This window comes from Fibrobacter sp. UWH6, from assembly GCF_900142465.1.
Lineage (GTDB): Bacteria > Fibrobacterota > Fibrobacteria > Fibrobacterales > Fibrobacteraceae > Fibrobacter.
The window spans coordinates 1-115,343 of sequence record NZ_FRAX01000011.1 but is presented as its reverse complement, the minus strand read 5'-3'; the positions used below and the strand labels follow the sequence as shown (position 1 = coordinate 115,343).

The following is a 115,343-nucleotide window of genomic DNA, read 5'->3' as shown; positions in this document are numbered from 1 at the left end:
AGGCTCTCAAGGAGAACGTCCTAAAATCTATTCTTGCGTATGGAGAATCGGCTACGCCGTCGACTGATCCCATATTGGCTGTTTTGAATCAAAAATTGCCGCTGTTTGGGAAGTCTGCTCCGGAGTTGCTAGGGTTAATCAACAAGCTGAACGATGTTATTGATAATATTTCCAAGAGCCATCCTGCAACGCTGCAGGAACTGAATCAACGCGTAGATAAAGCGCTCGGGGCTAAGCTCTATTTTACCTTCCATGCTTCGTCTATTGACTTCAGCTTTGTCTGGAAACAGGAATATAAATCCCAGGTTGTTTCTATCAACAATTTCTCGATTATGGAAACAGCCGAAGGCGCAAGGCCTACGAATGTGGGTGGCTTGGCGGAAGTCTATTTGAATGGCAGTATTGATACGCGGTTCAATTATTCTATGTCGGTAAACGGGTCGGCTTTGGGGGATCCCATTTTACAAGAAGACTCGAGTGTTTCAATTGATGTGACGTTGATGGGTAAACCTCTCTCATTTGATTTGAGCGTGGCCCTTGGCGGCATGAGCGCGTCCTTGCTGAAGGTGGTTAGCAGTGATTCGAATCCTAGCTATATCGCGGTTCGAATTCATGAGAAAATGGCGTATCGTAATACGGCCACATCCGGCAGTGCTGCTGCGGGAAGTTTCTCAAGCTATGAGTGGAAGCATGATGCCGATGTTTGCCAAATTGGCGGCCTTCTCCGTGTTGAATGTGCAGGACAAAGTGTTGGTGAAATTAAATTGGGTGTTGTGGATGACGAGGGCGATGTTGATGCCTGGAAAGGTGATGCAGGGAATAATGGATCGTTTGCGTTGAATGACTTGGTTTCTGGAAAAGTTGGTATTCGAAAGCCGGGAAAATTCACGGGAACTTTATCTGCTGCTGAATTAGGAGATAATACTACAGGTAGTATTGTCTTGGATATGAGCAATTTGGGCTCAAATTGGGAAAAGATTGACCTTTTTGGTCAAGTTCGTCTAGTTGCTGATGCCTTGAGCGCTGCCCTGCGTAAGGCGCAAAGTGGCTTGAATAAGACGTTCCTCTCTGACGGCATGCGCAAAATCCCGCTGGTGGGCAATACCATCGTGGGCGCAGCAGACTGCTTGACTGCTTTGGATGAAGCCTTTATTGAACCGTTCCGCAAGTTTGCCTACAATTCGCAGAATCTTGATGAACATGTGGTTGCTGAGAGACTCTATGCTATATTGCAGAGAACCGGCTTGTTACTAGCATTGAAAAAGGAAGTTTCCAGTACGCAGAAAGTGATGTGGGCTGGCTCCGCATTTGACCAGTCCTTCGAAGATAATGGTTCGCAGTATATCCAATATAGGAACGATGGAAATTGCATTGAATGGCGATTCCGCTTAGGTCAGTCCTATTCGCTTAGCGGAAATGCAGACTTTGATTTGGGCATGCCTGGGCTCGGGCTGTCGTCGAAAGGTGGTGTAGACCTTGAATTGGGTTGGGAATGGTATATCGGTTTTGGTGTTTCCCAGACTGGTGCTTACATAATGCTTTCTAATGGAATCGATGAAGATGGTTCGGAGACGGTAAATGGCAAGACTGTGAACATCGTCGCAGATGGAATCTCGAAGAAAGTTGAAACTGTAGTCAATGGTACAACTGTAAAACAAGACTTGATGTCCGGTGACGATATCTGTATAACGATGCGGGTGCTGGCTAATGAGCTCAAGATAAATGGCGCTTTGGGCTTCTTGCAGATGAGTGCGGATGTGCTGCCTGGTGGTACAAACCCATTTGAGAAGGATGCAGAGACTGGTAAAGATAAGCTTTCCGAAATTACGTTCGGTATTGATTTGAATGATGGGCAAAGAGATTCGAAAGATGCGGATTCAGATAAAACCACCGATTCGTCTGTAGATACGAAAATTAAGGCGGATAATGTTGCGTCGGCGTTGTCTCTAGAGACCAATTTGGAAGGTTCTCTTGATATTAAAGTCGACATGACGCTTGGCTTTAATAATGATAAAATTGATATCGGTTTCCCCACGATTGGGACGGTTTTCCATTTGACTTGGGAGGCAGTATTTGGTAAGCCGTTTGGTGAATTGACGCTTGCAGAATTTAGTGGTATAACCCTTGATTTGGGCAAGTTTGCTAAGCAAACTTTGCAACCCATATTGAGTAAGATTCAAAAGGTCATTGACCCGATAATGCCATTGATTGACTTCTTGCAGTCCGAAATCCCGGTGTTGAGTAGCTTGCCTAAGGGCGGTTCCAAGATGACTGTCTTGAACCTTATCAAGTCTATCGGGAGTTCCCAAGGACTCGAATTGGGCATGATTGATGATATCGTTCAGGTAGCAAATCTGATAAAAAAAGTCGGAAATCTTAATCTTGGCGCGATTTCCTTGGGCTCATTAAATTTTGCTTCTACCACGTATAATGACCCGAAAGTGCAAAATTTCCTTGCCGGCACTGCGGAATTGCCGTTGGGTGATTTCACGAGTCGACTTTCCGGTATTACGGATTCAGCCTTAAAGACTGCTACATCTTCTTTATCAAGTGCTTTCGGTTCACAAAGGGTAGCAGCGAATGGTAATTCCTATGGATGGAGATTTGGTCTCTTCCAAGATGCAAAGGGCAATATCTCGGCTGATGCGATAAAGAAATCCGCCATAAACCTGTTGTTCGGTCAAGATGTTTCTCTAGTCGAATATCGCATGAGTCCGCTCATCTTCGACTTTGACTGGAGCAAAAGTTTCCCCATCGTGGGTCCGCTTTGCGCCGACATCGGCCTCAATTTCGGCGCGAAAATTGAATTGAGCTTTGGTTACGATACCCGCGGATTGATTTCTTGGAAAAAGACGGGCTTCAAGGACCTGTGGGCGCTTGCTGATGGATTCTTTATCGACGACCTGGACTCCAACGGGAAGGACGTCAGCGAAGTCATCTTCTATTCCGGCATAACGGCTGGAGCTAGCGTTGCTGGGCGTGCGGGCATCAATGTCGGTGTGAACCTCAACTTGAACCTGAATTTGGATGATCCGAATAACGATGGCAAACTGCGTCTCTCGGAACTGGCGGATAGTTTGGCGCATAGCCCGTTCGCCATCTTTGACGCCTCTGTCACGTTGCAGGCCCGTGCTTATGCTTACCTCGACCTAGTCTTCTACCGCAAGGAATTTGACTTGTGGAAGAGTGGTGCCTTGGAACTGTTCAATACGGACAAGACGGGGACAGGCTCGCCGATTGTTGCCACAACGCAGGAAGGCAACCTTGTTGTCAACGTCGGTGAATTTGCCGAAAAAAGAGTGTACGGTGACTTGAGCGACGGAGATGATACCGTTGATATCGTCTGCTCTGGAGGAACAGTTGACATTACGATGACAACGGCTGATAAAGTATCAACTAAATCGTCTTATACCCTTGCAGCAGGCAAGTGCGTGTATATTTACGCTAAGGATGGAAAGGATAAAGTCTCCATTACCGGTAATTCTTCGCTCAACTTCGTGATTGAGGGTGGCGACGGTAACGACGAAATCGATTTGAGTGGACTGAATTTGGCCCCGACTTGTTACGCACTCGTAATGGGCGGCCTTGGCGATGATTTTATTCGCGGTGCAGATATCGGTACAAACATTCTGTTGGGCGAAACTGCTGATGTCCTATACAAGAAAAAAGAGTCTAGTGATGAAGAGTATGTCGCCTTGGTGAATGCTTACCCGAATTCGTCTAATCCCGGAAACAACGTGATTGTTGGCGGACGAGGCAAGAACTACATTGTCGGTGGTGGCGGTAGTGACTTGATTGTCGGCGGCGTTGATGCGAAATTCGACAATAAGGATGCTGATGGAAACGTTACAGGGACCCTATATGTGACGGAAAATCACCTTTATGGAGATTTTGCGTACTTTGAATTTGATGAATCGCACAACCTGACTAATGCCAAGAACGAAGATCTGTACGACGAAGGTGGTAATGATGTCATCCTCGGCAGCAGCAAGACGGACTTTATCTTTGGCGGTGCCGGCTCTGACCGCATCAAGGGTGGCGACGGAAATGACGAAATCCATGGCGGCAAGGGTAACGACGTTATTTACGGTGGTGCCGGCAATGATAAGATTTACGGTGAAGATGGCGTAGATGTCATCTTTGGTGATACTCCTGCAGATGAAGCGATGGTTATTGCGCGAGAAGACGATGCTGTGGGCGAATTGCCGTATGTATACATTGCTGAAGAAATTAAGAAGGATACTTCTGACTTGTTTGGCAGTGACACGGTGACAACCACAGATGCTGATGGCAATGTAAGTTCTGAAAGTGTCAATCGTATTGCCCTGTTCAATTTTGAGAATAGCTTTAAAACGGACGTGGCTTCCCTTAACGCACTGGCTCAAGTTGCAGTCTCCCTCTTTGACGCTCCTCAGGTTGATTTGAGCGCAACGCAAACAGCTGCAACAACCGGTGCCACTACGACAGGGACGACGGCTGCTACAGAAGCTGAAGGTACAGAACCTCAGGCAGAAGAAGAGCCGTCTACTCAAGTTACAAATGGTAGCGATGTAATCGAAGGCGGTAACGGTTCCGATATCATCTTTGGCGATGATGGGTCGAACACTTCTGAAGGTGGTAGTGACATTATCAGTGGCGGAGCCGATAATGACTTCATTGACGGCGATGGCGGAAACGATACCATCAACGGCGACTACGGTGAAGATATCATTTACGGTGGTGCCGGTAACGATACGCTTGACGGTGGTGCCGGAAACGATTTTGTGTTCGGTGATAACGGCTTGGCGGGTTACGTGAAGGACAATAACGGTGCTATAATTGGGGCATCGGAACTGTTCAAGAACTCGTTCAGTGGCTCGGATGACGATAAAATTGCAAAGGCAAACCAGGACCTTATGTTTGGCTACGGCATAACTGCTTTTGCGAAAAACTTCGGAATCACGGCCGATGCCAAGTTCAATGGCGTAGGTGGCAACGACACTATTCTCGCTGGTAACGGCAATGACTTTGTTGACGGCCAGGGTGGTGACGATACCTACAAGATCCAGATTATGGGTGGTTCGAACCATGCCATTACCAACGTGATGGATTCCGGTACTGCCGACAAGGGTGATTCCATGACCATTGACGGTACAGTCGAGGCCGACGACATGCTGGTCCGTGCTTCTACGGCTGGACTCGGATTCGTGGCGAAGCTCCCGTCTAAAAAAGATGCGCAGATTGAACGCGTCAACTTCTGGAATGTCGGAGGCGGCGATACGGGCCTTGAAAATATCGCGATCAATACGGGTGCCGGTGACGATAAGATTGCTATCGATGGAACTTTGTCTACAATTTCCATTGATGCCGGTGCGGGTAACGACACCATAACTGTGGGGCAGCAGTTTGAATCTGAACGCAATACTGACAAGGACCATAGCAATGTGTTGCCGAATGATGCCTTTACGACTACCAAGACGACCCAGGGCTACTTGAGCGCAGGCGTACAACATTCGACATCGATTGTTGGTGGCGAAGGCAACGATACGTTTAACGTATTGCATAACGAGGCTGCCGTATCACTTTCTGGCGGCCTTGGTAACGACACCTTCAATGTTGCCATGTTCCAGAAAGTCAACAATGATGGAAGCAAGTCGATTGTTGAAAATGGTCCGGTAACGCTGATTGGCGGCGCTGGTGTAGACAAGATGAGCATTGTCGGCAGCGATGGTGATGATGACTTTGTCATTTCTCAGGGCCGTGTTCTCTGCAATGGCACAGATGTGCAGGCCGTAAGCATTGAGAACAAGAACGTTTACGGCGGTGACGGCGATGATTCGTTCTATGTGCTCGATACTGCCAAAGATGAAGTGACCAAGTTGTACGGCAATAAGGGCAACGACAGTTTCTACAATGGCGGTATTGGAACGGCTGAAAAGCCTGTAATCGTTTCCAACAGCAAGAATGAAAATTCTGACGCCATTGGTGTACAATTTGATGTGCCGAAAAATAATACTGTCGGCGACGCTGATCCCGCAAATGGCGTGATTGATTATGATACGGATCTTGATTGCGCGAAGAACTACATTGTCGAAAATGGTGTAGTTAAGTCCGTATACAAGATTCACCTAGACAAGGAACCTGAAAAGGGAGAAGTTGTCTCGGTAACGGTCTTTGCGCCGGGCGAAACGACCGAATCCCTGAATCGTGGTGACCATGGAATCTGGCTTGTTGATGCTAATAATAAGTATGTAAAGTCCATTACATACAAGTTTACTATTGATGGCGCTGGAGAAACGCATAAGTACGATGAAGCTGTAGATATTAATCTTGTTGTTCTTGGTGATAAGGTTCGTGAAGGCAATGACTACTTTGCGTTGATGCACAAAGTGACTTCCTCGAAGAGCGATAGACTGATAAAGGATTGCAAGAATGCCCTTATCTTCTTGAACGAAAATGCTGCGCAGCAATCGTTCTTGATTAAACAGGTCCATGAAGTGAAAGATGCAGAGTTCACGGCTGAAAAATTCACATTGCTGTTGAATGAAACGCCTAATGGGAATACCGTTGAATGCTTCTACTATGCTAATGGCCAAAAGATACCTCTTGGCTCGGCTAACGTGGTTGAGAACAATGGCAAGTTCCAGGTGACGGTTGATGTTCCGGCGTCTGTGAAAACAGCGATGGATGCTGCAAAAACTCCGTATGTGTATGTGGGATACAATATCGATAGGCCGGTGAACAAGGTCGAAAACCAGTTCTCCATTACGCAGGAGCATGTCCTCACTGCCGAAGAAGTTACAAGGAACAAGGTTGTTTGGGGTTTGCGTGCTTTGCCGAACAAACAGAATATTGACTGCTGGTACATGAACGACGGTGAATATGTTTCCATACCGGCATCTAATCTGAATAAACTTTCCTTTGGTGGAGTAACCTATGAGAATACTTTGAGCGTTTCTGGCGTTTCTTCGATTCCTGCCGGGACCAAGCTGTATATCAACTACAGATTTGACCATGTGTACGTGGAAAACGAAAGCGTGCTCCAGATGGCGTACAGTACGACGGGAATGACGGAATTGCTCTGCTTTGTTCCGTTTGACGAAATCACTGACGCTTACGATGATTCCAGGTATTCGATAGTATGTCCCGAAAGCAAGGTGGCTGATTACAAGGATGTGGAGAACTGCCGTTACTTCTACAGGACGGCCGGAACGCAGCTGATTATCTGCGCCATGCCTCAGGACGGAGTAGATACATCCAGTGCTAAACCCGTGGTGTTGCATGGTAATTTTGCCATTGAATGGTCGGCAGATGATTGGCACCGCCCTGCGGTTGCTATTTCTGATGAACCGGATTCCTTCAATGAGACCTCTGTGACAGAAATCCTTGATGCGCTGGATGATGACACCATTGAGAACATCAAGGGAGCCCTGTACGAAGACGGCATGGGTAGAGAAGCTGACCTTGGCATTGACGGCCCGTCGATGTTGCATTATGATGGTCTCGATGCGGATGGCAATCGTTTAACAACGTCAAATGACGAAAAGAACGTTATCTCGGAATCGGATCTTGCAGAACGAAAAGCTGCCGAAGAAGAAGCGGCCAAGTTCGATGAAGGCAACAGCAAGGATCGTATCTTTGTAAATAACCGCAAGAATAATCGTGCTGGCATCAAGAACGATATCGATGCCTTGAGCGAAATTGCGAAGTTCGATAATAGCATGATTGAAAAGGATGTCGACCCTGCATTGATTCTGCAAAAAACAGAAGATGTCGTAAAACAGGCCGATACGGAATGGCGTGACTCCGATGAGCATTCGTTGCGTTTTGAACATCAAGATGCTTCGTCTACTGCAACGAGTCAATTCAATCTCGCCAACATGGAATACGGCGAAATCAACCTTGGTTCGGGTGCCGATAAGGTTGATATCAACAAGACGATTTACCGTGAAGACGGGTTCCAGACATTTACGGTCGTGAATACCGGCGCTGGTAAGGATAACATCAATGTGCATAGTTACGCCAGAGAAAAATCTACTGTACTTGGCACATTGAGCGGCTTGACGAAGACTACGTATTCGGGTTCTTTGAAGAATGTGATTGCGTACAGTGTTTCGGACTTCACGTTCAGTAATGGCGTTACCTCGGATAATCTGAAGGCAATCGTGGCCCAGAACAATGATAAGCTGGATCGTGGACTGCTTGCTCAGAACCGTGTGTTCTTGAATGTTGAATATTCCGACGGAACGATCCAGCGCCGCGAAGTGTTCCTTGAAGATAATGATGAAACGACGGTTACAACGCTTCTGCTCAAACGAGAACTGACTCCTGTTGCGCAGGATGTTTCGATTGTCGCGATGTATTTGGCCAATGGCTATGATGGTGACGGTCTGCTCGTCGTGAATGCCCAGGGCGGTGACGATACGATAAATGCCGTCGGCGATGTTGATGCCGATGGAAAATCCAAGGTGACCCGCGAAGGCATGGTCGTGATTGGTGGCGTTGGCAATGATACGATTGATGTCAATACCAATGTTATCGCCATTGGCGACCGTGGCCAGATCGTTTACGAGAACGAGAAGAGCGAAATCGTCACGCGTTTGGGTTCCTTGGATATTGAAAACTCCGAGACAGACGATGCGAAGCTGAATGCCGCTGATTACACGACTCCTGCGGATAAGACTGCGTCGAACTACTTCCAGACGGATGGCGTGGTGCGCGACGCCAAGTACATCCATTCTGTGAGTGAAACGGTCGGCGGCAACGATGTAATTACCGCTCATGGCGACAAAAATGTGGCTATTGGTGGAGCTGGTTCAGATGAAATTTATCTGAACGGCGAAAATAACGTTGCTGTCGGCGACAATGGCGAAGTCAAGTTTGCCGGTAGCGATGTGGTCAAGAATGCTTCTGGCGATGTGGTTGACCATGTTTATGGTGATTCATCCACGACTTACCTGAACTACGTGCAATCGACATCCGACGCGCACGGTGCAATAGACACGATTACGACCCAAAACGGCAAGAACGTTGTCATTGGCGGTACGGATTCCGACATGATTGCGACCGGCTCGGGTAACGATGTCATTGTCGGCGATGGTGGCGAGGTATACGTAGACCGCAATCGCGATGCACTTCTTGTAGACAACGTTGGCCGTAATGTTGACGGCAGCGCTGGTTCCGATGTTATTAAAACTAGCGGTGGCGACAATGTTATCTTGGGCGGCTTGAATACCAAGTCCCGTGATTTTGATTTCGTCAGGAATGCGGAATCTGGAAAATTGGACAAAATGTCGATCGACAAAAAAAATGACGACTTGATCGAATCGGGCGATGGCAAGGACGTCGTATTCGGCGACAATGCTTACGTGACGTTCAAGGGCAATTCCGAGATGGCCGAAGGTTTTGATAATATGCCCACCATCTACACAGAAGCCACCCTCAGTTTCAACTTCCAGGGCCCGGCCCAGTCTGGTATCGGTGCTAACGAACAGGCCGGTGCCGTAGCCGACTACAGAGCCAAGAGTGTGGACGAAACGACTGGCGAAACTGTAGAAATTACCGAGCACGCCGATTATTGCGTGGGCAACTGGAATAACATCAAGAGCGTTTATGGTCGCGAGTCGGGAACTTATGGCAACGATGACAACGAAATCGTGCTGTTCGACAACGGAACCCGCGCAAGTGCCGTGAGCGTGACTTATGGTGCGACTGAATCCCATAGGATTAGCACCACCGATGGGGAGAATATTCGCCTGCGTGGCTACGACCAGACTCCTTATGTGCATGGCAGCAATTCGGGTGATGTGAACCTGATGAAGAGCGGCCTTGACATTAGTGGCAACAACGGTCGCAATACGCTGATTACCCAGGTAGACGGTCTTTCGCAGTATTTCACGGAATACGAAGTTGTTGTGTATCTGGACATGGTGCGTGAAATCTCCATGCATGAAAATAGCGTCCGTGTTGTCAAGTTGTATATCGATTCGGTTGACGAAAATGGCAAATTGACAAGTACGTTCTTTGACGAATTCTACGTGAATGATCCTGATACGCAAACATTCAATGGTACTTGGAACGTTGCGACTGGCAAGTCCGTTGCAACGGCAACTTTGGCCAACTGCGTTGTTTTCAAGTCTTTCGTCGAAAATGACACAAAGCATACTCTTGCGGGTGACCGTTTCCACATCGAAATTACGGACCCGCAGAACGGAACGAACGGCAAGGACCGTGCGGGAATTGCGGGAATTCAGGTTCACGGTTTTATGCATAAGCAGGACGTTGCCGCTTCTACTGATATTGACATGGGCGGTAAAGACGTTATCCTTACGAATGGCGGTGATGATATTGTCGTGGGTGGCACTGGAAACGACACGATTACGACTTTCGGCGACGATCGCTACGGAATTCGCGACAATGATATCGTGTACGGCGATAATGCGAAGATGGTCTTTACCGACCGCGACAGCGATCCGACGACCGCTACGACGATTTCACATGCAGAATCCATTGCCACGACGAATTTAAAAGCCTCTTATGACGATATCATCAATACTGGCGACGGTAACGATGTTGTCGTGGGCGGCGTTGGTCACGATGTCGTAAATTCCAACGCAACGTCGGGTGCCGAAGCGAAGATGGATAACATCCAGGTCACTTCGTTCAACTTTGTGACTGAGACTACTAGTGATTCGCTGCTTATTCACGCCGGTGAATCGGCGGGTGTCGTTGTGGATAACGATTGGCACAATGTCTATCTGCGCAACAACCAGATGCGCGACCGTGCAACGGGTAACGAATCCGCTCCTAGTACGGTCATCACGTTTGAGTATACTTCGATTGGGAACTATGGAAATCGGAACAATCCGAACGAACAGATTGACCCTGCTACCGGCGACGATACGGCAAACAACAAGATGCTGAAGACGCTTGTGATGGGCCAGCGCCAAGAAACGCTCTCGCTTACGCTGCATAATCTTCCGGGTCCTTCGGGTTCCCCGTGCGATGTGTATGTGTATGTCGGCGGCAAGCTTGGCAGTAGTGATGGTTATGACTACGTATTCGAAATTAACGGCTCTGACAACCAGAAGTTCTATTTGAACGACTGGATTGGCAATTCGTTCGAAGGCGAATATAAGGAAGTGACATGCAAGGATTACAAGCCTGGAAAGCTCGCTTCGGGTGTTACACCGAATGTCGAGATGATTGGCAACTATGTAGTCTTCCGTAATGTCAAGACTTGTGATTACACTGTGCAAATCCGTTGCGTTGAATCGACTCTTGGTAACCAGTATCCGAACGATATCCCAGTATTTTCGGGTGTCCAGGTTGTGTCTGGATTGAACCGCACGGGCGACATTGCCCTGGGCGGCGACCACGACAAGGACCTTGTCTTTGGCGACGAAGCTTCGCTTGATTTCGATTTGGACATTCCGTTCGCTGGTAACGAAAATATCAAGGATTACAAGAATCGTGTGATTTCGGCCGAATCGATGGCGCTTGCGACAGAAGCCGTACAGCATTTGCGTACCGACGATGAAATCAAGACCGGCAAGGATCGCGATGTGGTTGTGGGCGGCGAAGGTCGCGATACAATTTCGACTGGTAGCGGCGACGATGTTGCCATTGGCGACAATGCAAAGCTCATGGTCGAAAACAACAATCCGATTGGAGTGTTCCAGCCGGATGTAGAAGTGGTCCTTGAAGACAATCAGTACTTCGATGGCTACAAGGAAGCCTATCTTGACAACGACCAGGTGAACGAGCAGCGGATGATGCAGAAGTTCTACGAGGGCAAGATTGTCGGAATTCAGCTTCAGGATTCCGAAAACGGTCGCCTTGATTCTATCGATGTGGGAGCTGGTGAGAACCTTGTGTTTGAACAGAGTAGAAGCGAAGAACAGCTTTTCGTTGGAACGCTCGAAAGCGACGAAGACGAAGATGATGTGAATCCGTCTGACATTGGCGGCGAAGGCTCCGAAGGCACTGAAACCGACGAAGGCTCCGAAGGCGAAGGAAGTGAATCCGGCGAAGGTTCCGAAGGCACTGAAACCGGCGAAGGTTCTGAAGGCTCCGAAGGCACTGAAACCGGCGAGGGTTCCGAAGGCACTGAACAAATTGCGATGAAACAATTTGTTTTGAGTCAGAAACACGTTCCTGTCTATGTCGAAATCGCTGCTGGCGAAACGGTGGAAATCGTGATTACCGACTGGGAAGAAGGCAATCCGTACTATCGTCCGAAAGTCGTCCTGGAAATGAATTCTCTTGACAATATGATGCACTACCTGGATATTTCTTGGGACGGCATTAGTGAAGCTATTACTAGGGATTTGCTGAACTACAATTGGCTTGAAATTCCTAATTCCTCGACAGTTCCGGGTGAACATAAGATTGTCCTGCAAATTCACTCTGATGAAGCTATCGCATTCCTCGCTTCTTGCGGTAACTGATAGGATATTTCTATGGTCCTCGATCAACAGCGTAGGATTTTCCATGAGTCGTGGTACAGGCTCTCGGGGAGTAAGATTTCTCTCCGGGCGAGTGTCCGCGTGCATAGGCAAACCTACCGCGGGGTACTGTGGTATGTTCTTCACGAGCAGTTTACCAACCAGTACTACCGCTTGCCGCGCGGTGCGTACGACTTTGTGTCGCGCCTTTCGCCCGATAAGACGGTAGGCGAGGTTTGGAACTCGATGCTTAAAAGCGGCGATGGCGATATGCCCGGCCAGGGCGAAGTCATCGAGATGCTTGCGCAGCTGTACCAGGCGAACATGCTCATGTACATGGGCGTGGACGATGGCGCAAAGCTTTTCGAGCGCAACCGCAAGCAGAGGCAGAAAAAGGTCAAGTCTTCGTTACTGAACATCTTCTTCTTGAAGGTTCCCGTTTTCGATCCTGACGCTATTCTGAATCGCTTGCGATGGCTCATCGCTTGCCTGATTAGCAAGCCGTTTGCGGTGGTGTGGCTGTTGACGGTTCTTGTGGCTGCGAAGTACGGTGTTGAAAATTTCGACGCCCTGAAGGATAGTGCGCAAGGGTTCCTTGCCCCGTCGAACATCGGCTGGGTTTACGTGTGTACCGTGTTTGTCAAGCTGCTTCACGAATTTGGCCATGCGAGTGTGGTCAAGCGTTTTGGCGGCGAGGTTCACACGCTCGGCGTGATGTTCATGCTGCTTGTTCCTCTCCCTTATGTGGATGCGACGGCGAGCTGGTCTTTCCGCAAAAAGTCGAAACGCATTCTCGTGGGGGCGGCAGGCATGCTCACGGAGTTCTTCATTGCTTCGATTGCTTTGATACTTTGGGCGAATTTGGGGGGCGGCCTCGCCAAAAGTCTTGCGTACAACGTTGTTGTGATGGCATCCGTTTCGACAGTCCTCTTCAACGTGAATCCGCTCATGCGCTTTGACGGGTACTACATGCTTACCGACGCTCTTGACATGCCGAATTTGCAGCAGCGCTCGGTGCGGCATTTGAAGTACTTGCTCGAACGTTACGTATTTTTCAAACGTGACGCCGAAGAGGTGGCTGAAACCTGGTTTGAAAGATTTGTTTATGCCGTGTACGGCGTTTCGTCTTCGATTTACAGGGTGTTCCTGTTTACAGGCTTCATTGTCGCCATTTCCGCGCACTACCTGATACTTTCCTTCTGTATGGGTGTCTTGCTCTGCCTTACAATGGTGGTGATGCCTGTGGGCCGGTTTATAAAGTATGTCTTTGCAAGCCCAGCCCTTTCGCAGGTCCGTAACCGCGCCGTGCTTGTGACTTTGGTCGTGCTCGGCGGAGTCTTTGCAGCGCTTTTCTACGTGCCTGTTCCCGACACTTTCAAGGCTCCTGGAATTATTGAGGCCGCTCGGTACGAGAATTCTACGGTAGGCGAGGGGGGCGTTGTCGCAAAGGTCTATCGTGGCGAAAAGGCCCTGGTCCATAAGGACGATACGCTGATGGTCCTTGAGAACCGTGAACTGGATTTCCGCATAGAGGAAAAACGTGCCCAGGTGAACGAGACCGTGCAAACGTATTACCAGGCGTTGGAACTGGCTCCCGAAAACATGCAGCCCGTCGAAAAGAGATTGGGAGTCCTGAGGCAGGAACTGAACGATTTGTTGCGCGACCGCGATAAGTTGGCGCTGCTTGCTCCGATGGACGGAATTTGGAATGTTAAAAGTCCTGACGACTACGTGGGGCGTTTCTTGCAGAAGGGCGATTCGGTTGGGATGGTCTTAGATACGGCTGCGTTCGATTTTCTTGCGGTGGTGACTCAAGAGGAAGTCTCGCGCTTGTTCATGGAAAACCCGCGCAAGGTTTCCGTGCGTTTAAACGGCGAAGCCTTTGTCGAGATTCCTGTCGATAGCGTGAGCGTGATTCCTGCGGCGAGTGACCGTTTGCCCTCTGCGGCCCTTGGCTGGCTTGGCGGTGGCGAAATTGAAACAACGGCGAAGGATGGCTCTGGCGAGCGTACGGCGGAGCCTGTTTACCTCGTTCGTTCCTCGATAAGAAGGGACTTGGCTTCCCTCTCCGGTGTAGACTGGGCTCATGGACGTTCCGGAAAAATTCGTTTCCATTTGACAGACACTCCGCTTGCCCTGCAGGGAATCCGCAAGGCAAGGCAGGCCCTGCAGAAATACTATAAGATGTAGCATGAACCTGATCGAAAACTACCGCCTTACCGCCTGTAAACGGGTGAAGAAGATTCCGACGGGGCTTGACGCCCTCGTTTTTCGGATGCAAGGGCGGTTCAAGGGCCGTAGTGGCGTGCTGCGCCGCCTTTTGCGCGAAGCTGCCAAGATCGATAAGCTGGGCAGGTCGTATAGCGGCCTGGACAGAGCCGAGTTTAGGCAAAGGCTGGCGCGTGTCCGCGATGCCTTTAAGCGTAGGCCGGACCGCAACGCGCTGCAGACCGCGTTTGCCCTTGTGCAGGAGGCGGTGACCCGCACGTTGGGGTACAGACCCTACATTGAGCAGGTGGCGGGAGCCTTGGCACTTTATGACGGGTTCATTGCCGAAATGTCGACAGGCGAGGGGAAGACCGTGACTGCGGCGATGTGCGCTACGGTGCGCGGCTTTGGCAAGCAACCATGCCACGTGATAACCGCGAACGACTACCTGGCAAGTCGCGATGCGCAGATAATGAAGCCTCTCTACGATATTTGCGGCGTGACCGTGGGTGCGGTGACCGGGGCGATGAAACCTGCCGAGCGCAGGGAGGGCTACAGCGCCGACGTGACCTATTCTACCGCCAAGGATGTGCTTGCCGATTTCTTGCGTGACCGCATTGCGCTCGGGAAATACCAGAATTTCTCGAAGCGGCTTGTGGGCGATTCTTCGGGCGCGAATATGGAACGGGTCATGTCGAACTTGGTGCAACGGGGGCTATGCACCGCCATCGTTGACGAGGCCGACAACGTGCTTATTGACGAGGCTGTGACTCCGCTTATAATTTCCAAGGAGAACAAGAACGAGGGCTTTAACGAAAGTTGCAGGATTGCTTTCGCGCTTTCCGAAAAATTGGTCCAAGGTACCGACTATGCTGTCGATATCCGCTTTAGGACAGTCCGTTTCCTTGTCGATATGGACGAACGCCTGGAATCGCTTAAGTCGGTGGGCGAGGGCTTCTGCAAGGCGTCTTTCTTGAAGGACCTGATTCGCCAGGCGCTTGTGGCGCGAGAACTTTTTGTGGCCGGTCGCCAGTATGTTGTAGAAGAAGGCAAGGTGGTGATTGTCGATGAATCGACGGGCCGCAAGATGCCCATGCGTTCGTGGAACGGCGGGCTTCACCAGATGATTGAACTGAAGGAAGGGCTGGAACTTTCGGGCCTCAAGGAAACCGAGGCGCGAATGAGTTTCCAGCGCTTCTTTAGGCTGTACAAGAACTTTTCTGGCATGACGGGAACCGGCAAGGAAGCCCTTGGCGAGTTCTGGACGATTTACGGGGCGGCAGTCCTTTGCATTCCGAATCACCGCAAGTGCTTGCGTAAGATTTCGTTCCTCAAGATTTTTTCTACCAAGGAATCCAAGCGGGTGGCCATTGTCCACGAAGTGCTCGATGTCCATGCCAAGGGCCGCCCGGTCCTTATCGGCACCAAGGACATTGACGAAAGCGAAACCCTTGCCGAAATGATCAAGGCGCTTGGCCTTGAATGCTGTGTGATAAACGCTGTCCGCAGCGACGACGAGGCTACAATTATCGAGGGCGCCGGTCGTATGGGCGCGATAACGGTTGCGACCAATATGGCCGGGCGCGGAACCGACATCAAGATTCCCGATAAAGTAAAGAAACTTGGCGGCCTGCATGTGATTGCCACGGAGTGCAACCCTTCTTCGAGAATTGACCGCCAGCTTTTTGGCCGCGCCGCCCGTCAAGGTGACCCGGGGAGCGCGAGCCATTACGCAAGTTTTGAGGACGACGTGCTGCGCCGCAACCTGCCGGGGGCGCTTTGGGGCGCTTTTAGGCATCTTGGCCGCCTTTCTGCGCTCGTCGTGAGGTGGGCGCAGTATTCGGCGGGCAAGAAAGCCATGAAAAGTAGGCTTTCTGTTCAGCGGACAGACACCTGGCTTGAAGACTCTCTCGGCTTTAGCGGAAACGACGTGTAGAAACTACACACGGCCGTGACACAATTTTTACAAAAAAATGCAACCTGGACAAAGGAATATATTGCTTTGTCTGCAAAAACACTTTATCCTTGATTTTTATTCGTTCATCGGAATCAGGCATTTTCGGTGATACGCTCTCGACTACAGAACACTCCGCAACGAAGAATTCCTGGGACTCCACAAGTACTTCGTTGAGCAGACTGCAAGCATCACCAGCGAAGAGATTCGCAAGTCCATCGAAGCCTACCGCACCTCTGTAACCGAATACGCTAACCTCATTGAAGTGTCTGTCGACGAATCTGCCGCAATGGCCGTCAGCCGCCTTGATTCCGAACGCAATGCCGCCTACTCCTCTTGCAGGAACTTTGCCGAGAACGCCGACTCCACGAGGCTGAATCAGGACCAGTCCACGGGTACTTTTACGAACCTCATCAATACCCTCAAGGAAATTGGTGATGACAAGTTGAGCGCCTGCGGATTCAAGCCCTGGCTCGAAAACCTCGAAAGCAAGCACAACGAATACCTGACGGCGGTGCAGAACCGCAACAAGGAAATCGCTTCGAAGGTTCCTTCAACCAGAACCTGGAACGCGCCGGCCGTCTGGCTGACTTCCTTGAATTCGCAGAAGTCCTCACCCTCGACGCCCTCCACCGTGAAGAATCTTGCGGCGGTCACTTCCGTGAAGAAAGCCAGACCGAAGAAGTCGAAGCAAAGCGTGACGACGAACACTTCTGCTACGTCGGTGCTTGGGAATTCAAGGGCGATGGCGAAAAGCCCGAACTCCACAAGGAACCTCTCACATTCGATAACGTCCACCTCGTTACTAGGAGCTACAAATAATGAGCCACGGCAATATGAATTTGACTTTGAAGATTTGGCGTCAGAAGGACTCCAAGACCAAGGGACAGTTCGAAACTGTCAAGATCAGCGACATTTCTCCCGACATGTCCTTTCTGGAAATGCTGGACATTGTCAACGAAGAACAGATGAAGCAGGGCAAGGTCGAAGCCAAGAAGCGCGTGCTCGCTATGGTGGCACAGATGGACAAGGAAGGCTTTGGTAACTGCACCAACCTTTACGAATGCCAGGCTGCTTGCCCGAAGGGTATCACCGTGGATTACATCGCCAAGATGAACCGCGAATACCTCATGGCAACCGCTACCTACGCTGAAAAGGTGTACGGCAAGGACTAATTCCTAGCATGTCATCCTGAGCGAAGGCGCTTGCGCCGGAGACGAAGGATCTAGAACTCCGTTCGGGTAAACTCCGGGCGGAGTTCTTCTTTTTTGTGAATTTTGTATTGTCAATATTTATCCTAGATAATTCGATTCAGTAACATTCGCCAAACGCTTCACCTCGGAACTCCTCAGTGAACAGCATCTAACGGTGTCACGTAAATCGGCTAGGTTGCTTTATTCTTGATAAAATTATATATTAAGAGTGGAGGCTTTACAATGGAAATGACAACTGTCCAACTTCAGATCCCGGTGGATATGGAGCCGTATATTGCGACGAAGCCAGAAGGCGAACTTGTGCAGTTGGCCTTGTTGTTGCATCCGTTTGTAAAGAACGAGACCATATCGCATGGTCGCGCTGCCGAAATTCTCGGTATCACAAAGTGGCAGCTAATCGAGCTTTATGCCAATGAGGGCTTTGCCTACTTTGATATGGATTGGGACGAGGTCGAAGAGGATGTCGCTACCTATGAACGCCTCAAGGCGTATTTGAAGAATTAACTGCCAATCCTGACTTTTCTGAAGAAGCGGAAGAGATTAGGAAATGTGAATTCATTGAAATACAAGATGTCAATCCTCAAGAAGTCTCCCTTTTTAGGAGGGCTACGGGGCTTGACCTTGGTGAGAGTGAGGCTCTCGTTTTGACAGATCGGTTAAATGCGGACTTACTTCTTGTTGATGAAATCAGGGCAAGGCATGTTGCCAAAACAATCGGTCTCAACATAATGGGTACAATCGGCATTTTTAGAGCCGCTTATAAGGATGGCTACATTTCTGCAGATGAAGTTCGCGAAGCTGTAGAAATATTGCGTTCTAGCGGTCGTCACATTGGCGAACGACTTTTCAAGAAGTTGCTTGAATCCTTGTAATTTTCCCATACATTCGACCTTCCTGGAAATGCTGGACATTGTCAACGAAGAACAGATGAAGCAGGGCAAGGTCGAAGCCAAGAAGCGCGTGCTCGCTATGGTGGCACAGATGGACAAGGAAGGCTTTGATAACTGCACCAACCTTTACGAATGCCAGGCTGCTTGCCCGAAGGGTATCACCGTGGATTACATCGCCAAGATGAACCGCGAATACCTCATGGCAACCGCTACCTACGCTGAAAAGGTTTATGGTAAGGATTAAGAGGTCGCTCATGCCCAAGGCATTCGCTTTGAGGTATGAGGTCGGTCGCTTCGCTCCCTTTGAGGTGTGGGGCTTCAGCCCCTTTGGGTCTTCCGCGCACCCCACTGCAGGCTTCAGACGCCAGCCCGCAACGCCTGGCTTATAGCAAAAAATGGAGAAAGTATTCCTGCATGGGGGAGGTGGTGTCGGACATATTCGACTATATTGAGGCGTTCTATAACCGCAGGAGGTTGCATAGCACGCTCGGGTACCTGAGCCAGGTAGAGTATAGGTTGAAAAGGCTGGCTGCGTAAGGAGCCGGCTTAGGCTAGACTTCGAGTTGAGTCAGTTTCCCGTTTTCCTGTTCCGCCTTGAATATGTCGTAGACATAGGGAGAACTTTCAAGGTAAAGTCCGGTTTCCAGGTCAACCAACTTGGCGAATGTTTCTGACGCGTAGAGCCTGCGCATTGCTTCGATGAGCGGGATTTTCTGGTCTTCCATCATATACGAGATGATGTCTCCCGTTATGAGTTCAGCAAGCATTTTGGGCTTAGACATGGACCGACTCCTTCTTTTTCAACAGCGCAATCGCTTTTTCTGAGTGGAAGGAATATTGGTCGGTTAGTTTCTTGAACTTCATCTCGCTAACGAGCGTTTCGACAGAGATAGTTCCTTCGGAAAACTGCCTGAATAGCAATGCCAAGTCATCGTTCGCAATCGGCCCTATGACCAAGTCGAACTGACCGTCTATGTTGGAGTCTTCCTGCGGGTCTTTCAGTTTCGTTGCGTTTCGGTTCGTGATGACGAATTTCGCCCATTCTATGGTGGGTGAATCAAAGTGACGGATGTTCAGGGTTCCAAGTTTGTCCGCCGAATTGTCGAAATCGTATATATTCAGGGTGGGCGAGCCGCCATACATTCTTGCTACCCTTTGCGCCATCCTTACAGCCTGCTCCCGAATGGTGGTAAGGTAGAACCCCTTGCCGAAATCCTTGTTCGGACGGCACTTGGACAGTTCAATTTGGGCGATGTCCGTGTTCGAACCGTGGAAGAGAATCACTGTATCTTCCCTCCGTTCTGCTGGCTGACTAGCGTTAGGTCGTTGATGGCGTCTTCAAATGAAAGCGTATGCTCCACATCGTAGAATTCGACAAGGAAATCCATCGCTCCGTGATTGCATAGATAATCAAAAGCCTGCTTTTCTGTAAGGCTCTTGTTTGCGGCGAACTCGTTGACGCATGCAACGGTATATCTGATCAGTTTCTTGTCCATTTCTTAGATAATATACATAAAGGCTAGAGTCGTGGCAATAGTATGGGCACTCTCCCGGTACAATGTAGTGCTTATTCATGGAGCTGCTCCGGAAAATCAAGGATTCGAAAGTTCGTGTGATGAAACTGTTCGTAGTGCGTGGGGTTTTCATAACAATTGGGTTGTAGACTATACAACTTAAGATGGATAGCGCGAAGCTCCAAAAGTCTTTGGGTGATGCCGCAGGCATGTTGGGGGCATATAATCAGGATGGTGAAAAGAAACTTACTCTTTGGCTAGATTCCGCTGTCTTTGAAGATACGGTAACATACGGCTCCGAGTATATCTATATCCAACGTTCCTTTGCGAATCCAGCGGCGTCCCCTGCACATAACGCATACGAAATTGGTGATAGAACTTGGAAAGGGAATAACAAGTGTTCCGTACGTAGGGCCTTGTTTGAAGAGGCTCAGGAAGTGAAGGCGAAAATATACAATAAACATATTGTTGGGGATTCTGTTGTTATAGATTCTACGGTTGGACAAAAAGCTCTTGAAATCATCCGTAAAAACTCCAACCTCTATCGTCAACTTGCATCTCGTTATATCCTTATCGGTCACAGCATGGGCGGTGTAGTTTCCCGCGAGTACGTGCAAGGTAACTTCTACAACGGTGATGTGGACAAATTTATCATGCTTGATTCACTGCACGAGGGAACCGGAACTTTGGACATACAACTCGGTTTGCTGTTATTTTGTAGTAAAATGTGTAGAAAAATTTTTAAGGAGAACTGGGTGTGAAAAATCTGTTGAACAAGTTTGGGCTTCAAAGGCTGATTGTGGCTGCCATAACTGCAATTTCAAGTGTATGTATGTGGGGGTGTTACGATGATCCGTGCGATGATATGGAGTATCGATGGACGGGCCCGACCGAAAAGAAAATTGTTGGTTTCGTTAACGATAGTTTTGCCATAGTGGCTCATGCAAATAGATGGAGTTATGAGGCTGACTGCATGTGTAGTGGAGAGCGGTTCGGTTTGGGACGATGGACCATTGGCGTATATAACTACAGGGAACAATTGGATGGCCCCGTTTTTGTGGATTCCGTTGACGATGGATATGGACAATACATGTATGTTTTGGGACAATTGTCGGATTCTGTAGTCTGGGGCGGTAATACGGACCCGAATCTGTTGGTTTGGAAAAATGCGACATCATTTTCCTTTTGGAAAATTGGCGAAAAACCGCATATAATTGGAGTTAGGCAGTCTTTTGATGGTTGTTCTGTTTCTTTTCCGATTGTTTCCTTGAGGGAATGGACTGATGGCGCAATTTTTGCAAAAGGAAATTTGACAGCTGGTAACGATAGCTGCCAATATGCCGTTTTGGACACCGTGTCGGGGGTTCTCACCTACAAGAGACTGGATGAAGACCTGATGTGGATACAGAAGTGCGATGATGTCCGTGCGTGGGGTTATGACGTGTATTGTTCCCTTCCTGGAAAGCGTCCTCTTGAGGGAAACATTTTAAAGAACGAAAAGGATACGATTCTGGCGCCGTTGGTGTTTAGTAAGGGAATTTTTTGGGGGAATATGATAGAACTGCGAGCAAATATATGTAACCTTGGTAATCAAGAAATTTCATGTCTTGATTCTACGTTTACATGGCGTGAACCCTTAAAATTTTATAAAGGTAACGATGTCGTGGTGGATTTGGAGTAAAGTATGAGAAAGAGGATTGTTCTATTCTTGATTTTGTTGATTGTTTGCGAATCACGGGCTGTTCCCAAGCCTATGGAAAGTTTGACGAATTATAACGTGCTTCTTTTACATGGTGCATACGGTCATACTGATGCGGATGGCGTTTTGCAGGGTTTTGAGGAGAATTCGACGCTGCTGCTTGCGTTGGTTGCGGTGCTTGCGTTGCTGCATGTAAGAACGCTTCCGCTATGCTCTTCGTCTCCGCTAAGGTTTCTCACCTCAGCTTCTTGCCCCAGGGCAAGGTCGAAGCCAAGAAGCGCGTGCTCGCTATGGTGGCACAGATGGACAAGGAAGGCTTTGGTAACTGCACCAACCTTTACGAATGCCAGGCTGCTTGCCCGAAGGGTATCACCGTGGATTACATCGCCAAGATGAACCGCGAATACCTCATGGCAACCGCTACCTACGCTGAAAAGGTGTACGGCAAGGATTAATGAGGCGTGAGGTATGAGGTCGGTCGCTTCGCTCCCTTTGAGGTGTGGGGCTTCAGGCCTTTGAGCAAGTCAAGAACTCCGTTCGGGTTAAACTCCGGGTGGAGTTCTTTTTTGTAGAACAATTTAGAGTCAACTTTAACTACATTTACCCAGTAGAATTTTAAAGGAGTTACACAATGAAGTTTTTCACAAAGATTGCAATGGTTGCCTGCTGTGCCGCCTTTTTGTTCGGCTGCAACGAACAGAAGAATGATAACGCCGCCCAGGCTGACGAATCCCTGAACAAGGTGAAGGCTGCAGGCACTTTCGTGCTGGGCCTCGATGACTCTTTCCCGCCCATGGGCTTCCGCGACAAGGACAATAACATTGTGGGCTTTGACATTGACTTGGCTGCTGAAGTTTGCGCACGTCTCGGTGTGACTCTCAAGACTCAGCCCATTTCCTGGGACGCTAAGGAACAGGAACTGAACACTGGCAAGATCGACTGCATCTGGAACGGCATGAGCGTTGACTCTGCCCGCGCTGCCGCCATGAACCTGAGCGACGCCTACCTCAAGAACCGCATGATCTTCTCCGTGAAGGACAAGGCTCTTGCTAACCTCGCTGCTCTCGCCGGTAAGAAGATTGCCGTGCAGAACGGTTCCACTGCCCAGAAGTTGCTTGAAGCTTCTGACGCAGGCAAGGCTGCCAAGGAAATCGTTCCCTTCGACGATAACCAGACCGCTATGATGGACCTGGACAAGGGTGGTGTAGACGCCGTGTTCCTGGATGAAATCGTTGCCAAGTACTGGATCGCTTCCAATGCCAAGGATTTCGTTGTTCTTGAAGAAGGCCTCAGCGATGAAGTCTATGCTATCGGCTTCCGCAAGAAGGACCAGGCCCTCCGCGACGCCGTGAACGAAACCATCAAGGCAATGCAGGCCGATGGCAAGTTCGCTGAAATCCAGACCAAGTGGTTCGGTAAGTAGGATCGAGGTCGCTTCGCTTTGAGGTGTGAGGCCGTGCCTGCGGCACTTTGAGCGAAGCATGGCGCCTTTGGCGCTTTTAATATAATGCGCGGAGCGCCAAATAAAAAACTCATACCTCTAGCAGCGTAGCTGCGAACCTCAAACCTCATAGCTGATATGTCTGATTTAGTTACTCTTCTGCCAGTTTTGTGGGGCGGTTTCGTTACCACTCTAGAAATCTTTGGACTGACGCTGTTGTTCTCCATTCCGCTGGGACTCTTGGTCGCGGTGTTGAAGATGAGCAAGTACCGCGTTGTCCGTTATCCGGTGTCCTTCTACGTTTCCGTGATGCGCGGTACACCGCTCTTGCTGCAGATTGTAGCTATCTACTTCGGCTCCTATTACCTCAGTGAATTCTCTGGCCTTGGAATTTCCTTTGACCGCTTTCCGGCGGTGGTGGCTGCATTCTCCATCAACTATGCGGCCTACTTTGCAGAAATTTTCCGCGGTGGCATTCAGGCTATTCCCAAGGGCCAGTACGAAGCTGCCCAGATGCTGGGCCTGACCCGCGGCCAGACTTTCTTCCGCATTATCTTGCCTCAGGTTGTAAAGCAGGTTGTTCCTGCCAGCGCCAACGAAGTCATTACCCTGGTGAAGGATACGTCCCTGGCTCAGGTTATTGCCGTGGCGGAACTTTTCTCTCTGGCTAAAAAGCAGCAGGCGGCCTACGCCAGCATTTATCCGCTGTTTGTGGCCGGTGTGTTCTACTATATCGCAAACCTTTTGCTCAGTTGCCTTTTCGCCTACGTAGAAAAGAAGCTGAATTATTATAGGTAGGAGTGAGGTCGGCGCAGAGCGCCTTTGAGGTATGAGGTTGACAGGTTGCATCTGGCGGTGCTGATGGGTAGTAGGAAGTAGACAGTAGGAAGTGGGTAGTTATGGATAGTGTAGTTTTAAAAGTTGAGCATTTGAAGAAGTCCTTTGGCGATAACCACGTTCTTAAGGATATTTCCTTCGACCTGAAGGAAGGCGAAGTTCTTTCTATCATTGGCCCCTCTGGTAGCGGCAAGTCTACGCTTCTCCGCTGTATTACCCAGCTGGAAACCATGAATGCCGGTACGGTTTGCGTGAATGGCAAGGACATGGTTGTGGGTGTGGACAAGAAGGGCGTTGCCAAGTACGCTCCTGCCAGTGTCCTTCGCGAAATTCGTTTGTCTACAGGTCTGGTTTTCCAGAACTTCAATCTATTCCCGCACTTGACGGTGCTTCAGAATTTGACCATCGCGCCTATCCGCGTTCTGGGAATGGATCGTGAAGAAGCTCGCAAGCGTGGCCGCGAACTACTTAAGCAGATGGGACTTGAAACCAAGGAAAAGGCTTACCCCTGTGAACTTTCCGGTGGCCAGCAGCAGCGTGTATCCATTGCCCGCGCCTTGGCCATGCAGCCCAAGATTCTGTTCTTTGATGAACCCACTAGTGCTCTGGATCCGGAACTGACCGGCGAAGTGCTGAAGATTATCAAGGGCCTTGCCGACCAGAAGATGACCATGGTTATCGTGACCCACGAAATGGCCTTTGCCCGTGATGTTGCGAATAAAGTAATCTTTATGGACCAGGGTGTGATTGTGGAACAGGGCTCTCCTGATTTTGTATTCAACCAGTCCGGTAATGAACGCCTTGCTAGCTTCCTGAGCCGATTTGCTCAAGGTTAGTGAATCCTGCACAAAGTTTGCTTGTTGCATAACTTGAAAATGAAATAGAAAAGCGTCGGGGTAAGACCTCGACGCTTTTGCTTTTAAGAGTTGTCTGACAACTAACGTGCCCGGGCGCTCCAGCGTTTTTTGAAGCGGGGCTCGTCGAGAACCTTTGCCCAGATGAAGCCGCGGCGGATTTCGAACTTGTCAAGATTGCGTGTGTGGACGTGGTTGTCTGCACTGGCTAGACAAGGTTCCCCGATAGCTTCATTCATGTCAGGAGACGTTCCCTGACCAGCCTGCTCACGTAGTTGCCGGGCTCGCTCTTCAAGTTCTGCCAATTCCTTTTGGTGCTTCAGCTCGGCTTCACGACGTTCTTGGAGGGATGCTTCCTGGGCGGCTGCAGCCTGCTGTTCTTCCGCTTCGCGCTGTAATCGCTTGAAGTGGTTGTCTAGCTCAACCTTGTCGTGGACAAGAAGGTCGCAATCTCCATCGCCCATGTCGCGGCCAACGATGCGCTTTGCCTGAAGTTCCGCAAGAACCTGCTGGGCAATCCGCTCAGAAAAACCGAAAGCTTCCTGCAGTAAATCAACGCTGACGTATTCCCACTGGACGACAGACTCGGCGATTTCGCTGAAGGTGTATTCTCCGGGCTTCGCCGGCGTGACGACTGGCAGGCCCACGTCTTCCTCATCATCCTCTACTTCGGGAGATGGCGGAACGTAGGTGCCTTGGGATGCATCTCGTTGAGCTTCCTCAAATTGTCGAATAAGATCTTGCAGGGAACGGGGCTTTGTATGGCTAGTCTGTTCTTCCTGCTGTTCATTATCGAATTCGTCGTCAGGAGGAATTTCCCGATGTTGATCCTGTTGTTTCTTTTTACCTGCAGCAACCTTCTTGATGACAATATCAAGAACGTAGATGCCGATAAGAATGAGTAAACCTTCCATATGAGTTATTAGGTTATAGGTTAAAGGATAAAGGTTAAAGGATTGCTAATTTGAATTTCTTGATTTCGCAGACTTTAAGCCAGAAAGCATTTTGGCAATTTCTTCCGTTTTGCATTCAATGGATGTGAGTTGCTCTTTGGAAATGTAATTCAAAAGAGCAGCGATTTCCAATTGGCTTTGTGCTTCCATCAGAGATCCAAAACTTATTTCCAAAAAATGGATCGAATCTTTGGTAGACGTTCTGCCAGAGCCTTCTGCAATGTTTGATGTTACAGAAACTGCGGCTCGTTGAATTTGGTTTGTCAAAGCGAATTTCTCTGCAGTTGGAAATGTTGACGTAAGATTATATACGTCTATAACCCATTGCAAAGATTTTTGATAAACCTTAAGTTTCCTGTAGGCGAACATCTTTAACCTTTATCCTTTCTACTTTACGCTACTTGGCAGCTTCGCTGCCAGTCCCGATTTCCTTACGCATCTGGGTGTCGGCTTCGATGTTCTTCATGTTGTAATAGTCCATGACGCCAAGCTTTCCGTCGCGGAGGGCGGTTGCCATGGCCATAGGAATCTGGGCTTCAGCTTCAACTAGCTTAGCCTTCATTTCCATGACCTTGGCCTTCATTTCCTGTTCGGCGGCGAATGCCATGGCGCGGCGTTCTTCCGCCTTAGCCTGAGCGATCTTCTTGTCAGCTTCTGCACGGTCGGTTTCGAGGATTGCACCGATGTTCTGACCAACGTCAACGTCGGCAATATCGATGGAGAGAATTTCGAATGCGGTACCTGCGTCGAGGCCGGATGCCAGCACCTTCTTGGAAATCATGTTGGGGTTTTCAAGAACTTCCTTGTGGCTCTGTGCAGAACCAATGGAAGACACGATACCTTCGCCAACACGGGCGATAACGGTTTCTTCACCAGCACCACCAACCAGCTTCTGGATGCTTGCACGGACGGTAATACGGGTAACAGCGTGAAGCTGGATACCATCCAGAGCCACAGCGGAAACCTTGGGCGTTGTAATAACCTTGGGATTCACGGACATCTGGACGGCTTCAAGAACGTTACGACCGGCAAGGTCGATAGCCGCAGCTTCCTTGAAGTCCAGTTTGATGTTTGCCTTGTTGGCTGCAATGAGAGCCTGGATTACGCGGAGCACGTTACCGCGAGAAAGGAAGTGGGCTTCCAGCAAGTTGGTGTCTACAGGGAGGCCAGCCTTGCAGCTAAGAATGCGGGCTTCCACGATCACCTGGGGTGGCACTTTACGGAGGCGCATACCGATGAGCTGGAAGATGCTGACGTTTGCCCTGGAGAACAAGGCCTGAAGCCAGAGGCTAAAGAACTTGCCGATAAAGGCGAGAAGAATGATGACGACGATGGCGGCAATGACAATGCCTACGGTTACGAGTGTATCCATGATATTTCTCCGTAAAGAAGAGGTTGTTTTCAATTATAAATTATGAATTATGAATTATGAGAAAAAGTAAGGCGGCGCAGCCGCGATTATAGATTTTGTAATTCGTACTTAGTACATCATAATTCGTCGTTTACGACGACCCAAATGTGACCTTCCTGCACTGCGTCTACCTTGATGTTCTGACCGGCCTCAATGATTTCACCTTTTGTATGAACATCATAAAGTTTGACGCTCCCGTCAGGCAATGTAAAGGAGGCTTGTCCAACGGGACGTAAGAATGTCTTTGCAACTCCGACATCGCCAACGTGAATTTCGCTGACCGCTTCCGTGGGGGAGGAGGCTGTTTCCAAATCAGTTTTCAACATAGGAGTCCAGCCTTCAGGTAGTAATGGAATAATGTATTTGCTTGCCGCAATGGGGAATATGAGTGCGATTGCCGCACAGCAAAGCATGTAGAATAATCCGAATAGCCAGGGAAGGGCATCAAAGGTTTCTTCAGTAGCTTCGGGAACGTATTCGGGAATATTGGCAGGATCATAGCTAAAGGCAAGGGCTAGAATCATGCAGATAATGCCACCTACGCCAAAGAGGAACGTTCCTGGCATTACAAAAATTTCAACTAGGAAAAGGGCTACGCCTGCAATCAGGAGAATGGCGGGGAACATTCCGTCTAGCTGAGGTGCGAACTGTCCTAGGAACACCACGGCAATCAATGCGATACCGACAATTCCAAAAACTCCAAAACCAGGAGTCTTGAACTCAATGTACAGGGCGCCGAATCCAAGAATTAATAGCAATCCGCTAATGGCGGCAATGGCGCTGGCGATGTCTTCTCCCAGGGTCGTTTCTACTTCACTACGACTTTCGATGAAAAGAGTCTTTTCGAATTCATTGCGGCTCTTGAAGGTTCCCTGAGAAAAACCCAGTTCTAGAGCTTCCTTGTCCGTCATGGTCAGAAGTTCTCCTTCCTTTACAAGAATCTTGGGTGCACCCCAGAATTCGATGTCCTTCTGACTTAGAACTTCATACTTTGCGGCTTCAATAATCATGGACGTATCTCGTTCGGTCTTCTTACCGGCATCCAATGTCGTGCTGAGCTCAAGAATAGCTAGTTCCGGTGTTACAAAGGCAGAACTGAGTAGCTCGGGGTAACCATTTTTCTGGGCCAGGTTGCGGAACTTGGCGCGGAGAGGGGACTGAATCTTTTCTCCCACAATCTGCGGGGTGCCGTCTCCGTTCTGTACGATGGGCGCGCAGTCGCCGATGGTGGTGGCTTCCATCATATAAAGCTTGCTGCAGGCAAGAGCGATAAGGCTGCCCGCACTGATGGCTTTCTTCTTTACAAAGGCGATGGTTTGTGGACCTTGAATCGCCATGATGGTGTCTACCAGGTCGAATGCGGCGTCAAGTCGGCCACCAAAGGTGTTGATTTCAAAAATGATGTAGTCCGGATTTTCCTTTAAGGCGTCGCCAATGGCGCGGGCGCAGAAGTCGTACATGGCGGGCTCCACGTCGCCTTCCAGCTTGATCCAGACGGCGTGCTTTTTTGCTGTGGCTTCGCCTAAGGAATCCGTCTTGTTGAGACGTTCCAGGATGGCGGAATCGGATGGCTCGCCTTTTGCCAACTTGGAAATCTCGGTTACTGCGGCCTCGGTTGCAGCGATTTTCTTTTCAATATTTTCTGAAACCTTGTTGTGCAAAGTGTCGGCTATACTTTGAACGTTGGCGAAAGCAAATGCCGAGAAAATAGCTAAAGAGACCAGGATTTTAGATAAAAGTTTCATACTCCTAATGTATAAAGTTTTATTGACAAAAAAATGTCATTTGAGAGGTATTTTAATGGAAAAGCTATTTTTATTGACAAAAAAATCCCCGTTTCCGGGGATTTTCGTTAACAAAACTTTGATTTAACTACAGGTATGCCAGAACTTGCAGCAGACGCTTCTTGGCGGGGCCGTCGTTCAGGGGCAGGAACAGCTCCTTGGCGAAGGACTTCATGAGCATCTTCTTGGCGGTTTCGGCGGGGATGCCGCGGCTGGTCAAGTAGAACATCTGGTCGGCGTCAAGTTCGCCGCAGGTATTACCGTGGGTACATTCCACATCGTCGTGGTAAATCTTCAGCACGGGCTTTACGGAAACGCTGGATTCGTCACCTAGGAGAATGGAATTCACCAGCTGGCTGGAATTTACCTGGCTGCATCCGTTACCCACAATGACGCTGCCGTCGTAGCTGACGTAGGACTTTTCGTCAAGCAGGTTGCGGGCGAACTGGGAACTGACGGTGTTGGGTGCGTTATGACGGATGGTCAGGCGCTGATGTTTGCTGGCGGAGCCCTTCAACACGCTGAGAGAACGGTAGTCGAAGTTGGCGCCTTCGCCGTTCAAGTCTACGTCAATGCTGATGCGGCCAATGCCTGCGTCCTGCAGGATGTTGGAAAAGTGAACTGTAGAATTTGCGGACTGCTTAATCGCGAAATGGCGGAACTGCAGCGGCAGTTCGTTTGCGGGGTTGGCAAAGAAGATTTCCAGCTCAGCGCCTTCTTCCACGTTAATGTCGAAGCGCTCGGCGGCAATTTCGTGCTCCACCTTGTTGTCCAGAATTTCCAGGGAGACCTTGGCGTTCTTCCCGATGTTGAAAATGCTGTGACCGAAGTCGTCACGGCTCTTGATGAGGCCCATTTCGGTTTCGCCTGCGGCAAAATCCTTCTTCATGGCGGGAGCGGATTTTGCGATGGGCAGAAGGGCTGCAATGTCGGTTTCGGCGGCAATGCCGAAGTCGGCGCATTCCACAGCGGCGCTGTTCGCGACGATCCCACCAGCAGCGGTGCTATCGGCATCCACTACAGATGGAATCTTATGGACCGGGAAGAAACTCCACAGCTCGTTGTTGCGCTTGGGCATGCCAAGGGCGTTGATGCGAGCCTGGGCGGCCTGTGCTAATTCAGAATTCATATAGCTCATTTGGCCCTCGATTACTTTTCTTCGATCCAGTCGTAGCCCTGTTCTTCCAGCTTCAAAGCCAGTTCAGGACCGCCGCTTAGGATAATCTTGCCATGGCGCAGCACATGAACGTAGGTGGGCTTGATGTAATCCAGCAGGCGCTGGTAATGGGTCACCAGAATCACTGCCTTTTCGGGACTCATGATGTGGTTGATGCCGTTTGCCACAATGCGCAGGGCATCAATGTCCAGGCCGGAGTCGGTTTCGTCCAGGAAGGAAACCTTGGGGTCGAGAATTGCCATCTGGAGGATTTCGTTACGCTTCTTTTCGCCGCCGGAGTAACCTTCGTTGACGCCACGGTCGCGGTAGCGGTCGTCCATTTCCAAAAGCCGCATCTTTTCTTCGCAAAGCTTCTTGAAGTCCGCGTCGCTCATTTCCGGGAGGCCCAGGAAGTTCCGCTTGGAGTTAAGCGCCATCTTCAAAAATTCCACGTTGTTCACGCCGGGAATTTCGGTGGGGTACTGGGTGCTGATGAACAAGCCGGAATTGGCGCGTTCGCAAATTTCCATGTCCAGGAGGTTCTTGCCGTCAAGTTCTACGACGCCGTCGTTGACGGTGTAAGCCGGATGGCCTGCGATGACCTTTGAAAGGGTGCTCTTGCCACTTCCGTTGGGGCCCATGATGGCGTGGACTTCACCGGGCTTTACTTCCAGGTTGATGCCCTTCAAAATCTGGGTGCCGTCTTCGATGCTTGCCTTAAGATTCTTGATGCTTAACATTTTTTCCTCTTTATTTATAAAGTCTGCGTTCCTTGTTTGCGAACCCCAAAATAATCAATACCCATTGTCGGGGATGGCCGCTTGGAACTTCATCAACATGCTTCGACTTTTGACCACCTGGTCTGCAAAGGCGTTGATGTCAATTTTTTCGGTGCTGTAGAGCTGGTTGATTTTTTGCATTCCCTGGGTGAACTTGGACATCTGCATTCTGATTTCAACGGCGTCGTTGGAGTTCAGGGGAATCATGCGTTTTTGCCTGTCGCAAAGTTTTGTAGAAAGCACCGTCAGGGTCTGGTAGAATTCCTTGATTTCCTGGGGGGACTTCCACTGCTCTTCGGGGAGGCCTTCCAGGAACAGTCGCAGTTCCGGAGAGAAGTTCTCGTACAAAAGTTGGGGAGAGTGGTAACCCGATTCCAGGTAGATGGCCACGGTGGAACTGATGAAATCTTCTACGACGCGGGATTCAAAAAGTTGGATGCCGCTGGTGGCCCAGTCCATGTCGAAGTATTCTGCGGCTCGGTCCATCAAGGTGGGGTTGCGCAGAATCAGGTTGGCGAAGCGTACTTCCATGGGCGGGATCATGGCCCAGTCGATGCTTGCTTCCTGCTCCAACTGAGGGATGACTTCGTCCTGGGAGTTGGAACTTGCCACGGGGCGAGGAGCCTTGTAGGCGGGCTTGATGCTCTTGACGTGTGCCAGGGAACGGTCTGTATTGTAACGTTCCGAAATAAGTTTGAGATATTGATTCTGCAGTTCGCGATCGTCTATACTTTTAACCAAGCTCTTGACGTAGCTGACGAATTCCGCCCTTTCTTCGGGGGTGCGGGGGTTGCGTTCCATGGCCAGATAGTTGAGCCAGTCTTCGGCTTGGGTGAGTGCCTGCCTGAAGGCGTCGGGACCCTGTTCGTTTACGAAGTTGTCGGGGTCGATTTTGGTGCCGTCGGGCCGGGACAGTGCAAAAACGCGGGGGGCGATTCCCTTGGGCAACACGATTTCCAAACTGCGGAGGGTTGCCTTTTTGCCTGCGGCGTCACCGTCAAAAACCAGGTAGGCGGTCTTGGCGTAGCGAGAAAGGATGTTGGCGTGATTTTCGGTGAGGGCGGTTCCCGATGCGGCCACCACGTTGGTGACGCCGCCCTGATAGAGACTCATCAGGTCGAAGTAGCCTTCCACGATGATGACGGATTTTTCCTTGGCGATGCTTACGCGGCTGTGGTTGAATCCGAAGAGGATGTCGCTTTTGTGGTAGGTGGCTGATTCCGGGCTGTTCATGTACTTGGCCGGGGAATTGCCAGAGAGGTCGCGTCCTCCGAATGCCACTACGATTCCGGACTGGTTCTGGATGGCTATCATCAGACGGTCGCGGAACTTGTCAGACACTCCGCCGTTTTCGCGTTCCACGGCGAGACCTGCCTTGACGCAGTCCAGGGGAGAAAATCCGTTCTTGACTGCATATCCGATAAAACCTTCGCGGCCATCGGGAGCGTAGCCGATGTGGAACAGTTTGCGTGTCTCTTCGGTAATGTGTCGGTTGGCCAGGTATTCCAGGGCCTTCTGGCTCATGGACAGCTGACTTTCAAACCATTGGCAAGCCAGCTCGTTTAGCTTGCGGACCATGGCCCGCTCTTCGGAAACCTCGGCGTTCTCGTTATCTAGCTGGGGGAGGGCGAAACCAACATAGTTGGCGACCCATTCCACGGCCCCTCTAAAGTCTAGCTTTTCATGTTCGCGTACGAACTTAAAAACGTCACCGCCGGCTCCGCAGGCGAAGCACTTGTAAATCCCGATGGTGGGATTGACGCTCATGGAAGGGGAACGGTCGTCATGAAAAGGACAGCGCCCCACATAGCGGCCGTTGCCGGAACGTTTCAACGGCAAAAAGTTCTCGATGACCTGCGCAATATCTGCGTGGCTCTTCAGCTCTCGAATAATGTCATCGGAATAAAACGGCACAGGCCAAATTTAGTAAAAGCCGAGAGTCGTGACTGGCAAGCTCGCTTGCCAGGCATGACCGAGGCCCCCTAAATGCAAGCGCAGCTTGCCGCTTTTAGTCGCGTTATAATTTCCTCAGCGTCGCTGAAGGCGCAGACGGGAAGGCTCAATGCTTGCTTCGTTGCCTTTTGGGCGTTGGGTGTAATGGGTTGCGTTTCTTCGCCGACCATTTCGCGGAAGCATTTTTGCTGGGATAGCGTGTTTGGGTAATGAATACAGTAAGGAATGCCCTGACTCTTCAATATTTCAATAAATTTGTCGCGTTTTTCTAACAACAACGTGTACTGGGCGTATGTACTTTCGTTTGTTTGTTCTATGAACTGCGGGTTTACTCCGCAAACTTTTTTTATGAAGTCAGGTAAACTGAAAAAATCGTCGTACTTACGGGCGTTTTCTCGCCTTACTGCCAGTTCATCTTTTAAATGTCTCAGCTTTACTCGGAGAATTGCTGCCTGGAAAGCGTCTAGGCGACTGTTTAGACCGAGGATTTCGTGATTGTAGTGCCCCTTGCTGCCGTGGTTGGCCAGCATTCGCATTTTTTCGGCCAGTTGGCTGTCTCGAGTGAACATGGCCCCGCCGTCTCCGTAACAGCCAAGAGGCTTGGTGGGGTAGAAACTTGTAATGGAAATGTCGCCCAAGGTGCAAGCCGTCTGGTTCCCGCACTTGGCTCCGTAAGCCTGGGCTGCGTCTTCCAGCAGCCAGAGTCCGTGCTTGTCGGAAATTCTGCGCAGTTCTTCGAAGGGGGCGCACTGCCCGAATAAATCCACTCCGATAATGCCGACGGTCCTATCTGTTATAAGGCTTCTAACGCTTTCGGGGTCGATCTGCAACGTCTGGTTGTTGATGTCGGCGAATCGCGGGGTTCCGCCCAACAGTGCGACGCATTCCGCCGGAGCGATAAACGTAAAGTCCGGAACGATGACCTCGTCCCCTGGTTTGAGCCCCAATGCCATAAGCGCAATGGTGATGGCGTCGGTGCCGCTTCCGCAGGAAATGGCCTGCAAATCGGGGAGCCCGATGTAATCGACCAGCTCTTTTTCTAGATTGTCTACCTGAGGGCCGCCGATAAAGCAGCCGCTATCCAGCACTTCTTTCTCGGCCTCGAGGAACTCGTTTTTGTAGAAATCACGCTGTTTTTGCAGGTTTACGAAGGGAATCATGGCCCTAAAAGTAGAAATTTTTGAACACCCCTTGAAAAGTTTCAAACATTTACTAACTTTGTGCCAACATTTTTAAGTAGGTTTTCACCCGGAGATAATAAGGTGCCTCAACACAAATCTTGCAAAAAGCGTTTGCTTCAGGCCGAAAAGGCCAATGCCATGAACCGTTCTACCCGTTCCGCCATCCGTACCGCTCTCAAGGCTGTGCGTTCTGCTTCCACCAAGGAAGAAGCCCTCAAGGTTATGCCGGAACTGTTTAGCATGCTGGACAAGGCTGCTGCAAAGCATCGCGCTGGCTTCTGCGCAAACCGCGCTGCCAACTACAAGGCTAAGGCCGCTAAGGTCATCAACAGCCTCGCTTAATTTTTAGTTAAGTGCTTAAGGTTTAGCCGATACAGGAAACTGTATCGGCCTTTCCTGTTTTTACCTATTTTCTATTAATTGTCTTTCCCATGTATGCGGAACTTGTCCCGCGCTCCCCTTTTTACGTAAAATTTTCTTTTTTTTGCCGAAATACTTGCTTTTAGACGTTTCAATTCATCCTTTGATTGTTAAAAACATTTCTTTTTTTGTTAAATTATCAACGATTAATTGAAAATCTGAGTATTCAGGGATTTGTAATGTCGTCAATAAATTTTGCTACACGTGAGATTAGTTGTAAAGTTGTTTACTACGGTCCGGGCTTGAGCGGAAAGACCACCAATTTGCAGGTGATCCACCAGAAGATGCCGCAAGACAAGCGTACGGACATGGTCTCCTTGGCTACCGAAGGTGATCGAACCTTGTTCTTCGACTTCCTTCCGCTGAACCTGGGTGACATTAAGGGTTTCAAGACCCGCTTCCAGCTTTATACCGTGCCCGGTCAGGTGTACTACAATAGTACCCGTAAGCTGGTGCTTCGCGGTGTGGATGGTATCGTGTTCGTGGCTGACTCCCAGCGTTCCCGTCAGGCCGAAAACCTGGAAAGCTTGCAGAACCTTAGACAGAACCTGCAGGACTACGGCATGGACCTGGACGATATGCCTTTCGTGCTTCAGTACAACAAGCGCGACATGGAAAACGTCTTTACTCTTGAAGAACTGAATGCTGAACTGAATCAGCGCAACGTGCCTTTCTTCCCGGCAACTGCCCATAACGGTAAGGGCGTGGTTACTACCCTGAAGACCATCGCTATGCTGGTGATTGAAAAGTTCAACGTCAAGCAGGGCTTCCTCCGCCAGGCTGCCGCCAATGCAAACAACGCTGGCGTTCACGATGTGTCCCTGACCAAGGATGGTGTTTCCGTTAAGGAAGCAACCGCCCAGCCGGCACAGGCCGCCGCCCCTGCATCTCCGTTCCGCATGCCCTCTTTCGCAGCCAAGCCGCCTGCAGCTGGTGGTGCTGCCGCTCCTGCATCTGCCGGTGGTGGTCTATTCCAGAAGGGAGCCACATCTTCCCCCTTCGGTCGCCCCCGCGCTGCAGCCCCGGTTCCCCGTATGCCCACCTTTGGTCGTGATGTAGCAAAGCCCAACAACGAGGCTGACGACGAAATCGAACTGCGTCCTTACGTTCCCAAGAAGAAGGACTAATCTGATTTTTAAGGAATCTACTCATGAGTGATTTTACCATTTATTCTGATGATGCTGACAAAGTCCGCCGTTTGATGTCTGCCTATCAGGCTAGCATTAAGGCCGAATACATTGTGCTCTGCCACCGCGATGGTTCCATTATTGCAGAAGTGGGTTCCATTGGTGTCGATGCCACTCCGCTGGCAGTGCTGAGCACCGCTTCCTTTGACTCCGCCAAGCAGGTGGGTCTCATGTTGGGTGGCGAAAATTTCAACTCTGTCTCTTATGTTGGCGACAATCGTTCCATCTACATTTCCCCTGTAGACCAGGCCTTGCTCCTTGTGCAGATCTTCCCGGGCAACCATCTGCCCAACCGCATCGAGGACTTCAACCGCCTGTTGGTCGAAAAGCTGGTGGATGCCGTTCCTGCATTTACCCAGAATACCAGCCGACTGGTCCGCTAGTTTGGTCTAGTTAGTTTGTCGGGTATTCCGTGGCAAAGGCTACCGCATTACGTAATTTGAGAAAGACGACAATCATTGTGGTTGCCGTCTTTTTCGGCTTCTTGGTGCATCGTATTGTGGCCTTCTGCCTGGATGATGTTTCTATTAGCTCCTCCGCCGACGCAGAACTTTCCCTTGCTCAGAGTGTGGTTTGCAGCCATATCGTGAACGGTTCCCCTTTCGGTGTAGATAGCGTTTTTGAAGAAGGCACTCGCCTTTACTATTACTCCACCTTGTCCACGTCTGTAAAGTTGGAATCCGATACCTTGTTGCATATTTGGTACAACGGGGCGGATACGGTCCAGAAGTCAAATTGCATTGTTTCTATGGGCGTTTGCCATACGACCATTGTCCCAAAACTTCTGAAACCGGGTGAGTGGAGTGTTGACCTGGCGGCAGGTCGAAAGCTTCTGTCGACTCAGCAGTTCCTTGTGGAACCCGTCCGTAGGTAGCCTTTATGTCCCGCCCATTGCGTTTGGGACGGCTTCGCCTGCTCTTTTTACTTTCCCTTATAAATTTTGCGTTTGCAATGAATGTTGATTCATTGCCTGTGTGGGACCCCTCCATTCTTGTACGAAGTAATGGGGACGCAATAAGTACCGCTAACGGTTTGGGTTCCGTGGATGAATCATCGGAAAATGTTCGTCATGATTCCGTCGAAACCCACGGCTATAAGACCATGCAGATTACGGTGGGCGATGGCGGCACCCAGGTGGATCAGGAACTGCGCCTCTCTATAACGGGGCGTCTCGCCGACAGCGTATGGATTGACGCCCTGCTTTCGGATGTGGGCCGCAAGGCGGGTGACCAGACGACTGCAACTTTGCGGGAAGTGGACCAGGTTTATTTCCGCGTGGAATCGCCCCGTTATTTTTTGCATCTGGGGGATTTGAACTGGGTCGACAATTCCTTGGAACTGTATTCCGTTGAACGGAGTAGCCTTGGAGCCATGGGTGGTGTGCGTGGTGATTTCGGTGGGGGGTACACTGAGGTTCGTGGCGTTGTTGGCACCGACGAGGTTCAACATTTTAGACGAACTCTGAATGGTGTCAGCGGTCAGCGCGAGGGGTATTCCCTGGATGCGTCTGGTGGCTTTGTAGCCATTGTGCCCCAGTCCGAAACGGTCTGGATGAATGGGGTGAAGCTGACCCGCGGTGTAGACTATCTGGTGAATTATGCTGGCGGTATGCTGGATTTCAAGGGTTCCATTGTTCCTAGCTTTGATGATGAAATTCGGGTGGAGTACGACGCCTACGAAGATGACAACATTTATTCTCTGAAGGGGGCTGCCGCCAGTTATAGGCATCCCAACTTGTATCTTGATCTTTCCATGTTCCAGTTGGAGAACGATGTGGACCGTTTGCGTCGCGGCGTGTGGACGGACGAAGATTACAATTTGTTGAAGTCTGACCGCGGAGAAGTTTTTGTTCGTGATGATTCCCTGAGGGCTTTACGTCGCCCCGATCGTAGCGCTCGTATGGGGGCCCGCCTTCGCGTTCAGCAGAACCGGCAATTCTACGCAGACTTGGAAGTGGCTCTGAACAAGAGCGATTCCAATACGGTTTCTGATCATGTGGGTGGGCCGGAAGGCAAGGCGTTCCGCTGGTTTGTAACGACGGACTCCACCAGGGACTTGCTGCATTTCCCGTTGGCCATGGATGTTTACGGCAACCGCATTATGGAAGGCTATGATGTTACGGAGTTCCGCAGCATAAATTCGGACTGGGATCCATACATTTTGCAGGACCAGTGGGATTTGGCCTACGGTGGTTCCGCATTCTTGGATGACGACTTGCTTTACGACGAGGTAAAATTCCGCACGGCCTTTGGAAATGGCTGGTTCGGGAATGCCCTTTGGGGGTACCGCCGAAACGATGGGGAAGAATGGAATTCCTCGAGGGCGAAAATTTCGTTGCAACATCGGAATAGAAACTCCCTAAGTGAAGTGGCCTTGATTCGTGTGGCTAGTACCGCAGACCGGAATATGGAACGTTACCAGGGAACCGCTTCCGCTGAATTTTTACAGGGCTTTGTACGCCCCTTTGGCAGCGGCGATTTCCGCTACACGCGAATTGATGAAACTTCTGATGTGGCAGGAATTGACGGTGGCGTGGGAGCGATTCATAATGAAGTCCTGTACGGAAAATCCACAGGCGGTTTCGGGATGTATTTTGACAAAGGCTTCTTGCGTGAAAGTGCAGGAGGTCGAATCGCCTGTCGCAGGGGCGATACCTATGGCAATGAATGGGCGGATTCCTTGCGGTCGGCCATGTGGTTGCAGGAAGCGAATTACGGAGCCCGTTACTTTAGTTTGAATCACCTGCTGCAGTATGAACGTATTGCCCGCGATTCCTCCGAGGGGGAAAATAGCTGGGTGGGGGAATTGAATTCCCGAATGGGTGGTGACGAAATTGGCCTGACGGGAAACGTCACTTATAAAATCGGTCTGACAGAAGAGCAAATTTATACGGCTGTGTATAAGGCGGTGGCGCCTGGTACCGGAGATGTGCGCTATGATAGCCTGACGGGAACGTTTATCGAGGGAGTCGACAATGGCGATTTCGTTTATGACGGTATGGGACGTAATGATTCCGTGGGGGCCGTTCTTTCGTCGGACGCCTCCTTCGGATTTGATTTCCGCTGGAATCCCGGTGTGTCTCTTGGTGTAAAACGAGGAATTTTGCGTGATGTTACTTTTGGCGGTTCCTGGAATGGAGAAGGTAGCGATACGACAGGACGCACTTTGTATTTCCCTCCGGTCACTGCAGCCGCCTTGCGCCGAACCACTTCGGGACGCATCAACATGGAAGGTCTGGTGGAATGGGAACATCCGTCGGGTGTTAGTCTCGCTTATAAACCGGGTGCCTCCTTTGACAAAAAACTCAGCTCCATTTCATATTTCGAAACGGTCTATTCCCATGAAATCGAAACGGGCTATCGCATAAATCCTGATCACTTTGTTGGGGCGGACCTGTTGATGGAAGATGATGAACTTTCTGCATTGCAAATTTGGAACTGGAACATCTATGATGTTTCTTTGAAATATCGGTTTGATTTCTTGAACGGATTTTTCGTTCAGCCTCTAGGCCGTTACCGCCAGGGAACTGGAGCTGATGATCTTGATAATGATTTTGAAGCTGACCTTTGGGAAGGCGCTTTTAGAGTCGGATATAACAAGCAAAAAAAAGTGGATGCCTTTGCGAATTTTTCTGTAATCCAGGTGGACGACCGGGGGGATTACATCCCCTATCAGGTCCTGTCCGGTTATAGTGATGGCCGTACCTATCGTTTTGAATTCTCCCTTTCCATTGACATGAATGATTTTATTTCTCTGGGCTGCCATTACATTTTGCGCTTTGGTAACTCCGAGGAAAATGTTTTCCAGAAACTCAGCACAGAAGCCAGAGCGGTGTTTTAACAGTTAATAGTGATGAGTTGGTGTCATTCTGAGCGAAGAATCTAGTATCTCATAATTTGTATCTTATATTTCGTTGCCTTGATTAGATTATTCTTGACATTTCTTCTTTTGGTGAGCATTGCCTTTGGTGGTGAATGTCGTATTTCTGACGTGGTGTGGAATGGCTACCACGAGATGGCTGATGAAGCTGATGCTGCGAATCTTGTTGGAATTCCCTGCGAAGGTTTGAACGGCCCCGTCTGGAAAAACACCTCTCGAAAAATCCAGGAACGTTATGAAAATGGCGGATTCCTTGCTGCAAGTCTTGTTGGCGAACTTTTGGAAAATCCTGCTGACTCCAGTGAGGCAACGAATACCGCTGTATTACTGTTGGACTTGAATCGTGGCAGTGCCTGGGTGTGGGGACCTGCAGAAAATATGGATTCTACCGGAACCAAACCTGAAGTGTTCCGTAAATTGACAGGACTGGAAGTTGGCTCCTATGTTTCCCCCAGAGATCTGGAGCGGGCTAATTATAAACTTGCCCGTGTGGGGTACTTTGAAGAAGTGGGTAAACCCCGCATGTATCGAGATGCCTACCGGAACCGTATCATTCCCGTGTTCAATATGCGGGCTGCAGCCATGTCCGAGGCGGAAGCCTTGCTGACTTATTCCAGCGAAACTGACTTGTGGGAAGGTAATGTCAACGTGTCGCTGTACAACATTTTGGGGACAGCCCGCGACCTACAACTGGAAGGTTATACAGCCGCAGATTCCCGCCGTCTGGATGGCTCTTACAAGGAACCCTGGATTTTTGGCTCTGCCTGGAACGTTATTGCCCGCGGCTATTTTGACGAAGATTCCTCAACCCGCGAAGCTTACGGCGAAGTGGGCATTAGCCGCGATATCGGTTTTGATTTTACCATTGGGGTCTTTGTAGGAATCGGTGATAATGAAAAGACGTCCTCGTTGGAGTTGACCTACACGTCCCTTGACCGGTTTGCTTTACCTCGTAGCGGAACCAAATTTTATGGACTTGCCTCTTGGAATTTTTCTCGTCCCGATTCCCTGGATCATTACTTGAAGGTGCGAGGCTCCCTGGTGCGCTATGTACCGGTTTACGCAAACTGGATTACAAGATTCAGTGGTGCCGCCGGTGGAATATTCGCTCCCGATGCTGACCTTGATCGTCAAGATCTATTTGCCTTGGGAGGCATGAACGATTTTCGTGGAATGGATTATCGATTCCTGCGTAGTCGGGCCTATGGCTATACCGAGTTCGCTTTGCTTTGGCAGGATGGTTATGACCTGAGCATTGAAGGCTTCTATATGCCGGGCTTGTATCGCGCTCCTCGTCCGGATCATGGCTGGAAGCGTGAACAGGAATACGGCTTGGCCTTTACTCAGTATCGCAAGAATTGGAGCGTCAATTTTTATTATGCCCTTCGCAATGGCGAAAGCTACTTGGATGGTATTGTGGGCGTCGGTGTCAAAACGCTGTTCTAGAATTTGAATTGAAAAAGAAAAAAGGCTTGAGTGGAAAACTCAAGCCTTTCGCATATCCGAAGGTAGAAAATGTTAGAACCAGTAGGTTACAGTAAACTGCATCTGGTAATTCTGAATATCGACTTCGGAAGAACCGAGGGGGCCCAGGTCTAGATCGTCAAACACATTGGTAAGACCGAGAATGTAACGGAAGCCTACGTCAATGTTCGGGGATACGTCATAGCCGAGACCGAATACCAAGCTGAATTCAAAGGTGTTCTTCTTGTACATGTCGTCGAGGAGGTTGCTTGCTGCGCTAGATGCTCCGTAGCCATAGTCATAGTCATAGTCGTTCCAACCATAGTCGTCATCGTCCCAATCATCTTCGTAGAGACCGCTGCTAGAAACATCCCAGGAACCAGACAGGATCAAGGCAATCTGCGGACCTGCTTCTACGTAGAGGTTCATGACTGGGGTATAGTGGAAGAGAACGGGAACGTCAATGGCCCATGCGGTGTAAGAAACATCGTCGTTACCAACGCGACGCAGGTCCAAGGTGACTTCGGGGATGACGGATGCCTTTTCGGAAAGGGCAATCTTTGCTGCAACACCGGCGTTAAAACCTACGCTCATGCCTCCGTCAGTGGTGGCTTCACCAGACATACAGTCGGTAAGGTTAAGGGCTGCGTGGCCGCCAAACTAAATGTTCTGTGCGCTGGCGAAAGATGCTGCACAGGCGGCTGCTACTAGAAGTTTTTTGAACATAAGTTCTCCTTGTTTGATTGGTTAGCGAAATGTAGATCGTTTATTTCTTCTTTGTGAATTTAAGTGAAGACATTCCGTTTGTAGTTTGAACTTTTACTACATAAACTCCCTGATTTAGGATTTCTAAATTCATGACGGGATATTCAAAACCTGTTTTAGAATAAACCTTATTTCCGAGGGCGTCATATATAACGATTGACTTTACTTCGTGGATGTCGCCTGTGTAAATGAGGTTGTTTTCCGCAAATTTGACTGTTACACTGGCGTTGTCTAAAATTTTCGCAAACGAAGCCTCGCTGGTATCCTTACCAGGATCTATAGTTGGTTCTTCCTTGTACATGTCCGGGTTGTATGTTGCCACAATTTTATAAATGGTGGTCTTGCTGCTATCTGCGGAATGGAAGTCAAAGTCAATGGTGTCGCTTAAGTCATATTCATGGAAAATTTTATAATTCTCAGAATAGGATTTATGTGGGCCGGCAAAAACGATGGTTGCTCGCTTCAAGTTTATTTCGAAGGGGAGGTCTACGTGAACAATCTTGTTTTCCTGATCAATTTTACCTTCAAAATATGCAAGCCCGGCTTCGATAAAGAATGACTTTAGTTCGGCAACATCCTGTTCTTCAGCCTTGTGAACAACATTTGCTGAAAGAACTGTTCGTTTGTTGATTTCATTGTAGGTTATAATTGAAAGTACACTTCCCTGACCCCATACGGGGTAATCGTAGTTTGTGGGTTCATAAGAATATGTGGCGAATGGATTGGGCATTGCGACATAGAGGTCATAGTCGCTATAGTTTATACTTGACCTTTTATCAGCCAGGTTTATGCTGAACTTTTGACTCGTTGCGTTGGAAGTTGCTGCAATGGCAGAGAAATTTTTGTTGTCGGTGAGGTCTACAACGTAAATGCCAGAGACGCTGTTATCTGGCCAGACCTTTGGCTGTCTAACAACTTTAAGGGCATAAGTCTTTTTATCGTAGTCTTTAGTCAGTGTAGCATACATGCCGGATGTACCGTACATTTTCCCGGTAATAGTCAAGGTGATGTTCGTATCGGGAAGAGAAAATGTTCTTTCGCAATTTCTCCAAAAGGTGTTCTCGACTAAAAAATCATCTCCTGAACCGCAGGCAAACAGTTTTGCAACGGGCGTTCCCTTGTAGGGAAGGTCGTAAATAATCTTTCCCGTGTCGTTGGGAGATTCCGGGTCATAAATGGTTCTTGGGTAGATGTATTCCTGTTTTGCTGTGTCGATCATGAGCAATTGGCTCAAGTAGTTGTTTTCTTCTATGACGTCAACAAATTTGAATTTGTAATAGTGAATAGGACTTCCGTTTTGTGCAATGACTTCTACAACTGTGTTTTCTAGATCGATGGGGGTATTGAACAAGTCAACACTGATTGGCTCGCCATTCTTATACCAATTCCTTTTCGCCAAGCCGGAAAATTTTAATCCGGCGTAGTTTGAATTTGATCTGCCGGCACTGTATCGGCCATACAAATTATGACGAATGGAATCTGGTACCCATTTGTAAAGCTTTAACTCGACCAACCCTGTGTCGCCAGAATTTTGGGGATGGGTGATTTTTGTTCCCTCTGTGCAGTATGTGCCTTGTTTAGCCAAGGTACTTTTTGTAACATCAATAATGGGGGAGTCTGAATATGTTTGGTACCACTGATAAACTTTGCTTTCTGAACAGAAGTCAAAAACATTGACAATTGCCGCATTGGTATCGCCTGGGGTTCGGCTTATGTTTAGGACGATGTCTTTGGTGCTGAGTCCGCTTTTGGACTTGAATGTATAGGTAACAGGCCCCTTGCTAAAATCTTGTGCGGTACTGGGAGTGACCGAACTGTATAATCCCGTAAAGTAAGGGGTTATGCTTTCCATCTTTGCAGTGAACGGTACCGTGAAGTAGATGGTGTCGTTGCTTCTGACGTAATTGGTATAATCGCTTGTCACGTTGGCTTTTGTAACGATAACATCACTTGGGCCGCCAATGGCAATAGAATTGATGGATACACTACATTCCTTTGTAGAGGAAGTTTGTGCCTGGAAGGCTATTTTAGAGTAGTCACATTCGATTGACAACGCCTGACCACTTGAGAAGGCTCCGATTTCGTACCAGTAGCCGTCGTAATAGCCATAGGCGGCAAGACTGTTGCTTCCACAGGTACCGCCGTAATTGACGATGCCGGTAAGGTAACCTTCGCATGTTTCATTCGGGGTGACTGTCAAGCCAGAGGAGAACTCTGAACCGGTGATGGTTGTGGTCACGTAGCCTTTTTCCTTTACCCAAGGAGTCCAGGATTTCTGGTCCAATTCAAACTTGGCGTTGGTGGTGGTGTAACCGTCTGTCTTTTCGTAAAAACTGAGGGATACCGATGCGAAGGACATGCCTGCGGCAAGACCTAGCGTTAAGGCTATTTTGCGACAATCCATAAAAACTCCAGAGTTCAGTCTTTACAAATGTAAGTTTTTTTTTACAAAAACAAGGGGTTTGGTATACCTAGCAAATACTAAAAAAAGAAATCCTTGTTACACAAGGTCCTTCCTAAAAAATTTTACGTCAAAAAAGGGCTTTGTTAAAAATTTGGATGTCATATGATTCAATGTGAATCATATGGGATGATTTCTAGATCAATCCCGCCATGTATACCGGCAGGTAGGTGAATCCGTCCTTGACTTCCAAATTCTTTGTGTAGACGATGAACTTGTCCCTCAGCTTTAGCTGGGGGAACACGAAAGTCAATTTTTTTTTTTTTGTCTGTTTATTTTACCGAAAAATGAAAATCTTTTTGGCTAGTTTTTCACGAATTTTAAAAATCTTTAGCAAAAATCACGAAAAATACAAATCTTTTTGTATGTTTCTTCACGAATTTTAAAAATCTCTCTTTTTGTAGAGGGGTTTATTCGTTGTCGTCTTCCAACTGCTCCCCGATGGAGCGGAACATCGGGTCCCATGTCATTTTGCCGGCGTCATCCGGGCGCGCCCATTCGGCTTCGCCATCGTTCATCCACATTCTAAGCTTAGTCATTTTAACAGTACAAGAGGTTTCGTCACCGGTAACGTGGATCCAATATTTAAAACTGAGGTTTAATTTCTGAGCAGAGACTGAGCCATGCCCATTGTATGTTTGGATGTTGCCCGTTACAACCGACATGGCCTTGAATTTCTCTGTCACCAGTTTTCCTTTTTTTGTTCATCCTTGGCAATAGGAATTTTTTCATAAGGTTTTCCTTGCGTATAATTTTTACACTTTCTTTGTTAGGGGAAACATCTGCAGGTTGATTCGAAACACTTGATTGATGTTCTTGGCGGCGGAAGTGATGGCTGTGATTCGGTCGCGACAATCCTCCAGTTCGGCGGTTACTTTCTTGTAGGTTTCCTCATCGCAGCCGCAGGTGATTCCTAGAAAGTGGCGTTCGTCCTTTGAAAACTTGCCGATGGCTTTTTCGGCGAGAGCTGCCATTTGACGCTGCATTTCGCGCATGGCGCGGGGGAGGCTTTCCTTGGAACCGGTCACGTTGGCGTCCGTTTGCGTGTAGCGACCCTTTTCATCTTTTTCCAGGAAGCCGGCTTTCACCAAAAACTGCAGAGTGTTTTCAACATCTTCAGCGCAAATTTTTTCGTGGCAGACATCTGCGATTTTCTTGGATCTTGCTCCTGGCATCAAAGGGGCCAATTCACGAAGGACAGGGTACTTCCAGGATTCGTAAAAAACATAAGCATCGGCATCGATAATGCGGGCTTTTGACTTGCGGGCCTTTTTGCGCAATTCCAAAGTCAGTGCTTTCCGGTCGGCTTCGTTAGTGGTGTTGTCTATGGCGACCATCAGCTCAAAGAAATCCTGTTCGCTGACGGACAACTTCATTACGGCTGCAACGAATCCCGCCCTTTTCTTGCTTAGCTTGCTTTTTCCGTCGCAAACAAGCTTTAGGTAGTTGGGGGAGGCAAATCCTGCTAATTTGTTGAATTCACGCCAGGAGAAAGCGGAATGTTTTTTGCGTTCCTCAAAATAATCCCTGATGTAATCTCGATAGTCACTGTATCCAAAGATGGGTTTCATGGATTTGAATATAGTTTTTTGATTTGTCAATTCGGATTTTGAAAATGTGCAGCGAAATTGACTTTGGAATAAATTCTTGAAAAACGTTTTTCTATATGATTCACGATGAATCATATAGAAAGTGAAAAATGCCAGTGAGGTAAAGAATGCGAAGAATGTGCGGGACTACAACAGTGTTTAACGCCCTCAAAAAGCCTAAATTTAGGGTATGAAGATTTTTTATTCGCTGGTATTAACGATGGCCTTGTTTTTTGTAGCGCTTGGCTGCTCCGAAAAGGAAACGGCGGGCAATGCCACGGAACCCAATACGATTGGCGAGATTGAATCGTCTAGTTCTGTGGCGGTGGTGCCGCAAAGTTCTTCAGAAGTTCATGAGATCATCTTCACCACAAAACCGTCTAGCGAAAATCTTCTCGGTAGAACAGTTGTGCGTGTTTATCAAGAAGAACAGGGTGCGCAAGGTACATGTACCGTGGGTGAAATCGTCTTTACTGCTGCGTTCAAGATTGTAGGCAGGGGCGTGCTTAGTTATTCAAGTGCCCAGTCGGTCGCTTCTTACGACATGTGTGATTCCCTATGGAAGGATATTTCTGAGGAATGCTTTGCTGACGATGCAATCTTGCTGGACGAAAATGAAAACTGTAATGAAAAATCTTTCGATGTCCTGTGTCGCATAGAACGGACTGGCGAACGTAATTTTGATCATGAACTTTCTGAATTTGAAAGACGCTTTGTTTCTGCTTGCGACAAGTTGGCTGACGCGAATTCTGGGAAACCGGCATCTGGACATTTTGAATCCGCCGTACTTCCCGATGTAGAATCTTCAGAAATTTCTAGCGGTTATGAGCCGATGGTAAGTTCCTCCAGTGAAGATCCTTTTTATGAAGAAAAGGAACCTTACAGTTCCTCAGCAAGATCCTATTCTATGGAAGAAATCTATGCGGAAGAAGGTTCCATGACTCCGGAAGAAATTCTTGCATCATACAAACCCGAAATAAAGGTTGATTCCTCTGCACATCAATATGGACATGGGGAACCCTGGTATGAAGTTATCTTTACGGGAGAACGAACCTTTGTTCATGAATACTATGATGAACATGGTTGGCGTGCGTGTGTTGTTTATGTGGATGAACCGCAAAATGGTCTTGAATTACATATTTTGGATGATGATTATATAGCCTCCTTCCAACAGTATTTGTCCTTGAATGATGGGGTCGTAAAATCTGTGGAACGCCTTTTAATTTCCTCCAATAATCATGAATTGGTTGATGAAGAATATGTCCCGAAATTTAGTAGCCAATGTGCAGAAAATGAGGGCGAATTGACAGACCATCTGCAGGACGATAAATACAGATATTGGACCTGCGATAGAATTTTAAAGCCTTCTGTTTCTGCGAAGCATTATCTGTACGAACGTGCGCTGGAACTGAAAACCAATTGTGCGGAATAAGAAAGTTTTTTTCGTGTCTAAACTCTAGACAGTCTTTAATTTATTGATTTGTTGCCGGAAATACCTACTAGGTTGTTAAAATAATTTGAAAAATATATGTTTGTAACATATGGAATCTAATGTTCATAATCTGCGTTCTTGGTCTGTTGCTTACAAAAATGCTCTTGAGAAATGGCGAGAGGAATCAAAATTTCTGTTTGATAATCCCGACGACGCTGAATTCATGGAGCATGCGTTTGAAAGGACCTCCGAAAAAGAACCATACAAGGAAAAGGAAATTTGGTAAGGTAAAATCAATCTCGGAATATTTTCTTTTGAAAATTCTAAGCAATTATGATTAGAAATATCATCCGAAAACTAATGGCCTTTGTTACGGCGTTTTTTGGACGGACAAGTCCAAGGTGTTTTCGGGTGTGTTTGCTTGTTTCTGGTCGGTTCAGCATATTGCCTGTGCCTATGGTACAGACGATGGCTTAGAATGTGACGATGATTGTCTTTACGATCCCGTAGTCGATACAGTTGCCACGTTGGGTGATTTACCACCTTGTGGCTATATCGGAAAGAATGACGATCCAACGTCTGAAGAATGGATGGAAATGTGGCTGTTCGTTACCGAGGATAACGGTTGTGAAAATGTAGGGACGAACCGCTACGGATTCAACGCCGTTCCTGCTGGTAGTTATTTAGAAAAATCCGACGAACTTTCCCTTCTAGGACACTTGACCCGTTTTTGGTCAAACGATAACTACCGTGGTAAAATCGTGGCGGAATCCTGGATTATGGATTTTGGGGGCGGTAATTCCTTCGGAAACGAAACTGCAAATCCCGATTGGCGAATATCCGTCCGTTGTATAAAGGATATGGAATGAGAAACTTTTGTGGCGAAAATGTTTAGAATGTAATTGAAGAAAATCGTGTTTTATTACATTTAGAATGAGGCTCAATTATGAAGTTTGGTTTTTGGAAAAGTTTGATGACTGCTTGCTTGGCGACTTTTGCCACGTCGGCATTGGTTGCTTGTGGCGGTGACTCCAGCTCCTCTGCGGAATCAGGAATTTCCAGTGATTCCGGCCCGAGCGAAGAAGAAATTGCCCAGCGTTGCTATGAAAAGTTCGGTACGACGGAAAACGATACCTGGGCCGAAACCCTTTCGGGAAACGAATTCATGAGCAAGCAGGTTTGCGAAAGCATTTCGGAATACATGAGCTACCAGCTTGCTTTCTATGCAAGGTGCACCTCTGCGGATTATAATTCTGCAAAGAACCGCTTCGATATCGAGGTCATTACAGAACAGAGGTATATGCATATCTGGGCGGAGATGGATGGTTGCAGCTATAAGCTGGGTACCGATGGTGACATGGAACCGCTTATTGCCAAGGGTCGCCAGTGGACTTTGGATGACTGCCTTTGCAAGGAAAATGCTGAAAAGACTCTCTATCGAGAAATCAAACCCGAGGAAAAGGTGGAGTCATCTAGCTCTTCCGAGAACGTGGAATCCAGTTCTTCTAAGGATGTATCCTCCTCCAGTGTCCTGAACGGCAGTGCCGGAGTTGAAGGATCCAGTTCCTCTATCGAAAAGGTCTCCAGCAGCAGCCAGCCTGCAGTAGGCGAATTTGTGAAGATTGGCAACCAGGAATGGATGACTAGGAATCTCGATGTAGATGTAGAAGGAAGTTCCTGCTACAACGACAAGCCGGAAAATTGCGAAAAATATGGTCGCATTTATACATGGTCCATGGCCATGGACATTGACATTTCCTACGACAGAAAGAAGTACGGTGAGACTAAGGAACCTCACCAGGGAATTTGCCCCGAAGGTTCACACTTGCCAAGCCATGAGGAATGGAAGCAACTGAATGAATTCATCAAGGCAAATCCGGAATACCTGACCTATTTCCAGAACCAGTACGGCGGAGCCTACGATTACAAAGGTTTCTACAGAAGTGTCGGCTCCGAGGTGACTTTTATAAGTTCTACAGAATACGATGTATCTGGATCATCATCCCTCTACGAATATGCCTGGCTTTGGTACATTCACGACAACCACATCTATTTTTATAAAGATAACGGTCATAAATACACTGGCGCCTATGTCCGTTGCGTAAAGGGCGAACTCTCTCCCAACACAGTTCCGTCCTCGTCATCTGGCAATGCCACGCCGGTTCTCGAAGTAGCCGAAGGCTGTAACGACTATGGCTACAACAGCAACTGGGAATACCTGAATCCGGATGTGGAATACGGCTGCATCTTTGACGAACGTGATAGCCATTATTACAAGACTGTCTATGTGGGCGATCAGCTGTGGATGGCCGAAAACCTGCGCTATGAGGCTGCCGTCGGTAGTTCCTGGTGCTTTAACGATGAACTAGACGAATTCGGCGATTGCAACGTGTATGGTCGTTACTATGGCGGCAACGCCATTGCTACAGACGACCCCATCTGCCCCGAAGGTTACCGTGTACCTAGCCAAAGTGATGTAAACAAACTTATTGAGTACATGAAGAATCAAGAAGCCGGTGTAGAAATTTTCATGGCAAAGACGAATCTGTGGGATCTGCCCAATGAAAATGCTTTTGAAGGAAACAATGCTACCGGACTTACTATGCTGCCGGGCGGCCTTCGTGGCTACGACAACGGACGTTTCTATGAGACCGGCGTTTACGCGGACTATACCCACCGATTCCACATGTGGTTAAGCGACAAGTATAACGGCCTTGTTGGCAACTATACCTTCTTGTTTAGCAACATTACCCAGTGGGGCGGCTCTTATTCCATTACTGATAAGGAACGTGGCTTCGGTATTCCCGTCCGTTGCATTAAGGAGTAGCTTTGAGTTACACCGGCGTCTTGCTTTTTTCGCCGGCGATTTCGCGAACCAGGCGAGGCACCAGATAGCCAGGAAGCTTGGTGCGGATTTCTTCGATAAGGGCCTTTGCCTTTTCGTCGCTGACTTCGTAGTGGGCAACGCCCTTGGCGTGGTCCAGCTGGTGCAGGTAGTAGGGGAGGACGCCCTGCTCAAAGAGCTTACGTGAAAGCTTGGTCAGGGTGTCCGCGTTGTCGTTTACGCCCTTCAGCAGAACGCTCTGGTTCAGCAGCGTCCAACCGCTGTATCTCAGCTGACCGAAAATTTCCATGCTGCTTTCGTCCAGTTCGTCGGGATGGTCCACATGGCTTACCAGCACGCAGTCAAATCGGGCGGGGAGGTCTCGCAGGAATTCGAAGTGCTGCTGCACCAGGTCGGGGCGCATTACGGGCAGACGGCTGTGGATGCGTAATGTTGTTACGCTGGAGTGGTCTGCGATGGACTCGACCAGGGCCTCGAATGATTTGGGGCTCAGCATCATTGGGTCGCCTCCAGACAAAATCACTTCCCAGATATCGGTGTGTGTGTCCAGCCAGGAGCCGACCTCGGCTGCAATATTCGGAGAACCTTGGAAGGGGTAGTTCCTGCGGAAGCAGAACCTGCAGCGGACACCACAAGTGGCGGTCGTTACGATAAGGGCTCTGCGGTCGTATTTCTGGATGACGCATTCGCTCTTGCCTGCGTCCAAGTCGCCGACTGGGTCCATGACGAAGCCGGGAATGTCGGCATATTCCTCTTTCGTGGGGAGCACTTCCCGCAATAGGGCCGCCGGTTCCTTGGCGTTCTTGATCAGGTCTGCGTAATGCCTGGAACAGCAGAAAGGGAACGAGGGGGCGTGGTCCAAGTTGGCCAGATAGGGCGTATTTGCAATCAAAGTCGCAAAATCCAGGCCTAAATAGTCCAAAAAGTCAGAAATTTGTGTGAATACAAAAGCGGGGTGTTCCATTATATTACTAAATTTAGAAACATAAAACACAAAAAGAGGATAATATGGGTACTGTAAGCACCAACGAATTCCGCAAGAAGCTCAAAATCATCGTCGACGATCAGCCGTACGAAATCATTGAAAACCAGTTCGTGAAGCCGGGTAAGGGCCAGGCTTTCAACCGCGTTCGTATCAAGAACCTGGTTAACGGCCGTACTCTCGAACGTACCTGGAAGAGCGGTGACACTGTTGAAGAAGCAGATGTGACCTTCACCGAAATGACTTATCTCTACAATGATGGCGAAACCTGGTTCTTCCTGGACAACGACACTCAGGAAACCATGGAAATCCGTAAGGAAAGCATGGGCGGCTGCGAAATTTGGCTCCTCGACGGTGCTACCGTTGAAGTGACCTGGTGGAAGGACCCGAAGTCTCTGGCTACCATCCCCGTCGAAGTTATTCCGCCGACCTTCGTTGACCTCATGATCATCGACGCTCCTCCGGCTGTCCAGGGCAACACCAGCGGTAACGTTCTCCGTGAATGCACCGTTGAAACTGGCGCTAAGGTCATGATTCCGCTGTTCATCGAAAACAACACCAAGATCCGCGTGGATACCCGCGACGGTTCTTATTTGGAACGTGCCAAGTAATTCGTCGGGATGGAAACCTCCGATAACTTGGCACTTCGTCAGGTAAGGAGAGCGTACTTTCAGACTGGATCTTGAGAAAAAAAGCCCCGTGATAAACGAGGGCTTTTTTGTTTAGGTTCAATTTTATGTGGTGGGGCTTGAGAGGTTATTTCAATGCGGTGCGGAATGCTTTGGCTACGGCATCCGGATTGTCGGATTTCAGCCAGCTTAGGGTTTCTGTTCCGCGATAGCTCCAGGCGAAGATGTTGTCGATGGCGGCCTTGCGGCTTTCTTCGACGGCGATGGCGAGGTCGTTTTCACGGCCTGCTTCGATTTGATAGGCCTTGATCCACATCTGCACGTCTTTGCCGAATTGCTTGGCGACGTCGGTCAACTTGCGGGCGGTTTCGGCGTATTTTTCGCGGACCCATTCCTCGGTAGCTCCCTTTTCCCAGTAAGGGTCGCTGGCCACTTCGTCTACGGATTCCAGTCGGGCCACCTTGCTCCAGTCATCAAGGCCTGCAGGGAACCAGGGGGGCAGCATGCAGACGCAGTTGCGCTTGCCGCGGGCGTGAACGTCTTCTGTCATTTCCTTCAGGAAGTCAATAAGGCTGTCTTCGCGGAACTGAAGGACGTCTCGGGCTTGATCCTGCTGCATTTCATCAAAGGGGGCGGCGGGCATATCGTAGCCGAAACGTTGGCGGAACTTGGCGCAGCAGACGGGGCAGCGGCAACTCCAGTTGCTGAGACCGCCCTTTTCGAAGTAGAAGTGGGGCTCATCCCAGAAGATGGTGTCTACGGCGGTGTTGCAAACGGTTTCAATCCACTTGTGCATGTATTCCCTGAACTTGGGATTGCTGGGACAGGCTGCAACCTTGGGTTTCCCGTCTAGAGCAACCTGGCACATACTGTGGTCGCGGGCGGTCAATTCCGAATAGGCTTCTCCGCCAAACACGCGGCCGATTCCCCAGGGGTTCACGTAGACCTTCAGTCCGAGGTTGGCGGAACTGTCTACGATTTCCTTCATGGTGCCGTAATAATACTGCTGGTCTTCTTCACTCCAGGTGTGGAGTACTGCGTTGAATCCTGCGGCCTTGATGTCGGCCATGTCGGCAAGAACATGCTTAGGGGAGCGCACGCCAAAGTAGCTTACGCCTTTTACTTTTACTTCCATCATTTTCTTTAAGGTCTGACTTTTTAAGTCGGATGAAAAAATCTAATTGTTACTGGCCCATTGGGGGGATCCGTTACGGACCAGGACTAACTCCAGTGTCTTGTGCCATTCTTCTTCGCTGACCGGCTTGCGGATCCAGTAGAAACCGTTTTCTTCGCAATCCTTGTCGGGGAGGGGCATGGAGTCGGGGACCAGTTCCACAATCCAGGATTCGGGGATGCCGTCGTGAAGTTTCTTGCTGAAAATCAGGTTTTCGGCCTTGGGGCGGTCGGCATGGTCCAACACGATGAGGGCCGGGGATTCGCCAATAATCAGAGCCGATTCCAGAAGGTTCGTGGCATCTTCGATGGTATTGCAGGTGTAAAGGGTAGCATCTTCGGACAGTTCATCGTGCTCCAGCAGCCAACGGAATGTCCATTGGCTCAGCTTATCCAAGCTGCCTGGTGAAGACGGTGAAATGAAAAAAATGTGACCCATTGGCTAAAATGTAAAAAAAGATAAAGCAAATTGTTCCGAAATTGGCGATTTTCCTCCGTAAAAACTACATTGTTATTGGAATCAGGTATGAGGGCGGAGCCTGCGGCTCCCTTCAGCGGTGAGCTATGAGCCGTGAGCTAGATAATCGCGCCAAAGGCGCCTTACTTTAACTCAATACACATTGCTCGCAGCTCATCACTCTTTAACCTTTAAGCTATTCACTCTTCATTGTTAATTGCTATGCTCGATCTTGGTGAATTTCGTTTTATTGACGCTCTTTTGAAGGATGCCGCCCCCCTGGAGGAACGTTCTCCCGGTAGCCGTACTTGGCTCGGGGTGGGGGATGATGCCGCCATTCTTGACGGATGGCTTGCTACCAAGGACCTTTCCGTTGAAAACACCCATTTCCGTCTTGATTGGTCGACGCCGGAACAGGCTGTAGAAAAGCATATCGTTTCAAATGTTTCGGATATTTCCGCCATGGGCGGGCGTCCCCGTATCGCCTTGCTGGGGCTTTGCCTGAATCGTCATTGGTCTGACGAAATCAAGACTAGAGTGCGTGTCGCCCTGGCCGAGGGTTTTGCCAAACGTGGAATTACCTTGATCGGGGGTGATACCGTTTCTGGCGAAGAGGGGGTGTTCTCCACAACACTTCTCGGCGAATTGGCCGGAAGTAAACCTCTTCTACGCTCGGCGGTACAGCCTGGAGATAACTTGTATGTAAACGGAACTCTGGGCAAATCTGCTGCGGGGCTCTGGCTTTTGATGAATCATCCGGAAGACCGCGAAAAATTCCGATCCCTGGTGGAGTATCATCTGGCTCCCCGTATTTGCGAGAGGGCGGGGGCTGAGTTGGTAGGTCTACTGAACGGTGCGTCTTGTGCCTGTATGGATATTAGCGATGGGCTTTCTTCGGAATTGAATCACCTGGCATTGGCTTCCAGGGTGTCTATTGAAATTGACGAACTTTCCCTGCCAATTGATCCTGAAGTGGTGAAAATGGCTGATTGTTATGGTGTGAACCCTCTGGATTTAGTCCTGAATGGAGGGGAAGAATACCAGTTGTTGTTTGCCAATTCCAGCCCAATAAGTATATTTAATGGATATAATGATGGATTAGGCAAGGTCTACAGGATTGGTGTTGCCCGTGAATGGTCCGGGAATGACAATGTCTGCATGCTTTGCAAGAATGGAGCTAAAATGCCTGTTAAACCGCAGGCTTGGTCGCATTTATGATAAATGGTACTAAAATGAATGTGGGTCAGCTGTTGCTGCGTCAAGGTGTGCTTGACGAAGATCAGTTGGCCCATGCCATGGCGGAACACAAACGCACTGGCCTTATGCTCAGTAAGATTCTTGTTCGACTGGGCATGGTTAGCGAAGATACGCTAACGAGCATTTTGGGTGTGCAGATGCAGTCTTCCACCAAGATGCGTATTGGTGAAATGCTGATCGCTCAAGGTTATATCACCGATGAACAGCTGAACAAGGCTCTAGAAACTCAGAAGACCACAGGTAAGCGTCTAGGTCGTACCTTGGTGGATCTGGGCTTTATGCCCGAAGAACGTCTTATTGAAATTCTTTCTAGGCAGTTCGAAGTTCCTTACGTAAAGCTGGATACGTTTAGCATTGACTCCGAGGCCTACACTTACCTGCCTGAAGATATGTGTAAGCAGTACAAGGTATGTCCTTTGTACATGCAGAAGGGTGAAGACGGAATGGGTCAGGCCCATAGCATCCTGACACTTGCTATGACGGACCCCACCAACATGCGTACCATTAGCATCATCAAGTTCAAGGTGAAGATGGACGTGGACGTGGTGATGGCTTCCGATGCCGATGTGCAGAAGGCCATCGAACGAGTCTATGCTGGCCATGGTGGCGGCACCGAAGAATCTTTGGCAGACCTTATCGGTGATTCCAAGGATGGTGAAGAACTTGAGACCGTGGAACGCGGTCAGGGCAACCAGGAAGAAGAACTGAGTGACGAAGAAGGTCGCCAGGTCGTTAAGATCGTGACCACCTTGATTCACGAAGCTATTGCCCGTAAGGCTTCCGATATTCACCTGGAACCTCAGGAAACCTTCCTGAAGCTCCGCTATCGTATTGACGGTGACCTGCAGGTCATGTCTCCTATTCCGGCTCGTCTGATGCCGCAGATTTTGTCCCGTATCAAACTGCTTTCCAAGATGGATATTGCTGAAAAGCGTAGACCCTTGGATGGTCGTTTTACGGTGCGATACAAGGGTTCTGAAGTTGACCTTCGTGTGTCTTCATTCCCCATCTCTCTCCGTAAGCGCGGTGTCTGCGAAAAGATCGTTATGCGTATCTTGAACCCCAACTCCGGTCAGTTCCCGCTGAAGGATATGGGCTTCGATCCTCGCGTGCTCAAGCAGTTTATCGACGCTATTAACGCTCCTAACGGCATTGTGCTTGTTACTGGTCCTACGGGTTCCGGTAAGTCTACTACGCTTTACGCATCTATTGGTGAAATTCTTGATAGTACTATTAACATTTCTACCATGGAAGACCCTGTGGAATTGAATATCGACGGCGTCAACCAGGGGCAGATCAACAATGCGGCCGGGTTTACGTTTGCCGCGGGCATTCGTGCCTTGCTCCGTCAGGACCCTGACGTGATCATGATCGGTGAAATGCGTGACCAGGAAACTTCTTCAATGGCTATCGAAGCCGCATTGACGGGTCACTTGGTCTTTAGTACGTTGCATACAAACGATGCTGCTGGTGCATTCCCCCGTTTGCTGGAAATGGGACTGGAACCCTTCCTTGTGTCTACCGCTATCAAGGGCGTGTTGGCTCAGCGACTTGTGCGTCGTATCTGTAAGTTCTGTAAGGAACCGTATGAAATTTCCGAATCCCTCCGCGAAGAATTGCACTTGTCTCCGGATATGCAGTTCTATCATGGTAAGGGTTGCGATAAGTGCGACGGTTCTGGTTACAAGGGTCGTGCGGGTATCTATGAATTCCTGGTGCCTAACGAATCTGTTCGTAACTTGATCATCAAACGTTCTTCCGGTGACGTGATTAAGCGCGCCGCTATGCAGGAATGCGGAATGATTACGCTTCGTATGGATGGTATTTCCAAGGCTCTGCAGGGTATTACAACTCTGGAACAGGCTCTGGGTGCATCTACTGCCGACGATTAATAGTTCCGTAGATGTATTGCAAAACTTAGATGTCGGGACCCATGGGTCTCGACATTTTTGCTATCTTGCGAGTCCTAAAAAGTCAGGAGAGGTAAATGGCAAATATTGTGGACAATGGTGTGTTGGACCGGGAACTGAATCCGGAACAGGCTGCTGCAGCCAAGAAAATCCAGGGACCCATGCTGATTCTCGCTGGTGCTGGTTCGGGAAAAACCCGTTGCATTACCTATAAGATAGCCCATCTCGTTTCTGCCCACAATGTGGAGTCCGATCGTATTTTGGCGGTGACCTTTACCAATAAGGCCGCTCGCGAAATGAAGGAACGTATTCACAAGCTTCTGGATTGCAGGATGAGCTTCAGCTGGATGGGAACTTTCCATTCTGTTTGTCTTCGTCTGCTGAAACTTTGCCTGTCCAAGGAATCCGTAGTGGCCGCTATGGCCGGCTCGGGGGGTAGGTGGTACGACGGTAACTTCTCCATTTATGACGATGATGATCAAAAGCGTATCCTTAAAGAAATTCTTAAGGCTGACGGTGATGAAAATGTGGAAGCCGCTGATGTAAAAAAGGCTCACGCCGCCATTTCCAAGTTCAAGAATTCTATGATGGTGGTAGGGAACAGTACCTTGTTGCAGACTCCGGAAGTGGCTCGCAACAATGCTCAGTACCCTGACGAAGAAAAGTACGCCCGCTATTATACGGAATACCAGAAGAAACTTCTGGAATCCAATGCCATGGACTTTGACGACTTGCTGTTCAATACGGTGCTCATGCTGCAGAAGTTGCCCAATTTGGCGAATCAGCTGGCTACCCGTTTTCAGTATGTGGTTGTGGATGAATATCAGGATACCAACGATGTGCAGTATGAACTGCTGAAGTTGCTGATGAATGAACAGCACAATGTGACTGTGGTGGGCGACGACGACCAGAGTATTTATGGCTGGCGTGGTGCCAACATCAAGATCATCCGTAATTTCCATCGCGACTTTGCTCCGGTGACAATCGTCAAACTGGAACAGAACTACCGATCCACATCGAATATTGTCAGAGGCGCAGGGTCTGTGATCGCTCACAATATCCGTCCGCAGGAAATGCAGAAGAACGTGTTTTCCAAGCAGGAGGCGGGTGAGCTGATTCATGTTCGCCACTTTATGGACGATCGCTCCGAAGCTTCTGCCATTGCCGATACTATTGCCAAGGCCGGTCCTGAATCGTATGCCAAGACTGCGGTCTTCTATCGAACAAATTCCCAGTCCCGTTCTCTTGAAAAGGCTTTGAACGATCGACGCATTCCTTCTGTGATTTTTGGTGGAACGCGATTCTGGGACCGCAAGGAAATCAAGGACATTATTGCCTATCTGCGCGTATTGGCCAACGAACGTGATGACGCCGCCTACCTCCGTGTTATCAATACGCCTCCTCGTTCCATCGGTAAGACGACTGTGGAAACGGTCCTGGAAAAGGAACGTAATGGGGAAGGTTCCTTCTGGGAAAATCTGCTGGCCGAAGCCAATGGCCTTGGACGTACGGCTCCCAAACTTAAGGGATTTACAGACTTGGTTCTCGGTTGGAAGGCTTTGGTGGCCGCAGGCGAGACTCCGCTGCCCATCCTTGCCGAAAAGATTATCAATGACGTTGGCTATAAGGAATTCCTCCGTAAGGAAGATGAGATTACTGCTGACGAAAGAATCGCTAACTTGGATGAAATGGTTAACGCCATCCGTGAATTCGATGAAGAACATCCCGGTGCTACTTTGGATGCGTTCCTCCAGGATATTTCCCTTTTGACAGATGGCGACAAGAAGGTGGATTCTTCTAAGGGACAAGTTACCCTTATGACGATTCATATGGCCAAGGGCCTGGAATTCAATACGGTTCATATTGCGGGTTGCGATGAAGAAATTTTCCCGTTGATCCGAATGTCTTCCATGATGTCTGGATCCGAGATGAATGAACAGATGGAAGAGGAACGTCGACTGTTCTATGTGGGATGTACCCGAGCCGAAAAGAAGCTGTTCCTGTATCATGCGGAACGCAGGTTCTTCCAGGGGAATATCCGTCCCTTCGCCCCGTCCCGCTTCCTCAAGGAATTGGATCCGTCTGTTGTAGATTTTGTACCGTGTGAAGATTTCGGATTTGGTGGCGGTTTCAATAGCTTCAATCAGGATTACTCTCAGGGTGGTGGCTTCAGGGCTCCTCGCATGGGAAATCCTCCTCCGCCCATTCCTCGTCGTCCGGGAGCCTCTGGTAGCTTTGGCAGTCGTCCCAGTTCCGGTAGCTTTGGTGGCCGCAGTTCCGCACCTTCTAATTTCGGTTCACGCGGCTTTAGCGGTGGATTCAGTCGCCCTGGCGCTGTTCCCGATTCCATTCGCAAGAACGATAAGCGCATTGTCTACCGCAATCCGGTTTCTGTTCCCAAGCCTGCTCCTGCGGCACCCGCAGGCCCCCGTGTGGTGTACGACGAATTCAGCGAGAATCCGTTCCACCAGGGAGCAAAGGTTCGCCACATCAAATACGGTATCGGCGTGGTTCAGAAATCCTACGGAACTGGAGACAACGCCCGAGTGGACGTCCGCTTTGGAGACGGTGTCACGAGAACCATTATCCTGAAGTACGCATCGTTGGAAGTGGTCTAGAGGGTGAACGATTAACAGTTAATAGTGAAGAGTGAAGAGTGGATGGTGGGCTGTGAGGGTGTGTCATCCCGAGCGAAGTCGAGGGGTCCAGGGACTTAGATACGAATTATGAGTTAAAGTAAGGCGCCTTTGGCGCGATTATCTAGCTCACGGCTCACAGCTCACTGCTGAAAGGAGCCGCAGGCTCCGCCCTTCTCACTCTTTTTACCGTCTACTACCGCCTTCCAACCGTCTACTTCCTACTACCTACTATCTACTTTTTTCTACATTGTTCCTGTATTTGATAAAAAAGAGGCTTTTATGCTTGAACGTGAAGAAGTATTGAAATTGGCTAAGCTTTCTCGCCTGAGTGTTTCTGAAGAGGAAATTCCGGCTCTGAAGGGTCATCTTGACAAGATGCTGAACCAGATGGAAGCTTTGAAGGCATTGAACCTTGCCGATGTCGAACCTATGACTGGTGTCGAAAATGGTGCTACCATTCTTCGCGAAGATGTTCCCATGCAGGGTTTCACCCTGGAACAGGCTTTTGCAAACGCTCCGGCCGTAGAAAACGACCACTTTGCTATTCCCAAGGTCATTGGCGGTTAATCTCTTCGATTTTTAGTCTATGACCGTGCATTGCATAGTTCCTGCCCGCATGGGGTCGTCTCGTTATCCCGGGAAACCCCTGGTCAAGATAGCTGGCAAGGAAATGATTGTACGCACCTTGGAACGGGCCCGTGATGCGGGCTGTTTTGGGACGGTGGTCTGTGCTACTGATTCTGAAGTCATTGCCGATGTAGTGACTAGGGCTGGTTTTGAATGTGTCATGACCGGTCCTGCCCAGACGGGGTCTGATCGTGTGGCTGAGGCCGCTTGCAAGCTGGGACTTGACCTTGTGGTAAACTTGCAAGGGGATGAACCGCTTGTGGAGCCTGCTTTGCTGGCTCAGGTGGCTAGGGAACTGGAATGTCATCCTGATTGCTGGGTGACGGTTGCCTGCCCCCTTGATCTTGCCGAACATCACTTGAACACCGTGGTGAAAGTCCTGGTGAAAGATGGTGTGGCTCTTGATTTTACCCGTGATGTAGACGAGCGATGTCTCGCCACAGCAGATCAGTTATCTGCGGAGTGGTTCCAACATCAGGGTGTATATGCTTATTCTCGGGCTTCCCGCGATGAATTCGCAGCTCTTCCTCAATCCAGCGTTGAATTGGAACGCTCTTTGGAACAGATGCGTATTATTAATTGCAGGACCATACGCATGGTTAAAAGTCCTTATATCTCCATTTCTGTAGATGTACCATCGGACGTGGCTGCCGTAGAGGCTCGTCTAGTCCCTTGATTTTTTAGATTCAGACCCTCGCCTTACGAGAGTTCTTATGAACGGACCAGAAAAAAAGATGGTTTTTCTGTCTTTTGTCCTTTTTGTCATGGGAATCGTTTACCGATTCTTGCCTTGGGGACTTCCTTCGATCGATACGTTCCAGGTCGGAGATCCTGTTGTCATCGCGAATGTTGAAGATTCAACTCATAGGGAATTACGCGGAGACCCGGTTGAAAAAACGGTTTTTGTTGCAGACAAAATAAAAGACAATTCTCAAAAAATGTCCAAAAAGAAGCCGCCAAAAGTTCAATTTCCCATACCGATCAATTCGGCGGATTTAGATATGCTTTGTGCCTTGAAGGGGGTTGGTCCGAAGCTTGCCGAAAAGATTATTGCCCAAAGAGAGTCCTCAGGCCCCTTTAAAAGTGAAAAAGACCTGAAAAAAGTGCCTGGAATTGGCAAGAAAAAGTTGGAGACCATACTGCAAGGGGTAATTTTTGATTAATTTTTTAAATGGAAAACTTTTTGTAAGTCATTGATAGTATGAGTGATAAGAAATTATACATGGGTATCGAGGTGGCTGACGCCTCCCTGAAAGTTGCCGTTTTTGATGTGGATGAACGCCGCGTTCTGAAGACAGCTATTCTCGAGACTGAAACCAGCCCTCTGGATGACGTTTTTGCTTTTGAATCCGTCCTCGAAGGTTGGATGGAATTTGCGAAGATTGAATCCGTAGATGCAGTTTCGGTTACCGTTCCTGCATTCAGGTCTATTGTCCGTCAGGTGTTTGTTCCGGCTGAGGCTGCCAAGACTCTGGACGAATACCTGAAGTGGTACGTTTCCCTGATTACGAATGCTGATCCTGGTGCCTATATCATCGATTACCAGGTCTTGAGCGGAAGCGAATCGCTGGGCTTTACCGTCATGCTGATTGCGGTCCGCCACCAGTGGGTGGACAACATGCGCAAGGGCTTCCGTAACAAGTCCCTCGCACCGAAGTCCCTGGACGTGGATGTTCTTTCTGTAATGAACCTGATGGCCTTTGCAGAAAACATGACTGAACTGGAATGCGTTATTAAGGCTGACTACGCCGGTGTGACGCTGATTTGGCTCACCAAGGATAATCTGCAGGCCCTGCGTTGTGTCTCTACTCTTCCCCTGGTAAACAAGACTAAGGAAGAAGCTTACAAGATCCTTGTCGAGGGCATTGTCGAACAGATTAAGGTTGCCCAGGAAGAAAATTCTGCCATTGTCACCAAGAATGTCAATCTTTGCGGTGAAATGGCTCTGGACCCCGAATTCATGGTATGCCTCAGAAGGGCTCTTCCGGATTGTCTGCTCACATCCATGGATTCTTTCTCCAACATTAGACTTCCGGTGGAAGCTGAAGATTCCGCTGCCGTATTGAGTTGCGCCGGTGCCATTGGTGCAGCCCTTTACGCATTGGAGGGTGTATGATTCATTTGAACTTGATTGATGCCGCTGAACGACTGACTGTGGTCGAGTCCGTTTCTCCGGTTCACGTTACCAGTATCGACGAACTGAAGAAGAAGAGCCGCAAGAAGGCTCTTACGGTTGCCGTTGCCGCTCTGTTTGCCATTGTTGCTTTCAGTGCCTTCCTCAGCATTTGTGGCGTTCCCGCTCCTCTGCAGGGTATTTTCCCCGAGGCTTACTTGTCTCTGATTGGTGCCGAAGATGCAAGCCGCACCGCACTTGTCATGGGCAACGGACAGCGGACTTCCGCAGGTGGTTCGTTGGAAGCACAGGCTGCTGCACAGGCTGCCGCCCTGCGTTACCGCGACAATATGACCGCCAAGCAGGTCGTGGGTGAAATCAATCCTCAGGCTCTGTTTAACAACAAACGCACGGATTACAATTCCTACCTGCCTCTCGAAAAGGTTTCCTTCCAGAAGTCTTCTCTGGGTCAGTTCGTTGCTTTCATGAATTCGGCAACTCCCGAAGACGTGGGCTTCTCTGACTGTATCTACCAGGCTCCCAACTACTTCTACGTTCGTGGTGTGGCTGCTAAGCCTGCTTCTCAGCGCAGCTTCCTGGATCGCATCAAGACGGTTAGCTCCAACTTTAGGACTCCGCCTCTGCCGGAAAACGCTCCTGCAACCGACATTACCGCCTTCGGTCAGTACAACGTAGAGAATGTTAACCTGAATTCTGTCAACAAGTTTGTTTCCGCTGCTGAAGTTGCCAACGAAGTCAAGGCTATAAAGACCTTGGGCTCTACCAACAAGGTAACGTTCAATGGATTCGAAAAGCCTGTTGTTGAAGATTTCGGTGTCTACAAGCGTTTTACCTATCAGGTAACTACTTCTGCTGACTTTAGCGATCTGCAGGCATTTGTCGCTGCCTTTAGCGCATCTCCCATCCGCATGGGCGTTCCGTCTGTAGAAATGAAGTTTGCAAGAAAGGACTTGCTGACTGCCATTCGTTTCGAAATGTTCGTGATTCCGTAATTGGGTTGAACTCATGCCCATTCGCATCACAGGTGGAAATCTGAGGGGACGCAATGTTCCCTCTCCGGACACATCAAAAACTAGACCTACAGCCTCCCGCACGAGGGAGGCCCTCTTTAATATTCTTCAGGGCGTAGAAAATTTCCGTATGCTGGATCTGTTTGCGGGAACCGGTATCATGGGAATCGAAGCCTTGAGTCGTGGCGCCGCCAGCGTGATTGCTGTAGAAATGGCTCATGTGCAAGCCCGCCTGGTGCAACAGGCTTACAAGGCCTTGAATCTTGAATCGAAGTTGACTTTGCTGGAAAGCAATGCCCTGACTTTGTCCAAGGAAACCTTTTGCAAGGAAGAAGGCTTTGACCTGATTTACGCCGATCCTCCTTTCAAGAATATGGATTACCCGGATTTGCGCCCTTTCGTTGATTGGCTGAATCCTGGTGGCGTGGCGGTGTTCGAGGCTCCCACCAAGAATTTACCGGCCTGGGTCAAGGAATCCGAAGAAGCGGGTGAGGCCTCTGTCCGAAAGTATGGCGAATCCTCCCTGGTCATTTTCCGCAAGGCTCTTTAATTGGGGTAGAAATGTCCGAGAAGAATGTTGCTACATCTAGAGTGGCGGTCTTTGCGGGATCCTTTGATCCCTTTACTTTAGGTCATTTGGATATCGCAGAAAGGGCCTGCAAACTTTTTGATGAATTGTGGATACTGCTGGCGGTAAATACCTCCAAGAAGTATATGCTGGCTGGAGACTGCCGTGAATCTCTGGTACGGGAAGCTGTTGCCCATTTGCCCAACGTAAAGGTGGCTTCCTACGAAGGTCTTACTGTAGACTTCATGAAGTCTGTCGGGGCCCAGTTCCTGGTTCGCGGAATCCGTAACGGTATGGACCTGGATTTCGAGCAGAGCGTCTCCTGGAACAACAAGGTGCTTTACCCGGATTGCGAAACCGTGCTGCTTTCCAGCAAGCAGGAACATCTGGCTATTAGCAGTACCGTGGTCCGTGAAATCGTAAAATGTGGAATCGCTGATACCGCTGAAGGTGTCGAGACTTTAAAGAAGTTCCTGCCCGAAAATGTAATTCGGTTTATCACAAAGTCAGCTGTGTGAATTTGCTATTTTTCGTAGTGAAAATTCTTTCGACAATTTATTGAATAGGTAATGTGAAATGCGACCGTTTAGTTTTTTGCCTAAGGTTTTGCGAGTTCTGCTCCTGATCAACGCTGGTGTTTTTGCCGCAGCCTTTGTTCTGGGGGGTGTGCTAGGCTTGCAATTGAACATTCCCGGTGTTGGACCGGGTAATCTTCGCGACTATATCACTTATTTTGGCGCCTATTTCCCCACGGTTCCGTACGAAGCCTGGCGCTATGTGACTTACATGTTCGTCCATGTGGATTTCTGGCATTTCCTGTTTAACATGCTGATGCTCTGGATGTTCGGTTCCGACGTGGTGGACATGATGGGTTCGAAACATTTTACGGGCATGTACATGTTCTGCGGAATTTTTGCTGCAGTGTTCAGCCTGGTTATGTGTGTACTGGGCCTGACCAATAATCCCATTATCGGAGCCTCTGGCGCCTTGATGGGGCTGTTCGTGGCCTACTATAAGTTCTTCCCCAACCGTGTGATTCTCATGTTCATGTTCTTCCCCATGCGAATCAAGTACGCCATGTGGTTTATGGTGGGTATCGACGTGTTCATGGCTCCCTCCGGAGATGGCGTGGCTCACCTGGCTCATTTGGGCGGTGTCGTTGGTGGCTTTATCTATATGCATTTTTACGAACGTGGCTTTGGCAAGATTGGTGGTCTTGCCGACAAGTTTGAACGCGCCGCCCGCAAGGCCCGCGGCCCTAAGTTCAAGATGAATGACGGTGGCCGTGCGGAATCCAGTCGCAGTTCCCGCAAGTCGGACGAACCCTTGGAAGGTGAAGTTTTCTATGTAGACGAAAACAAGCGCATGGACGAAATCCTGAAGAAGGTGAACGAAAGCGGAATCAATTCGCTGACGGACTCTGAACGTAAATTCCTTCTGGATGCAAGCGAAAAGCTTCGCCGCCGTCGGTAGTTTTAAAAATGCGGGTCTCTGTACCCGCCTTGTTTTTTAAAGGTTGAACGAACTCATATGACTAAAAAAATTCTTGGTATTGGAGCTGCCCTGGTTGATGTCTTGGCCAATGTCAGCGAAGAATGGATGGCTGCACAGGGTGTTCAGAAGGGTGGCATGAATCATGTGGATTGGCCCCAGATGGAAAAGTTCCTGGGCGAGTTGAAGAATCCCATTCGCGTTCCTGGCGGTTCTACCTGCAATACCATGGTGGGTATTTCGAAGCTGGGTGGCGATTCCGCCTTTATTAGCCGCGTGGGTGATGACGAACTGGGTCGACTGTTCCAGAATCATCTGAAGTCTCACAATGTGGAAAATCGTATGGGTCTTTCTGACGTGGCTACGGGTTGCGTCTTTAGCGCGGTGACTCCCGATGCCCAGCGTTCTATGTGGACTTTTTTGGGTGCGTCTAACGATATGAAGTCTGAGGATTTCTGCCCGGAACTGTTTGATGGCGTCTCCCTGATTCTTGCGGAAGGTTATAGCGCCTTCGATACCGAAAATTTCAAGAAGTGCTTTACCTTGGCCCGTTCCCTTGGTGTTGAAACCGCTCTGGATTTCAGTTCCTTTGGGGTGGTGGATGCCTGCCGCGGCTTGTTCGATGAACTCTTCGAAAAGAAGATGATCGATATCGTGATTGCCAACGAAGACGAAGCCTTCGCCTATGCCGGTGTCAAGGAAGAGGCCGCTCTTGAAGTTCTTGCCAAGAAGGCCAAGGTGGCTGTGGTTAAGATCGGCAAGCGTGGCGCCTTGATTGCCAAGGACGGCGTGGTGACTCGTGTGGAGGCTGGTGCTGCCAAGGCCATTGATACCACCGGGGCAGGCGACCTGTGGGCTGCCGGTTTCCTTTATGGCTATATGAATGGCTGGGATATGGATCGTGCCGGTAAGTTGGGTAGTGTTGTTTCTAACGAAGTGGTGCAGGTCATGGGTGCCATGATTCCTGAAGAGGGGTGGAAACGCATTAAGTCAACGGAATTGTAGTCTTTTTTACGAAAATTCGGCTGATTTAATCACTCTTTGTAAAAGACAGTTTACGGACTGTCTTTTTTTGATATATCTTTAGTGGTAGTAAAATTGTGTTTTGGAGGCTAAAATGAATCTGGCCAAAAAAGTTTTGTTTGTTGGAATGCTGCTGGGTGTGTCTGCCTGGGCTGAAGAATCCATTTATGTTCGCAATGTGTGCGATACTTTGCTTCATAGTTCGTTTCCCAAGGTGACTTTGAAGATGGCCTATATGGATGAGACCTTGTGGAAAGGTAGCAAGGATTTGAAAACGGCTACTTCTGTCACGCAAACTCGTCATGAAGATATTTGGACTTTAAAGCCTTCTCGAAATACCAAGTACAATTTCCCGTATACGGTAACCGCTTCCTGTAGTGAAACTTATTTCAACGACTATAAGTATTACTCTTGGTTGAGTTCGAGTTCCTCTGGAAGGTGGGAGCAAGGTTCGAGTGACTATGCTACGGTTATTTTGGATATCCATGGCAATAAGATGAATGGTTATGATTCTACCAATACCAATAATCTTCTGGTGTTTGTGGAGGACGGCTTTCCTGAAGATGGATCTTATCGTTCTGGAGAAATTCTTGCGTCTAAAACCTATGAATTCCAGTTTGACTGGTGGTATGCTTCTGTAGCCTATTACCATGTCACTAGAAGGGATACTGTTGTTAAGGGTGGTGAGACCAAGGTGACTACCGCAGGTAAGTATTACTTTGGTGAAAGTGTTGGCATGGATTCTGTAACGGTTGTTGATCAGGCTAAAAAGGCTGTTGCAATTCCGGATTCAATTAAGGACGTGACATTGCAAGTAGTTCATGGCATATTCATGGACGAACGGAAGATCGGGTTGAGTAGTTCTACCGAAAATGAAGTTTCATCTTCTTCTCAGTCAGCAGAGCCTGCTTCCTCTGAAAATGAAGTTTCATCTTCTTCCCAGTCAGCGGAGCCTGCTTCTTCTGATGACGAATATGGTCTTACATCTATTGCAAACTTGAAGTCTGTTCCAAAATTCTCGGGAAGCCGTTTGCAGGTGCGCCGTCTAGATGGTTCCTTGGTTGCTCCTGGTGACGCCATGGTGCCTGGTGTTTACTATGTAAAGGGTGCCAATGGTATTTGGAAAAAGCAGATGGTTCTTCCGCGATAGTTCCAAAACTCAAATTCTTCAGTTTGCTATATTGTAAAACATGAAGAATTTGATTGCCTCTATTTTTGCAGTCGTCGTTCTTTCGGCGACTTTTCTTTTTGCCCAGGATTCCGCTGTGGTTGCACCTGTCGCCACTCCGGCTGAGCCTGCTGTTGTTGAACAGGCTGCTCCTGCAGAAGTTTCTGCCGAAGATGAACTGAAGCGTGAAATCGCTGTCCGTGATTCCGTGATGGCTGTTCGCGATAGTTCCTATTCTGTAGAAAGGGATTCCTTGAAGAAGGCTCTGGAAGTGGAACAGGCCAAGAGCGCCAACTGGGAAAAGAGCTACAATACTGCCAAGCAGAACAACGAAGTTTGCGCCCAGGCCTTGAGCGTTTCTATCGGCGTTAATGAAAAGAAGAAGGAAAAGGAAAATATGGACCGTCAGCAGGCCGCCATGATGACTTCTACTTCTTTTATGGGCGGTCTCGGTCTCGGTATGTTGCTGTTCTGGTTGATTTTCGACTAGAAATTTAAAGGGTGTCTGGAATGGTTCGTCTAAATTTTATCTTGATACCGCTGTTGCTTGCTGCGGGGATTAGCTGCGCCAAGAAGGGTGGCGATTCCCAGGAGACGTCTGTTCTTAGACCTCTTTCCCGAATTGAGCTGAAATCTGCCGAGATTTCTGCCTACATGCCTCAAAACAGGTTGCTGTTCTCTGTGGGCGATTCCAACAATATGGATGTCGTGGACTTGGCTGATCCGACGAAGCCTGTGGTTAAAAAAACATTCTCGCTTGATGGGGAAGCGACAAGTGTTTCTATTCATGGAAACTTGATTGCCTCTAGTTTGCTTGCGGACCCGGCTTGGGAAGATGGTTTTGTTGAGCTGATGCAGTACGTGGGGGAGCAACCTGAGGATTCGTCTGTGGTGGTGGGCGTCAAGAAAATCGGGACGTACAAGGTATGTAGTCATCCGGATATGATTACGTTTACCCCTGATGGAAAGGCGTTGCTAGTGGCTTGCGAAGGCGAACCTAGCGAAGATGGTAAAATCAATCCTCCTGGCGGTGTTGCCATTGTAAGTCTTGATGATGCCACCTTTATGGATATTTCTCCTGTGGTGACCGTGGTTCCTTTTGACGATGTGGATGTGGAACCGGAATACATTACAGTTTCTAAGGATTCTAAATGGGCTTGGGTCAGCTTGCAGGAAAACAACGCCATTGCCCGCATCGACGTGATCGGCAAGAAATTGGATGGCGTGTTTGATTTAGGCTATGTGGATCATTCCAAGGCCGGGTTTGGACTGGATGCCATCAAGGATGGCAAGATCCGTATTGAAAATGCGTTCATTAGGGGACTCCGTCAACCTGATGGAATTAAGTCCTTCGAAACGGAAAGTTCAACTTTTGTCGTGACAGCAAATGAAGGTGCCGATGTCAAGAATTTTGACGAATCAAAAATTTGCGGCAATGAAGAAATGTGCAAGGTGAAATTTGGCTCCCGTTCCATTAGCGTGTTTGATGGTTTTTCGGGTAAGTTGATTTGGGATTCCGGAGATGCCCTGGAAAGGGAATTTGCCAGAAAGTATCCCAAATATTTTAACTGGAATTCCAAGAAGGGAAAACGTAAGGCTGATGCCCGCAGCGATGATAAGGGCTGCGAACCGGAAAATATTGTAATCGGTACTGTAAATGGCCGCCGTCTAGCCTTCGTTGGATTGGAACGGATGAGTGGTGTTGCTGTTTTTGACTTGACCAGCATTGGCACGGAGCATGTTGCTCCGAAGCTTGTTGAATATACCATGGATCCTGAAGATCGCGGTCCTGAAGGTATGCTGTTTATTGATGAGAAGAACAGCCCCCTTGTGGGAACTCCCATTCTGATTGTCAATTACGAATACAGCAAGTCGCTGGTGATTTATACTATCAAGTAGTTCGGGTTCCGTGGCCTAGAGAACGGATTCCGGCCAGGGATGCTTGGGGTATCTGCCGCGAAGTTCCTTGCGGACTTCGGCGTAGGTGTTCTGCCAGAATCCTGTTAAGTCCCAAGTTTTCTGAATGGTTCTGAAGTTTGGGGCAAGAATATCGTAGCGGACCTTCAACTTTCCGTCGGCAATTTTATGTTCGCCTCGCAACTGCATCAAGTCTTCGATGCGGGCGGAAACTTCTACGAGAACGCCTTCAGCACTTTGGGTAACGAGATTGCTGCCGGGGGTTCCCGGTTCCGGCGCTTCAACTTCCTGATAACTGTAGCGAGCTTTCTTGCCGTTGGGGAGAATGTAATGGTCGGGGAAGGTCTTGTGAAGCCATTGCAACATGGATCGTCCGAAGTAGTCTTCAAGAATGGCGCGGTAGCGGTCTTCGTTCAGGTCGCGTAGTAGGAAGATGCCGTTGGCGAATTCATCAAAGATCAGTTCCATATCTTCTTCATTGAATTCAGGAAGGCTGAATTCTGGATACAGTTGTGCGGCCAGTCGCATCTTGATTAGAAGAGTCTGCAGATTTTCTGTAAGGTAACGCCCGGTCCAGTTTTCCTTTTCCAGCTTTTCTTTCCAGGCGCTGACGGTCAGTTCCTTTAGCTGATCAAGAACGGCGGGGGAGGCTTCCTGAGGGAGAATTTCCCGTTCGACTGTGCCGCGGATTTCCTTTCCGATAAAACGTTCCTGGCCACTACGCCAAATGAGTTCGTAGCGGGCTTCTTCGTCCTCGTTTTCTAGAAGACTTCTAGGAACGGGAACGTAAAGGTTTAGACGGAGTTCCGTCTTGGTGCCTGCAGCGGCGCCAGAGCTGGTGCGGAGCATGGTCATGGCCAGCAATGCAAAGGGCGGTTCCGGATGTTGCAGGCGGATGACATTCTGGTTGGGAAGCTTATAGGATCCGTTACTGGACGTGGGGGAGGCAAGCCTATCGGAGTAGGCCTTCATTAGCATCTGGATGGTTTCGGTTTCGTTGTCTGCGCTTTTCTTGAAGTTCTCCTTTTTGCAATAGTCTTGCAACTGTCGCAGCGTTAGTGAAACTTCGCGGGGAGTGTTGTTGCCGTGTCCAGAAGAATCGCCTGCCAACATCAGTAGGTTGGTGGGCTGCTTGTTCTTTTGCAACGTTTCTGTGCCGCCGTGAATCCATGCCATTGCAGACAAAGTTAAATTACTGATTCCTGCAGGCTTGGACTTGATTAAAACGTAAGCCAGCTGAACATCGGAAAGGGGGGACTGAACGGCCTGCAGACCCAATTCCGTAATTCCATTTTCGTCGACCATGTCCAATTCTTGCAGAAGTTCCTTCGCGACGATTTCTCGTTTTTCGGGAATAGCCGTCGGCAGAACCAATCCATTCTCGCCTCTAGTTCCTTCTCTCTCGTCTAAGAAACGTTCCAGTGCGGACTTCTGTAACAAGAATTCGGAAGGTTCAATTTGGGTAACTTCGGGAATGATTCCGCGGGGCATTCTGTTTTCTGATTCTTCGCTCCACAGTCGGATGCAGGCTCCGTTCTGTGTACGGCCTGAACGTCCGGAACGCTGGATGGCATTCTGCATCGAGATGGAGGCTGTGCGTAGTACGTTTACTTTCTGGCTGTCGTCGTATTCGGAAATTCGTTCCACGCCGCTATCTACCACGCCGCTAACGTTGGGAACGGTGATGGAGGTTTCGGCAATATTGGTGGTAAAGATGACGCGGGGGCGTTCCGTTTCTTCGAAGATTCTGTCTTGAACATCACGTTCCTGACCGCCATACAGATCTAGAAATTCTGCAGCATTGCCCATGGATTCTTCGGCTGCAGTGTGGCATTTAGAAATTTCGGCTTTACCGGGGAGGAATACCAGTGTGGTTTTCCAGACGTTGCTGCGGTACAGGGACTTGAGGGCCTTGACCACTTCACTTTCGAGGGAGGAACCTGCTAATGGGGTTTGATGTAAAATCTGGACCGGATAAAGAGGGTGTCCCAATTCCAGACATTTTACGCCTAGGGCATTTTCCATTTCTTCGCGATTCAGCTTTGCTGACATGACCGCAATTCGCGGAACTTTATCACTGTTCTTTTCTCGTCTTTCGTCTTTCGTCTGTAGTCTAAGCAGGTAGCTGAACAGCAAATCCATGTCCGACTTGCGCTCGTGGTATTCATCGAAAATAACCCATTCGGCGTCCATTTTCCCGTGGAGAAGTTCCTGCAGAAAGTTTCCGTAGGTCTGGAACAGAATGCGGGTTTCTGCGCTTTTGCAGGTGTCCTGTCTGAATTGATAGCCTACGGTCTTGCCACAAGGTTCGCCGTGTAATTTTGCGGAATACTGGGCCAGGGAAAGAGCAGCGATGCGTCGGGGCTGCAGTACTACCACACGACCTGTACAATGCTTCGAAAGGAACCAGGGAATATATAGGGACTTGCCGGAACCGGTGGGCGCTTCAACCAGTAGATTTCTGGTTTGGTCAATCGCTTCGATCAGTTTGGATTCTTCTTCGGCAATGGCAAGGTCTTTGTATGTTCGGAACATCTTGTTTCGTGCGGTTGAATTTTGAAGTCTGCTTTAAATGCTTATGAAAAAAGCGCGACCTTGATCGCGCTTAATCTTTATCCTTTAACCTTTAATCTACTAGGTCTTGGGGAAGCGGAGCTTTTCGCCGGTGGCGACATCGTTGTAAGGCTTCTTGCCGGCCTGGAACTTCTGGTTAATGACCAGGTTGTCGATACGGCGGCGGAGGCCCTGTTCAGTCTTGCAGAAGAAATAGGCAACCTGTGTGGTGCCCGGCACCAGGAACATGGCCAACTTGTACTTTTGCTTGACGGCGTTGCGGAACAGCTTCAGGTCTTCCTTCTTGGGGATGACGTAGGTGGCGCCTTCCTTGACTTCGCAGATCATGTCGGCATCTGCCAGCAGGGCATGAGACTTCTGCTTGAGGGCGGCGAAGTTGGGCTCGGTTGCCTTCTTGATGGTTTCGAGACTGAATGCTCCACCACCTTCCTTGAGGGCCTTGCGGAGTCCGCGAATTGCGAAGACTGCAAAGACGATAATGACTAGTGCGATAAGATAGGGCCAATTGTTGGCAAGAAAGTCTAACATAAAAACCTCGGGTTTTCTCCTTGACGAAGCCAAAGATAGAAAAAATGAAATGTGTTTTTTTATCTTTGTACTATAAATTTGAGGATTTGTGAAGATAGTTTTTGCCCCATTACACTTTTTGGAAGCCTTGCTGCTTTTGTTGGCGCTTTTTTTGATGGTCCCGTCTGTTGGTGCTGTCTGTGTTGATGGGTCGATTATCAAGAAAATAGAACTGGGTGGTCTAGAACATACAAATGAACGCGTGGTGCTGCGTGAATTGCAGAATCGTGAAGGCGAACCCTTTTCTACAGAGAAATTTGAGTCTGAAAAATTAAAACTTCAGGATCTGGATTTATTCACGGAGATTTCCGCAAACTGTGAAAGTGCCGATAATGGCGGCGGGATGGTCCTTCATTATTCCTTCAAGGAAATTTTCCGCTGGATTCCCGCTCCGGCGGGGAAGACGACTGACCGCGACGGGCTCATGATCGGCCTTGCCTTGGCAAATCTCAATGTGCTTGGTGAGGACATTCGTGCCGAGGTCCAGTACCGTACTGCAATTGACCCGATTTTTGAAAGCAACGAATATGCCTTCTATGCAAGTTCGCCGTACTTGTTTGGACTCCCGGTGGGCTGGAATTTCGAATTCTTGCGGACCGATAGCTGGGATGACTTGCGTTCCTTTCAGGACGATAGCTACCTGGCCGATCTGGATGTAGAATATCAGGTGCTTTCCCGACTTTCGCTGCTGGGAACGGTGGCGGTTCGTTATTTGGAGAAGGCGGCGTGGCTTCCCGAAGCGGGCCTTGGCTTTGCCTTTGATTTCCGCGATAGTAAACTGGACAGCCGCAAGGGTGTGTATTTTGAGTACATGATGACTCACGTAGGCTATGGAGACGATCATGATGCTGATTGTACTGTGGAAAGCTGTGACGACATGGGCGGCGAGAACTACTGGGAACTGCTGACGGATGCACGCGCCTATTATACGGCATGGCGCTTTATTACTGGGGCTACGGCTCTTGTTCGTATTCGTCCAGGCGATGTAGAACGTTACGATTATTTCTATCATGGCGGAACCAATACCTTCCGCGGACATGAAGCCGACAGCAATAGTTTAGGCGTCCACGAGGCTCTTCTGACTCTGGAAGAACGTTTTGTGTTGCGCGAACGTAAGGCGGCTTCTCTCTGGGGAATCAATTTCTTCTATGGTTTGCAGCTGGTGGCTGGCCTTGATGGAAGTCTGCTTTGGGACAAAGGTTCGCCAAGCTGGAAGAACTATGAAGGTGCCGTTTACGGTGGCCTGCACTTGGTGATTCCCGCCTTGGACCGTGTGCGTTTTGAAGTAGGCTATAGCCCTGACCGTAAGGAACCTAAGTTCTATTTCGGACTTTTCGACAAGACGACTTCTGCCCGCTGGCGCAGTCGATAATTTCTTGATTTACGATTTATAAATTTTTTTTTATTTTATTTCAAAAAATTAGGAGTAGAAAATATGAACTTAAAATTTATCCTGTCCATTGGCGCACTTGCTTTATTTGCTGCCTGCGGTGATGATTCCTCTTCCAACTCTTCTGCAGATCCCGTAAAGAACGATGATCCCATGTCCATCTTCGAAGTCCGTAAGCCGGATTCCGTGAAGGTTTCCTATACCGACGAAGATGGCAAGCCTGCTTCTGAAAAATTCATGCAGCAGGATTGGATTTGCACTTTTAACTACGAAGGTGAAGATGGTTACTTCTACATTCAGTCTTCTGTAGACGAAGCGAAAATGTTCATGTCTGTTGTTCCGGTTTCCTCTGAAACTGAAAAAGCTGAGCTTTATGTGAATGGTAAAATGGTGCCTGTTTCTAAGGCCGAGTATAGCTGGGGTGGAAACCATCATAACGATAACATCTCCTTTACCTACAAGGACAAGGTGTTCAAGTTTTACCACTCTTCCTTTGGCTTTGGATGGCGTTCTTGCCAGGAAATGGACTGTCTGCAGGTTTTCAAGGCTGACGGTGAAACTGAAATCAAGGATGGTTGCACTTCAGAACGCTCCTTGCCTGTTGTCTGTAGAAATGTTGATGAAAAGGGCCGCGTAAGTAGCTTTGATGATACTTTTGAAAAGTGCCCTGGTGATTTTGATGATTAATCTGAAAAAATATCGTAATTGTTTTATGGCCACACTAAGCGCAGTGGCCTTTTTTTCGGCTTGTTCCGATGACAGTTCTTCTTCGGTGAACGAGGAATTTTCTGGTCTGCATATTAACGCTTCTGGTGCGAAACTTGAGAGTTTTTTTGTCGGAGTCGATGAACAGCAAATTTTATGTCCGGGATCGGATAGTGACAATCTGAAGTGTACTTCTTCGGGTGTCTCTATTTCCTTTGACGTAGGCGATTCTGCCGATGTGGTGGTGAAGGCCTGGGGAAACGAATTCTTTGCCGGAAAGCTGGGCGCGGACAGGGATCGTAATATCGATGTTTCCTTGAGTCGCCTAGACGAATTCAAGAATACTGCAGATGAAGCTTCTGGATTTACTGCTGATGAAGGTTACGATGCTTTCTTGAAGAAGGCTTATAAGTCGTCGACTGAAATTGGCCGAAGCTACCTGGTCAAATTCATCATTACGGATTTTGATTCCAAGAAGCCTGTGCTGCATTTGCAGAATACCGGCAAGCATTCTCTGCATTATGAATTTGCAAAGAAGGTGCTGAAGGATTCCCGAAGCTTGTCGGAATTTGAAAGCGATGTTTATTACAGCACGAAAAAGAAGACTGTGGCTGGAACGTTAGTCTATTATGCGGCTCAAGATTCCATGATCGCCCTGACGTTCTTCCCGACAGACAAGATTAGTGCAGAACTGGTGGCGAAAACTCATCGCATTATTGAATCCCGTCTGCAGTTCCTGAATGTGGGAACAAAAAAGAATCGCCTGTATTATATGCCGTCGGGTAGCGTGGCCGAATCTGCGGCCGAAGATTACGCTGATGAATTTAAACGGTTAGACGTTCCCGTGTACACTCATGCCCAAATCTTTGGAGACGTCAGTCTTCAGATTATGAATACGGGTGTCGCTTACGGTACTCTCAGAAAGTTTACCGCCGATGAACTGGATACGGCTATTGTTTCTTCCCATGATATTTTAATTCTTGAAACCCTGCCTGCCGAAATTCCGCTGGTGGCTGGCGCTATCAGCAAGGATGCCCAGACTCCGCTTTCTCATGTGAACCTTGCGGCCAAGGCTCGTAAGACTCCCAACATAGCCTTTAACGGGCATGAACTGCCGGACTCCCTTCTGGCTCTTTGCGATAGCCTGGTGAAGCTGACGGTCAGCACCGCGTCCTATACCGTAGAAAAGACGACCTTGAAAGAAGCTAAGGAATATTGGGAAAGTCTCAAGAAAGAAAAGATGATCCTCTCTTATGACTTGAGCGAAAAGGGATTCCCCGATTTCAAGGATCTTGGTTTTAATTCTGCGGGATTCGTAGGCGTCAAGGCAGCAAACCTGGCTGAACTTCAAAAGTTTATTCCCGAAAATTCTCCTGATGGTTTTGCGGTACCGTTCTATCATTACGATAATTTCATGAGCTATGCCCAGGTGACGGAATCTCTTTGCCTTCGCTCTCAAAAGGATTGCAAGAAGGAAGGTCGCTCTTCTGAAATTTGCGATTACATCGAGACCCTGTGCGAGTCTGCTGTCAAGGACGATTCCTTGCCGCTGAAAAAGTACATCGCCGCTGTAACTGCTGACGAAAAGTTTGAATCAGATACCCGTACAAGGGAAGCTGTTCTTGATAATATCCGTTACATGATCCGCCATATTCCCGTAGACGAAAAATTCGGTACGGAACTGGATGAAAAGGTCTACAAGATTTTTGGGGAGACTCCGGTGCGCTTGCGTTCCAGCACGAACTCCGAAGACCTTGATGAATTTAATGGCGCAGGACTTTATAAGTCAGTAAAGGCGACCCGCGAGCCTAAGGATTTGCCCTCCGATGAAATTCGTAAGGTCTGGGCCTCGGTTTGGAGCTTTAAGGCCTACGAGGAACGAACCCTGTGGAACATCGACCATTTCTCTGTGCAGATGGCTGTTGCCGTACATGGAGCCTTCATCGATGAAGCTGCCAATGGTGTCATTGTTACCCAGAACATCGCAGACTTCTCTGTTGCCGGCATTTATGTGAATGTGCAGAAGGGTGAAGTTTCCATTACGAATCCCGAAAACAATTCCAGACCCGAAATTTTCTCTATCGTTCCTGCGGCCAAGGGCGTTCAGAAGGTTCTTCTGCAGAGCTCCACGTTGTCTCCGGATGAACCCGTCTTGACTGATTCCGAGGTGACGGAACTCTATGGCTTCGTCGAGAAAATCCAGACTCATTTCGCCAAACTCTACAAGAAGAGCGCCGATGAGCTGATTTTGGATATTGAATTTAAGGTGATGGGCGACGAACGCGAACTGATGTTCAAGCAGGCACGCCCCTATATCCTCTAGATGTTGAGAAAACGGTGAGCGAGAACAACATTATCTCAATGTTAGACCCCTTACCGCTTGACGTATAGGATTATAATACTAAATTCTTATTACAAAATTTGATGGATTATCAAAAGATGAAGAACTCAAGGTGAGTTCTCGTAGGAGAAAAATGGCTATTAACTATTTGGATTTGCCCATCGGCAAGAAATATCCGTACGAAGTGGATTGTGTTGTGGAAATTGGTAAGGACACCAATTTGAAGTACGAATATGATGAACGTCTTCATGTTTTCCGCTTGGATCGTTGCCTTCTGAGCTCCATGAGCTACCCCTGTACTTATGGCTTTATCCCCAGCACCAAGGCCGATGATGGCGATGCTCTGGATATGCTGATTTACAGCCCCGCCTCCATGATGACCGGTACCGTCTGCAGTTGCCGCGTGGTTGGCGCTCTGGACATGACCGACGGCGGCAAGAAGGACTACAAGGTTCTTGGCGTTCCCGTATTTAACCCGCGCCCCATTCACGACATCAGGGATGTGGACCAGATGTTCCTCCGCATTACCAAGAACTTCTTCCAGAACTACAAGGAACTGGAAGGCAAGGATGTTCAGATTGGTGAATGGAAGGATGCCGCCTTTGCCCGCGAAAAGGTAATCGCCGCCCATCGTGCCTATTTCCAGAACCAGGTTCAGATTCCCGAAACCTGCTACCAGGAACCGGAAGCCGACACAAACCTCCCGCCTGAAGAGTTGATCTAAGGCGAGTGCCGCGACGGCAATTTTGCTGATTTTGAAATTTGGCGAAATTAAGAAAAGCCCGCTTCGACGCGGGCTTCTTTCGTTATATGGTTTAATTTTACTTTAGAAAATTCGAACCTGTACCGGCAATTTTTCGTTAATCTTTTTGGCGACCGCTTCCAGGAATTCCTTGGGGAGAGGGAGGACGTCGGGAGTGGCCGTCTGACGGATAACGGTGTACAGCTGAACTTCTACGAAGTTCTTGGGTGCCGCTGCGTAAATTCGCTGGAGGTGTCCGATGTACTGTTCGATTTCTGCGTCGGTGGGAACGTCTCCCTGAAGGCTGCATAACATGGTCTGGATGCAGATGGGGTACAGCTTGATGACCTTTTCCAGGTTGTTCAGGATGGTTTCGAACTTGACTGCGGAGCGGTTCATGCGCTTGTACCATTCTTCGGTACCGGCGTCCAGCTTGGCCCAGATTTCACCGTCACTTTCCAGCAGGTAGGCCAGGGCATCTTCGACTTTCTCGTTCCCGAGGCGGCTGGCGTTTGTAATCAGGCGGAGCTTGAACTGCCCTTCGTTTTCCTTCTGGAGTTTGCGCATGCGCTTGCACACTTCGGGGAATTCCTTGACGATGGTGGATTCTCCATCGCCAGAAAGGCAGATGTCCTTTAGAATCTTTTTGTCTTCGGGAACGTGTCCAAAGAAATCGCACTTGCTGAATTCGCCGGACTTGTAGAATTCCAGGAATTGACGAAGCTCCCGCTCCACGCCGTCGATATCGATGGCGACACTTTCGTGACCTTCTTGCGGGCCGCTCTGGCAGTAGGCACAGGCGAAGGAACATTTGTGGTCGGGATTTAGGTTTATACCTACCGATAAACCGCCTGCGCGACGGCTAATGACGGGGTAGACCCAGGTGTTGTCTTTCCACATGCGGGAATGATCGCTCCATGCGGCGATCAGGGCCTTGTTCTGTTCCTGTGCTTTTTCTTGCTCGTTCATGGGCGCAAATATAAATTTTTCCCCGGCATTTTCTAGATTTGGGTTATGCGAATCGGAAATCTTTTTAAAGGTCTGGCTGTGTTGCTTGCTGCAACCACTTTTTCCTTTGCAGATAGTGTGACTCCAGAAGCACTTTCTGCCGGTGGTGCCGTAACTCGTGACCGTCAGTTGACCGAAATCTCCCAGATTTTGCGTGGGGGGCGTGGTGGTTATATCGATGCCGGTTTTTACTATTTGCCTTCTGCCGAGCAGATGCCTCTAGAAAGCAAATATGGCGAACATGATGGATTTGCTTTCAGGCAACATATGGCTGGTTTCTTCTCGGGCGATGTGAGCCCCGAAAGGTATTTCGGTTTAGTCCTTTGGTTCGACCGTTCCGGTTGGGATGGCGAAGATTTCGTTCTCTTCCCCCATTATACCGATTATTCCCTGGTCCGTTCTACAACGACTTGGGGTATGGTTTATACCGATGTAAAGTCTAACGCTACAATTGCTGCCGGTATGCAGCATTCCAATGTTGAACATGTAGGAAATATTTATGCCGACGAAAGCGATTCTTTGGCATACAGCTGGGGTTATTTCCGCTGGGGCAATTTTAGCGCAAGTGGAAGTTTCTACCGTACTTCCTGGCGGAACGCCCATGTGAATCTCGACCTGGAAAGCCGTTCCGTTTATGGGGGCCGCCTTTCTGGACCTTTGACTTACTTGCCCAATTTTGACATCGGATTTTATAATGGTCATGGGGAAGATTCCATCCGCGTCACATGGGAGCAGAACCTTTTTGCCCAACGTCTGTATGGAAAGGTCTCCTTTGATTTCCCTGATGGCGAATTCCATTCCGCTTCGTTGGCCTATTATCCGGATCCTTCCCGCATGATCGGCTTTGAAGCCACTTGCGTGCGTCGCGGTGTGCGCAGCGGATTTAAGGACCTGCTGTGGGGTGGTGCCGTAGACTTATTATTTGTACGTCTGGCTTACAATTCTTCTTATGACTATGACAATTTCTTTGGTGCCAAGGGAACCTTCATTGCCGAAGTCAAGTTTGGCTTGGCCGCTCTTGATGGTTTCCTGTTTGGTCGCGGTGCCGCAAGAACGGCTCCCCTGGAAACGGAAATCCTGAAGGAGAAGAATAAGTCCAAGTCTTCTGAAGAAAGCGGTTTCTCGTTGAATCCTGGATCATCCAAGACTATCGAGGCTAAGGGTATCCGCTACGAAAAGGGAGGTAAATAATGCGATTGCAGATAAAGTCTTTCCTTGTTTCAAGGTTTGCTGTACTTATTGCGATTCTCATTCTCCCATTGGTCTTGACCGGGTGCATTTCCCATTGGTTCCTAGAATCTTCTAGCCGACTCCAGATTGAAAATGGTACCGAGGATTATTCCATTGTGCGAGTTGATATCCTGGCCAATGATGGAACGTCCAAGAAGTGGATCGACGAAGTTATCCTTCCTGGCGAAAGGAGCCGGGTGGTCGAAGAGGATCTGGTGGGGGAATTTACCCTCCGTTTCAAGTACACCAAATCCAAGGACGGTTCGGGCAAGGTTTATGCCGATGATCGCTCCTTTGACTTGGATGGGGGGAGCCTCTATATGGTTGTTGAAGCGGATGGAGACTCGCTAACCTATCGATTCCGTTAGAAATTCCCGTAAAGCTTGACTTATGAACGTTTCGTAACCTGTTGGTGCGAAACGTTTTCTGCTTATTTTCTAAATTTGCCGCCGTGCAGATTACAAAGCTAAAGATTTTTGGTTTTAAGTCCTTTGCCCAAAGGACCGAAGTGAACTTCCCCACGAAGGGTCTTACCGCCGTGGTGGGCCCTAACGGTTGCGGTAAATCCAATATTACCGACGCTATCCGCTGGGTGCTTGGCGAACAGAAGGCCGCCGCACTTCGTATGGGCAAGATGCAGGACGTGATTTTCAGCGGTACCGAAGAACGTGCCGCCATGAGCCTTGCCGAAGTTTCCATCGTGATTGATAACAGCGACGGAACTTTGAATTCTGAATATTCCGAAGTGATCGTGACCCGTCGCGTCCATCGTGATGGTTCCGGTGAATACCTGATTAACAACCAGGAATGTCGTCTTCGCGATGTGCATGCCTTGCTTTTTGACTCGGGTCTGGGTTCCAGTACGTATTCCCAGATGAACGCCGACATGATCAAGGCTGTGCTGTCTGACAAGGCCGACGACCGCCGCGTGCTTTTCGAAGAAGCTGCCGGCGTTAGCAAGTATAAGCAGCAGCGTAAGGAAACCCGCCGCCAGCTGGAACGTGTGCAGATGGATATGGATCGTGTGGAAGACAATCTGCGCAGTGTCCGCCGTTCTGTCCGTCAGTACGAAACCCAGGCTGAAAAGGTTAACGAATTTAAGCGTTTGAGCAAGCGCCTCCGCGAATTGGATCTTTCTGTCAGCGTCGACAAGTACGAAGATATGAAGGAAGGTCTTTCTACTCTGGATACCACCACCAAGCGAATGAACCACGAGGTGGAAAGCGCCAAGACCAACGCAACGGTGCTCCAGGCCAAGATTGACGAAAAGAAATTGTTGATCGCCGAAGATGAAACCGCATACCGTGATTTGGAACGCGATGTTCAGAAGGCCACCATCGAACTGAACGACTTGAATAACAACATCGGTCGTATCCGTGATGTGGTGTCTAGCCTGGAATCCGCCAACGATCGCGCCCAGGAAGAAATTAGCCGCAACCAGTCCAAGGTCGAGGAATTGACCGTGGAACGTGGTCGCCTTGAAGAAGAAAATGCGGCTCTGGGTTCCGACAACGAAATGGACGAACTGAATGCCCTGCTGGAACGTGAACGGGAAACCTTGCAGGTCATGCGTGATAAGCTGGATGACTTGCGCCAGCAGTCTAGGGAACTTTCTAACCAGCGTCTGCAGGCAACCAACAAGGCCAACTCTCTCAAGAGCCGCTTTGAACGTATGGATGCCGAAGCCGCCCTGCTCCAGGGAAACTTGACCCGCTGGCAGGGGGAACTGGAAAACCTGAATAACCAGAAGAATTCTGCCCAGGACATTATCCGCGATATCCAGGAAAATATGGATAGGGCAGATGAAGATATTGAACGTCTGACCGAACAGAAATCTACCCGTGAAGAACGTCTGGAAGCCGGCAAGGCTGACCTTCAGGATGCCCAGAAGAAGTTACAGAATCTGCGCAACGAAGAGGCTCGCCTCCAGTCTAGAATTGACGTACTTCAGAGCGTGGCCAACGAAGGAACTGATGCCAGCCGTTGGCTCATGGAGAACAAGGCCGACGTGGTTGGTGGCCTTTTGAGCGAACGTATCGAGGCCGCTCCCGAATATGCTTCCCAGGTGGAAGCCGCCCTGGGCGACTTGATGGATGCCGTGGTGGTGGCCAACGATTCCGCCGTGGTGGACGTGGTCAATTCCATGAAGGGCTACAATGTGGGCAAGGCCCTGCTGGCCCTGGCAAGCGATAGCGCTCCTGCATACACGGGAACCGTTTCCGGTGAAGGAGTTGTGGGCTGCCTGAATGACTTTGTAAAGGCTGATCCCGAAATCGGTCCCTGGCTTTCTGGAATCCTTTCCCGCTACTTTGTGGTGGATTCCCTGCAGACGGCCTTGAACTTCGCCCGTTCCATGCGTGACGAGGATCTTTGCTTTGTGGCACCCGATGCCATTGTCCGTACTAGCGGCCTGGTTTCCAGCGGTGCGGCGACTTCTGGAGCCTTGTCTCGCAAGAATGAAATTGCCGAAGCTCTGGAACTGCTGGAAAATGCCCAGTCCGAAGCTTCCCAGATGGAAGATGAAGTGGCCCGCATCCAGGAACTTGTGGATGAAGATAGCCAGATGCTTGCTTCCCTGGCCGATGAAATTCGCGAAAAGCAGGATATGAAGCGTGGCGGTACCGCAGGCCTTTCTATCCAGAACAATACGGTTCAGAACTGCGACCGTCGCATTGCCCAGCTTGAAAATGACATCCGCAATGCGGAAAGCAAGATTCAGGCTGCCGAAGAATCCAAGAACAGCGATGCCGAACTTCAGGAAGCTTCCGCTACGATGGAACGTGTGGAAGCCGAATACTCCAGAGTCAACGACGAACTGACGGAACAGGATACCATGTATCGCGAGAAGGAAGAAGATGTCCGCGAACTGGAACGTTCCGCCAACGACAAGAACGCCCGCCTGGCTCAGAATGAAAACCGCCTGAAGAGTATTGCCGATCAGATCGGTTACCTGGAAAATTCCATCAGGAACCGTTCCGAAGAAATGGAAAAGAATACCATCGCCATCGAAAAGAATAACGAAGATGGCCGCGAACTTGAAATCCAGATCCAGTCCAAGGATTCTGCCCTCCGCGATCTCGAAGGTCAGCGCGACTTGGCCAAGGAAAAGTTCGACCTGGTTTCTGGCGACCTTGAAGAATGGCGCTCCGAGGTAAACCGCCTCCGTGACGACATGATCGAGAAGATGAAGGAATTGAACGACGTGGGCCGCCGTCAGGAAGCCTTGCAGGCCAACCTGGACCGCCTCGTGGAACGCGTGACCAACGAATACAATTTCGACCTTTCTAATCCTGAAGACTTTGAACGTGTGGAATACAGCCAGCCCGAAGCTGACCGCGAAATTCGCGAACTCCGTGGCAAGATCAAGGAACTGGGCCCCATCAACGTGAACGTGATGGAAGACTACGAAGACGAAAAGAAACGTCTTGAAGAAGTGGAAAAGCAGTTCGACGATTTGGACCGCGCCCGTGCCTCTCTGGATCGTACTATCACCAAGCTGGACGACATCGCCCGCAAGCGCTATCTGGATACTTTCGCACGCATTCAGAAGAACTTCCAGTTCGTGTTCAGTAAGCTGTTCCTGAATGGCGAAACCAAGATGAGTCTTATCGAAAAGGTAGACGAAATGGGCAAGCCCATGGATATCCTGGACGCCGATATCGAAATTAACGTCCGTCCTACCGGTAAGAAGATGCGTGGCATCAAGGCCCTGTCTGGTGGTGAACATGCTTTGACCGCAACGGCACTGCTCTTCGCCATCTACATGGAAAAGCCGTCTCCGTACTGCGTGCTGGACGAAGTGGATGGTCCTCTGGACGACGCTAACGTGGGTCGTTTCATGGCCCTCCTCCGTGAATTCAGCAAGCAGACCTTGTTCATCGTGGTGACCCATAACAAGCGTACCATGGCTGAAGCCGATATGCTGTACGGCGTGACCCAGGAAATCAAGGGTATTTCCCGTATTGCTAGCGTTCAGCTTGCCGATGCAACTAAGTTCGCGATTTAAGACCGCTCGCGCTAAGGCTGGAGAAGGACATCCTGTAGGCGCTCGCTCTCGCAACGGCGGCTCGTTAATACGAGCTGTCTTATGCTCACGTAAGACCGCTCGCGCTAAGGCTGGAGAAGAACATCCTGTAGGCGCTCGCTCTCGCAACGGCAGCTCGTTAATACGAGCAGCCTTATGCTCACGTAGTGCTAAGGTTCGGGGGTGCGCCTTTGCTTAGTAATTCGGTGAAGGGCATTTTTTACGGGTGTGGTGCCGCCATCTGTTACGGCACTAATCCGTTGGGAGCCTTGTTCCTGTATCGCGAAGGGTTGTCTCCTGAATCGGTGCTGTGCTATCGCTTTGCTACGGCCATTGTGCTGCTGGCTCTGCTGATGTTGTTCAACCGCAATCGGTTCGCCATCAAGAAGGCTGAGATTCTTCCTCTTGCGGTTCTTGGATTCCTGTTTGCCTTTTGTGCCCTGACTCTTTTTGCGGCTTTCAATTACATGGATGCAGGACTTGCCTCCACGCTACTTTTTCTTTATCCGTTAGAAGTAGCCCTTATGATGGCCCTCATCTATAAGGAACGCCTAACCGCCAAAACCGGTGCCGCCATCGCTTTGTCTCTTTTGGGGATCGGTCTCCTGTATCGAGGTGGGGAAGGGGGTATGCCCCTGAGTTCCATCGGGCTTCTGCTGGTATTCCTTTCTTCTTTCACTTACGCCATTTATATCGTGTTCGTGAACAAGGCCAATTTGCAGATGGGACCCCTGAAGCTTACCTTCTACGTGATGATTTTCTGCCTGTTGTTCCTTACGCTGTATTCCGTGAGCCTTGGGTCGGGGCTTCCTCCCTTGCTGCAGTCCCCGTCTTCGTACGGGTGGGCCCTGATGCTTGGTTTTGTACCTACCGTGTTGTCTCTGGTACTGATGACCAAGGCGGTTAAGATTGTGGGTTCCACTTCCACGGCGATTATGGGTGGCCTTGAACCTCTTACGGCTGTAGTTATTGGGGTTTGCGTCTTTGGAGAAACGCTGACTATAAGACTTGCGTTGGGTATTTTGCTGGTTCTTGCCTCGGTTGTCGTGTTGGCCGTAAAGAAAAAGTGATAAAACTATCGGCATAATTACGAGTTGTAGTAATAGGACGTTTGCATACGGCCTATTTTTTTTATAAGATTAGAGTATATGGTTTTATTGAATAAAATAAAGGATTTTGCTCTTTTTGCCGGCTTTACTCGTGAGCAGTATTCTCAGGCTAGCGAACTTTTTCCGGAATCCAACCGAAAACTTTTGATGGCTTTGTCTTTTTTGCTGGGTACGGTCGTGCTTGCCCTGGCTCTGGCAGCCATATTCTGGGAAAGCCGCGGTGTCATGGTGAGCTCTCTTGCCTACATCGCCTTTTCTGTGCTGAATTACGGCATGTTCTTTATTTCCTATAAGTTTGGCGTCTCGTTCCCGAAGGTCATTCTCCCTTTTTGCTATGTGGTCTTGATTTCGTGCTACATTCTTGCGATTTATGCCGGATGTGCCCATGGGCCTAGGGGATTGGCTGTGGCCATGGCGGCTATGGTGGTTGTCCTTCCGATTTTCTTTTACGATTTGCCCCTTCGAATGATCGGGTTGAATATTGTAGGTACCGGGGCTTTCCTGGTTTGCAGTCACCACGTAAAGGATTACGAAATCTTTTTGGCGGATGTTGTTGACGTTGTTCCCTTTGCTGTGGCCGGTTGCATGCTTTGCTACGTGATAAATCGAACCAAGGTGAATGACTTACATCAACGTAAGGAACTGGCGAAGCAATCTGCAAAGATTGACGAGTTGAACTTCAGTCTCATTGCCCGAAACAGCGAACTGGAAACGAGCCTTGAACATGAACGTCTGAACTCCTCGGTGATTCGTTGTCTGGGTAACCCTTTTTATGCCCTCTACCTTTTTGATCTAGAAAAAAAGAACTTCAAGGAAATCAAGTCTACAGAGGCAATTCGTAACCTGGTTGGTGTAGAAGGGGATGCAAGACAGGGATTCTACCTGTTGACAGAAAAGACGGTGTCGGCCGAGGATAAGGCTGCCATCAGTCGTTTTACAGATATTGATACCATGCAAGAACGATTGAGGGGCAAGAACACCATTACAGAGGAATTCCTTGGGGTTTTCTCGGGCTGGAGTCGTGCCCTGATTATTCCTCTGACCTTGAACGAATTTGGTGATACGGTTGAGGCTCTATTTTGCGCACGTTCCATTAACGACGAAAAGCAGGCTTTGCTTCGTCAGGAACATTTGCAGAAGTTGAATGAGTCCATCAAGTCGGGCATGTGGAATGTTGATTTTGATGAGGCTGGCGAGGTTGTCTCGTGCTACCGTAGTGAAGCCTACCGCAAGATGATGGGGTACTCTTCTATTGATGAGTTCCCGAATACGTTGGACGCCTGGTCGGAGCGGCTTCACCCCGAAGACCGCGATATTATCCTTAATTCTTTCTGGACTGCGGTATACGACAGGTCTGATCGAATTGTATACGATGTAGAATATCGAGCCAAGATGAAGAATGGGGTCTACCATTGGTTCCATGCGGCTGGGCGTGTGACTAGACGTAAAAATGGATCGCCCATTTCGATGATCGGTGTGTTTATCGATATCAATAACCAGAAAGAAATGGAACTTCAGCTGGAACAGCAGCAGGCAACCTTGCGGGACGCCTTTGTGACTGCACAGCAGGCCAGCGCCGCCAAGTCTGCTTTCCTGAATAACATGAGCCATGATATTCGAACTCCGCTGAACGCAATCCTTGGTTTCTCTAGCCTGGCCAGTACTCACCTAGATGAACGTGAGCAGTTAAAGGGCTACATCTCAAAGATTTCTACAGCCGGTCGCCACTTGCTGGAACTGGTGAACGATGTCCTGGATATGAGCCGCATCGAAAGCGGTAAGGTCAAGATCGATGAAGCTCCTGCCAGCATTTCTGCGATGATCCGTGAAATCGAGACCATCGTCAATGAAAGCTCCAAGGAAAAGTCTCTAACCTTGATTTTTGATACCAGTGAAGTTATTAACGATTCTGTCTCTTGCGACAAGTTGCGACTGAACCAGGTTCTTTTGAACTTGATGGGAAATGCAATCAAGTTTTCTCATGATGGCGGTCATGTTTCCTTGCGAGTTAAGCAGAAGGGGGCCGCTGTTGACCAGTCTGCCGCCTACGAGTTGGTCGTAGAAGATGATGGCATCGGAATGAGTGAGGAATTCCAGAAACACGTATTCGAACCTTTTGAACGTGAGAAGACTTCGACGGTCAGCGGCATTCAGGGAACGGGCCTGGGCCTTGCCATTTGCAAGAACATCGTGAATATGATGGGCGGAACCATTTCTGTGCAGAGTGAATCTGGGAAGGGGACCAAGTTTACGGTTTCACTCAGCTTCAAGATCGAGGAAACGGTTGTTGTCGAAGAGCCTGATGTCAAGATCGAGAATATTGCGCCCAAGAGTTTCAAGGGTCTGAAGGTCTTGCTGGTAGAAGACAATGAACTGAACGCGGAAATCGCCCAGAGTATTTTGCAGGAAGCTGGCTTTGTGGTGGATACCGTGGGAGACGGTTCTGTTGCCGTTGAACGAATCCGTACCGCGGAATTGGGGCAGTATGACGTAATCCTTATGGATGTGCAGATGCCTGTTATGGATGGCTACGAGGCGACCCGCCAGATTCGTGCCATGCACCGTTCCGGAATTTCTAGCCTGCCTATTATTGCCGTAACTGCAAATGCCTTTGAAGAAGACCGCTTGCAGGCTTTGCAGGCGGGTATGGATGGTCATGTAGGCAAGCCTATCGAGATTCCAAAGCTGTTGAAAACTCTGGAATCTGTGCTTCGCTAAGTCCCAGGCGAAAACACCTGAAAGAACTACGAAAAAAATCCGCGAGTTTGACTCGCGGATTTTTTTGTGTTCATAAGGTTTGAAGTTTATTCTTCGAACTTCTTAATAATCACGATACCGTTGTGACCGCCGAAGCCCAGGGAGGCAGAGGCTGCACAGTCGATGTTGCCCTTGACGCCAACATTGGGAACGTAGTCCAGGTCGCATTCCGGATCCGGAGTTTCGTAGTTGATGGTGGCGGGGTAGAAGGAGTTGCAAACAGCCAGGGTGGTAATGATGGCTTCGCAGACACCGGCGGCACCTACGCAGTGACCGGTCATGCTCTTGGTGCTGGACACCTTGATTTCGCGGGCGCGCTTTTCGCCCAGGGCAATCTTCAGCATGGCGGTTTCAGTCAGGTCGTTCAGGTGGGTAGAAGTACCGTGGGCGTTGTAGTAGTCGATATCTTCGGGAGTAACGCCAGCGTCCTTCATGGCGCGTTCGAAAGCCTTGGCGCAGATGGAACCATCGGGGCGGGGGCTGGTAATGTGGTAGTTGTCGGCAGAAGCGCCGTAGCCAGCCAGTTCGGCGTAGATCTTGGCGCCGCGGGCCTTTGCGTGTTCCAGTTCTTCGAGAACGAGAACGGCGCCGCCTTCACCCATGATAAAGCCGGAACGGTCCTTGTCGAAGGGGCGGCTAGCCTTTTCGGGGCAGTCGTTGAACTTGTCGGTGAGGGCGTGCATGCCGGCGAAGGCCTTGATGGAGTAGTCGGTAATACCGCTTTCGGAACCACCGGCAAGGCAGACGTCCAGACGACCGGAGCGGACTGCATCCAGGGCAACGCCGATAGCGTCGGTACCGGAAGCGCAAGCAGTTGCAATAGTCCAGGCGCAACCGTTAATGCCCAGGGCGATGGTCACGTTGGCTGCGGCTTCGTTGGGAATCAGTTCGGCCATAGCCAGCGGAGAAACGCGGCGCTTGTTGCCATCTACATACTGGTTGAAGGTGCTGTCGAGAATGTCCATGCCGCCGAGACCGCTACCTGCGATGACACCGGTGGTATCTGCGTGGAGGATTTCTTCGGTGAGCTTGGAGTCGGCGACTGCTTCGTTGGCGGCAGCCAGCAGGAACTGGGTGAAGCGGGCCATGCGGCGGGCTTCCTTAGGGTCGATCCCGTGTTCTTCGGGCTTGAATTCCTTGACTTCTGCGGCAATCTTGACGGGGCAGTTGGTGGCGTCGAACAAGGTGATGGGGCCTACGCCGCACTTGCCTTCTTCGATGGCCTTCCACAGGTCATTAACGTTCTTGCCAACGGGTGTAACAGCACCCATACCGGTAATCACAACTCTTCTTCTGTTCATAGAATTCTCGTTAAAAGTTTTGGTCAAATATAGAAATCCCAGCGCATTTTACGCCGGGATTCCTTAGACTTTGTCCTGTTTACTTTTCGGCTCCGTTAGCTTCGGACTTTGCTTCTGTCGTTGCCTTTTCCTTGTCGTTGTCGCGGATAGTGGCGCGACGGATCTTGCCGCTGATGGTCTTGGGCAGTTCAGAAACGAAGTCGATGTAGCGGGGGCTCTTGTAAGCAGCAGCCACCTTCTTTGTGAACAGCTGGATTTCCTTGGCCAGTTCCTTGGAAGCCTCGTAACCCTTGTGGAGCACGATGGTTGCCTTAACGGCCTGGCCGCGGGCTGCGTCTTCTACGCCAGTCACAGCCACTTCCATAACGGCAGGATGCTGATGGAGAACTTCTTCCACTTCAAAGGGACTTACGCGGTAGCCAGAGGTCTTGATCAGGTCGTCGGTACGTCCCACGAACCAGAAGTAACCATCCTTGTCCTTCCAGGCGGTATCGCCGGTGTGGTAAACACCACCTTCGAAAACCTTCTCGGTACGTTCCGGATCGCGGTAGTAGCCGCCGAACAGGCCGAAGGGCTTGCCGCCATCGATGCGGATGATGATTTCGCCCACTTCTTCAACGCCGCAGGAAGTTCCGTCGGGGTTGATGATGTCCAGGTTATAGCCGGGGGAGGGGCGGCCCATGGAACCGGGCTTGGCTTCCATCCATTCGTAGTTGCCGGTAATGAGGGTGGATTCGGTCTGACCGTAACCTTCGCGAAGTTTATGGCCGGTCTTTTCGAGCCACCTATTGAAAATGTCGGAACTGAGAGCTTCGCCTGCGGTAACGCAGTAGGTGAGGCTAGACAGGTCGTACTTGCTCAAATCCTGCTGCAGCAAGTAGCGGTAGGCGGTAGGAGGTGCGCAGAATGTGGTAATCTTGTATTCTGCCATCTTTTCCAGCATCTTGCCGGGGATGAACACCTTCATGTCGTATACAAAGACTGCGGAACCTGCAATCCACTGACCGTAGATCTTGCCCCACATGGCCTTTGCCCAGCCGGTTTCTGCAATACTCAGGTGACGTCCGCCATCTACGACGTGCTGCCAGAAACGTGCGGTATTGATGTGTCCCAACGGGTAAGTAAAGGTGTGGGCCACCATCTTGGGGTTGCTGGAAGTTCCGCTGGTAAAATAGACCAGCATGATGTCGTCATTCTTGGTAGCTTCTTCGCCGACCGGACGGGGAAATTCCGGAGACATGATTTCGTAGTCGTCGTAGAAGCTGATCCAGCCTTGACGGGCCTGGCCGATAGTCACAAGCTTTTCTACGGAGGAGCACTTGGACTTGGCGGTCTCCACTTCCTTCTGGAGGGAGGGCTCGTCGTAGGATACCACCATCTTGATTTCTGCAGCATCGAAACGGTATTCCAGATCGTGGGCGGAAAGCATGTTGGTGGCGGGGATGACGATGGCGCCAATGCGGTGAAGGGCTATGATGAAGAACCAGAATTCATAGCGACGGCGGAGGATAAGCATCACGCGGTCGCCCTTCTTGATTCCCTGTTCCTTCAGGAAGTTTGCTGTACGCTGGGAGGCACGGGAAAGGTCCTTGAAGGTGAAGATATGACTTTCGTCGTTATCGTCGCACCATACCAGGGCTTCGCGTTTAGGTTCGTTCTTTGCGTACTCGTCTACGACGTCGTAAGCGAAGTTGAAATTGTCGGGGATAGAAATCTTGAAGTTCTCGTGGAGATCTTCATAGGAATTGTAGTCAACTCGACTTAAAAAATTGTTTAAAATCATCATTCGTTCCGTTATGATTATGGACGATTACAGGTCCTTGTACATCACTTTTTCACGCATGGTGGATACGTAACGGATTAAGTTCAAAATTCTCTTTTCGCCAATGGTAAAGAAATCCTTCTGGTGGAATACCAGACGGGGAATGCCGCCGGGGAGCATCATGGTCAGGCAGGCTCTGGTCTGGGCGATTCCCAGAAGAATATCTGGGACGATGGAGAAGCTGAGAGCCTTGGATGGAATCTTCTTGATGGAGCCGTCTCTCTTGCTGTAAATAAAATGCAGGTCTTCGTAATTGTCGAACTGTTCCAGAGCCTGTTCACGCAGGTGGCGGTTGCCGAACCAGATGGGCGGGACAAAGCCAGAGGGAATGGCGTGGCTGCAGTTGGCCTTCCAAAGGGCAAGGCTGCGTTTCAGGAGGGCGATGGTGAATTTTTCATCGAGACCGGCGAATTCGGCTTCGTTGCCGGAAATCCATTGGGCAATTTTACCAACCCAAGTTCTGTTGACTGCCAGGTCTGCACGGTGATGTGCGCCGTGAATCATGATTTCGTAGCCTTCGTCAACGAACTGCTGGATGGTTGCCTGGAATTCTTCGGCTTCGGATTCCGGAACACCGCCGATGGAGGGGACCACGGCGATACTGATGGGGGAACCAGCAGCTTCAGCCAGCTTGCGGATTTGTACGGAAGCCTTCTTGAAATTCTTCGCATTGAAGTTATGATAGCACAGAATGAACTTCTTTCGCTTGTTGCGATATTCTTCAGCAGCTTGAAGGTCGGCAATATCCTTATTGATTTCCATAATAAACCTTTGGTGTTCTCGTTAAAGATTGTCTTTGTCGAGCTTGTTGTTGACGAAAATGTGGAATGCAGCAAACAGGGCGGCTGCGACAACGGCCAGTCTGCAGATCATCTTGCTAAAGGAATTTTCCATATTGGACTCCGTTTAATTTTTTTATAAAATAGAATAAAATGAAGGCGGAAATTCGCTTGAGATGTTTTTTTAACTTATGAAAAAGTACCTTGCAAACTCAAGGATTGTAAGTTTTCTATAAGTTTGTTTTTTTTTGTAAAATTTCGCTTTTTTTACGGTTCCCGGTTCTCGGCGACCCAAATTTTGACCGTGCTATTGCTTTCAACTATAGCGTGCAGGTAATGTAGGCCGCTAATTAGGTGTCCACGGGAGTCCAGTTCCAGGCAAACTCCATAAGTGTCGAACCGCCCCTTCTTCATCTGGATGGCGGTGGCATGAACCCTGGATTCATCGACGGATTCGTCGCTTAAGCTATTGGCGATGAGACCTCGGGCTGTTTCTGGGTCAATGTCTCTGAGTGAGCGTGTGCGGGCTGGAATCATATAAGCAAAAATAAAAAATACCGCCAGTTTCTTTCTGGCGGCATCCTTTTAAATGGGCTAGTTTTTAAGTAAACTTTCGCTGAACCATTCCGAATAGATTATGTTGTAATCGCCCCCGTTGGACCATCGAGCGCTTAAGACGCTTTGGGAGGATAAGACAGTTCTGTCATTAATGATGTTTTCGCAGTCCTCGATAAGGAATTTTGCAGACGTAAAAGTGTCAAAAGAAAGATCGAGATATTTTATCTGGAGAACCATTATGGTGTCTGAAGAAACCTTGGTAAGGACGCTTCCTGTAGGTTCGTTGAGTGGTAATGCGACCACGTAGTATTTACAGGATTTATCCCTTTTTGAAAAATGTCCGATTGAATCCGTTTTAGGGAAACAGGAGGAAATATGCTTTCTATCGACGGGATAGATATTGTTGTCTATGTCTGGGTAGGGGTAGGAGCTCGTGGAATCCTGATTCGTTTGACACTCCGAATCCGAGATATATGCCATTACATGTTTGTCGAAGGACAAATCTTCTGGGTCGGCATACTGCAGTGCGAGACGATTCAGTGTATTGACCGTTGTATCAACAACGACAGGATCCGCCTTGGGGTCATGTTTGTTTGGAAGAGTTATTTCGGGCTGCTCTTGGGGCTCGGCTTCGTTAACGATCTTGCAGCTGAGGTCCATTGATTTGCTAAATGCTTTTTCTACATCATCAATGGATGTGGCCTCAGTTTCTGTTACGCAGGCGTAATTGAAGCTGTTTCCCTTAATATAAAGTGAATCTGCTATGATGTTAACATCGTCCTTTCCGCCTGTGCAGGCTTTTGACAAGTTGATAACCAGACTGTCAATGTTGGCTGCTAGATGGCGGCCAAAGAAAGCCATGTTGAGTTGTCCCTGGCTGATTTTTGCGATACCGATAATACCGGAATAATCGGGCTCGTATGGAATTACGGGACATGATGCTTTTACGGCGTTTTCTTTTTTGTAGATTTCAATGTTTGTTAAACCTACCGAACGGCTGTCTGTTTTGGACGTGCTGAGGGTGAGTATTTCTTTCAAGTCGATGGCGATGCTGCTTGACGATTTTGTGTCGGCTTTTGGGGCAGAACTACTGCTTGCAGTTTCGTTGTCGTCGATAGGACTTCCTGAAACCTGATCGTCCGAACATGCCATGAACATCAGCAGGCTTAAAATCCCTGCGGTGGTAAAGAATTTTTTTTTCATGTAAACCTCCTAACTTTTACAAAAAACGTGCTTTTGGGGTTCCCCAATTGCATTTTCATCCCCGAATATACCTTCTTTTCTTAATAAAAGCTATACTTTTTTTTTTATTCAAAAAATGAATGGCGCTAGTTAAAAAAAATGTATTGTCTAGTGTAAATAGGTCCTGATAAATATGGCCTAAAAAAAGAAAAAACATTTCTTTATTATACATCTTGTATTATAAAAAAAGAAACGCCCGCATTTCTGCGGGTGTCTGTATCTTGAGAGAGAATCTTAATTGTCAAGAAGGGCTTCGCTATACCATTCTCCGTAGGCTCGTACTTTGTATTCATTGCTGGTTCCGCATAACCAACGGCTACTTTGGGCGTAGCGATTCTTTACCACCGTATTTTCGTTGATGATTCCTTCGCAGTCTTCAATAAGGTAGATTACATGTGCATGTGAAATCATATTTGTGACTGCGCATCCGAACAGTTCGCTTTGCTTTTTGGAAAAACCACGGCCAATGCTCATTGCTGTAATGGTATCCTGGGCTACCTTGGTAAGAACGTGGGCTGTAGGCTGGTTTGAGTCAGAATTATTAATTACATAGTACTTGCAAGACGTTTCTTTTTTGGAAAACTTCCCTATGGAATCCGTAGTAGGGAAACATGCAGAGATGTCCTCTTTTTCGATGAAGTTTATTGCCTTTGCATTGATGGGTATGTACGATTCGGTTTTGACAGGGGTGCTTATGGCGTTGATACATTCCGTACTCAGGTTGCTGTTATATGCTAATACATGACTGTCGAAGGATAAATCCTCCGGTCTCGCGAACTGGGCTGCGTATGCACTCAAGGTTCTGGAACTGGTGTCGATAGAAATGGTGTCGGGATCTTCCTCTGAAAATTCGATGATTGGTTCCCTGTTGGCGGCGCTTGCGCTATCTAGGGAATCCAGAGAGACTTTTTTTTCTAGAAGTTCGCATTGCGTGGCCATGACGTGATTGAATAGGCCGAGAGCTTCATCGATGTTCATAATGTCGGTTGTGGTTACGCAGGCAAAGTCGAAACCATTCGCAGTGGTAATCAAGGAATCTATTGAAGCGTTTGCGGCGTCAAAGGTGTATGCGCAGGTCTTCTTGAGCATATCGACCATTTTGTCTACGTCAACCCTTAAGTTTCTGCCGGAAAAACCTCTTGTAATTAGCCCGTCCTGGATTCTTGTAACACCAGTGAGTTCCTGTTCTGCGGCCTTGCAACTAGCCGACGCTGCGTTTTCCTCCTCATAGGTGTTTACAGAGACGATATCCTGTATTACGCTGCTAGCAGTTGCTTCGGTGGAGAAAGTGTAGAGTTGGTCGAAATCGATGACCGCGTTGAATAAACTACCGGAAGAGCTTTCTGCTGATTCGACGCTGCTTGACGATGTATTCTCTGCGATGCCGTTGGGTTCTATGGCGTTTCCTGCGGTATTGTTGTCGGTGCAAGCGGTAAGTGCCAGCAAGCTCAATGTGCCCATTGCCATGATTTGTTTTTTCATATTTGCCTCCTAAACCTTTTTTGTAAATGGGAAAAATTGAATGTTCATGCGGTAAACCTGGTCCAGGTTCTCGCAGTTGGCGGTGATGGCATTGATGCGTCTGCAGCAATTTTCCAGTTCTTCCACCACCTTGCCGTAAAGTTCCTCGTTGATCCCCATGGTAATTCCCATGAAATGTCGCTCTTCGGTTGAATACCTGTCAACAGCCTTTTCTGCATAATTGGCCATCATCCGGTGCATGGCTCGAATTGCCAGGGGCATCGCCTCCTTGGACCCTACTACAGTTTTTTCTGTCTGGGTGTAACTGCCGTTTTCGTTTTTCAGGAAACCCCGCTTCACAAGAAATTTTAAAATGCGGCTTACGTCTTCTGCCGAAACATCTTCGTTGCAGGCTGCCGCCAATTCGTGGGGCTTTGCTCCCGGCATCATGGGTGCCAGTTCTCGAATGACGGGGTATTCCCAAGACTGATAAAATTCAAAAGCATCGCCGTCGATGACGCGGGCTTTGTGTTCCTTTGCCATTTCATCCATCTGAAGCAAGATGGATTTTTTGGAAAGGTCGTCTTTGGCGTTGTCCAGGGAAACCAATAGGCGAAAATAGTCTGCCTCGTAGCCCGTCAGGTCCATGGCGTGAGCCACGGATTCAGTCTTGACCTTGCTCAGTTTGCTTTTTCCGTCGCAAACCAACTTCAGGTAGTTTGGGGAGGTGAATCCGGCCCGCTTGTTGAATTCTCTCCAAGAGAAGGCGGATGTCCTTTTTTGCTCTTCGTAGAAGTCCCTAATATACTGTCGGAAATCAGTGTAACTTATGATGTTCTTCATGTTATCAAATATAGGATTTGAACACGAGAAACAATTTGTTTATTATACAAAAAGTGTGTTTTTGTGTAAAAAAAATAAAATTTTAATAAAAAAATTAAAGAAATTATTTCTTTATTATACATCTTGTATTATAAAAAAGAAACACCCCGCTTGCGCGAGGTGTTCCAAAGGTTCCAGTTGTCGTTGGATCGACTCTCGGACTGGCGAGAGTAGATTCTTATCCTTTCTCAAAGCCTTGTGCTATAAGGGATTGGTTCGGGTGGGATATCCTAAGGGACGTGAAGGGACACTTGGGTAGCGGTTGTGGTAGGTCAAAGGGCTCTGTAGAGGGGGGGTTAGGTGTGCTCTGGGTGTAGTGTCCCCGACCCAGAACCTTTAGTATATATATTCCTATAGAAATAGTAGGGAATTAGGTTGTCGCGATTTGTATGGAGGTGGCTGCTGGTGGTGGCTAACGCAGCTTGCTGTTGTCACGTCAAGATAAATCGAAAAAAGCTCTCAAAAAGTCTTGACGATTCTTTGCAGAAAGATGTATATTGCGTATGTTTGCCAAAAGTTGGCGGAATATATCTAAAATATAAACCGATAGGGGGTTCCCTATGTTGAACTCGTCTTTAGTGAACGAGAGTCTTCTTTCCAAATACCTCTCCAATGTAGAGGGACTTAATCGATTTAATGAGCTTGCAAATGCTCGTTTGGCTAAGCTGATTGAACAGCGGGAAGCCTGTTTTCGGAATAGCTTGATTGGGGTGGTTCGTCCATTGCTGGAGCAGCTTCTGCCAACGGTCTTGAACGAAGTGACGTTTCCTGAGCGGGAGGGGCTGTATGACGTTTCCGCTGCGGCACGATATTTGAATGTAAGCGTACATAGCGTGTACAACCTTGTACATACAGACTGTCTTGGTTATTCGAAGGTGCTGGGACAGTACCGCTTTAGAAAAGAAGACCTAGATGAGTATCTGAAGTTAGCTCACGTTCGTACGGAACGAGAACGTATGAGGGATGTTGCGGATAGAGAATTGCTTTCTGAGATAAAGCGAAATAGAAAACGCAAACGCTGCCTTGAGTGATTCTGCGAAAAGCGTGTGTGACGAGGTAGGATCGGAACGAACGAGTCGGTTGTCGATGTGATGGCCGAAGATGGAATGCACTAAGTGACCTTGGTGGTTTTCCTCTGCGTTTCCCTAAAAATGATTTCGGACTCTGCTATGAAACAGCTAAAGAGGGACTTATGTATGAGCGCTGCTGACTTAAAACCTAATGATGATGAAAATTCGCCGAAACCGAATGGTAATGAGAACTCTCCCCTTGTTCTTGAACAAGCTCCCCGCACGTATGTCAACAAGTATGCGGATTATCACGGTAAGAAACCGTCCGAGATAAAGACGGATGGAGCTCCTTATTATTCTCACGAGGATCGTGTTGCCGCGAGTGTGTCCGAGTGGGTTGAGAGCGGGTGTGGCCTTGAGTGTGGAATGATGGATGGCGAAGACTCTCCGTTAGTGAAGCGCATCGGAAAAAAAGTGAAGAAGCTCGTTAACCTTGGCGCGGGTAATATAGCGGTGAAGTCGACTCACCGAGGTGTTATTCGTCGCTATCCGAACGGGATGTATTTCAATACGAAAACTCGGATGTTTAAACCGCTTGGAAAAAATAGTTCTGTTCGTGTTAACCCTATGGGTAGAATCCTTGCTAGAATGAAGAGTGCGTATGAGAAGGGCGCGTATTTCGTTAACGAGGGTGAATACGAGTCGGTGGAGCTTCTGACGTTGACGTATAGGGTGTCTTTGTTGCCAACGGATTTCGCTCGGAATAAGGAAAGGCGCAGGGACCTTGAGCGCTACTTTGACAAACTTCGTTACAATTATGGAGGCGGAGCTGTGTCTGAATACATTGCGGTCTACGACGTTTCCGAGGCGGGAGCTGTTCATATACATCTGATTCTCTTTCAGAGAGGTAAGTGCTCGTTGGGAAAGTCGGGGCTAAAGAGTCTTTGGGGCCTCGGTAGTGTTGACGTTGGCTCGCGTCCTGAAGGGGTGCAGGATTTCCTGCGCTACATATTGACGGACCCGTATAACGAGTACGATGAAGGAACCGATAGAAGGAAGTCCGCTGAGTCGAAGCGGGTGCGGATGCTAGACTTTCCCAAGAGCTTTAGGATTGTACGAATGTCTCGAGGTATTGGCGACCCGCCGTGTAGCAAGGGCTTTTTTGATCCTTCTATGCTTCCGAATGGGTATGTAGTCAAGGGGGCTAGGGAGGGCTGCTACACGGCTGAGGATGGCTCGGTGGTAGATTGTAGCACACATTTGGTTGGCCCTGATTCTGACGATGCAGGGAGTTTGTAGCCTTGATGTTGGTTGGGTGGACGGTCTGGGTCGCCTTATTGTACTTGATAAGTAATTAAATAAATAAAAAACTCCCGGAAATTAAGATTCCCAGCTTGATTTGTGGCGCGTTTCTGCCTTCCGAACCTTTGTTTCCTTCATAATCGGGCGTAAACGACGTTCTGAGCCCGTTTCTTTGTGAATGTGGCCTTGGATGAAGTTGAGGACGAAACGGTCTTACGGTGACTTTTACGGGCTTCTTTCGGGCGGAAGCTAGGTTTGCGAACTCAACGTACGCAAGAAACCCTCAAAAAAAATCCCGCAAAGCGGGGGTAATGAGGGATGCTTGTTGTCGTTGTGGTGGGCAATGATTCTTCGAAAGAAAGTCTCGTAAATGCGGTTTACGGCCGTGAGGAACGGTAGCTGTAATTACTACTCGTCCTGCTACTTGTGGTAGCAGCGAAGCTGCTGAGCAAGACTCTGCGACGTTTGATTGACTCGTACGACTCGGGTGACTCGGTGCTCGTGCGACTCGTAAGCTCGGGCACTCGTACGACTCGGGTGACTCGGTGCTCGTGCGACTCGTAAGCTCGGGCACTCGTACGACTCGGGTGACTCGTCAACTCGTCAACTCGTCAACTCGTCGGCTCGTAAGCTCGTACGACTCGTTAACTCGTGCGACTCGTATGGCTCGGGCGCTCGTAAGCTCGTTCAGCTCGTATGACTCGGGTACTCGTACGACTCGTCAACTCGGTAGCTCGTCAACTCGTTAACTCGTGAGCTCGGGTACTCGGGCGACTCGTAAGTTCGGGCAGCTCGTATGACTCGTAACTCGGTACTCGTGAGCTCGAACGACTCGTCAATTCGGTAGCTGGTACGGGTAAGACCGTGGCAGCTCTCCATCGACTGAAGTACCTTTGTGATAAGTCCCTAGCTAACGTTCTCTTTACCACCTATACGAATGCCCTTAACGATAACCTTAAGGCTCTCGTGTCCAAGATGGGCATTGCTGATCGTTATACCTTGACTAACATTGATAAGCTGATGGTTGAACTTGCCAACAAGTACAATCTCGGAAAGGTTGACTATACCGAGGGACTGAAAATTTGGCAGTCCGTGGTGGAGACCGAGGCTACAGAGTTTGAACCGACCTTCCTTAAGGCTGAGTATGAAGATGTCATTCTTTACAATGGCAATGAGTCTCAGGAAGCGTATTTGAAGCAAGCTCGAGTAGGTCGCTGCCGCTCCTTGACTAGAAAGCAGCGTCTCGAGATTTGGGGCTTGGTTGAAAAGTACAAGCAGCAGAGGGCCGAGAAAGGCTCCTACGACCGTTACGAGATGTTCAATCGATTGACCAGGTACTTGAACGAGAATAACATTCACCCGTATACCAACGTTATTGCTGACGAAATTCAGGACTTCTCTAACCCTGAATTGCGTTTCCTCCGTGCCTTGGTTGTTGAGGGCGCAAACGATCTTTTCTTGGCTGGTGACCCGTATCAGAAGGTCTATAGTTCCAAGAAACTGAACTTTGCCGCTGCTGGCATCAACATCCGCGGTAGCAAGAGCCGTAAGCTCAAGGTCAACTACCGTACCACGGAAGAAATTAAGCGCCGAGCCGTATCTGTTGTTAAGGGCGTGCCCTTTGATGACTTTGACGGTGGGGAAGAGAACATCGTTGGCTATGTATCCCTGATGCACGGTGCTGCACCCGTCTATGAGATGGCTGAGAGCCCTGATGCCGAGGGTAAAAAGGTGTTGGATTGGCTAGCCGAGTTGAAGAAGGATGGCAAGGAATACTCTGACATCTGCATTGCTGCCTATAGCAATAACTCCCTGCGTCGCATCAAGGACCTGCTGCACAAGCAGAACATTGCCTCTTACGACCGCACAAGTGGTAGCGCTAAGGGTGATGCCAAGGGTGTAAACCTATGTACCTTCCACTCCATTAAGGGTCTTGAGTTCAAGTCTGTCATCCTGATGGGCGTCAACGAGCAGAATGTGCCCTCCAAGGTCGTTCCTAACGCCTATCCGTTCACCGACAAGGATGCCGTTCAGCAGAAAGACTACCTCCTGCAAATGCGCTCCCTGCTCTACGTGGCCATCACCCGCGCTAGGGAGACCACGTTTATCACAGGAACGGGTGAACAGTGTGGGTTGCTGAAGTAGGACTTTGATTGTAAACTTTATTTTGGTTGCACAATTTCGCTGAAAGCGTATATTCGTCTAGGTGCTATTGGGATGTCGTCTGAGTGGGCGACATCCCTTTGCTATGAACAATAAAGGAGGATAAAGATGGTTTTGGAATTGATCAATGTGTTTGCGCAACCTTACAATGAAATTGACAATGCTTATGCAGCTGCTGCGTATGTTGTGAATAATGAGGCGAATGGGCTGAGCTTTCACGTTGATGAGCAAGTGAAAGAACAAAGGAAACAACCAAATTGGATACAGTCTGATAAGATGAAGTTCCCGCCAGCGGTGAGTGCTTATCAAAAAAAATATGAAAAGTGTGATAAAAACAAGGCTGATCAGGAAGTAAAGAGCCTTTGTATAAAAATGACTCCAGGACAAATTTTATTCCACGGAGGAGTGCTGAGTGTTGACCCCTCGTCAAGTCTTGTTACTCTCTCGGAACCTTTGTCGACAACATTAAACCCTGAAACAGCACGAAGTGAAGCAGTTTATAAAGGGAAGGCCTATCGGTCTAACGTTCTTCATATCAACATTTTGAAAATCGTAAATCCGGATGTCAGAGTTTATCCGTTTAAGCCAAATCTTGCAATGAGTCAAGAATCTGAGGTCCTGCTAGAAGCGGGAATACAGTTGAAAAAAATTAAGGACACTGTTGCTTGCACCAATTATCCAGTTGGAGATTATGATGTGAGTACTTATACAGAGCTGAAGAAAACAGTTGAAGCTCACATCGTTGAATGGGAAATTGTTTAGATTGTTTCTAGACGGCCCATCCCGTTTTAGAGAACTTCTAGGAACCCTTCAATCATACGCTAGAATATGGTGGTTGAGGGGTACTTTGCCTTGTTCAACTCGTTGATGCGGCTAAGCACCTGCTGCACGCTGTGGAACTTTTCTGTGAGACGCTTGTTGTAATCCCCGCAGAGGAATGAGCCGTCCCTCAGGTGGGTTACGCGGTATTCGCAGTTGCCTGAGCCGTCTTGGTCTGCGTCAAGGTATCCTCTGATGTCCACGTCCATCTCGTTCTCGGCATCCTCATCGGGGAGGGCGAAGTCGATGCTTGCTTTGTCTAAGAGTTCGCCTAGCTCGTCTATCTTCTGTGACCACGGAAGGTCTCGTTTGCGCAAAAGACTCATATATGTTCCTTGTTGATTGCTTGTATGAGTTTTACAAAGGCTCGCAAGGAACTTTGCTTTGACAAGTTTGAAAAAGAAGGCGATATAATGTGCAGAAATGACGGGAAAAATAATTTGACATATATCTAGCTCCCCTTTAACACCTATCTAGATGGTACCTTGAGTATGCTTAGATAGCATCTGGTGTATGTCTAGACATACTCCAGAGTATGTCTAATATTTTTTTTCGTTAGAAAAATAAAGAAAAAAGCTTTCAACTGAGTAATCCTTGGGTTATCTTTATAGAGAAGAACGCTTTGTTCTCGTAGACATAGGAGTGCGTTATGGAATCGCTTTGCCCTCAAGTATTTGATTGCGAACAGGGATCGTCCGTTACGGGCTATCAGGGACTTGATTTTGGAATGCTGTACGAACGCTTCCTTGCGTTCATTGATGTTCGTCCCAAGAGTGTAGAGACCTATCGTCGAGCCATACGGCAGTTCTTTGACTATATGAAGATGAACTCCATTACGAGCCCCGTCCGTGACGATGTCGTTGCCTATCGCGAATCAATGAAGGCGGCTGGTAAGAGCCCGAGTACAATTCGCCTTTACTTGACAGCTGTCAAGATGTTCTTCCAATGGCTTGATATGGAAGGCTTGTACAACAATATCGCGGTTCGTGTGAAGGGCTGCAAGCAGGATAAGGGCTTCCATAAGGACTACCTGACAACTAACCAAGCGAAGCTCCTCTTGGATTCTATGCCTCGTGATAGCGTTGACCAAAAGCGAGACTATGCCATAGTTAGACTGTCCCTTACGACGGGACTCCGTACGATAGAGGTTGCTCGATCCAATGTGGAGGACCTTAGGACGGTTGGGGATAGCTTGGTGCTGTATGTTCAGGGCAAGGGACGTGACGAGAAGACGACCTTCGTCAAGGTAGCCCCTAAGGCAGAAGCTGCTATTCGTGAGTATCTTGCCGTCCGTGGGCGTGTCGCTCCGTCCGCACCATTGTTTGCTTGCGCTTCCAACGTAAACAAGGATGGTCGTCTCTCAACGAGGAGCATTAGCCGTATTGAGAAGAATGCTTTGGTTCGAGCCGGGCTGGATAGCCCCCGCCTCACGGCGCATAGTCTCCGTCATACTGCTGCTACCCTGAACCTGCTGAATGGAGGGTCCCTAGAGGAGACCCAACAGCTCTTACGGCATAACAATATCAACACAACGCTCATATACGCTCATAGCCTTGAACGAGCCAAGAACAACAGCGAGATGCGTATAGAACAAGCCTTAGGGTAGCGTAAAAGATGGACATAACCTTAACACTTAACACGGAGACGGTTATGTTCAGAAAAGTTGATTCAATAGATGGATTTGCTGACGACGGGGCTGTTCTAGGACAGATTTTGGAACCTGTGGGTCTCACAGAGGATGCACCTTTTATTCGTTACGCGTGGCTTCGTAGGCAGCACCATAACGAGACGTTCGAATGGACTAGCGAGAATGTCCAAAAAATTATCAATCTAAACGACTCGCTTAAGGAGGTGCAGTCAGCGTTGGTTGATAGGGCCGAAGGCATACTGCATAGAACTCGGCAGATGGTTACGGATGGTATCATTCCTTGCGACTCCTTTCCACGAGTATCCTTCTTTGTATGCATAAGGGGTGAATCGGTTTTGGATAGGGAACCGTCAAGTTTAGAGGAGCGAAGCCTTTGCAAAGATATGGCGTACTTGCTCTCTCTGTCGAGTTTTCGTTTCCCTGCTGAAGAGATCGCTAGAATTGTATGCAATGCATCTTTTCCTTCCAAAAGAAAAGATGGAGGGTCGTATATGGAACGGAACGTGCTTGTTAATGGTTTCCCCTTGATACTGCAATCTGTTTGGACTTATTCGGACCAAGAGGAGTTGGAGGCCAGCGTGTTCAATAGGCCTGAACTGAAGGATGTGGATATATGTCTTCTAATGCACATCTTTTTCAATCTAGGACTGTTTTCGCTGAAGGATGCGGTGTCCGTCAATCCTGAAGATGTTGCTGTACAGACGTTGATAGGCGCCTAGGGAATGCTCTTTGCGTAACGTCAATGACTAAGTGAATAGCCCCTGGCGTTGACGCCGGGGGGCTGTTCTGCTTGGAAAGAAAGGAATACTATTTCTCAGAGGGGCATTCTATGTCGCTTGTGATGTATTTGGTGTCTGCCACTTCCCAAGTTTCATTATGGGTACACATATAATATTCATGTGTTAACGTCAATGTTTCTTGTGATATTTCGTTTACGCATACGACTTTGTATTCTTTTTCTGAATCGCAAAGGCCGTATTTAACTTCAACTTGTGTAGCCTCCTGCCATTCTCCGTTCTTACAAACGTAATTTTCTATGATTAAACATTCGTTGATATTGGGATAATCTATGATAGAACATTCATTGGCGTTGGTTGTTACAGATGCGAAAATTCCGTTGTTGTCTGTGTCACAGATTCCGTATTCGAGGATAACTTGTGATTTTTCTCCGGCGTCTATCCAACTTCCATTTTGACAAATGAGGACGTACTCTTTGCTTGAAAAAATCTCGTTTTCTTTACTATCGTCGCAAATTTCAATTTCTTCCCATTCTTTGTTGTGACAGATGTAATAGATTGTATTCGACTGATCGCTAATGGCGATTTCGCCCTCTTTGTTTTCGTCGCATAATCCGTATTCAGCTTCTAGTATAGATGCTTGGGCCCATTTGTTGTCTTTGCAGATATAGTAACTAAAATTGGATGTGCTTTCGTTAAATACTTCTTCTACAATTCCTTGTAAATCAGAGTTGCAATCCTCTCCGATGAGAGTCCACGTGCCGCTGTTGCAGATGTATGTATTTTTTTCAATACTTTGCGGATTTTCGTTACTTTCATTGCACGCGCTATGTAGCCATTCTTCTTTGTCTATCCATTCTCCACTTCGGCAAATATAGGATTGCTCCATATAAAGAGTTGTATAATCGCTATAGGATACAACTTGATTTTCTTTGTCTTGTGTGCATTTCCCGTTTTTCAAGACGAACTCGGTGGTCTCTTCCCATTCGCCATTGCTGCATATATAGTATTCGTGATATTGCATCATGTAGGGACTTGAAAAGTGGACTACGCTATCCTTCTTGGACTCGTTACAAATGCCGTGTTCGACTATGATTCTAGGAACGTATTCCCAATTTTCCTGATTGCAGATGTAATAGGTTGGTCTATAAGCATTGTCATAGATTGCTCCAAGTGAGCCTTGAGTATCTTCGTTGCATTCTCCAATCGCAGCAGTCATTTGATCGGTAACTTCCCAATGCTTGTTTTTGCATATGTAGTAAATGGCTGATTCGTCTTCTAGAAAAATGCTTGCTCCCTTGCCGTCCTTGCTTTCTGTGCAATCACCGTAGTTTGCTATGACCAAAACTCTTCGGGCTTCTTCCTCGGATGGGTCAACCCGTTCGTTGCTGGATGATGAAGCTGGAGGTGATGTGGGGTTTGCTTCAATGTATTGAATAATTTCAATGGAACTGGCTGAGGTTATGTCTACAAATTTACCGTTGAGTTCGCTGTCGTTAATGGCGCTGCCCGTGTCCGTGGCGTCTGCGTCTGAACTTTCGTTGGCGCCATTGTCTCCTGAGTTTCCGCTTGTGTTGTTGGAAACGTCTTTATGCCACGAGCCGTCTTCACACACGTAGGCAATCTTGTCATCTTTTATGTAGGCAAGATTTCCCTCGCGCTTGCTATTGCAATTGGGAAGATCTTCAAAAGTGTTTATGACAATGCTTGTTTCTGTTGACGAACTTTCGGTACTATTGTCTTCTGCTGTTGTTCCTCCGTCACTACCACATGCGATTAAAGTGATGCATAATGCAAATGACGTCAACTTGGCTGATATGTTTAAGGAGTTGTTTAGCGTATGCTTATTATTGTTCATAGTATGTCTCCTTGTAGACTAATATCCTTGATTGTAGAGCTACTCTATGGTTGTGAGGCAGCGCACTGAATATCCAGCGTATTTGGGTGCCAAATGCGCTAGCCCGTTATTAGCATTAGATTCGAAACCCCAGGCATATACGGAATAATTTCTTGCATTAGTTGATGTCCAAAAAGGAGCGAAGATTCCTTCGCCTTCGTGTCGTCTTCGATCGGTTTCAAAATAAACGCAACCAGCGGGTTTTGCAGAAAATTTGAAATAATCTTTGCCGCCTCCACGAATCCACTCATCAGAAGATTTTAACACGTATCCTGCCATCGCGACTCTGATTGATCCATCACTTGCGGTGTCTACTTGTGCCGTATCTCCAAAGATTTCGTATGAATTTATATAAAGAGTTTCGATATCTGTGAGGGAGGGGAGATGCCATCCTTCTGGGCATACGCCTTGAATTTCTCCTTTCGAGTTGCATTCTGCTCCGTCTCCACAACCTAATCCATCTAATGAAAATATTGCAGAGGAGTCCATAGCGGCAGACCACAGATATAGTCGGCCGTACTTTTTGCAATTTTCAGCATCGTTATCGTAGCAGAAACTAGATGAGTCTAATGTCTCTGTAGGTGTATTGTATGCGTAATTCAGATTTTCAGCCATCCAAATTTGATTGCCGATTTTTGTCGTTTTGTAAACTTGCCCGTCTCGTGGGTCTGTCATTGTATGGTTTATGTAATTTAATCCACTAATCTTCCAGCCAGTTGCTTCTGTACATTTATAAATCTCTTGATGCCAATCGTCTACGTCGATGCTAATTGTGTTGTCGATGGTATAGCTGTTGCATCCTGCGTTGATTTTTATTTCTGTTTCCAAAGCGAATCGGAATGATCCGTTATCACAAACATATTTGTTTTCGGAGTAGAGCTGGCCGCTTATAATTGATCCGTCTTGTGTACATGGTGTATTGCGCGTGTCTTGTTCTATGATTTCGGAATCGGTTGGCTTTACCCAAACATTATAAGTGCATTGGCTGTAGATTTCGCAAACGGACTCTTTGCAGATATAATATTCTCCGTCGTGTACTCCAATAGTGTTATAGGTGTCTTTAATGCAAGAACCTAAGGAACGCTCTTGTTCGTTGGCTTCTTTCCATTTATTGTCTTTGTATATGTATTTTTGTTCGGTTACGTTTCCTTTTCTAACCTCGTTTAGTTCTCCGTTACTCCAACCGTAGGTGTCTGCTGTGTAAGTGCTTATACAGACCCAGTATGTATTTGCACAGACGTAGTAATAGGAATTGGTTTCGTGAGGGGGCGTGTATTGACTGATTGTAGAAGAATTTGCTGTTGTGCAGGAACCGAGAGTACTTTCTACAGAACTTGCGGTACTCCATGAGCCATCTCTATACACATACTTCGTGTCGGATACGTCACCTTTTTTGACTTCTCCGATTTTTCCAGCGGTCCAACCGTAGGTGTCGTATTCAATTTGTGACGCCTTGACCCAACGACTGTCTTTGCATACGTAGTACACGTTATAGTTTTTGCTCAACTCGTTTTTATTTTGTGATACGACTCCTTTGCGAACAGCTGTGCAGCCTCCAAGCTTATACACGTTGTTCCAAAACATTTCAAGTTGGGTTTCGAAAGCAGGAATGTCCAAAATGTTCCAATCTTTGACATTAGCTAGAATTTCACTGCTGTTGACATCGATTGCGAAATCTGCCATAGCGGCCTTGGTTGATGCGTCGTCCCAAACGCCGTCCTTTTCAAAGTCGGAAACGAAAGTTTCGATTGTAGACTCGATTTCGTCGTCGTTTCGATTGCCGAGGAATAAAAGATTTAACATCATTAGACTTGCGTTTGCGTAATCAACATTGTCTTCTTCGTTATCCTCGAATATGCTCAGGTCTTCACTGTATTTGATTGTTGTTGGTAATTCGAATGCCGTCATGATTTCTTGGTCGGCTTGCTTCTTTGCTGCGAGAATGCTGTATCCCTTTCGAACTAGGTGTAGGGCTCGTTTATATTCAAGATGGGTGAGCAGGTTGACATTGACCTTGGTTCGATTGTCTACGCTAAGATCAGTCAATGCGTAGAGTGTTAGAGGCTTCTGCGAATACTCTCCTGAAACTTCGTTTCTATACAAGCCTGTTACCTCGATGCTGACGTAGGGATAAATCAGGTTCACACTGGGGATGACGTAATCCCCTTTGTTGCTGCTGATTTCATCCACGTAGACTTTGCCTGTGTAGCGAAGCTCGTCTCCCGCAAGTTCTCTTAGGTATACTGTAGAGCCAAATTGAAATGGCCCCTTGTGGGCTTTACCTAGGATGGAACGTTTCTTTACTATGTATCCGTGAATGTCGCCCTTCTGCCAAACGCCGTTAGTGCAGGTGTAGTAGGTCGTATCCTTTAGAGAGAGAGTAGTCGCTCCTTCGGAGTCCTCATTGCATTTGCTTAGTTGCAATATGTCAGTTATTTCTGTGTAGCTGGGGATGCTTGCTTGATCGACTGAGGAACTTGATCCAGTAATGGATGGCGATGTAACGTAGATTGACCATACTCCATCTTCACAAACGTATGTGACTGCATTTGCTGTTACAAATACGGTATGACCGTCATTGTCGATAGAACAGGCGCCGATGCCGTATACATCAGATACTTCCCTGTGTGTCAATTCTGAACTTTGGGTTTCAGATGAAGAACTCTCCTCAATCTCGGTGGATGAGGAGGAATATGAAGAAGAACTCTCGTGTGAAGAAGATTGAGGCTGTACTGATGAAGATGAGACTGTAGATGGAGAGGATAAAGTTGCTGATGAAGATGGTATGGCTTTGGATGAGGAGGATGGTTGCATTGAGGATGAACTTGCTTCCGCAAGGTCCTGTTTGCCTGATGAAGAGGGGGTGTTCTCTAAGGAGTTCTGTTTACTTGAAGATGAATGTGTTGTGTCTTGAGCGCCGCTTTTTATTGATGATGATGAATTTTTATCAGAAAATTCCTCATTCATTGATGAATAGGACTCCTTCTTGCTGGAGGAGGATTTTATGGCGAGGTCTTCTGAAGCGTCGATCCAGGCGTGGTTGATGCAGACGTAGTCGCGAAGTTTCTCGATGACATAGACTGTGTCGCCTTCTCGTTCTCTTGTGCAGCGTCCAAGGTCGTAGACCGTTGCAACCTCGCGGACGGAATTCTCATCTTCATTATTGTGGGATGATTCCTTGGCAGGAGAACTTGGGCCTTCGCTACACGCTGCAAGGGCGAAAATGAGTGCTGCGAGGGGGACCACTGACCTTTTTAAAAAGAAAACCTTCATCATAACCCGTTGTTCCGTTTAATAGAGACTGACAGAGCTAATGCAGGTCCTGACGAGTACTGTACAAAAAAAGGCGTGGTGCCGTTCGTGTGCACCCTAGCCGAGGCCCTGGAAAAGCCTATGAGGAATACGCAACAAACAGCCCACGCACAAGGTGCGTGAGCGTCTGCTTCGTCTATCCTCATTTCTTAACTTTCCAGGTTTCGACTAGTAGGACGGAGCAAATACTCTTACAATGTCTCCTCGAATATAATTAAAAGTTTACGAAACGGAAGCCTTTATAGTGCAGGTTGGAGTATTTGATGACCCTAAAGGTGATTGAAGGCTGATCCTGATGGTCTCTTACGAAAAATGCCTCCACGTCCGTAAGGTCGCGTTAGCGGACATAGAAAAATGCCCTTGGTGGAATAAATTTTTTTGGGGTAGGATATTGTTGTCTTGTTCGGTAGTTATTATTTTTAGCTATACGTATATCTACAAACGAGGTCGTGATGGCTGTATCTCCCGCGCTCAAGCTCGCATTGGAAATCCAGAAGATTGTATCTAAGAAAGTGCCGAGAGGCGATGAGTATGTTACCATTGTTTGCTTGGCCTATCTCGTTCATCGCCGTTGCCTGACGAAATCTAGGATGCTGGGCGAGTTTAGTGAGTTGAATATCCCTGAAGATATTAAGGGGGATGTCATTCGTTTGGGCGTTGAAGATATTTGGCCTGAGATGCAGAGCCTTTATCTTAGTTATACAGATGATGATTACAAGGAAGTCGTTGAGTACTTCGCTGATAATCGCCGTGCTTATGGTTTTGCGGCATCGACTCCCAAGTCTCTCTCGAGCTTGGTTTATTCGTTGCTGGATGTTAAGAACGGTAACACCGTTGTAGATTTGGGTCATTGTTGTGGAAGCTTTCTTTCCCACGTAATTGATCGTTCCCCACAAGTGAAAGTCTATGGCTACGAGGCTGACGCGAATTTTAATGTGATTGCTCGCTGTCGTATGTTGCTCCGTGCGGAGACGAATGAAAACTTGACAGCTGTGCTGACAAATGGTGAAGTCTTCGCTGTTGCCGCAGAAGAACTTGAGACCAAAAAGCAGAATGGAGCAAGGGAAGGTGTGGATGATGATTCCCGGAAATTGTTGTTCAGTACCCCCGAAATATCAAGAAAGGTCTTCGCTCATTATCCTGTTAGAGAACTCAAACGACCTGGGGCTAACTCAATAGTTGTAGAGCTTGCGAATGATGTAGGCTTGAGTGTGAAGCAGATGTCCGTTGATTGGTTGTATCACGGCTTGGTTGCAAAAACCATTGGCTATAAGGGACGTGGCGTATGTGTGATGAGCTTAAGTTGTGCTTGGAAAGAAAGTGATTATGATGCCCGCAAAGCCTTTGTCGAATGCGGCTTGGTAGAATGCGTGATTGAACTGCCTCACGGAATTTATCCTAGCGTAGAAAGCCAGCTTGCAATAATCATTCTAAGTCGTGGCAATAAGGGCGTTCGTCTCGTTGATGCTAGTCGATTGTTTGAAATCTCGCGCAGAACACCCGTGTTCAATGAAGAACATATTCGTCAGATTGTAGAGGAATCGAAGGCTGGTGGCAAATACTTCTCTATTGAACAGTTGGAAAAGAATGGCTTCTGCTTGTCCGCGAGCCGCGTAGATAAACTGTCATTAACGATGTCGTCTGGTGAAGGCGAGTCTTGCACGCTTGATTCGATTGTGAAATTGAACAGAGGATTGATTCTGCGTGCAGAAGAAATAGATGCTGCGATTACCGAGGCGTACACGGGAATGCGCTATCTTTCTGTTAGCGGTATTGTAGATAATGATCTGGCTCCTGATCTTCCGAATATAGATGTGACTAAAATCCATAGGAAGGTAAATGAGAAGATATACTGCGCAAAGAACAAGGCAATCATTGTGACTCGTAACGGAATTCCGCCTCGTTTGGCTGTTGTTAATCTTGCCGCTGGTGAGAAGTTGCTAGTGAACAACAATCTATATATGCTGACTGTTGATGCGACAAGGGCTGATGCGGACTATGTGAAGCTATATCTTGAAAGCGATGCGGGTATGAAGCTGTTGAAGATGGCTTTCACGGGAGGTCGTGTTGGAAGCCTTGATATGGGAGGCTTGTTGGCGATGAAAATTCCGCTGCCATCGCTTGCTAAGCAAAGAGCTTTCGTCGCCAAGTATATGAAGGTTAAGGGCGAGGCCGATGCGTTGAAAGCTCGGTTGAGACAGCTCTCTGCCGAGTTGGCCACGCTGAGAAATGGTATAGATAAGTAGTCGTTGCTTTCACGCGGAAGGGAATGCCTCTTCCGCTTTTTTTTCGAATTCATTGATGTCCTCTCCGACGAGTTTGATGATGTTGCTGGGAGCCTGTTCGTCCTTGGAAATGACGAAAACTGGATTGGAAGAGAATCCTTGCGAGGGTATCCCTGTATGGCTTGTTGTAATACGGGACTCGTGGTTTTCTTCAGGCGAAGCTGGCTTGATGAGAGGTGGCATTCGGTTGACGACTCTTCTTCTTCCGTTGTGAAGGAATTTTGTGTACACTTGGGTTGTCTTGAGGTCGGTGTGTCCCATAGTTTGGCTTACACCATACAGGTCACCTTCGTCTTGGATTGTCAGGACTGCAAACGTGTGCCTAGCACAATGAAATGTGATATGCTTGTCGATGTGGGCGAGCTCCATCATTTTCTTTAGATGTCGTTCGATGGTGTTTAATGGAGAGAGGTTTTCGAATACGAGACCCCGTTCTTTTTCATCAGGCAATAGCATTTCTGCTGTTGGTGATAGTGGTATTTGAACTTCGTTTGAAGTTTTTATTTGCTCCTTCACTATGATGCGGTCTTCAAATCCGTCTTCAGCAACAGAACGCTTGATGTGTTCCCATCTCAGGGAAGCGATGTCGCTGTATCTGAGGCTGGTGTAGCAAGCGAAAAGGAACGCTTGGCGGGAGGAAGCTACTGCTTCGTTTGCTAGAGGAATGTCTAGGATTCTTTGAAGTTCGTCTCTTGTTAGATGCTCTTTATTGCCCGGCTTTTGGGCTTCAATGAGCTTCTTGAGATTGGGTGCGTGGGGGATGAGCTCGTCTGTCTCAGCTTGGTTCAACAAGGCGCGGATTAACACTCCGTAGAGGTGTTTTGTATTTTCCGAGGTATCCTTGGTGATGCTGTCTAGTAGACTGTTGAAGTTGAGCCTATTGACGTCAGCCAGCGTGATGTCTTTGGGCAGCTTCTTGGCTAGAACGAGGTAGTTACGAGCTGTGTTTGCCTTGCGCTTTCTGCTAGCGATCAGTTCTGCGTAGCGGTAGAGAAGTGTGTAGCGCCCTTCGTATTCCTTTACGGGAATGCCTGCATCGATTGCGTTTATCTTCTTCTCTTGCTTAGTTCGGTAAGTCTCGGCTTCTTTATAGGCTCGAGCCTTATCCTCCTTGTTGTCTTCGTGAAAGATGAGACCGAGGTATATCTTTTTTCGCTTGCCAAGATGGCTGTAGTCGAGAAAAAGGGATTTTCTTCCGTCCTTAAGTTTTTTCTCGCGGATGTGTACGCGTTCGGCACCAAATGTCAGTTTGTCAGGGACTTTCATAATGCCCTCCTATGTCTGTATGCTACTAATATAGCATCGTATGTCTGAAAATACAATATGTCTTCCAAAAATAGATATAACTATATCTATTTTTCTAAAAAAGGGGCTGGAGGGACACTTTGGGGGACAAACGTCCCCTGAAAGTTGTTTTTATGTGCGAAAATGATGGTTGGTGGGGATTGCTCGTTGGTGGGCTAGGAACCTTGCAAACCAAGGGTAAGTACAAAAAAGAACGCCCCGCCTGAGCGGAGCGTCCAATAGCTTTGATCGGTGCTTCGACTACCTGGAGTAGTTATGCAGGATTGCCTTGAACCCTTATGCTATAAGGACGTGAGCGATAGGCTGTATTCCGAGGGACACTGAGGGACTGCCTCGGTTTGGGACTCGGAAGGGGTGCTGCCAGCGACGTCGGTATAAAAAAGAACACCCGCATTGCTGCGAGTGTTCCGAAATTTTCCAGTTGTCGTTGGATCGAACTCTCGGTTTAGCGAGAGTAGTTATCCATTATTTGCGTTTTTGGTTCAAATTTGCCGTTTTTGGTTCAAATTTGCCGTTTTTGTCTAAATTTAAAACAACTTTAAACAACTTTTGAAAGTCTAAAAAAAGACTAAAAAGGGCGAAAATAGGATAAAAAGATAAAAACAGCGACTAAAAAGCGACTAAAATTTATTTTAAAATATTGATTGTTTTGTCTAAATCGTTTGGGATAACGTGGCTATAAATTGCGAGTGTTATTTGTGGGTTTTCGTGCCTCATAAGTTTTGAAACAGAAACAATATTTGCCCCAGCCCTTAATAGATTACTAGCGAAAGAGTGTCTAAATGTGTGTAGTGTGGTTTCTTTTTCTATGCCTAAAATCTTTGTGATTTTGTGTAAGTGTCTGTTTATTGTGTTGTTTGGAAATTTGACCCTATTAAAAATAAAACCGCTTTTTTTATCGCTTGCAAATTTTTCAAGTTCTGCTTTCATTCTGTTGGATAGTGGGATTTTTGCGAACTTTTGACCTTTGCCAATTACCTTTATTCCGTCTGTAATATCTTCGTATTTCATGTTTTTTGCTTCGCTGAATCGTAAGCCTTCAAAAGCCATAAAAGAGAATAAAAGCCTAATTTCTTTTGTTTCTGCTTTGTCTAAAATCGTTTCTATTTCTTCGGGTGTAAAAAATGTTTTTTCTATTCGTGGGGCTTTGGGTGGTTTTATTCCGTCCATTGGATTTTTTATGTTGAGGTCATAATTTTTTATTATCCAATTAAAACAAATTACCCAGATGCTACGTCTTTGTTTTTTGGTGCTAGGTTTGAAATTTTCGGTTGCTTTTTGAAATTCTTGCAGTAGTTCTAGTTTATCTATGTTGTCAAGATAAATTTCTTTTGTTTGGGCATATTGCAAAAGGCTTTTTGCTTGATTGGTGTAATCAAGTATTGTTCGTCTGCTTTGGGCGGTGTTTATCGTGTAATCAATAAATTTTTTTACTCCCTCTTCTAGTGTGGGAACAGACCTTTTTTCTGTTGGGTGCAGTTCTTGATGTTGGACTTTGTCCATAATTTCAAGAGCCAACTTTTTATTTTTTGTGTGGGTGCTTATAAATTTTGTTTTGTGGGTGTCGGTGTCTGTTATGCGGATTGAATAGAATAAATTGCCTGTTGATTTATTCTTTTGCACAAGTGAATATCTAAACATTTGTTTTACCTACTTTTGTGGTAAATATAGAATTTATGTAGATACTAGCAAAAAAAATTGTGCTTGATGTTGTGCTTGATGTTCTGCTTGATGTTGTGCTTGATGTTCTGCTTGATGTTATGCTTGATGTTATGCTTGATGTTGTGCTTGATGTTGTGCTTGATGTTGTGCTTGATGTTGTGCTTGATGTTGTGCTTGATGTTCTGCTTGATGTTTGCCTAAATTAAATTAAATTGAATTTTATAAATTAGGTTTACTTTGGCTATTGCCAATAGCCAATGAGTAAATAACCATTATTCCATATATATGGATATAGTGTTATTTATGAAATGGTTTAGTAGTAAAAATGAATAAAGACGTTTTAAGACTGTTTTTAAGCGTTTTTTCGGTTGGTGGTGGTTTGGTATTGGCTGAATGTAGAAACGGCTTTTTAAGTGGGTTTCTGTTGCCAATTTTAAGGATTGAACGCTAATTGTTAATTAAGTTAATGATTTTTCGCTTTTTCCTCCCCAGTTGCTCTGTTTTGGGTTAAAGGTTAATTTTGGATTTGCCCATAATTGAACTATAAACGGCTTTTGCGATTGACTGAATGTTTTTTGTTGGCTTTGTCGGTTAATCGTTGATTGTAGGCGAGTTTCTGTTTGTCTATTGATAGTGATTTTTTGTAGTGTGGAAATTTTGGTTAATTGTTTTTTAACTTTCTTTTTAACCTATTCTATATGCTATTGGTGGGGGTGTATAGGGGGGTAGTGTCAATAAAGTTTGTTGCTATTTCGTTTTTATCTATGGGGTGGTGCACGCAACTTTGGTTAAAAATTTTTGACTTTTTTCTGTGGGTTAATCCTTTGGGCGGTGGGGTGGGTGTACCCCCCCCCACGTCAAAAAGGGTTACTACTGCTCAGGGACCGAATGGGGTAACTGCGAGCCCCAAAATCTGCCGTTTGTGTGGATTTTTGATTTGGGTTAATGGGTTTAGTTTCCAACGTTGTTTTACACGTTGTTTTCAATATTGGAAATAAACTTACATTAAGATTTATTTTAAGATGTCTTAATTTGCTCCGCTGGAATCATCGGGGGAGTGTCCGCTGTGGAATCTCTGCTGAATGTCTGCTGGGGAGTCCCTGCTGAATGTTCGCTGGAATCATCGGGGGAATGTTCGCTGGAGTCTTTGCTTGGAATCCCTGCTGGAGTCTTTGCTGGTGCTATGCTGGTGCTATGCTGGAGTATTTGCTTGGAATCCCTGCTGGAGTGTTTGCTGGGAGTGTTTGCTGGGAATCTTTGCTTAGATCATCGGGGGAATGTTCGCTGGAGTATTTGCTTGGAATCCCTGCTGGGGAGTCCCTGCTGAATGTCTGCTGGAGTCTTTGCTTGGAATCCCAGCTGGAGTGTCCGCTGGAATCTCTGCTGGAGTCCCTGCTGGAATCATCGGGGGAGTGTTTGCTGGGAGTGTCC

Annotated in this window: 86 protein-coding genes and 7 pseudogenes (1 of these 93 running past the window's edge); 61 read left to right on the top strand and 32 right to left on the bottom strand. The window is 48.3% G+C overall.

All coding sequences use genetic code 11. The annotated features are described in order from the left end of the window. The 10 genes and pseudogenes from BUB73_RS10520 to BUB73_RS17845 form a co-directional block, all read left to right on the top strand. Positions 1-12,428, top strand: partial view of a calcium-binding protein gene (locus BUB73_RS10520; RefSeq protein WP_139259189.1) — the 3' portion only. 3,382 nt of this gene lie to the left of the window's left edge; the window shows 12,428 of its 15,810 coding nt (coding positions 3,383-15,810); its start codon lies off the left edge, out of view; the stop codon is at positions 12,426-12,428. A 99-nt stretch (positions 12,429-12,527) separates the two neighbouring features. Continuing rightward, positions 12,528-14,615 (top strand): zinc metalloprotease, encoded by a 2,088-nt coding sequence (locus BUB73_RS10515; protein ID WP_139259188.1) that lies wholly within the window; start codon positions 12,528-12,530, stop codon positions 14,613-14,615. Further along, a complete protein-coding gene (locus tag BUB73_RS10510) occupies positions 14,557-16,569 on the top strand; it encodes a preprotein translocase subunit SecA (RefSeq protein ID WP_139259187.1) in 2,013 nt (670 codons plus the stop codon). The genes BUB73_RS10515 and BUB73_RS10510 overlap by 59 nt, the downstream gene beginning before the upstream one ends. Positions 16,570-16,876: 307 nt before the next feature. Then, positions 16,877-17,077, top strand: a pseudogene (locus BUB73_RS18005) (hypothetical protein); the annotation flags it as partial. Then, positions 17,050-17,409, top strand: a pseudogene (locus tag BUB73_RS10500) (fumarate reductase/succinate dehydrogenase flavoprotein subunit); the annotation flags it as partial. The pseudogenes BUB73_RS18005 and BUB73_RS10500, both read left to right, overlap by 28 nt. After that, on the top strand, positions 17,409-17,762 hold the full coding sequence (locus BUB73_RS10495; RefSeq protein ID WP_175552208.1) for a hypothetical protein: 354 nt from the start codon (positions 17,409-17,411) through the stop codon (positions 17,760-17,762). The pseudogene BUB73_RS10500 and the gene BUB73_RS10495, both read left to right, overlap by 1 nt. A 261-nt stretch (positions 17,763-18,023) precedes the next feature. Then, positions 18,024-18,305 carry a UPF0175 family protein gene (locus BUB73_RS10490; RefSeq protein WP_073235011.1) on the top strand — a complete coding sequence of 94 codons (282 nt, stop codon included), beginning with the start codon at positions 18,024-18,026 and terminating at the stop codon, positions 18,303-18,305. Positions 18,306-18,445: 140 nt separating this feature from the next. Then, a complete protein-coding gene (locus BUB73_RS16965; RefSeq protein WP_139258468.1) occupies positions 18,446-18,673 on the top strand; it encodes a PIN domain-containing protein in 228 nt (75 codons plus the stop codon). A gap of 55 nt (positions 18,674-18,728) precedes the next feature. After that, positions 18,729-18,935, top strand: a pseudogene (locus BUB73_RS10480) (succinate dehydrogenase/fumarate reductase iron-sulfur subunit); the annotation flags it as partial. A 35-nt stretch (positions 18,936-18,970) separates the two neighbouring features. Further along, positions 18,971-19,228 carry an IS3 family transposase gene (locus BUB73_RS17845; protein ID WP_254917663.1) on the top strand — a complete coding sequence of 86 codons (258 nt, stop codon included), beginning with the start codon at positions 18,971-18,973 and terminating at the stop codon, positions 19,226-19,228. A 14-nt stretch (positions 19,229-19,242) separates the two neighbouring features. Here the strand turns inward: BUB73_RS17845 and BUB73_RS10470 are convergent, their stop codons facing one another. The 3 genes from BUB73_RS10470 to BUB73_RS10460 are packed head-to-tail and all read right to left on the bottom strand — an operon-like array spanning position 19,243 to position 20,187. Beyond that, positions 19,243-19,473, bottom strand: coding sequence for a hypothetical protein (locus BUB73_RS10470; RefSeq protein WP_073161622.1), 231 nt, complete (start codon positions 19,471-19,473; stop codon positions 19,243-19,245). Next, positions 19,466-19,975 carry a DUF3990 domain-containing protein gene (locus BUB73_RS10465; protein WP_073161623.1) on the bottom strand — a complete coding sequence of 170 codons (510 nt, stop codon included), beginning with the start codon at positions 19,973-19,975 and terminating at the stop codon, positions 19,466-19,468. Before BUB73_RS10465 ends, BUB73_RS10470 begins: the two co-directional genes overlap by 8 nt. Then, complete coding sequence (locus tag BUB73_RS10460; RefSeq protein WP_072801212.1) at positions 19,972-20,187, bottom strand: DUF3791 domain-containing protein; 216 nt, start codon at positions 20,185-20,187, stop codon at positions 19,972-19,974. The genes BUB73_RS10465 and BUB73_RS10460 overlap by 4 nt, the downstream gene beginning before the upstream one ends. A gap of 182 nt (positions 20,188-20,369) precedes the next feature. Here BUB73_RS10460 and BUB73_RS10455 point away from each other — a divergent pair, with 182 nt between their 5' ends. From BUB73_RS10455 to BUB73_RS10430, 6 genes and pseudogenes are all read left to right on the top strand, one after another. Beyond that, entirely contained in the window at positions 20,370-20,966 is a 597-nt protein-coding gene (locus BUB73_RS10455; RefSeq protein WP_073285574.1) for an esterase/lipase family protein, read from the top strand. After that, a complete protein-coding gene (locus tag BUB73_RS10450) occupies positions 20,963-21,886 on the top strand; it encodes a hypothetical protein (RefSeq protein ID WP_073285571.1) in 924 nt (307 codons plus the stop codon). The genes BUB73_RS10455 and BUB73_RS10450 overlap by 4 nt, the downstream gene beginning before the upstream one ends. Positions 21,887-22,050: 164 nt before the next feature. Further along, positions 22,051-22,359: pseudogene (locus BUB73_RS10445) on the top strand (4Fe-4S dicluster domain-containing protein); the annotation flags it as partial. A 176-nt stretch (positions 22,360-22,535) separates the two neighbouring features. After that, positions 22,536-23,327 (top strand): amino acid ABC transporter substrate-binding protein, encoded by a 792-nt coding sequence (locus tag BUB73_RS10440; protein ID WP_073285569.1) that lies wholly within the window; start codon positions 22,536-22,538, stop codon positions 23,325-23,327. 156 nt (positions 23,328-23,483) lie between these two features. Then, positions 23,484-24,143: an amino acid ABC transporter permease gene (locus BUB73_RS10435; RefSeq protein ID WP_073285566.1), complete on the top strand. Its 660-nt coding sequence runs from the start codon at positions 23,484-23,486 to the stop codon at positions 24,141-24,143. Between the two features lie 101 nt (positions 24,144-24,244). After that, a complete protein-coding gene (locus BUB73_RS10430) occupies positions 24,245-25,018 on the top strand; it encodes an amino acid ABC transporter ATP-binding protein (protein ID WP_073285556.1) in 774 nt (257 codons plus the stop codon). 101 nt (positions 25,019-25,119) lie between these two features. On the opposite strand, the gene BUB73_RS10425 is transcribed toward BUB73_RS10430, so the two are convergent. The 8 genes from BUB73_RS10425 to BUB73_RS10385 all read right to left on the bottom strand — a co-directional run bounded on the left by BUB73_RS10425 (position 25,120) and on the right by BUB73_RS10385 (position 34,232). After that, on the bottom strand, positions 25,120-25,950 hold the full coding sequence (locus BUB73_RS10425; protein WP_073285554.1) for a hypothetical protein: 831 nt from the start codon (positions 25,948-25,950) through the stop codon (positions 25,120-25,122). A 45-nt stretch (positions 25,951-25,995) separates the two neighbouring features. After that, positions 25,996-26,358, bottom strand: coding sequence for a four helix bundle protein (locus BUB73_RS10420; RefSeq protein ID WP_073161385.1), 363 nt, complete (start codon positions 26,356-26,358; stop codon positions 25,996-25,998). Between the two features lie 28 nt (positions 26,359-26,386). Continuing rightward, on the bottom strand, positions 26,387-27,361 hold the full coding sequence (gene floA / locus BUB73_RS10415) for a flotillin-like protein FloA (protein WP_073161384.1): 975 nt from the start codon (positions 27,359-27,361) through the stop codon (positions 26,387-26,389). 116 nt (positions 27,362-27,477) lie between these two features. Next, positions 27,478-29,145 (bottom strand): NfeD family protein, encoded by a 1,668-nt coding sequence (locus BUB73_RS10410; RefSeq protein WP_254795022.1) that lies wholly within the window; start codon positions 29,143-29,145, stop codon positions 27,478-27,480. A gap of 127 nt (positions 29,146-29,272) precedes the next feature. Next, entirely contained in the window at positions 29,273-30,313 is a 1,041-nt protein-coding gene (locus BUB73_RS10400) for a SufB/SufD family protein (protein ID WP_073285609.1), read from the bottom strand. Positions 30,314-30,333: 20 nt separating this feature from the next. After that, the gene (sufC, locus tag BUB73_RS10395; protein ID WP_073285552.1) at positions 30,334-31,080 is read right to left on the bottom strand and encodes a Fe-S cluster assembly ATPase SufC; all 747 of its coding nucleotides are present in this window, start codon (positions 31,078-31,080) and stop codon (positions 30,334-30,336) included. Positions 31,081-31,134: 54 nt separating this feature from the next. Further along, a complete protein-coding gene (gene dnaG / locus BUB73_RS10390; protein ID WP_073285549.1) occupies positions 31,135-33,033 on the bottom strand; it encodes a DNA primase in 1,899 nt (632 codons plus the stop codon). Positions 33,034-33,101: 68 nt separating this feature from the next. Further along, a complete protein-coding gene (locus BUB73_RS10385) occupies positions 33,102-34,232 on the bottom strand; it encodes a DegT/DnrJ/EryC1/StrS family aminotransferase (protein WP_073285546.1) in 1,131 nt (376 codons plus the stop codon). Positions 34,233-34,292: 60 nt separating this feature from the next. Between BUB73_RS10385 and rpsT the strand changes: the two genes are divergently transcribed. From rpsT to BUB73_RS10355, 6 genes and pseudogenes are all read left to right on the top strand, one after another. Further along, positions 34,293-34,595, top strand: a complete 303-nt coding sequence (gene rpsT / locus BUB73_RS10380) for a 30S ribosomal protein S20 (protein WP_349292358.1) — start codon at positions 34,293-34,295, stop codon at positions 34,593-34,595. Positions 34,596-34,852: 257 nt separating this feature from the next. Then, positions 34,853-35,416: pseudogene (locus BUB73_RS18000) on the top strand (ATP/GTP-binding protein); the annotation flags it as partial. Positions 35,417-35,823: 407 nt separating this feature from the next. Then, a complete protein-coding gene (locus BUB73_RS10370) occupies positions 35,824-36,243 on the top strand; it encodes a roadblock/LC7 domain-containing protein (protein ID WP_073161377.1) in 420 nt (139 codons plus the stop codon). 29 nt (positions 36,244-36,272) lie between these two features. Further along, positions 36,273-36,734: a hypothetical protein gene (locus BUB73_RS10365; protein ID WP_073161376.1), complete on the top strand. Its 462-nt coding sequence runs from the start codon at positions 36,273-36,275 to the stop codon at positions 36,732-36,734. A gap of 77 nt (positions 36,735-36,811) precedes the next feature. Further along, positions 36,812-39,700: a hypothetical protein gene (locus tag BUB73_RS10360; protein WP_254795021.1), complete on the top strand. Its 2,889-nt coding sequence runs from the start codon at positions 36,812-36,814 to the stop codon at positions 39,698-39,700. A gap of 93 nt (positions 39,701-39,793) precedes the next feature. Continuing rightward, positions 39,794-41,185, top strand: coding sequence for a BamA/TamA family outer membrane protein (locus BUB73_RS10355; RefSeq protein ID WP_175552207.1), 1,392 nt, complete (start codon positions 39,794-39,796; stop codon positions 41,183-41,185). Positions 41,186-41,257: 72 nt separating this feature from the next. On the opposite strand, the pseudogene BUB73_RS10350 reads toward BUB73_RS10355, so the two are convergent. From BUB73_RS10350 to BUB73_RS10335, 4 genes and pseudogenes are all read right to left on the bottom strand, one after another. Beyond that, a pseudogene (locus BUB73_RS10350) lies at positions 41,258-41,848 on the bottom strand (porin family protein); the annotation flags it as partial. A gap of 121 nt (positions 41,849-41,969) precedes the next feature. Then, entirely contained in the window at positions 41,970-44,372 is a 2,403-nt protein-coding gene (locus BUB73_RS10345) for a T9SS type A sorting domain-containing protein (RefSeq protein WP_083539742.1), read from the bottom strand. Between the two features lie 467 nt (positions 44,373-44,839). Beyond that, on the bottom strand, positions 44,840-44,968 hold the full coding sequence (locus BUB73_RS17840; RefSeq protein ID WP_256374937.1) for a hypothetical protein: 129 nt from the start codon (positions 44,966-44,968) through the stop codon (positions 44,840-44,842). Positions 44,969-45,184: 216 nt separating this feature from the next. After that, positions 45,185-46,000, bottom strand: a complete 816-nt coding sequence (locus tag BUB73_RS10335; RefSeq protein ID WP_073285528.1) for a TIGR02147 family protein — start codon at positions 45,998-46,000, stop codon at positions 45,185-45,187. Positions 46,001-46,208: 208 nt separating this feature from the next. Between BUB73_RS10335 and BUB73_RS10330 the strand changes: the two genes are divergently transcribed. The 3 genes from BUB73_RS10330 (at position 46,209) to BUB73_RS10320 (ending at position 50,277) form a co-directional block, all read left to right on the top strand. After that, positions 46,209-47,450 carry a hypothetical protein gene (locus tag BUB73_RS10330; RefSeq protein WP_139259184.1) on the top strand — a complete coding sequence of 414 codons (1,242 nt, stop codon included), beginning with the start codon at positions 46,209-46,211 and terminating at the stop codon, positions 47,448-47,450. Between the two features lie 413 nt (positions 47,451-47,863). Next, a complete protein-coding gene (locus BUB73_RS16960) occupies positions 47,864-48,319 on the top strand; it encodes a fibrobacter succinogenes major paralogous domain-containing protein (protein ID WP_139259183.1) in 456 nt (151 codons plus the stop codon). Between the two features lie 77 nt (positions 48,320-48,396). Further along, the gene (locus tag BUB73_RS10320) at positions 48,397-50,277 is read left to right on the top strand and encodes an FISUMP domain-containing protein (RefSeq protein ID WP_073285521.1); all 1,881 of its coding nucleotides are present in this window, start codon (positions 48,397-48,399) and stop codon (positions 50,275-50,277) included. Between the two features lie 7 nt (positions 50,278-50,284). Here the strand turns inward: BUB73_RS10320 and BUB73_RS10315 are convergent, their stop codons facing one another. Continuing rightward, on the bottom strand, positions 50,285-51,259 hold the full coding sequence (locus BUB73_RS10315) for a KamA family radical SAM protein (protein WP_073285516.1): 975 nt from the start codon (positions 51,257-51,259) through the stop codon (positions 50,285-50,287). Positions 51,260-51,303: 44 nt separating this feature from the next. Between BUB73_RS10315 and efp the strand changes: the two genes are divergently transcribed. Then, positions 51,304-51,888 carry an elongation factor P gene (gene efp / locus BUB73_RS10310; RefSeq protein ID WP_073161365.1) on the top strand — a complete coding sequence of 195 codons (585 nt, stop codon included), beginning with the start codon at positions 51,304-51,306 and terminating at the stop codon, positions 51,886-51,888. A 145-nt stretch (positions 51,889-52,033) separates the two neighbouring features. Here efp and BUB73_RS10305 read toward each other — a convergent pair whose 3' ends face one another. Together BUB73_RS10305 and BUB73_RS10300 are read right to left on the bottom strand one after the other, a co-directional pair. Continuing rightward, positions 52,034-53,044: a hypothetical protein gene (locus BUB73_RS10305; protein ID WP_249269281.1), complete on the bottom strand. Its 1,011-nt coding sequence runs from the start codon at positions 53,042-53,044 to the stop codon at positions 52,034-52,036. 39 nt (positions 53,045-53,083) lie between these two features. Further along, entirely contained in the window at positions 53,084-53,476 is a 393-nt protein-coding gene (locus BUB73_RS10300) for a hypothetical protein (RefSeq protein WP_101479365.1), read from the bottom strand. 282 nt (positions 53,477-53,758) lie between these two features. Here BUB73_RS10300 and thiL point away from each other — a divergent pair, with 282 nt between their 5' ends. From thiL to BUB73_RS10225, 15 genes are all read left to right on the top strand, one after another. Beyond that, positions 53,759-54,754: a thiamine-phosphate kinase gene (gene thiL, locus BUB73_RS10295; protein WP_073285511.1), complete on the top strand. Its 996-nt coding sequence runs from the start codon at positions 53,759-53,761 to the stop codon at positions 54,752-54,754. Beyond that, positions 54,751-56,685, top strand: coding sequence for a GspE/PulE family protein (locus tag BUB73_RS10290; RefSeq protein ID WP_249269280.1), 1,935 nt, complete (start codon positions 54,751-54,753; stop codon positions 56,683-56,685). The genes thiL and BUB73_RS10290 overlap by 4 nt, the downstream gene beginning before the upstream one ends. Before the next feature lie 95 nt (positions 56,686-56,780). Next, the gene (locus BUB73_RS10285; protein ID WP_073161362.1) at positions 56,781-59,321 is read left to right on the top strand and encodes an ATP-dependent helicase; all 2,541 of its coding nucleotides are present in this window, start codon (positions 56,781-56,783) and stop codon (positions 59,319-59,321) included. A 300-nt stretch (positions 59,322-59,621) separates the two neighbouring features. Then, complete coding sequence (gatC, locus tag BUB73_RS10280) at positions 59,622-59,909, top strand: Asp-tRNA(Asn)/Glu-tRNA(Gln) amidotransferase subunit GatC (protein ID WP_073161361.1); 288 nt, start codon at positions 59,622-59,624, stop codon at positions 59,907-59,909. Positions 59,910-59,928: 19 nt separating this feature from the next. After that, positions 59,929-60,645, top strand: a complete 717-nt coding sequence (locus BUB73_RS10275; protein WP_073285509.1) for a 3-deoxy-manno-octulosonate cytidylyltransferase — start codon at positions 59,929-59,931, stop codon at positions 60,643-60,645. Between the two features lie 37 nt (positions 60,646-60,682). Further along, on the top strand, positions 60,683-61,132 hold the full coding sequence (locus BUB73_RS10270) for a ComEA family DNA-binding protein (RefSeq protein WP_073285507.1): 450 nt from the start codon (positions 60,683-60,685) through the stop codon (positions 61,130-61,132). Between the two features lie 38 nt (positions 61,133-61,170). After that, a complete protein-coding gene (locus tag BUB73_RS10265; RefSeq protein WP_073285505.1) occupies positions 61,171-62,085 on the top strand; it encodes a hypothetical protein in 915 nt (304 codons plus the stop codon). Continuing rightward, entirely contained in the window at positions 62,082-63,095 is a 1,014-nt protein-coding gene (locus BUB73_RS10260) for a hypothetical protein (RefSeq protein ID WP_073161357.1), read from the top strand. The genes BUB73_RS10265 and BUB73_RS10260 overlap by 4 nt, the downstream gene beginning before the upstream one ends. A gap of 13 nt (positions 63,096-63,108) precedes the next feature. Then, positions 63,109-63,663, top strand: coding sequence for a 16S rRNA (guanine(966)-N(2))-methyltransferase RsmD (gene rsmD, locus BUB73_RS10255; protein WP_073161356.1), 555 nt, complete (start codon positions 63,109-63,111; stop codon positions 63,661-63,663). 11 nt (positions 63,664-63,674) lie between these two features. After that, complete coding sequence (gene coaD, locus BUB73_RS10250; protein WP_073161355.1) at positions 63,675-64,199, top strand: pantetheine-phosphate adenylyltransferase; 525 nt, start codon at positions 63,675-63,677, stop codon at positions 64,197-64,199. Between the two features lie 58 nt (positions 64,200-64,257). Continuing rightward, positions 64,258-65,154, top strand: coding sequence for a rhomboid family protein (locus BUB73_RS10245; protein ID WP_073161354.1), 897 nt, complete (start codon positions 64,258-64,260; stop codon positions 65,152-65,154). A 57-nt stretch (positions 65,155-65,211) separates the two neighbouring features. Further along, on the top strand, positions 65,212-66,177 hold the full coding sequence (locus BUB73_RS10240; protein WP_073285503.1) for an adenosine kinase: 966 nt from the start codon (positions 65,212-65,214) through the stop codon (positions 66,175-66,177). A 112-nt stretch (positions 66,178-66,289) separates the two neighbouring features. Next, a complete protein-coding gene (locus BUB73_RS10235; protein WP_073285500.1) occupies positions 66,290-67,345 on the top strand; it encodes a hypothetical protein in 1,056 nt (351 codons plus the stop codon). Between the two features lie 40 nt (positions 67,346-67,385). Beyond that, positions 67,386-67,853, top strand: coding sequence for a hypothetical protein (locus tag BUB73_RS10230; protein WP_073161351.1), 468 nt, complete (start codon positions 67,386-67,388; stop codon positions 67,851-67,853). 20 nt (positions 67,854-67,873) lie between these two features. After that, complete coding sequence (locus BUB73_RS10225) at positions 67,874-69,262, top strand: choice-of-anchor I domain-containing protein (protein WP_073285493.1); 1,389 nt, start codon at positions 67,874-67,876, stop codon at positions 69,260-69,262. Between the two features lie 15 nt (positions 69,263-69,277). Here the strand turns inward: BUB73_RS10225 and BUB73_RS10220 are convergent, their stop codons facing one another. Continuing rightward, a complete protein-coding gene (locus BUB73_RS10220; RefSeq protein ID WP_073235090.1) occupies positions 69,278-71,815 on the bottom strand; it encodes an ATP-dependent helicase C-terminal domain-containing protein in 2,538 nt (845 codons plus the stop codon). A 99-nt stretch (positions 71,816-71,914) separates the two neighbouring features. Continuing rightward, on the bottom strand, positions 71,915-72,382 hold the full coding sequence (locus BUB73_RS10215; protein WP_073161348.1) for a hypothetical protein: 468 nt from the start codon (positions 72,380-72,382) through the stop codon (positions 71,915-71,917). 88 nt (positions 72,383-72,470) lie between these two features. Here BUB73_RS10215 and BUB73_RS10210 point away from each other — a divergent pair, with 88 nt between their 5' ends. The 4 genes from BUB73_RS10210 to BUB73_RS10195 all read left to right on the top strand — a co-directional run bounded on the left by BUB73_RS10210 (position 72,471) and on the right by BUB73_RS10195 (position 77,581). Then, on the top strand, positions 72,471-73,793 hold the full coding sequence (locus BUB73_RS10210; RefSeq protein WP_249269279.1) for a BamA/TamA family outer membrane protein: 1,323 nt from the start codon (positions 72,471-72,473) through the stop codon (positions 73,791-73,793). Positions 73,794-73,856: 63 nt separating this feature from the next. Then, positions 73,857-74,498, top strand: a complete 642-nt coding sequence (locus BUB73_RS10205) for a hypothetical protein (protein WP_073285490.1) — start codon at positions 73,857-73,859, stop codon at positions 74,496-74,498. Further along, positions 74,491-76,839, top strand: coding sequence for a PEP/pyruvate-binding domain-containing protein (locus BUB73_RS10200; protein ID WP_175552206.1), 2,349 nt, complete (start codon positions 74,491-74,493; stop codon positions 76,837-76,839). The genes BUB73_RS10205 and BUB73_RS10200 overlap by 8 nt, the downstream gene beginning before the upstream one ends. Positions 76,840-76,990: 151 nt before the next feature. Beyond that, positions 76,991-77,581 (top strand): inorganic diphosphatase, encoded by a 591-nt coding sequence (locus tag BUB73_RS10195; RefSeq protein ID WP_073235100.1) that lies wholly within the window; start codon positions 76,991-76,993, stop codon positions 77,579-77,581. A gap of 102 nt (positions 77,582-77,683) precedes the next feature. Here BUB73_RS10195 and BUB73_RS10190 read toward each other — a convergent pair whose 3' ends face one another. Further along, positions 77,684-78,568, bottom strand: a complete 885-nt coding sequence (locus BUB73_RS10190) for a radical SAM protein (RefSeq protein WP_073161343.1) — start codon at positions 78,566-78,568, stop codon at positions 77,684-77,686. Positions 78,569-78,613: 45 nt separating this feature from the next. Between BUB73_RS10190 and BUB73_RS10185 the strand changes: the two genes are divergently transcribed. The 5 genes from BUB73_RS10185 to BUB73_RS10165 all read left to right on the top strand — a co-directional run bounded on the left by BUB73_RS10185 (position 78,614) and on the right by BUB73_RS10165 (position 87,688). Then, complete coding sequence (locus BUB73_RS10185; RefSeq protein WP_073235104.1) at positions 78,614-79,798, top strand: hypothetical protein; 1,185 nt, start codon at positions 78,614-78,616, stop codon at positions 79,796-79,798. Then, positions 79,798-80,205 (top strand): hypothetical protein, encoded by a 408-nt coding sequence (locus tag BUB73_RS10180; protein WP_073161341.1) that lies wholly within the window; start codon positions 79,798-79,800, stop codon positions 80,203-80,205. The genes BUB73_RS10185 and BUB73_RS10180 overlap by 1 nt, the downstream gene beginning before the upstream one ends. An 83-nt stretch (positions 80,206-80,288) precedes the next feature. After that, complete coding sequence (gene smc, locus BUB73_RS10175) at positions 80,289-83,843, top strand: chromosome segregation protein SMC (protein WP_073235106.1); 3,555 nt, start codon at positions 80,289-80,291, stop codon at positions 83,841-83,843. A gap of 209 nt (positions 83,844-84,052) precedes the next feature. Continuing rightward, the gene (locus BUB73_RS10170; protein ID WP_073161340.1) at positions 84,053-84,931 is read left to right on the top strand and encodes a DMT family transporter; all 879 of its coding nucleotides are present in this window, start codon (positions 84,053-84,055) and stop codon (positions 84,929-84,931) included. A 78-nt stretch (positions 84,932-85,009) separates the two neighbouring features. Then, positions 85,010-87,688 carry a hybrid sensor histidine kinase/response regulator gene (locus BUB73_RS10165; protein WP_073285484.1) on the top strand — a complete coding sequence of 893 codons (2,679 nt, stop codon included), beginning with the start codon at positions 85,010-85,012 and terminating at the stop codon, positions 87,686-87,688. An 86-nt stretch (positions 87,689-87,774) separates the two neighbouring features. Here BUB73_RS10165 and fabF read toward each other — a convergent pair whose 3' ends face one another. From fabF to BUB73_RS10130, 6 genes are all read right to left on the bottom strand, one after another. Next, positions 87,775-89,028: a beta-ketoacyl-ACP synthase II gene (gene fabF / locus BUB73_RS10160; RefSeq protein WP_073161390.1), complete on the bottom strand. Its 1,254-nt coding sequence runs from the start codon at positions 89,026-89,028 to the stop codon at positions 87,775-87,777. A 79-nt stretch (positions 89,029-89,107) separates the two neighbouring features. Next, entirely contained in the window at positions 89,108-90,811 is a 1,704-nt protein-coding gene (locus BUB73_RS10155; protein ID WP_073285481.1) for an AMP-binding protein, read from the bottom strand. A 27-nt stretch (positions 90,812-90,838) separates the two neighbouring features. Further along, a complete protein-coding gene (locus tag BUB73_RS10150) occupies positions 90,839-91,612 on the bottom strand; it encodes a DUF2334 domain-containing protein (RefSeq protein WP_073235110.1) in 774 nt (257 codons plus the stop codon). Between the two features lie 611 nt (positions 91,613-92,223). Further along, positions 92,224-93,390 carry a hypothetical protein gene (locus tag BUB73_RS10140; RefSeq protein ID WP_073285478.1) on the bottom strand — a complete coding sequence of 389 codons (1,167 nt, stop codon included), beginning with the start codon at positions 93,388-93,390 and terminating at the stop codon, positions 92,224-92,226. Between the two features lie 273 nt (positions 93,391-93,663). Continuing rightward, entirely contained in the window at positions 93,664-94,911 is a 1,248-nt protein-coding gene (locus tag BUB73_RS10135; protein WP_139259182.1) for a hypothetical protein, read from the bottom strand. A gap of 9 nt (positions 94,912-94,920) precedes the next feature. Next, positions 94,921-95,733 (bottom strand): TIGR02147 family protein, encoded by an 813-nt coding sequence (locus tag BUB73_RS10130; RefSeq protein WP_073285472.1) that lies wholly within the window; start codon positions 95,731-95,733, stop codon positions 94,921-94,923. 599 nt (positions 95,734-96,332) lie between these two features. On the opposite strand from BUB73_RS10130, the gene BUB73_RS10125 reads away from it, so the two are divergent. The 5 genes and pseudogenes from BUB73_RS10125 to BUB73_RS10110 all read left to right on the top strand — a co-directional run bounded on the left by BUB73_RS10125 (position 96,333) and on the right by BUB73_RS10110 (position 101,009). After that, the gene (locus tag BUB73_RS10125) at positions 96,333-96,803 is read left to right on the top strand and encodes a helix-turn-helix domain-containing protein (RefSeq protein WP_073285470.1); all 471 of its coding nucleotides are present in this window, start codon (positions 96,333-96,335) and stop codon (positions 96,801-96,803) included. Positions 96,804-96,941: 138 nt separating this feature from the next. Continuing rightward, a complete protein-coding gene (locus tag BUB73_RS10120; RefSeq protein WP_073285467.1) occupies positions 96,942-98,081 on the top strand; it encodes a rolling circle replication-associated protein in 1,140 nt (379 codons plus the stop codon). Positions 98,082-98,924: 843 nt separating this feature from the next. Further along, positions 98,925-99,563, top strand: a pseudogene (locus BUB73_RS17835) (UvrD-helicase domain-containing protein); the annotation flags it as partial. Between the two features lie 192 nt (positions 99,564-99,755). After that, on the top strand, positions 99,756-100,229 hold the full coding sequence (locus tag BUB73_RS17830; protein WP_349292359.1) for a 3'-5' exonuclease: 474 nt from the start codon (positions 99,756-99,758) through the stop codon (positions 100,227-100,229). 126 nt (positions 100,230-100,355) lie between these two features. Then, entirely contained in the window at positions 100,356-101,009 is a 654-nt protein-coding gene (locus BUB73_RS10110; RefSeq protein WP_073285462.1) for a hypothetical protein, read from the top strand. Positions 101,010-101,068: 59 nt separating this feature from the next. Here BUB73_RS10110 and BUB73_RS10105 read toward each other — a convergent pair whose 3' ends face one another. Continuing rightward, positions 101,069-101,392, bottom strand: coding sequence for a hypothetical protein (locus BUB73_RS10105; protein ID WP_073285460.1), 324 nt, complete (start codon positions 101,390-101,392; stop codon positions 101,069-101,071). Between the two features lie 323 nt (positions 101,393-101,715). Between BUB73_RS10105 and BUB73_RS10100 the strand changes: the two genes are divergently transcribed. Both BUB73_RS10100 and BUB73_RS16955 read left to right on the top strand, forming a co-directional pair. Further along, entirely contained in the window at positions 101,716-102,672 is a 957-nt protein-coding gene (locus tag BUB73_RS10100; protein ID WP_083539739.1) for a tyrosine-type recombinase/integrase, read from the top strand. Between the two features lie 533 nt (positions 102,673-103,205). Then, complete coding sequence (locus BUB73_RS16955; protein ID WP_139259180.1) at positions 103,206-103,433, top strand: hypothetical protein; 228 nt, start codon at positions 103,206-103,208, stop codon at positions 103,431-103,433. An 88-nt stretch (positions 103,434-103,521) separates the two neighbouring features. On the opposite strand, the gene BUB73_RS10090 is transcribed toward BUB73_RS16955, so the two are convergent. Continuing rightward, a complete protein-coding gene (locus BUB73_RS10090) occupies positions 103,522-105,309 on the bottom strand; it encodes a hypothetical protein (RefSeq protein WP_073285454.1) in 1,788 nt (595 codons plus the stop codon). A 39-nt stretch (positions 105,310-105,348) separates the two neighbouring features. Next, a complete protein-coding gene (locus BUB73_RS10085) occupies positions 105,349-108,624 on the bottom strand; it encodes a fibrobacter succinogenes major paralogous domain-containing protein (RefSeq protein WP_083539738.1) in 3,276 nt (1,091 codons plus the stop codon). A 488-nt stretch (positions 108,625-109,112) separates the two neighbouring features. Here BUB73_RS10085 and BUB73_RS10080 point away from each other — a divergent pair, with 488 nt between their 5' ends. Beyond that, complete coding sequence (locus BUB73_RS10080) at positions 109,113-110,906, top strand: N-6 DNA methylase (RefSeq protein ID WP_073285448.1); 1,794 nt, start codon at positions 109,113-109,115, stop codon at positions 110,904-110,906. Positions 110,907-110,915: 9 nt separating this feature from the next. On the opposite strand, the gene BUB73_RS10075 is transcribed toward BUB73_RS10080, so the two are convergent. Together BUB73_RS10075 and BUB73_RS10070 are read right to left on the bottom strand one after the other, a co-directional pair. After that, complete coding sequence (locus BUB73_RS10075; protein ID WP_073285445.1) at positions 110,916-112,211, bottom strand: site-specific integrase; 1,296 nt, start codon at positions 112,209-112,211, stop codon at positions 110,916-110,918. A 666-nt stretch (positions 112,212-112,877) separates the two neighbouring features. After that, positions 112,878-113,891: a tyrosine-type recombinase/integrase gene (locus BUB73_RS10070; protein WP_073285442.1), complete on the bottom strand. Its 1,014-nt coding sequence runs from the start codon at positions 113,889-113,891 to the stop codon at positions 112,878-112,880. A gap of 59 nt (positions 113,892-113,950) precedes the next feature. Here BUB73_RS10070 and BUB73_RS17290 point away from each other — a divergent pair, with 59 nt between their 5' ends. The 3 genes from BUB73_RS17290 to BUB73_RS16945 form a co-directional block, all read left to right on the top strand. Then, positions 113,951-114,118 (top strand): hypothetical protein, encoded by a 168-nt coding sequence (locus tag BUB73_RS17290; RefSeq protein WP_175552205.1) that lies wholly within the window; start codon positions 113,951-113,953, stop codon positions 114,116-114,118. Between the two features lie 119 nt (positions 114,119-114,237). After that, the gene (locus tag BUB73_RS17825) at positions 114,238-114,363 is read left to right on the top strand and encodes a hypothetical protein (protein WP_256374936.1); all 126 of its coding nucleotides are present in this window, start codon (positions 114,238-114,240) and stop codon (positions 114,361-114,363) included. A gap of 656 nt (positions 114,364-115,019) precedes the next feature. Continuing rightward, a partial coding sequence (locus BUB73_RS16945) for a hypothetical protein (RefSeq protein ID WP_139259179.1) occupies positions 115,020-115,343 on the top strand: 324 nt, incomplete at its 3' end.

Bases quoted from the DNA above. Each gene is read 5' to 3' on its own strand.
- rsmD (WP_073161356.1), top strand. From the start codon at position 63,109: ATGCCCATTCGCATCACAGGTGGAAATCTGAGGGGACGCAATGTTCCC.
- BUB73_RS16955 (WP_139259180.1), top strand. From the start codon at position 103,206: ATGGAACGGAACGTGCTTGTTAATGGTTTCCCCTTGATACTGCAATCT.
- BUB73_RS10345 (WP_083539742.1), bottom strand. From the start codon at position 44,372: ATGGATTGTCGCAAAATAGCCTTAACGCTAGGTCTTGCCGCAGGCATG.
- BUB73_RS10080 (WP_073285448.1), top strand. From the start codon at position 109,113: ATGGCTGTATCTCCCGCGCTCAAGCTCGCATTGGAAATCCAGAAGATT.
- BUB73_RS10460 (WP_072801212.1), bottom strand. From the start codon at position 20,187: ATGGACAAGAAACTGATCAGATATACCGTTGCATGCGTCAACGAGTTC.
- BUB73_RS10430 (WP_073285556.1), top strand. From the start codon at position 24,245: ATGGATAGTGTAGTTTTAAAAGTTGAGCATTTGAAGAAGTCCTTTGGC.
- BUB73_RS10165 (WP_073285484.1), top strand. From the start codon at position 85,010: ATGGTTTTATTGAATAAAATAAAGGATTTTGCTCTTTTTGCCGGCTTT.
- BUB73_RS10085 (WP_083539738.1), bottom strand. From the start codon at position 108,624: ATGATGAAGGTTTTCTTTTTAAAAAGGTCAGTGGTCCCCCTCGCAGCA.
- BUB73_RS10270 (WP_073285507.1), top strand. From the start codon at position 60,683: ATGAACGGACCAGAAAAAAAGATGGTTTTTCTGTCTTTTGTCCTTTTT.
- BUB73_RS10125 (WP_073285470.1), top strand. From the start codon at position 96,333: ATGTTGAACTCGTCTTTAGTGAACGAGAGTCTTCTTTCCAAATACCTC.
- BUB73_RS17825 (WP_256374936.1), top strand. From the start codon at position 114,238: ATGAATAAAGACGTTTTAAGACTGTTTTTAAGCGTTTTTTCGGTTGGT.
- BUB73_RS10100 (WP_083539739.1), top strand. From the start codon at position 101,716: ATGGAATCGCTTTGCCCTCAAGTATTTGATTGCGAACAGGGATCGTCC.
- BUB73_RS17830 (WP_349292359.1), top strand. From the start codon at position 99,756: ATGCACGGTGCTGCACCCGTCTATGAGATGGCTGAGAGCCCTGATGCC.
- BUB73_RS10240 (WP_073285503.1), top strand. From the start codon at position 65,212: ATGACTAAAAAAATTCTTGGTATTGGAGCTGCCCTGGTTGATGTCTTG.
- BUB73_RS10490 (WP_073235011.1), top strand. From the start codon at position 18,024: ATGGAAATGACAACTGTCCAACTTCAGATCCCGGTGGATATGGAGCCG.
- sufC (WP_073285552.1), bottom strand. From the start codon at position 31,080: ATGTTAAGCATCAAGAATCTTAAGGCAAGCATCGAAGACGGCACCCAG.
- gatC (WP_073161361.1), top strand. From the start codon at position 59,622: ATGCTTGAACGTGAAGAAGTATTGAAATTGGCTAAGCTTTCTCGCCTG.
- BUB73_RS10260 (WP_073161357.1), top strand. From the start codon at position 62,082: ATGATTCATTTGAACTTGATTGATGCCGCTGAACGACTGACTGTGGTC.
- BUB73_RS10140 (WP_073285478.1), bottom strand. From the start codon at position 93,390: ATGAAAAAAAAATTCTTTACCACCGCAGGGATTTTAAGCCTGCTGATG.
- BUB73_RS10425 (WP_073285554.1), bottom strand. From the start codon at position 25,950: ATGGAAGGTTTACTCATTCTTATCGGCATCTACGTTCTTGATATTGTC.
- BUB73_RS10275 (WP_073285509.1), top strand. From the start codon at position 59,929: ATGACCGTGCATTGCATAGTTCCTGCCCGCATGGGGTCGTCTCGTTAT.
- BUB73_RS10385 (WP_073285546.1), bottom strand. From the start codon at position 34,232: ATGATTCCCTTCGTAAACCTGCAAAAACAGCGTGATTTCTACAAAAAC.
- BUB73_RS10455 (WP_073285574.1), top strand. From the start codon at position 20,370: ATGGATAGCGCGAAGCTCCAAAAGTCTTTGGGTGATGCCGCAGGCATG.
- BUB73_RS10205 (WP_073285490.1), top strand. From the start codon at position 73,857: ATGAACTTAAAATTTATCCTGTCCATTGGCGCACTTGCTTTATTTGCT.
- BUB73_RS10305 (WP_249269281.1), bottom strand. From the start codon at position 53,044: ATGATGGAAGTAAAAGTAAAAGGCGTAAGCTACTTTGGCGTGCGCTCC.
- BUB73_RS10440 (WP_073285569.1), top strand. From the start codon at position 22,536: ATGAAGTTTTTCACAAAGATTGCAATGGTTGCCTGCTGTGCCGCCTTT.
- fabF (WP_073161390.1), bottom strand. From the start codon at position 89,028: ATGAACAGAAGAAGAGTTGTGATTACCGGTATGGGTGCTGTTACACCC.
- BUB73_RS10230 (WP_073161351.1), top strand. From the start codon at position 67,386: ATGAAGAATTTGATTGCCTCTATTTTTGCAGTCGTCGTTCTTTCGGCG.
- BUB73_RS10110 (WP_073285462.1), top strand. From the start codon at position 100,356: ATGGTTTTGGAATTGATCAATGTGTTTGCGCAACCTTACAATGAAATT.
- BUB73_RS10070 (WP_073285442.1), bottom strand. From the start codon at position 113,891: ATGTTTAGATATTCACTTGTGCAAAAGAATAAATCAACAGGCAATTTA.
- BUB73_RS10150 (WP_073235110.1), bottom strand. From the start codon at position 91,612: ATGGAAATCAATAAGGATATTGCCGACCTTCAAGCTGCTGAAGAATAT.
- BUB73_RS10320 (WP_073285521.1), top strand. From the start codon at position 48,397: ATGAAGTTTGGTTTTTGGAAAAGTTTGATGACTGCTTGCTTGGCGACT.
- BUB73_RS10195 (WP_073235100.1), top strand. From the start codon at position 76,991: ATGGCTATTAACTATTTGGATTTGCCCATCGGCAAGAAATATCCGTAC.
- efp (WP_073161365.1), top strand. From the start codon at position 51,304: ATGGGTACTGTAAGCACCAACGAATTCCGCAAGAAGCTCAAAATCATC.
- BUB73_RS10200 (WP_175552206.1), top strand. From the start codon at position 74,491: ATGATTAATCTGAAAAAATATCGTAATTGTTTTATGGCCACACTAAGC.
- BUB73_RS10075 (WP_073285445.1), bottom strand. From the start codon at position 112,211: ATGAAAGTCCCTGACAAACTGACATTTGGTGCCGAACGCGTACACATC.
- thiL (WP_073285511.1), top strand. From the start codon at position 53,759: ATGCTCGATCTTGGTGAATTTCGTTTTATTGACGCTCTTTTGAAGGAT.
- floA (WP_073161384.1), bottom strand. From the start codon at position 27,361: ATGGATACACTCGTAACCGTAGGCATTGTCATTGCCGCCATCGTCGTC.
- BUB73_RS10225 (WP_073285493.1), top strand. From the start codon at position 67,874: ATGGTTCGTCTAAATTTTATCTTGATACCGCTGTTGCTTGCTGCGGGG.
- BUB73_RS10135 (WP_139259182.1), bottom strand. From the start codon at position 94,911: ATGAAAAAACAAATCATGGCAATGGGCACATTGAGCTTGCTGGCACTT.
- BUB73_RS10265 (WP_073285505.1), top strand. From the start codon at position 61,171: ATGAGTGATAAGAAATTATACATGGGTATCGAGGTGGCTGACGCCTCC.
- BUB73_RS10370 (WP_073161377.1), top strand. From the start codon at position 35,824: ATGAGTGATTTTACCATTTATTCTGATGATGCTGACAAAGTCCGCCGT.
- BUB73_RS10235 (WP_073285500.1), top strand. From the start codon at position 66,290: ATGAATCTGGCCAAAAAAGTTTTGTTTGTTGGAATGCTGCTGGGTGTG.
- BUB73_RS10090 (WP_073285454.1), bottom strand. From the start codon at position 105,309: ATGAACAATAATAAGCATACGCTAAACAACTCCTTAAACATATCAGCC.
- BUB73_RS10315 (WP_073285516.1), bottom strand. From the start codon at position 51,259: ATGGAACACCCCGCTTTTGTATTCACACAAATTTCTGACTTTTTGGAC.
- BUB73_RS10245 (WP_073161354.1), top strand. From the start codon at position 64,258: ATGCGACCGTTTAGTTTTTTGCCTAAGGTTTTGCGAGTTCTGCTCCTG.
- coaD (WP_073161355.1), top strand. From the start codon at position 63,675: ATGTCCGAGAAGAATGTTGCTACATCTAGAGTGGCGGTCTTTGCGGGA.
- BUB73_RS10130 (WP_073285472.1), bottom strand. From the start codon at position 95,733: ATGAAGAACATCATAAGTTACACTGATTTCCGACAGTATATTAGGGAC.
- BUB73_RS10400 (WP_073285609.1), bottom strand. From the start codon at position 30,313: ATGAATTCTGAATTAGCACAGGCCGCCCAGGCTCGCATCAACGCCCTT.
- BUB73_RS10330 (WP_139259184.1), top strand. From the start codon at position 46,209: ATGAAGATTTTTTATTCGCTGGTATTAACGATGGCCTTGTTTTTTGTA.
- BUB73_RS10120 (WP_073285467.1), top strand. From the start codon at position 96,942: ATGAAACAGCTAAAGAGGGACTTATGTATGAGCGCTGCTGACTTAAAA.
- BUB73_RS10180 (WP_073161341.1), top strand. From the start codon at position 79,798: ATGCGATTGCAGATAAAGTCTTTCCTTGTTTCAAGGTTTGCTGTACTT.
- BUB73_RS10185 (WP_073235104.1), top strand. From the start codon at position 78,614: ATGCGAATCGGAAATCTTTTTAAAGGTCTGGCTGTGTTGCTTGCTGCA.
- BUB73_RS10215 (WP_073161348.1), bottom strand. From the start codon at position 72,382: ATGTTAGACTTTCTTGCCAACAATTGGCCCTATCTTATCGCACTAGTC.
- BUB73_RS10470 (WP_073161622.1), bottom strand. From the start codon at position 19,473: ATGTCTAAGCCCAAAATGCTTGCTGAACTCATAACGGGAGACATCATC.
- BUB73_RS10360 (WP_254795021.1), top strand. From the start codon at position 36,812: ATGAATGTTGATTCATTGCCTGTGTGGGACCCCTCCATTCTTGTACGA.
- BUB73_RS10220 (WP_073235090.1), bottom strand. From the start codon at position 71,815: ATGTTCCGAACATACAAAGACCTTGCCATTGCCGAAGAAGAATCCAAA.
- BUB73_RS17845 (WP_254917663.1), top strand. From the start codon at position 18,971: ATGAGGTCGGTCGCTTCGCTCCCTTTGAGGTGTGGGGCTTCAGCCCCT.
- BUB73_RS10335 (WP_073285528.1), bottom strand. From the start codon at position 46,000: ATGAAACCCATCTTTGGATACAGTGACTATCGAGATTACATCAGGGAT.
- BUB73_RS10420 (WP_073161385.1), bottom strand. From the start codon at position 26,358: ATGTTCGCCTACAGGAAACTTAAGGTTTATCAAAAATCTTTGCAATGG.
- BUB73_RS10105 (WP_073285460.1), bottom strand. From the start codon at position 101,392: ATGAGTCTTTTGCGCAAACGAGACCTTCCGTGGTCACAGAAGATAGAC.
- BUB73_RS17840 (WP_256374937.1), bottom strand. From the start codon at position 44,968: ATGACTAAGCTTAGAATGTGGATGAACGATGGCGAAGCCGAATGGGCG.
- BUB73_RS10495 (WP_175552208.1), top strand. From the start codon at position 17,409: ATGAGCCACGGCAATATGAATTTGACTTTGAAGATTTGGCGTCAGAAG.
- BUB73_RS10435 (WP_073285566.1), top strand. From the start codon at position 23,484: ATGTCTGATTTAGTTACTCTTCTGCCAGTTTTGTGGGGCGGTTTCGTT.
- BUB73_RS10190 (WP_073161343.1), bottom strand. From the start codon at position 78,568: ATGAACGAGCAAGAAAAAGCACAGGAACAGAACAAGGCCCTGATCGCC.
- BUB73_RS10290 (WP_249269280.1), top strand. From the start codon at position 54,751: ATGATAAATGGTACTAAAATGAATGTGGGTCAGCTGTTGCTGCGTCAA.
- BUB73_RS10155 (WP_073285481.1), bottom strand. From the start codon at position 90,811: ATGATTTTAAACAATTTTTTAAGTCGAGTTGACTACAATTCCTATGAA.
- BUB73_RS10410 (WP_254795022.1), bottom strand. From the start codon at position 29,145: ATGAAACTTTTATCTAAAATCCTGGTCTCTTTAGCTATTTTCTCGGCA.
- BUB73_RS10285 (WP_073161362.1), top strand. From the start codon at position 56,781: ATGGCAAATATTGTGGACAATGGTGTGTTGGACCGGGAACTGAATCCG.